Source organism: Dyadobacter sp. CY323 (assembly GCF_021390245.1).
In the GTDB taxonomy this organism is placed as follows: Bacteria; Bacteroidota; Bacteroidia; order Cytophagales; family Spirosomataceae; genus Dyadobacter.
On the sequence record NZ_JAJUXH010000005.1, the window covers coordinates 57,672 to 173,014 of the forward strand.

The 115,343-nt window shown below is 48.3% G+C and carries 89 protein-coding genes (2 of these 89 cut by a window edge); 40 read left to right on the forward strand and 49 right to left on the reverse strand.

The genetic code is table 11. From position 1 onward, the window contains the following. Nucleotides 1-645 carry the 3' portion of an Ig-like domain-containing protein gene (locus LZG72_RS11135; RefSeq protein WP_233871612.1) on the forward strand. The gene continues 447 nt to the left of window position 1, outside the view, so 645 of the gene's 1,092 nt are visible here — the last part of the coding sequence; its start codon lies beyond the left edge, outside the window; it ends in the stop codon at nucleotides 643-645. Between the two features lie 5 nt (nucleotides 646-650). Here LZG72_RS11135 and LZG72_RS11140 read toward each other — a convergent pair whose 3' ends face one another. The 7 genes from LZG72_RS11140 to LZG72_RS11170 form a co-directional block, all read right to left on the reverse strand. Beyond that, on the reverse strand, nucleotides 651-1,391 hold the full coding sequence (locus LZG72_RS11140) for a LytTR family DNA-binding domain-containing protein (protein WP_233871614.1): 741 nt from the start codon (nucleotides 1,389-1,391) through the stop codon (nucleotides 651-653). Between the two features lie 14 nt (nucleotides 1,392-1,405). Then, nucleotides 1,406-2,533, reverse strand: coding sequence for a sensor histidine kinase (locus tag LZG72_RS11145; RefSeq protein ID WP_233871616.1), 1,128 nt, complete (start codon nucleotides 2,531-2,533; stop codon nucleotides 1,406-1,408). A gap of 197 nt (nucleotides 2,534-2,730) precedes the next feature. Beyond that, on the reverse strand, nucleotides 2,731-3,162 hold the full coding sequence (locus tag LZG72_RS11150) for a hypothetical protein (RefSeq protein ID WP_233871618.1): 432 nt from the start codon (nucleotides 3,160-3,162) through the stop codon (nucleotides 2,731-2,733). Nucleotides 3,163-3,236: 74 nt separating this feature from the next. Continuing rightward, nucleotides 3,237-3,470: a hypothetical protein gene (locus LZG72_RS11155; protein ID WP_233871620.1), complete on the reverse strand. Its 234-nt coding sequence runs from the start codon at nucleotides 3,468-3,470 to the stop codon at nucleotides 3,237-3,239. A gap of 180 nt (nucleotides 3,471-3,650) precedes the next feature. Beyond that, a complete protein-coding gene (locus tag LZG72_RS11160; RefSeq protein ID WP_233871622.1) occupies nucleotides 3,651-4,286 on the reverse strand; it encodes an START domain-containing protein in 636 nt (211 codons plus the stop codon). 210 nt (nucleotides 4,287-4,496) lie between these two features. Next, a complete protein-coding gene (gene porV / locus LZG72_RS11165; RefSeq protein WP_233871624.1) occupies nucleotides 4,497-5,600 on the reverse strand; it encodes a type IX secretion system outer membrane channel protein PorV in 1,104 nt (367 codons plus the stop codon). Nucleotides 5,601-5,730: 130 nt separating this feature from the next. Next, a complete protein-coding gene (locus LZG72_RS11170; protein WP_233871626.1) occupies nucleotides 5,731-6,501 on the reverse strand; it encodes a DNA-formamidopyrimidine glycosylase family protein in 771 nt (256 codons plus the stop codon). Between the two features lie 115 nt (nucleotides 6,502-6,616). Between LZG72_RS11170 and LZG72_RS11175 the strand changes: the two genes are divergently transcribed. Together LZG72_RS11175 and LZG72_RS11180 are read left to right on the forward strand one after the other, a co-directional pair. Next, complete coding sequence (locus LZG72_RS11175; protein WP_233871627.1) at nucleotides 6,617-7,018, forward strand: VOC family protein; 402 nt, start codon at nucleotides 6,617-6,619, stop codon at nucleotides 7,016-7,018. Between the two features lie 166 nt (nucleotides 7,019-7,184). Beyond that, nucleotides 7,185-7,832: a 2'-5' RNA ligase family protein gene (locus tag LZG72_RS11180; RefSeq protein WP_233871629.1), complete on the forward strand. Its 648-nt coding sequence runs from the start codon at nucleotides 7,185-7,187 to the stop codon at nucleotides 7,830-7,832. 141 nt (nucleotides 7,833-7,973) lie between these two features. On the opposite strand, the gene LZG72_RS11185 is transcribed toward LZG72_RS11180, so the two are convergent. Both LZG72_RS11185 and LZG72_RS11190 read right to left on the reverse strand, forming a co-directional pair. Continuing rightward, nucleotides 7,974-8,822, reverse strand: coding sequence for an acyl-CoA thioester hydrolase/BAAT C-terminal domain-containing protein (locus LZG72_RS11185; RefSeq protein WP_233871631.1), 849 nt, complete (start codon nucleotides 8,820-8,822; stop codon nucleotides 7,974-7,976). Nucleotides 8,823-8,878: 56 nt separating this feature from the next. Next, nucleotides 8,879-9,289, reverse strand: coding sequence for a Crp/Fnr family transcriptional regulator (locus LZG72_RS11190; protein WP_233871633.1), 411 nt, complete (start codon nucleotides 9,287-9,289; stop codon nucleotides 8,879-8,881). A gap of 530 nt (nucleotides 9,290-9,819) precedes the next feature. On the opposite strand from LZG72_RS11190, the gene LZG72_RS11195 reads away from it, so the two are divergent. Continuing rightward, nucleotides 9,820-11,688, forward strand: coding sequence for a gamma-glutamyltransferase family protein (locus LZG72_RS11195; protein WP_233871635.1), 1,869 nt, complete (start codon nucleotides 9,820-9,822; stop codon nucleotides 11,686-11,688). Nucleotides 11,689-11,694: 6 nt separating this feature from the next. Here LZG72_RS11195 and LZG72_RS11200 read toward each other — a convergent pair whose 3' ends face one another. Next, entirely contained in the window at nucleotides 11,695-12,561 is an 867-nt protein-coding gene (locus tag LZG72_RS11200; RefSeq protein ID WP_233871638.1) for a GNAT family N-acetyltransferase, read from the reverse strand. A gap of 268 nt (nucleotides 12,562-12,829) precedes the next feature. Here LZG72_RS11200 and LZG72_RS11205 point away from each other — a divergent pair, with 268 nt between their 5' ends. The 5 genes from LZG72_RS11205 (at nucleotide 12,830) to LZG72_RS11225 (ending at nucleotide 18,772) form a co-directional block, all read left to right on the forward strand. Further along, nucleotides 12,830-13,552 carry a LytTR family DNA-binding domain-containing protein gene (locus LZG72_RS11205; RefSeq protein ID WP_233871641.1) on the forward strand — a complete coding sequence of 241 codons (723 nt, stop codon included), beginning with the start codon at nucleotides 12,830-12,832 and terminating at the stop codon, nucleotides 13,550-13,552. A gap of 182 nt (nucleotides 13,553-13,734) precedes the next feature. After that, entirely contained in the window at nucleotides 13,735-14,805 is a 1,071-nt protein-coding gene (locus LZG72_RS11210) for an AraC family transcriptional regulator (protein WP_233871644.1), read from the forward strand. Between the two features lie 145 nt (nucleotides 14,806-14,950). Beyond that, nucleotides 14,951-17,344, forward strand: coding sequence for an outer membrane beta-barrel family protein (locus LZG72_RS11215; protein ID WP_233871647.1), 2,394 nt, complete (start codon nucleotides 14,951-14,953; stop codon nucleotides 17,342-17,344). A 500-nt stretch (nucleotides 17,345-17,844) separates the two neighbouring features. Further along, on the forward strand, nucleotides 17,845-18,114 hold the full coding sequence (locus tag LZG72_RS11220; protein WP_233871650.1) for a hypothetical protein: 270 nt from the start codon (nucleotides 17,845-17,847) through the stop codon (nucleotides 18,112-18,114). After that, a complete protein-coding gene (locus tag LZG72_RS11225; protein WP_233871653.1) occupies nucleotides 18,101-18,772 on the forward strand; it encodes a zeta toxin family protein in 672 nt (223 codons plus the stop codon). The genes LZG72_RS11220 and LZG72_RS11225 overlap by 14 nt, the downstream gene beginning before the upstream one ends. A gap of 7 nt (nucleotides 18,773-18,779) precedes the next feature. Here the strand turns inward: LZG72_RS11225 and LZG72_RS11230 are convergent, their stop codons facing one another. Beyond that, nucleotides 18,780-19,760: a glycoside hydrolase family 43 protein gene (locus tag LZG72_RS11230; RefSeq protein ID WP_233871656.1), complete on the reverse strand. Its 981-nt coding sequence runs from the start codon at nucleotides 19,758-19,760 to the stop codon at nucleotides 18,780-18,782. Nucleotides 19,761-19,821: 61 nt separating this feature from the next. Between LZG72_RS11230 and LZG72_RS11235 the strand changes: the two genes are divergently transcribed. The 3 genes from LZG72_RS11235 (at nucleotide 19,822) to LZG72_RS11245 (ending at nucleotide 25,513) form a co-directional block, all read left to right on the forward strand. Further along, the gene (locus LZG72_RS11235; protein WP_233871659.1) at nucleotides 19,822-21,264 is read left to right on the forward strand and encodes a serine hydrolase; all 1,443 of its coding nucleotides are present in this window, start codon (nucleotides 19,822-19,824) and stop codon (nucleotides 21,262-21,264) included. Nucleotides 21,265-21,548: 284 nt separating this feature from the next. Then, complete coding sequence (locus LZG72_RS11240) at nucleotides 21,549-24,110, forward strand: TonB-dependent receptor (RefSeq protein WP_233871662.1); 2,562 nt, start codon at nucleotides 21,549-21,551, stop codon at nucleotides 24,108-24,110. Nucleotides 24,111-24,142: 32 nt separating this feature from the next. Then, entirely contained in the window at nucleotides 24,143-25,513 is a 1,371-nt protein-coding gene (locus LZG72_RS11245) for an alginate export family protein (protein ID WP_233871665.1), read from the forward strand. On the opposite strand, the gene LZG72_RS11250 is transcribed toward LZG72_RS11245, so the two are convergent. Beyond that, nucleotides 25,510-25,899: a hypothetical protein gene (locus LZG72_RS11250; protein WP_233871668.1), complete on the reverse strand. Its 390-nt coding sequence runs from the start codon at nucleotides 25,897-25,899 to the stop codon at nucleotides 25,510-25,512. The genes LZG72_RS11245 and LZG72_RS11250 overlap by 4 nt on opposite strands. A gap of 346 nt (nucleotides 25,900-26,245) precedes the next feature. Between LZG72_RS11250 and LZG72_RS11255 the strand changes: the two genes are divergently transcribed. Next, nucleotides 26,246-26,560 (forward strand): two-component regulator propeller domain-containing protein, encoded by a 315-nt coding sequence (locus tag LZG72_RS11255; protein ID WP_233871671.1) that lies wholly within the window; start codon nucleotides 26,246-26,248, stop codon nucleotides 26,558-26,560. Between the two features lie 51 nt (nucleotides 26,561-26,611). Continuing rightward, complete coding sequence (locus tag LZG72_RS11260) at nucleotides 26,612-27,109, forward strand: two-component regulator propeller domain-containing protein (protein ID WP_310590555.1); 498 nt, start codon at nucleotides 26,612-26,614, stop codon at nucleotides 27,107-27,109. 44 nt (nucleotides 27,110-27,153) lie between these two features. On the opposite strand, the gene LZG72_RS11265 is transcribed toward LZG72_RS11260, so the two are convergent. Further along, nucleotides 27,154-27,963 (reverse strand): AraC family transcriptional regulator, encoded by an 810-nt coding sequence (locus LZG72_RS11265; RefSeq protein ID WP_233871676.1) that lies wholly within the window; start codon nucleotides 27,961-27,963, stop codon nucleotides 27,154-27,156. A 1-nt stretch (nucleotide 27,964) separates the two neighbouring features. Further along, the gene (locus tag LZG72_RS11270) at nucleotides 27,965-28,966 is read right to left on the reverse strand and encodes an SDR family NAD(P)-dependent oxidoreductase (RefSeq protein WP_233871679.1); all 1,002 of its coding nucleotides are present in this window, start codon (nucleotides 28,964-28,966) and stop codon (nucleotides 27,965-27,967) included. Nucleotides 28,967-29,184: 218 nt separating this feature from the next. On the opposite strand from LZG72_RS11270, the gene LZG72_RS11275 reads away from it, so the two are divergent. Beyond that, the gene (locus LZG72_RS11275; protein WP_233871682.1) at nucleotides 29,185-30,147 is read left to right on the forward strand and encodes a cytochrome c; all 963 of its coding nucleotides are present in this window, start codon (nucleotides 29,185-29,187) and stop codon (nucleotides 30,145-30,147) included. Between the two features lie 118 nt (nucleotides 30,148-30,265). Here the strand turns inward: LZG72_RS11275 and LZG72_RS11280 are convergent, their stop codons facing one another. The 5 genes from LZG72_RS11280 to LZG72_RS11300 form a co-directional block, all read right to left on the reverse strand. Then, nucleotides 30,266-31,018 carry an SDR family NAD(P)-dependent oxidoreductase gene (locus LZG72_RS11280; RefSeq protein ID WP_233871685.1) on the reverse strand — a complete coding sequence of 251 codons (753 nt, stop codon included), beginning with the start codon at nucleotides 31,016-31,018 and terminating at the stop codon, nucleotides 30,266-30,268. Nucleotides 31,019-31,311: 293 nt separating this feature from the next. Then, on the reverse strand, nucleotides 31,312-31,713 hold the full coding sequence (locus tag LZG72_RS11285; RefSeq protein WP_233871688.1) for a response regulator: 402 nt from the start codon (nucleotides 31,711-31,713) through the stop codon (nucleotides 31,312-31,314). Continuing rightward, nucleotides 31,710-35,273, reverse strand: coding sequence for a PAS domain S-box protein (locus LZG72_RS11290; RefSeq protein WP_233871691.1), 3,564 nt, complete (start codon nucleotides 35,271-35,273; stop codon nucleotides 31,710-31,712). Before LZG72_RS11290 ends, LZG72_RS11285 begins: the two co-directional genes overlap by 4 nt. A gap of 298 nt (nucleotides 35,274-35,571) precedes the next feature. Continuing rightward, the gene (locus tag LZG72_RS11295) at nucleotides 35,572-38,205 is read right to left on the reverse strand and encodes an ABC transporter permease (protein WP_233871694.1); all 2,634 of its coding nucleotides are present in this window, start codon (nucleotides 38,203-38,205) and stop codon (nucleotides 35,572-35,574) included. After that, nucleotides 38,206-38,544 carry a PadR family transcriptional regulator gene (locus LZG72_RS11300; protein ID WP_233871697.1) on the reverse strand — a complete coding sequence of 113 codons (339 nt, stop codon included), beginning with the start codon at nucleotides 38,542-38,544 and terminating at the stop codon, nucleotides 38,206-38,208. A 258-nt stretch (nucleotides 38,545-38,802) separates the two neighbouring features. Between LZG72_RS11300 and LZG72_RS11305 the strand changes: the two genes are divergently transcribed. Next, nucleotides 38,803-39,672 carry an AraC family transcriptional regulator gene (locus tag LZG72_RS11305; RefSeq protein ID WP_233871700.1) on the forward strand — a complete coding sequence of 290 codons (870 nt, stop codon included), beginning with the start codon at nucleotides 38,803-38,805 and terminating at the stop codon, nucleotides 39,670-39,672. A 39-nt stretch (nucleotides 39,673-39,711) separates the two neighbouring features. On the opposite strand, the gene LZG72_RS11310 is transcribed toward LZG72_RS11305, so the two are convergent. The 11 genes from LZG72_RS11310 to LZG72_RS11360 all read right to left on the reverse strand — a co-directional run bounded on the left by LZG72_RS11310 (nucleotide 39,712) and on the right by LZG72_RS11360 (nucleotide 54,918). Beyond that, the gene (locus LZG72_RS11310) at nucleotides 39,712-41,079 is read right to left on the reverse strand and encodes a hypothetical protein (RefSeq protein ID WP_233871703.1); all 1,368 of its coding nucleotides are present in this window, start codon (nucleotides 41,077-41,079) and stop codon (nucleotides 39,712-39,714) included. 279 nt (nucleotides 41,080-41,358) lie between these two features. After that, nucleotides 41,359-42,438: a dipeptidase gene (locus LZG72_RS11315; protein ID WP_233871705.1), complete on the reverse strand. Its 1,080-nt coding sequence runs from the start codon at nucleotides 42,436-42,438 to the stop codon at nucleotides 41,359-41,361. Continuing rightward, nucleotides 42,419-43,273 (reverse strand): 3-hydroxyacyl-CoA dehydrogenase family protein, encoded by an 855-nt coding sequence (locus tag LZG72_RS11320; RefSeq protein ID WP_233871708.1) that lies wholly within the window; start codon nucleotides 43,271-43,273, stop codon nucleotides 42,419-42,421. The genes LZG72_RS11315 and LZG72_RS11320 overlap by 20 nt, the downstream gene beginning before the upstream one ends. Before the next feature lie 15 nt (nucleotides 43,274-43,288). Then, nucleotides 43,289-44,587 carry an aspartate aminotransferase family protein gene (locus LZG72_RS11325; RefSeq protein WP_233871711.1) on the reverse strand — a complete coding sequence of 433 codons (1,299 nt, stop codon included), beginning with the start codon at nucleotides 44,585-44,587 and terminating at the stop codon, nucleotides 43,289-43,291. Nucleotides 44,588-44,617: 30 nt separating this feature from the next. Beyond that, nucleotides 44,618-45,598, reverse strand: coding sequence for a 3-hydroxyacyl-CoA dehydrogenase family protein (locus LZG72_RS11330; protein ID WP_233871714.1), 981 nt, complete (start codon nucleotides 45,596-45,598; stop codon nucleotides 44,618-44,620). Between the two features lie 253 nt (nucleotides 45,599-45,851). Then, nucleotides 45,852-47,312, reverse strand: coding sequence for a BNR-4 repeat-containing protein (locus tag LZG72_RS11335; protein WP_233871717.1), 1,461 nt, complete (start codon nucleotides 47,310-47,312; stop codon nucleotides 45,852-45,854). Between the two features lie 39 nt (nucleotides 47,313-47,351). Next, nucleotides 47,352-48,788 carry a RagB/SusD family nutrient uptake outer membrane protein gene (locus LZG72_RS11340; RefSeq protein ID WP_233871720.1) on the reverse strand — a complete coding sequence of 479 codons (1,437 nt, stop codon included), beginning with the start codon at nucleotides 48,786-48,788 and terminating at the stop codon, nucleotides 47,352-47,354. A gap of 20 nt (nucleotides 48,789-48,808) precedes the next feature. Then, nucleotides 48,809-52,282, reverse strand: coding sequence for a TonB-dependent receptor (locus LZG72_RS11345; protein ID WP_233871723.1), 3,474 nt, complete (start codon nucleotides 52,280-52,282; stop codon nucleotides 48,809-48,811). Nucleotides 52,283-52,501: 219 nt separating this feature from the next. After that, the gene (locus tag LZG72_RS11350; RefSeq protein WP_233871726.1) at nucleotides 52,502-53,503 is read right to left on the reverse strand and encodes a FecR family protein; all 1,002 of its coding nucleotides are present in this window, start codon (nucleotides 53,501-53,503) and stop codon (nucleotides 52,502-52,504) included. A gap of 119 nt (nucleotides 53,504-53,622) precedes the next feature. Continuing rightward, on the reverse strand, nucleotides 53,623-54,204 hold the full coding sequence (locus tag LZG72_RS11355; protein ID WP_233872385.1) for an RNA polymerase sigma factor: 582 nt from the start codon (nucleotides 54,202-54,204) through the stop codon (nucleotides 53,623-53,625). Between the two features lie 285 nt (nucleotides 54,205-54,489). Next, nucleotides 54,490-54,918: a DUF6934 family protein gene (locus LZG72_RS11360; RefSeq protein ID WP_233871729.1), complete on the reverse strand. Its 429-nt coding sequence runs from the start codon at nucleotides 54,916-54,918 to the stop codon at nucleotides 54,490-54,492. Nucleotides 54,919-55,319: 401 nt separating this feature from the next. Here LZG72_RS11360 and LZG72_RS11365 point away from each other — a divergent pair, with 401 nt between their 5' ends. Beyond that, a complete protein-coding gene (locus tag LZG72_RS11365; protein ID WP_233871732.1) occupies nucleotides 55,320-55,748 on the forward strand; it encodes a helix-turn-helix transcriptional regulator in 429 nt (142 codons plus the stop codon). Nucleotides 55,749-56,436: 688 nt separating this feature from the next. Here the strand turns inward: LZG72_RS11365 and LZG72_RS11370 are convergent. From LZG72_RS11370 to LZG72_RS11405, 8 genes are all read right to left on the reverse strand, one after another. Then, the gene (locus tag LZG72_RS11370) at nucleotides 56,437-57,426 is read right to left on the reverse strand and encodes a 3-hydroxyacyl-CoA dehydrogenase family protein (protein WP_233871735.1); all 990 of its coding nucleotides are present in this window, start codon (nucleotides 57,424-57,426) and stop codon (nucleotides 56,437-56,439) included. A gap of 6 nt (nucleotides 57,427-57,432) precedes the next feature. Further along, on the reverse strand, nucleotides 57,433-58,518 hold the full coding sequence (locus LZG72_RS11375) for a Gfo/Idh/MocA family protein (RefSeq protein WP_233871738.1): 1,086 nt from the start codon (nucleotides 58,516-58,518) through the stop codon (nucleotides 57,433-57,435). Nucleotides 58,519-58,561: 43 nt separating this feature from the next. Next, on the reverse strand, nucleotides 58,562-59,359 hold the full coding sequence (locus LZG72_RS11380) for a DUF1080 domain-containing protein (RefSeq protein ID WP_233871741.1): 798 nt from the start codon (nucleotides 59,357-59,359) through the stop codon (nucleotides 58,562-58,564). Nucleotides 59,360-59,387: 28 nt separating this feature from the next. Continuing rightward, on the reverse strand, nucleotides 59,388-62,552 hold the full coding sequence (locus LZG72_RS11385) for a PVC-type heme-binding CxxCH protein (protein ID WP_233871744.1): 3,165 nt from the start codon (nucleotides 62,550-62,552) through the stop codon (nucleotides 59,388-59,390). 61 nt (nucleotides 62,553-62,613) lie between these two features. After that, nucleotides 62,614-64,068 carry a RagB/SusD family nutrient uptake outer membrane protein gene (locus tag LZG72_RS11390; RefSeq protein WP_233871746.1) on the reverse strand — a complete coding sequence of 485 codons (1,455 nt, stop codon included), beginning with the start codon at nucleotides 64,066-64,068 and terminating at the stop codon, nucleotides 62,614-62,616. A gap of 11 nt (nucleotides 64,069-64,079) precedes the next feature. Then, entirely contained in the window at nucleotides 64,080-67,310 is a 3,231-nt protein-coding gene (locus tag LZG72_RS11395; protein ID WP_233871749.1) for a TonB-dependent receptor, read from the reverse strand. A 238-nt stretch (nucleotides 67,311-67,548) separates the two neighbouring features. Continuing rightward, nucleotides 67,549-68,619 carry a FecR family protein gene (locus LZG72_RS11400; protein WP_233871752.1) on the reverse strand — a complete coding sequence of 357 codons (1,071 nt, stop codon included), beginning with the start codon at nucleotides 68,617-68,619 and terminating at the stop codon, nucleotides 67,549-67,551. A gap of 153 nt (nucleotides 68,620-68,772) precedes the next feature. Beyond that, on the reverse strand, nucleotides 68,773-69,348 hold the full coding sequence (locus LZG72_RS11405; RefSeq protein WP_233871755.1) for an RNA polymerase sigma factor: 576 nt from the start codon (nucleotides 69,346-69,348) through the stop codon (nucleotides 68,773-68,775). Between the two features lie 223 nt (nucleotides 69,349-69,571). On the opposite strand from LZG72_RS11405, the gene LZG72_RS11410 reads away from it, so the two are divergent. From LZG72_RS11410 to LZG72_RS11430, 5 genes are all read left to right on the forward strand, one after another. Further along, a complete protein-coding gene (locus tag LZG72_RS11410; RefSeq protein WP_233871758.1) occupies nucleotides 69,572-70,441 on the forward strand; it encodes an AraC family transcriptional regulator in 870 nt (289 codons plus the stop codon). A 200-nt stretch (nucleotides 70,442-70,641) separates the two neighbouring features. Next, on the forward strand, nucleotides 70,642-71,604 hold the full coding sequence (locus tag LZG72_RS11415; RefSeq protein ID WP_233871761.1) for a 2-hydroxyacid dehydrogenase: 963 nt from the start codon (nucleotides 70,642-70,644) through the stop codon (nucleotides 71,602-71,604). A gap of 238 nt (nucleotides 71,605-71,842) precedes the next feature. Further along, nucleotides 71,843-74,884 carry a TonB-dependent receptor gene (locus LZG72_RS11420; protein WP_233871764.1) on the forward strand — a complete coding sequence of 1,014 codons (3,042 nt, stop codon included), beginning with the start codon at nucleotides 71,843-71,845 and terminating at the stop codon, nucleotides 74,882-74,884. A 12-nt stretch (nucleotides 74,885-74,896) separates the two neighbouring features. Then, on the forward strand, nucleotides 74,897-76,345 hold the full coding sequence (locus LZG72_RS11425; protein ID WP_233871767.1) for a RagB/SusD family nutrient uptake outer membrane protein: 1,449 nt from the start codon (nucleotides 74,897-74,899) through the stop codon (nucleotides 76,343-76,345). Nucleotides 76,346-76,417: 72 nt separating this feature from the next. Beyond that, nucleotides 76,418-78,298 (forward strand): exo-alpha-sialidase, encoded by a 1,881-nt coding sequence (locus LZG72_RS11430; RefSeq protein WP_233871770.1) that lies wholly within the window; start codon nucleotides 76,418-76,420, stop codon nucleotides 78,296-78,298. 60 nt (nucleotides 78,299-78,358) lie between these two features. Here the strand turns inward: LZG72_RS11430 and LZG72_RS11435 are convergent, their stop codons facing one another. After that, nucleotides 78,359-79,687: a bile acid:sodium symporter family protein gene (locus LZG72_RS11435; protein ID WP_233871773.1), complete on the reverse strand. Its 1,329-nt coding sequence runs from the start codon at nucleotides 79,685-79,687 to the stop codon at nucleotides 78,359-78,361. Nucleotides 79,688-79,696: 9 nt separating this feature from the next. Beyond that, the gene (locus LZG72_RS11440; protein WP_233871776.1) at nucleotides 79,697-80,428 is read right to left on the reverse strand and encodes a D-lyxose/D-mannose family sugar isomerase; all 732 of its coding nucleotides are present in this window, start codon (nucleotides 80,426-80,428) and stop codon (nucleotides 79,697-79,699) included. A 301-nt stretch (nucleotides 80,429-80,729) separates the two neighbouring features. Between LZG72_RS11440 and LZG72_RS11445 the strand changes: the two genes are divergently transcribed. The 12 genes from LZG72_RS11445 (at nucleotide 80,730) to LZG72_RS11500 (ending at nucleotide 100,419) form a co-directional block, all read left to right on the forward strand. Then, the gene (locus LZG72_RS11445) at nucleotides 80,730-81,722 is read left to right on the forward strand and encodes a 2-hydroxyacid dehydrogenase (RefSeq protein WP_233871778.1); all 993 of its coding nucleotides are present in this window, start codon (nucleotides 80,730-80,732) and stop codon (nucleotides 81,720-81,722) included. A 105-nt stretch (nucleotides 81,723-81,827) separates the two neighbouring features. After that, nucleotides 81,828-82,388 carry an RNA polymerase sigma factor gene (locus LZG72_RS11450; protein WP_233871781.1) on the forward strand — a complete coding sequence of 187 codons (561 nt, stop codon included), beginning with the start codon at nucleotides 81,828-81,830 and terminating at the stop codon, nucleotides 82,386-82,388. Between the two features lie 87 nt (nucleotides 82,389-82,475). After that, nucleotides 82,476-83,594 (forward strand): FecR family protein, encoded by a 1,119-nt coding sequence (locus LZG72_RS11455; RefSeq protein WP_233871784.1) that lies wholly within the window; start codon nucleotides 82,476-82,478, stop codon nucleotides 83,592-83,594. Nucleotides 83,595-83,784: 190 nt separating this feature from the next. Beyond that, nucleotides 83,785-87,312: a TonB-dependent receptor gene (locus LZG72_RS11460; RefSeq protein ID WP_233871788.1), complete on the forward strand. Its 3,528-nt coding sequence runs from the start codon at nucleotides 83,785-83,787 to the stop codon at nucleotides 87,310-87,312. A 10-nt stretch (nucleotides 87,313-87,322) separates the two neighbouring features. After that, nucleotides 87,323-89,020: a RagB/SusD family nutrient uptake outer membrane protein gene (locus LZG72_RS11465; protein ID WP_233871791.1), complete on the forward strand. Its 1,698-nt coding sequence runs from the start codon at nucleotides 87,323-87,325 to the stop codon at nucleotides 89,018-89,020. Nucleotides 89,021-89,031: 11 nt separating this feature from the next. Continuing rightward, the gene (locus LZG72_RS11470; protein WP_233871794.1) at nucleotides 89,032-90,486 is read left to right on the forward strand and encodes a sulfatase-like hydrolase/transferase; all 1,455 of its coding nucleotides are present in this window, start codon (nucleotides 89,032-89,034) and stop codon (nucleotides 90,484-90,486) included. Between the two features lie 127 nt (nucleotides 90,487-90,613). After that, nucleotides 90,614-91,201 carry an RNA polymerase sigma factor gene (locus LZG72_RS11475; RefSeq protein WP_233871797.1) on the forward strand — a complete coding sequence of 196 codons (588 nt, stop codon included), beginning with the start codon at nucleotides 90,614-90,616 and terminating at the stop codon, nucleotides 91,199-91,201. 73 nt (nucleotides 91,202-91,274) lie between these two features. After that, nucleotides 91,275-92,462 (forward strand): FecR family protein, encoded by a 1,188-nt coding sequence (locus tag LZG72_RS11480; RefSeq protein ID WP_233871800.1) that lies wholly within the window; start codon nucleotides 91,275-91,277, stop codon nucleotides 92,460-92,462. Nucleotides 92,463-92,661: 199 nt separating this feature from the next. Beyond that, a complete protein-coding gene (locus tag LZG72_RS11485; RefSeq protein WP_233871803.1) occupies nucleotides 92,662-96,186 on the forward strand; it encodes a TonB-dependent receptor in 3,525 nt (1,174 codons plus the stop codon). A gap of 27 nt (nucleotides 96,187-96,213) precedes the next feature. Beyond that, on the forward strand, nucleotides 96,214-97,656 hold the full coding sequence (locus tag LZG72_RS11490) for a RagB/SusD family nutrient uptake outer membrane protein (RefSeq protein WP_233871806.1): 1,443 nt from the start codon (nucleotides 96,214-96,216) through the stop codon (nucleotides 97,654-97,656). Nucleotides 97,657-97,667: 11 nt separating this feature from the next. Continuing rightward, a complete protein-coding gene (locus LZG72_RS11495; protein WP_233871809.1) occupies nucleotides 97,668-98,903 on the forward strand; it encodes a M14-type cytosolic carboxypeptidase in 1,236 nt (411 codons plus the stop codon). A 4-nt stretch (nucleotides 98,904-98,907) separates the two neighbouring features. After that, entirely contained in the window at nucleotides 98,908-100,419 is a 1,512-nt protein-coding gene (locus tag LZG72_RS11500; protein ID WP_233871812.1) for a PQQ-dependent sugar dehydrogenase, read from the forward strand. 14 nt (nucleotides 100,420-100,433) lie between these two features. Here LZG72_RS11500 and LZG72_RS11505 read toward each other — a convergent pair whose 3' ends face one another. Genes LZG72_RS11505 through LZG72_RS11520 form a run of 4 tightly spaced genes read right to left on the reverse strand, consistent with a single transcriptional unit; the run spans nucleotide 100,434 to nucleotide 104,360 of the window. Continuing rightward, entirely contained in the window at nucleotides 100,434-101,597 is a 1,164-nt protein-coding gene (locus LZG72_RS11505) for a glycosyltransferase family 9 protein (protein ID WP_233871815.1), read from the reverse strand. Next, nucleotides 101,491-102,069 (reverse strand): HAD-IIIA family hydrolase, encoded by a 579-nt coding sequence (locus LZG72_RS11510; protein WP_233871818.1) that lies wholly within the window; start codon nucleotides 102,067-102,069, stop codon nucleotides 101,491-101,493. The genes LZG72_RS11505 and LZG72_RS11510 overlap by 107 nt, the downstream gene beginning before the upstream one ends. Continuing rightward, the gene (locus LZG72_RS11515; RefSeq protein ID WP_233871821.1) at nucleotides 102,056-103,381 is read right to left on the reverse strand and encodes a glycosyltransferase family 1 protein; all 1,326 of its coding nucleotides are present in this window, start codon (nucleotides 103,379-103,381) and stop codon (nucleotides 102,056-102,058) included. The genes LZG72_RS11510 and LZG72_RS11515 overlap by 14 nt, the downstream gene beginning before the upstream one ends. Further along, nucleotides 103,353-104,360 carry a glycosyltransferase gene (locus LZG72_RS11520; RefSeq protein WP_233871824.1) on the reverse strand — a complete coding sequence of 336 codons (1,008 nt, stop codon included), beginning with the start codon at nucleotides 104,358-104,360 and terminating at the stop codon, nucleotides 103,353-103,355. Before LZG72_RS11520 ends, LZG72_RS11515 begins: the two co-directional genes overlap by 29 nt. 373 nt (nucleotides 104,361-104,733) lie before the next feature. Here LZG72_RS11520 and LZG72_RS11525 point away from each other — a divergent pair, with 373 nt between their 5' ends. The 3 genes from LZG72_RS11525 to LZG72_RS11535 are packed head-to-tail and all read left to right on the forward strand — an operon-like array spanning nucleotide 104,734 to nucleotide 108,424. Next, nucleotides 104,734-106,449 (forward strand): carbamoyltransferase C-terminal domain-containing protein, encoded by a 1,716-nt coding sequence (locus tag LZG72_RS11525; RefSeq protein WP_233871826.1) that lies wholly within the window; start codon nucleotides 104,734-104,736, stop codon nucleotides 106,447-106,449. Further along, nucleotides 106,449-107,432 (forward strand): glycosyltransferase family 2 protein, encoded by a 984-nt coding sequence (locus tag LZG72_RS11530; RefSeq protein ID WP_233871827.1) that lies wholly within the window; start codon nucleotides 106,449-106,451, stop codon nucleotides 107,430-107,432. Before LZG72_RS11525 ends, LZG72_RS11530 begins: the two co-directional genes overlap by 1 nt. Beyond that, nucleotides 107,429-108,424, forward strand: coding sequence for a glycosyltransferase family 9 protein (locus tag LZG72_RS11535; protein WP_233871829.1), 996 nt, complete (start codon nucleotides 107,429-107,431; stop codon nucleotides 108,422-108,424). The genes LZG72_RS11530 and LZG72_RS11535 overlap by 4 nt, the downstream gene beginning before the upstream one ends. Nucleotides 108,425-108,446: 22 nt before the next feature. On the opposite strand, the gene LZG72_RS11540 is transcribed toward LZG72_RS11535, so the two are convergent. Continuing rightward, the gene (locus LZG72_RS11540; protein WP_233871831.1) at nucleotides 108,447-109,052 is read right to left on the reverse strand and encodes a hypothetical protein; all 606 of its coding nucleotides are present in this window, start codon (nucleotides 109,050-109,052) and stop codon (nucleotides 108,447-108,449) included. Nucleotides 109,053-109,209: 157 nt separating this feature from the next. Then, nucleotides 109,210-110,088, reverse strand: a complete 879-nt coding sequence (locus tag LZG72_RS11545) for a response regulator (protein ID WP_233871833.1) — start codon at nucleotides 110,086-110,088, stop codon at nucleotides 109,210-109,212. A 119-nt stretch (nucleotides 110,089-110,207) separates the two neighbouring features. On the opposite strand from LZG72_RS11545, the gene LZG72_RS11550 reads away from it, so the two are divergent. After that, a complete protein-coding gene (locus tag LZG72_RS11550) occupies nucleotides 110,208-111,473 on the forward strand; it encodes a HAMP domain-containing sensor histidine kinase (RefSeq protein ID WP_233871835.1) in 1,266 nt (421 codons plus the stop codon). Nucleotides 111,474-111,578: 105 nt separating this feature from the next. Here the strand turns inward: LZG72_RS11550 and LZG72_RS11555 are convergent, their stop codons facing one another. The 3 genes from LZG72_RS11555 to LZG72_RS11565 form a co-directional block, all read right to left on the reverse strand. Continuing rightward, nucleotides 111,579-112,061: a hypothetical protein gene (locus LZG72_RS11555; RefSeq protein WP_233871837.1), complete on the reverse strand. Its 483-nt coding sequence runs from the start codon at nucleotides 112,059-112,061 to the stop codon at nucleotides 111,579-111,581. Nucleotides 112,062-112,066: 5 nt separating this feature from the next. After that, nucleotides 112,067-113,224 carry a zinc-dependent alcohol dehydrogenase gene (locus tag LZG72_RS11560; protein WP_233871839.1) on the reverse strand — a complete coding sequence of 386 codons (1,158 nt, stop codon included), beginning with the start codon at nucleotides 113,222-113,224 and terminating at the stop codon, nucleotides 112,067-112,069. Nucleotides 113,225-113,315: 91 nt separating this feature from the next. Next, a complete protein-coding gene (locus LZG72_RS11565) occupies nucleotides 113,316-113,837 on the reverse strand; it encodes a DUF4142 domain-containing protein (RefSeq protein WP_233871841.1) in 522 nt (173 codons plus the stop codon). A 250-nt stretch (nucleotides 113,838-114,087) separates the two neighbouring features. Here LZG72_RS11565 and LZG72_RS11570 point away from each other — a divergent pair, with 250 nt between their 5' ends. Next, on the forward strand, nucleotides 114,088-115,047 hold the full coding sequence (locus tag LZG72_RS11570) for a manganese catalase family protein (RefSeq protein WP_233871843.1): 960 nt from the start codon (nucleotides 114,088-114,090) through the stop codon (nucleotides 115,045-115,047). 11 nt (nucleotides 115,048-115,058) lie between these two features. After that, nucleotides 115,059-115,343: the 5' portion of a DsbA family protein gene (locus LZG72_RS11575; RefSeq protein ID WP_233871845.1), read on the forward strand. It continues 456 nt past the right edge of the window; the window shows 285 of its 741 coding nt (coding positions 1-285); the start codon lies at nucleotides 115,059-115,061; its stop codon lies off the right edge, out of view.

The following is a 115,343-nucleotide window of genomic DNA, read 5'->3' on the forward strand; positions in this document are numbered from 1 at the left end:
GGAAAGTCAGCGTACCTGGTTACACTAATCAGGAATGACGGCGATACGATCAAAGGCGCATTTCTCGACCTGCAACCCGAGCTCTGGAATGAAAACCGGACGCAACTGACACTCTGGCTCGATCCGGGACGTATTAAGCGTGACTTGCAGCCGAACAAAAAGCTGGGCGCTCCGTTGCAGAAAAATCAGGGCTACAAGATCGTGGTGTCTGATAAATGGAAAGATACGCAGGGTTCTCTACTGGCCAGATCGTACTCTAAATCGTTCGTTACAACGAGCCGAGACAGCTTGTCACCGGTGCCGGGAAATTGGAAAATGAATGTCCCGAATGCAAACTCAGTTTCGCATTTACAGGTTTATTTTTCCGAACCGCTCGATCATGGACTTTTGGATGAAGCATTCACAATCGTGAATGAAAATGGCGATTTAATTGATGGACGTTGGCAGTTTAACAGTGAGGCAACAGCCGCCGCATTTATTCCAAATAAAACCTGGAAGTCAGGCACATATCAGCTTGAAGTGGATACCCGGCTGGAAGATCTGGCATCCAACAATGTGAATCGTCCGTTTGACAGGGACATTACCAAAAATAGTGATGTGAAGCTCAAACAGAACTTTGTAAAACTTGCATTTCAAGTACATTAAGACGACTATGCGCCTCTGTTTTTATCCAGTAATTTACTATTTACTACCTGCCCGATTACCTGCTCGCGGTAATTGCGGCTGATCGGCACCACTTGCGAACGAATAAAAATTTCATTTCCCTCAATTCCTTCAATCTTCCCGATGGAGACAATATAAGATTTGTGAACGCGGATGAAATTCCGGTCTCCGAGGTTTTGTTCCAGATTTTTGAGGTTCAAAAGTGTGATGTATTTTCCTTTCAGCGTGTGGATCGTTACATAATTCTGCATGCCTTCGATGAACAAAATGTCGTCGAAAAAGATCTTTTCATATTTGCTCCCGCATTTGATGAAGAAATAATCCTCACTCGCATCACCTTTTGACGCATCGGGCGAAGCCGATTTAGTGAGCAGGCGATGGTAATCTTTGGCTTTATTGGCGGACTTAAAAAAACGATCGAAAGTGACCGGCTTTACCAGGTAATCCAGCACATTCAACTGAAATCCTTCCAATGCATAACTCGGATAAGCCGTGGTAATGATCACCATGGGCGGTTTCTGGACGATTTTCAGAAAGTCGATCCCATTCATTTTCGGCATTTGAATATCCAGGAAAATCAGGTCGACAGGCGTTTTGTCCATCAAGGTGATCAGTTCCAATGGGTTTTCGCAAACTCCTTCCAGTTGCAAAAAATCGACTTCGCGGACATAATCCGCAATTCCTTCCCTCGCCAGAGGCTCATCATCGATTATGGCGCATCTCATCATTTATCCTATTGATTTTAAGCAATTTGTGCCTCCTGGTTCAGCACAACAATTTCGAGCATTACGGTGAAATGCACTTCAAAATGTCCCGGTTCATCGTTAATACGGAGCTCATATTTCCCAGGATAAATGAGGTCCAGCCGTCTCCGGACGTTTTTTAAACCGATACCTCCGTAATTCACTACTTCCCCATTTCCGTCGGCGGAAGTACTGTTTGCAATCCAAAAGTCCAGTTTTTGGCCGGTCAGACTTAATTTTATATCAATCCAGTTTGGCTCATGATGGTGTTTTGAAACGTGTTTAAATGCATTTTCAAGAAAAGTCATCAGGATAAATGGAGCAATGCCCAGCGGCTCAGTTCCGGTACTCTCCAGCTCAAATGTCACCCGGATATTTTCATTCTGACGAAGCTTTTCCAATTCGATGAAATTCTCAAGATAGGTAATCTCCTTGCTCAATGGAATTTCGTGATCGTTGCATTCATATAGCTGATGGCGAAGCAGTTCCGAGAATTTTGCCAGCGAAGCTGACGCCACATCCGGGTCTTTATGGATCAGAAAAAAGATGGAATTAATACTGTTAAAAAGAAAATGCGGGTTGAACTGATACTTCAAAAAATTCAGTTCCGTTTCCAGTTTTTCCTTTTCCAGTGCCTGCTGCCGCTGCCGCGTTTGAAGCCAGTTTTTAGTTAATTTGATACTCATTGCCAGTGTAATCACCGCAATCGTAGATGAAAGCGGACCGCCGACAACCATATGGATCAGGTTGTGATTTGCTTTTCCATACAACTCGTCGAGCGTCATACCCGCTATATATGCACCCAGGTGATAGCCCGGAACGATCAGCGAGGCTGTAACCGCAATGGTCGCTAGCAAACACAAAATGTAAGTAACAAAATGCCCTTTTTCGAGAAATTTCGGGATCAGGTAGTACAAATTAAAGTAAACCGCGAGTGTCTGAAATACGAGATAAAAGATGAATTTGGACGCCAGCGGAGTGAAAAGAATATTGTTGGCCGCAGTAAACGGATTTCCCATTGCAACCACCCACCAGAGATAATTATAACCGATCCAGAAAGGAATGTGATGCAACTTATACTTCTGAAACCAGCCCGCCATACGGGTTGGGAACGTGGACTTGTACATGCTTGATGATAAACCGGTCATCTGCGTTCTCGATGGCTATGGGAATTCCATACAAGTTACACGAACCGGCCCAAATTTCCCCCCGCGCTGCACCAATGTGCCTGAATAATTGACGACCGACTTCCTATACTATACGAATGACTATTATTAATAAAAAAGAAGTCCGGTTGCCCGGACTTCAGATTACACCGGAATGCTTAATTACCGGTACTTTTTTTAGACTGCTCGTTATTTTTACCGCCGGTTTTTCCGGTTTTATTCTTGCTGTTATCTGCACTTGTTGCGCTTCCCTGGTCACCTGCCTGGCCAGATTTTGAAGCATTGGTAGTCGATGATCTGGTTTTGGCTGGTGTGGCTGCTTTGCCCGATTCGCCACTGTCGCCACCTGGTTTGTTTCGGACCCCGGCACCGGTTGCCTTGCCAGCCTGAGTGGCAGTTTTCCTTGTTTCTGTATTCTGATGGCCACCGCCGTCTGTGGTTTTCCGTTCACCCGAGGCGGTCGGAGAAGTGGCGGTAGTATCGACCGTTCCTTTTTGCCTCGGATTGGTCGAGATAGTGGTTGCTTGTGAAAATGCGATGCCTGACGCGGTCAGTAGAAACATTGCTGTAATGAAGATTCCTTTTTTCATGATTACTGTTGATGATTTTAGTTTTAAAAACCAATCATTTCCAAATAACCATTCCAGAACCGCTACAAATCGTTTTACGCCAGGACAATTCCGGTAGGCGCGGCACTTTTCTTCGAATCAACCGGATATTGAAGTTTCAGTTTTTTACCCTGCTCTTCGGCCTCTTCCAGCAACTCGAAAGTCCGTCGCTCACCGAGCATCAATAATGCCTGAAACAATACGCCTGCGTACGCACTTTCCTTCGTGCCCGGCCCCTTTTCCTTTGCGAGATCATTGTAATGACCAAAAAGTTCTTTTCCTTTTCCCATAATTGCTTTCTTATTCTTTAACTATTCCAATACTTTTTAATAAAAAATTTATGCCCCGGGCCGCTGGTCTGCGGAGTAAAATTTCTATCTGTCCAAAGCATTTTGGTTTAAAGACCTACTTGTCAATCCATTGAGGTGATTGTGTTAAAAGGCCCATTGCCGACCGCGTAAAGTACCGCTTTATGCATTTTTGCTGCGCCTGATCAGCAGTTCCCTTTTCATATTGATAAATGTTTCGATAGGCGCCTGGGTTGCAAACATGTTAACGATGTGCGCGGGAATCAAACCGCCCGGATCAACTTGCAGGATGTATTCAACCTTCACTTTTTTATCTCCCGCCGGTATGATCTTCCACGTCCCAATGGAATGCCGCACCCGGACTTTCCCTTTTTTCTCATTCACAAAGCCGGGAACAGCAGGTGCATTCACCGTCACGATTTTTGTTTCCGGATCTTCCCAAATTTTGAGATGTGTGACGAAATCGCGGTTATCAAGCGGCCACGGGAGGCTCACCTCTGTATAATAGTACAACTCACGATCCGAGATTTTTCTGAGCAACACACAGGATTTGGCATGGCATACCCACTTCGCAGCGGCCGGAATATCCAGCAAAAGATCGATTACTTCCTGAGTGGTCGCGTCCAGCATGCATTCCGCTTTCAGCGCTTTTATTTTTGAGTTCGGAACTGCTTTGCTATAAACCTTAATATCCTCTTTTCCTGAAACATACTTCCATTGGGGCAGCCCAGCGGCCTGACCGAAAGCTACTCCAAATTGAATGGAAAGCATACTGATAACGACTATTAAATTTTTCATGGCTATATAAAAGTGTCAGTTAAAATCCTTCTTTCGAAAGAGATTTTTCCAGGACGTTATAAAACCTGTTTCGGTTGCTATAAATCCTGTGTCAATTGAAAAACCTTATTTAACGGAACAACTGAACGCATTCCTGTATACGCGGCTCAGTCAACATGCACTTCGAGGAAGGACCACTTCCATTTTAACCATGACAATTTCAAAATGCCATTACCCTTTTTTTCCACCAAAATAAGCTCCGACTGATACCCTGAAAGTTTTAGAAATCGGATTGTCGGAATTAACAGGGATCAGGTAAGAAATGTCGGCAGTGTATTTATTTAACAGTTTGACACCGGCACCGGCCGTGAAGAATTTGCGCGCGCCTTTATTGTTGTTTTCTCCATAATATCCCCCACGCAATGCAACCTTATTTTTATACCAATATTCAGCCCCCATCGACAAAGCAATCTCCTGAACTTCTTCCTTAAACCCACCGGGAGCGTCCGAAAAAGATGCCCAGACACCTTTGAAATACGGTTGCGAGTTGGGATTCTGGATGTTGTTCGGAGTAGGGACCGCCAACTTACTCAAATCCGCGACCACATTTAACCGGTGTTTTCCGGTGGCGGTATACGATACGCCCCCACCGATTTTCAGAGCGGTTGGTAAAAAATATTCGCCCCCGGAGCCGTAATCGATTTTACCACCCAGATTGGAAAGAATTGCTCCCAGCGACCAGTTGAAATCTTCTCCGGCCCGGTCACTTTTAATTTGCTTTCGATAAAATGCACTGATGTCCGCCGCCGCAGTGTAGCCCGTTTTTAAAGGCGCGCCATTCACGATGCCAGTACCGATTTTGGAAGTAATGTATTTCAAGGTAAGTCCCATCGAAAAATTTTGCCCTAACTGCCTGGAATACACTCCGCTAAATGCGAGATCGTACGCATTGTCGGAATTACCGGTCGCGTAAAAACTCTCGGTATCGTAATATTTTACTGAGGCCCCGATGGCCTGCTTCGGTCCTAATTTTTTGTAAGCAGTCGCGTAACCAAGCCACATGCCGTCCACCAGATTCCTCAGCCAGGGCGTGTAAGAAGCCGACACCCCGAAATCCTGATCTGCCATTGCCAGTTTTGAAGGATTCCAAAAGGTCGCATTGGCATCCGGACTCAATGCCACGCCTGCATCTCCCAAGCCTGCGCTCCTCGCGTCGGGGGCCACTATGATGCTATAAGGTTCCCCATACGGTATTCGGTAGCCAGCCGGGCCCTGCGCAAAAACGGGAGCGCAAGCGAGCGCATAAAAGCAGACAAACAGAGGATTTGCTTTCATTGATGTTAGGATAAGTTGAAGGTTTTATAATTGCGGTTACAAAATCAGGAACGCGGGCTAACATCAGATTATTATCAGGAATGGGGTATTTCTAATATTTAATTTTGTCAATATTTTCTCGGCACAATCCTCAATATTTCACCTGCTCCTTCGTATAATACGTCTTCCTCCCGCCAACCGTCGCAGTCAGTATCTCCCCTCCTGTCGGGCTGGTTTTACGTTTATGATTGTGGACGGACATGAAATCGCGGATTTCTCCGCTGATGATGTCAGGATGTTTTTCCTTAATTTTTTTGATTGAATCGCGGATTACTTCTGTGATTGCTTTGGCCAGTTTGTGTACTTCCTTTTTCGGAATGTTTTTGGCGCTCGATTCGGGATCAATGCGAGCCTCCCACAAGATCTCATCCGCGTACGCATTACCAATTCCCCCGATCACTTTGGGATCCGTCAAAACCGTTTTAATGGCAGCTTTTTTCTTTTGCAATTGCGTTTCCAGCCACTCAGGCGTCATTTCTTTGGAAAGTGCGTCTACTACTTCATTCAATTCAGGATTTAAAGTTGCGTTGGCTGCCTTTTGGTAATCGGTTAATACCAGCGGTTTTGCATCCTCAAAGACAAATGCAATGATGAATTTTTCAGGTAAATCGTCCGGCATGCTCAACTGTCCGTGGAGCATCAAATGCATGGAAACCACCCCATTATCCCCAAAATCGAAATAAAGTTCTTTCGCATGCCTCGACACCTCATTCAGCATTTTCCCTGCAATGCTGTCATTGAACTCCTTCTCCGAAGCCTTGATTTTTGTGCCTTTACCGACCTCGACTTTTTTCAGCTTTTTCTTCAAGTAAGCTTTTTGAAGGTTTCCTTTAAACACTTCCAAATCACATATTTCGGGCATGGTTTCGCTGTTTGATGAATAAAAATCATTTCATAATAACTATACCACCTGCTGACACAGGGCTGTCATCGGGCGGTGGTTACTTTGCTGTATCACTAACCAAGCAATGTAGCATATGAATTTCTCATCCGTCCGGGTTATTACCCAAGACATCAAACGCCTGATCCAATTTTACGAGTATGTAACCGGAATGCCGTTGCGGCAGTTTACCGATGATTTTGCCGAGTTGCGCACGGCAGCAGCCACTTTGGCGATCGGAAGCACACGTACCTTACAGCTATTTGGAGGAGACGACATAGCCGCCGCCGCCAGCAACCGATCGGTCATCCTCGAATTTCGTGTCGACGATGTTGATGCGGAATACCAAAAATTAGCCGACTTTCTCGGTGACGCCGTAGTCCAAAAACCGACAACTATGCCGTGGGGCAACCGCTCGATGCTATTCCGTGATCCTGATGGTAACCTTGTCAACTTTTTTACACCAATCACGCCTGAGGCAATGGCGCGAGTACAATAGCTAAACTTTGCAAGAATAGGCGTTTTTGGACATAACGTTCATACAATCGGCGTGTCCTCAATACTTTATGAAAAATATTTTTGATATTTTTAAAATCAAATATTTGATATTTTAAATACCAATTACTATTTTTACAAAGTAATTACACTTCATCATCAACATAACTATGAAACGGGTCCATATCAACAATAACCACTGGAATACGCTGGTTAATATCCGGCATCACATGTATGAATACCTGCTTGTATTTTCGTGTGATCAGGTTACTGAGGCATTGATACACAATGTAAAAAGGTACTTTGAGGATAATTACGGCTGTAAATATGCGGCGAACCTGGTCCCGCACCTTACCCTTTTCAAATGCACGATTCACGAAAACAAGGTGGACCGGATCATTCAGGGTTTCTCAAAAGTGGCGCGGCATATGTCCCCGTTACAGATAGGGCTGACACAATTCAACAAATACGAGCACGGCACCTTTTACGTGGACCTGGAATATAACGCCTCCGAGGAAGTACTTGAACTCGTCAAAAAATTAAAAAACGAAGTTGGAAACCATGTAAAGCAATGGGCGCCGGCAGAATATCATTTTTGCGAAGATCCGCATTTAACCATTGCGAGAAACATGACTGCACCGCAAACTGAACGCGCAGTAATGGACTGGCTTTACCGTGAATTCCAGGCTTCGTTTCCCGTGAATGAAATGAAACTCATGAGAAGGTCGCTCATTCACGGCGCTAAATATGAAACGGTGGCTAAGTTCCCGCTTCTGGGAATGCCTGAGGGACAGTATATGCAGGCTTCGCTGTTTTGATGCAGATTGATGTTATCAATTGCTGACAAAAATCAAATTGTTCATATTGAAAATAACAATACGCATGGCAGTGCAGAACTGGCAGGAAAGAGTAAGTATAACTCAGAAATACTGCCGACTCCACTGCCGAAGTAAAAGTCGTTATTCAAAATTCCTCTCAAGAAAACGAAACACCTCATCAAAATGCTTTAACGGCTCCGCGTGTCCACCTTCGACCGCTACATGCTCGTAATTGTATTTGAAATGGTTGTTTTTCAACCTCTTGACTATTTTCTCGCACATAGGTGTTGTCGGAGCTATTTCGTCTTTGTTTGCGGAAATGAGGAATATTGGACCGTTGATATTTTCAATTTTAATGGATGCATTTGATTCGGCGACGGTATCTTTCAGCATCGTTTCAAATGCGCCGCGAAGATCTCTTTTGTATAGAAACGGAATAGATTCTTCGTTAACCGGTACAAATGGCAATTCCTTGCCCCGATACGTCCAGGCAGAAGTTGAAAAATGGCTGGTATGTCCAGGAAAAGCGGCGTGACTAGGCACCAGCGCAACAATGCATTTGATATCCGGATAGTAGCTTCCCAGCAACAAAGCCAGGTCGCCGCCGCGAGAGCCGCCGATAATGGCAATTTTATCCGGATTTACAAGACTGTCTTTGGTGGCTTCGGAAATGGCAAACTGAATATCTTCCAGCGCAATCCGGTCCAGTGTATCCGGTGTACCTTTCGCGCCAAAGTAGCCTACTGCAAGAAAAGCGTACCCCTTTTGAATGAATGCATCACGGGTTTTCTTCCAATGTTCACTCGCCCAGGCATTTCCACCTTCGGAACCGCCGAGCCCGACAATGAGTGGTTGATTCTTGTTTCTGCCAAGATAGAGTTTACTTCTAGTCCGGGGCGTATTTAAGATTTTTTGCGCAGCTATTCCAAAAGATATGGAAGAAAGCAATAATGCCATTAAAGTGGTTTTGCAGATTTTGATCAGATCCATTTGATTTTTTTTCTTGCAAAACTCTAAGAATGAGCGATCAATCTATTTGACATAGATCAAATAATCACGCTTCCGACCGAATGCGGCTTAATGTTTCCTGCGTTATGCCAAGATAAGAGGCGATCATTCCCAGAGAAATCCGATGATATATGCCTTTGTAAGTCAGGCAAAAAATGATCGTATTTTTCCTTCGCCGTCGTAAAACGCATGGAGGTAATACGTTCCATTAAATGGCCAAAGATATGTCCCATCGACAGGCGAGAATACCGCTCCATTTCCGGGAAATGATCCAGCAAATAACCCAGATCATTGATCTGAAGGCAAAAAGCTTCTACCGGTTCAATGGCATCGATATAATAAATATCCTTCTGCCGCTGCATAAAACTCCGCGGCGAATTGACCCACTCTTGCTCACAACTAAAATACTCGCTGATCTCTCTACCATCTTTCACAAAATAGGTACGCACCAGGCCTTTTTGGATAAAATAACTGTTGGTACAAATCTTATCCGCGTCATGAATGAGCTGGCCTTTTTTGAAGGTTACGTGCGTAATTCGATCTAAAAGTTCCTTTTTCAGGCTTTCAGATAGTGGAATGTACTGTTCGAAGTGGGTGAAAAGGGAGGATTGGGTTTCGATGGCGCTTGGAATTTTGTTAATTATCTCTTTAATAACCTACTTTTTCCCATAATCTGGCTTTCTGTAAGTAAGCATAGCAGGCCGGATCAACAATCAGCAGATTAAAGATGGTAATTAACGTGGATGAAACTGTAACTTCCTGGTCAAATTTAGCGGAAGGTTTTTCTCTAGACCTGGTGTGTATAATTAATGATTTGACAAACTTATCAAATAAAAAATGGTACGCAAGATTATCAAGAAATCTAAATCTCTACCCAGCCGTCAACGTCAGCTTTCTCTTCTATTCGAAATTTGTTACATTTAATCTGGACACCTCTTGTGAAGATTGTCATCTTAAAAACCATTCAACCACTGCCTTCATGAAAATAAAGCTACTTGCTACTTCCTTGCTTTTCACTGCCTTAAACCTGCATTTGCAGGCTCAGTCTTTCAATAATTTTCCGGTTACTACCCAAAAACCGCCACTGCACGGGCGGCATTGGATGGGGATTACGGGGAAACCGCTGGCGGCTACGGCTGGGGCTATGATATTTAGTAAAGGTGGAAATGCGATCGATGCTTCTTGTGCGATGCTGGCGGCGACTTGTACGATGTGGGATGTGCTCAGCTGGGGCGGTGAGACGCAGGCTTTGATCTACAATCCAAAAACAAAAAAGGTGATCGCGATCAATGCAATGGGCGTGGCCCCAACCGGTGCTACCGCGGAATTTTATAAAAACAAAGGCATGAAATATCCGCCGGAATATGGCCCGCTTGCGGCGACGACGCCCGGAACGCCCGGCGGACTGATGACAATGCTGGCGGAATATGGTACCATGAGTTTAAAGGAAGTGCTTGCCCCGGCCATGCAAATGGCGGAAGGATATCCGATCGAGGGACAAACGGCTAATGCAATCGAAAATGGCAAAAGTGAAATTAAGAAATGGCCGTATTCGACGAAGGTTTTCCTGCCGCATTTAGGTAAAGAAAGAGAGGCCCCCGACGCCGGCGAAATATTCGTTCAGAAAGATTTGCTGGCTACTTTGCAAAAACTGGTAGATACTGAGCAACAGACATTAAAAAAAGGTAAAACCAGAAAAGAAGCCATTTATGCTGCCTACGACCGTTTTTACAAAGGGGATATTGCCAGGGAAATCGCCCGCGGCACACAAGAACAAGGCGGATTGATCACCGAGCAGGATCTGGCGAGCTGGAAAGTGAAGATCGAGGAACCGTTGATGACGACCTACAAAGGCATTGAGGTCTACAAAATGCAGCAATGGACGCAGGGTCCCGTGATGTTGCAAGCTCTGAACATGCTCGAAAATTTTGATCTGAAAGCAATGGGTTATAACTCCTCACGGTATGTGCATACGTTGTACCAGATTATGAACCTGGCATTTGCCGATCGTGACTTTTACTATGGCGACCCGGCTTTTGCGCCCGAGGAACCGATGAAAGGTTTGCTTTCCAAAGAGTATGCGAAAGAAAGGATCAAGCAGATCAATTTTGAGAAAAACGACGTAAAGGTAATGCCGGGAGATCCCTACCCTTTCGAAGGGAAAAAGAATCCATATATCGATCAGATCAAAACCTGGGGCAATTTTCATGCGTCGTCCAACCGAAACGAGAATGGGCCGAGCGATGCATTTATGAAGGAATTTACGGCGGGTACTACGTCTGTGGAAGCTGCGGATGAAGAAGGCTGGGTGGTGAGTATCACGCCGAGCGGCGGCTGGATTCCGGCTTGCATTGCGGGAAACACCGGCGTCGGATTAAGTCAGCGGATGCAATCGTTTGTGCTGGATGCGAAGGAAAATCCATTCAATGTGGTCGAGCCAGGGAAACGTCCGCGGGTTACCTTGACTCCAAGTCTGGCCATGAAAGACGGAAAACCATTTCTTTCTTTTGCCAAACAGGCGGGCGATGAGCAGGATCAGTTGTTGCTGCAATTCTTTTTGAATATGGTCGAATTCGGGATGACGGTGCAGGAATCTACCGAGGCGCCCAGTTTCAAGACTTTGCAAATGTATGGCAGCTTTGGAGAGCATGAAAAAATACCCGGCGGCCTGATCCTGAACCAATCCATGCCCGACTGGACACGAAAAGAGCTTTCGCAAATGGGTTACAAGCTAAGTTACCAGCCCCGGACCAGCGGCCCGATCAACGCCATTTATTTTGACTGGCAGCACCGTAGTTTCTGGGGCGGGTCGAGCAATCACGGGGAAGATTATGGTTTTGGCTGGTAATGCCGTTTACTGTTTATCATTTTTATAAATGGTCCGGACCATTCCGAAAGCCGGGGTGAAATTGAATTGCTGGTAAAATGGTTTGAGCGTTTCGCCGGTATACAGGCCAACCAGTGACTTGTCGGGCGCATGCGCATCCAGCCAGTTCGAAATCTCCTTCATAATGGCAGTCCCTACCCGTTTACCCTGCCAGTCGGGGTGAACGACGACGTCTTTGATATAATAAAAACTATAACCGTCGCCCAAAATCAGTGCGCATCCGATGATTTCCCCGTTCCCGGCATTTTCTGCGACTACGCCATATTGTACTCCGTTCAGTTGTTTCTGAATAATCTCATCCGACGCAACGGTAGTCCAGCCCACAGATTTCAGCAGATTTTTATACTCTTCCGGAGTCGGCGCTCGCCTAATTACCTGAATGGAATCCGGCAGGCTTTCCGATTTCCTATCTTTACCCGAAGCCGGAGCGGCGAAAGCAATATAGTATCCATTCGGATCGCGGACCACATACTCGTCAAAACCATAAGACTGCCGTGCAAGCGGCGAAACGATGTTTGCTTTTCGTTCAACATGCATGGTATAAAGTGTCTCGATATGCGCGACCCGGATCCAGATCGACTCGCCATGCGTTTTCGTCCCCGAATCTTTATCCAATGAAAACTGCACAAATGCCCCATGCCACGAAACACCGCCGTGCGTGGGCGGATCGCCCCAGGTCCATTGACCCGGAAAACCCAGTACCTCCTGCCAGTATTTGACCGTCTGAGCTACGTCGCTTACCTGCAAAATAGGTTCTGCGTGTGAGAAGACGGGTCCAGCTCCTGTCGACCACAAGACAGCTTCATTTGTGCTTAATGCAGTTGGTCTGTTCATGGCTGCAGGATTTTTAATTACAATGAAATAAACCGGTACTTGCTACTCCTCACTAACTCAAACAGTTGTGTAATTACTGATTTTTCCTAGCAAATGAAAAGTATTGATCAACTGAATTCAAAATGATTTAAACCAAATTAGGTCAGGTTGGGCCCATGCCAGTGCCGTGCCGCATCAAGACGGGTATTGATACCTGTTTTTGAGGCTGAACATGAACGGCGAACCCCACTTTTGTATATATTGGGAAGCAAATCCTAAACTTATATTCATGACGGGTACGCTTCCTGGTATACGTTTCATCGCAATTGACGACAACCCGCTGGACCTGCTTTTCATCACCGAATTTTCGAAAGCATTTCCGTTTCTTATACATTGTGGCACTTACCAAAGTGCCCTGGAAGGCTTCGAGGCCCAGCAGTACATCAAGCCCGATCTGGTTTTTCTGGATATCGAAATGCCGCAGATCAGCGGTATTGATCTCTTGCGAAAAATAAGAGAGGATGTGAGTATGGCGGTTTTTATCACCTCCCACCCCGAGTTTGCATTAGAGGGTTTCGAGCTTTCTGCATTGGATTATATACTGAAACCGCTCACGGAAGAACGGTTCGCTCAGGCCGCGCGCAGGATCCGGGAATATTGGGAAATGAAGCAAAAATCGCAGGCATACGAAGTGCTTTTTGAGAAGGATATTCTTACCATTAAAGAGGGTCATAATCACGTCAGACTAGCCCAGCGTGACATTATTTATCTGGAAGCAATGCAGGATTATACCAAAATCGTGACCCCGAATAAAAATTACATGACACTTTCTTCTTTGACATACTTCATGGAGCAGCTCCCGGCCGACCGGTTCCTGCGGGTTCACCGCAGCTATGCCGTTTCAGTGGGCCAGATTAAGGAACTCCGTTACTCGGAACTGTTGTGCAACAATACCATTATTCCGGTTGGTAAAACGTACCGCTCGGCGATCGCTAAACTGCGGTTTAGTTAAAAAAATCAACCTTACCATTCCAGAGAAAGCAGCGACACCGCCTTGTCTGAAAGTCCATTAATCAGAACTTCTGCAAGCTTGGCATCCTCTGAATCATGAAGAGCTTGCCTGATAGCCGCAACTTCCATTCAGATATTAGATAATAGCTGCTGTCTATTCGAAAATGACCCTATTTTTGTTTTATGAATGAAGGTAAATACATCCTGTTTTTCTTTGGGGCATTGGGGGCATTTAATGGCCTGATACTCGGTACTTACTTCGTTTTTTTCTTTCGCAAAAGAAACCTATCTAGTTTTTTCCTCGGTTGCCTGCTGCTCGCACTGAGTATCCGGATCGGTAAATCGGTATTTGTGTACTTTAATCCCGAGCTGCCGAAAATTTACCTGCAGATCGGGTTGTCCGCCTGTTTCCTGATCGGCCCCGCGCTGTATTATTTCGTGCGGGCTACTACGCAGCAAATCAACGACCTGCCTTCGAAATGGAAGTGGCAGATCGCGGCGCTTGTCGGCGTAATCTTCCTTTTCGGTATTTTGGTACCTTATAGTACCTATCCGGCGGTTTGGAATAAATACGTGACCAGAGGCATTTACACCGTCTGGTTCATTTACATTCTCGCCTCGGGTGCGCTTTTGAATGAAATTTTCGTCCGTTTCATCCGGGATAGAACGGCGACGGTGCCATCAGAAAAGTGGCTTTTGTCGATTTTCGCCGCGAATGTCATCATTTTTATCTCGTTTTCGCTGGCGCTGTTTTTCGGCAAATTTTACAACACCTATTTCGGCGGCGCGCTCGTTTTCTCGTTCGGACTTTACAGCATGATCCTCATGTACCTGATCAAAGGAAAAGCAGACGGGTTGTTTTATGTAAAACCTTTAAAGAAACCAGTCAGGCAGGTTGCAGGAACAGATGCTTCGCTCGTTCTTGAAAAGCTAAACCACGTCATGACCGCGCAAGAACTTTTCAAAAACCCAAACCTGACATTAAGCGAACTGGCAAAATCCGTCAACGTTACGTCTCACCAGCTTTCGCAGATCCTGAACGACTCGGCCGGGAAAAATTTCACTTCGTATGTAAATGGGTTCCGCATTCAGGAAGCGTGCCGGATGATGGAGGCCAACCATCCATTTTCGGTGGAAGCGATCGGATACGAGGTGGGGTTTAATTCCAAATCCACATTCTACACATCTTTCCGGAAGATCAAATCGACTACGCCACTCCTGTTCAAAGAAGGATTGGCAAACACCGCCACTTAATAACCTATTGATTTTCAGTAAATACAATAATTTCCGTGTACCGATTTATAAATCAGTACGCCCGTTACAGGAAATCCGAACGCTGCCCACCCGTCCCCATTTTACATTTGCCCCCGTTCATTTTCGGGTAAATCAAATGTAGTTTATGTTCAAGTTTCTTTTCGCGTTAACACTCTCGCCGGCCATCGGGATTTGTTCTCTTTTTGCCCAAACCAGCATAAAAGGTTTCGTCTCGGATAGTGCCAGCGACACCTCAATCAGTTTTGCGAATGTATCGCTGCATGTCGCGGAAGGAAATGCAATACGAATGACAAGTCTGGCTGACTCGGCCGGTTACTTCGAGTTTGCAGGAGTAGCCGACGGCAGCTACTTACTTCGGATATCGTCTTTAGGTTACCTTGATTATTCTAAAAAACTATATGCAACAGGCGCACAACCGAATGTGGAACTTGGGCGGATCGCATTGCAGCCTGACGTTACCATGCTCAATGCGGTAACCGTAAAAGGAGAAAAGCCCGCCGTCCAATTCCATTCCGACCGGACTGTACTCAATATTGCCGGCAACCGTTTTTTCAAATCGTCCGCCAACCTGATGGATATTCTCCGGAAAGCACCGGGCGTGTCCGTCAATCCTGACGGCGCAATACTATTAGCGGGCAGAAATGCGCCCGTACTTTTTATTAATGGTAAACCAATGCCCATGAGCGCCGACGAAATGCTGGTTTATCTGAACGGACTGAACCCAGAATCCATCGAGTCGATCGAGATCATCACGAATCCTTCTTCCAAATATGATGGTCAATTCCGGGGAGTTATTGATGTCCGGTTGAAATCCGACCTTACGAGTGGCTGGAAAGGCAGCCTGAATTCCAGTTTGCGGCGCAATGTGTATTCTTCCACGGACAACAATTTAAGCCTTTTTTACAGGACAAAAGGGCATACGTACAGTGTTCGCGCCGCGCACGTGCTGGGCAATGATTATTATCAATACAATGCATTCCAGCGACTGGCCAGCAAAAATTACATGATCACCCGCACCGTTACCAAAACTTCAAACAACAATCCGACCATTCAGGCCACCGCCGATCTTTCGCTTAAAAAGAACCGGCATCTCGAATTGTCATTAAAAGCCTATCAGGCAAACCGCAACCTGCTGACCAACAATACTTTGACATTTAAGGATTCACTTCGAAATAATGTCGTGGGGATTAACCAGACAAAAAATCAGGCAACTCCCAAGCAACGGAACTATGCCGCAAATGTGGGTTATGACATGGATTTCAAAGCCAGCAAACTTTCATTTTTTGGGTCGCTCACCCACATTTCCAACCGGCAGCAGGAGGATATCCGGATTAGGGACGAGCTCAAAGAAATGCTCAGGAGTTACTGGAAGACAAAACTCCACAACCAGGTGCAGATCCGGACCATTCAATCTGACTATGTGAAAACCTTGAAAAACGGCCGGCTGGAATCGGGCGCGAAGTATTCTTTCATTACCACAAACAATGATCTAAGATATGATACGCTCGCAAAAGACAAGCGTTTTACGGCGGATGCAGGACGTTCCAATAAGTTTTTATACTACGAATACATTACAGCCGGGTACGTTTCCTACGACTTTAAACTGAATAAATATTCGTTTAATGCAAGCCTCCGCGCCGAGCATTCACGCACGGTTGCAAATGCAGTCACGCAAGGTGGGGTGCAAAAAAGAGATTATACGAACTGGCTGCCAGGGGCCACTATTTCTTACGCATTCGACAAACTGGACCAGATAAGCCTGTCATTCACCAGGCGCATTACCCGTCCGGATTTTGATCAGCTAAATCCTTTCCGTTTTTATCTGAGCCCATTAAACTACCGGGTGGGCAATCCCTACCTGCGCCCGTCGGTTGTGAGCTCGTTGCAACTGCGTCTGCAAGTCAGGGATTTCAGCGCCACCGTTGTTGCAGGCCGCGAAAAGGATCTTATGGCACGCTATCCCGAATACAATCGTGTTACCAATGAATTGCTTTACCTGGGTATGAACGTGCCTTTCAGCGACTTTGCGAGTCTGGAATCCAGCTACACTTTCGCCATTACAAACTGGTGGAAAACCATGCATTCGGCCGGCATTTACTACCACAAACAGCAAATGCCCTACCTGGGAAAAACGTACGCGATTGGTGTGTTCGATTACTCTGTCAATGGCAGTCAGACTTTTTCGCTGCCGAAAGGAATTACCGCAGACCTGACGTACCGGTACAAATCAAAAAGCGGCAGCAGTCTTTACCGGATCAAATCGTTCGGATCGGTCGACATCGGCGCTCAGAAATCCTGGCTGGACGGAAAATTAAGTACCAAACTCAATTTTTATGATCTCTTTTATACACATCACTTAACACTGGTTTTTCGGGAGAAAGCCATCATGGATAATCAATTATCACATCGTTTCAGAACGCGGCGGGCAGTATTGGCGCTAATTTATAACTTAGGTGGTGCCACCTATCAGGCAAAAAGAGCCCGGACCAGTGAGGAAGAAAAACGGGCAGGAAGTTAGTTCGCAATGGAATTTAACAACTAATTCCACAATAAAATGTCCTAAAATTTCCACAAATCAGCATAAAACTAGTGAGGAACGAATTTTGCAGGGGACGTGACAAACTCGAACGTATACCTCACTCGCCAACTTCTTTTTCGATGCCCAGATTTGTAATTACTTTATCTGCAAGACAGGAAGACCTTTTTTTTGCCAAGTCTTTCAACATTGAATCTTCAACTCCCCCTTGTGAGGAACGGTTCATCGAAAACTTCCAGCAGTACAATCAAGGCTTTAAGGATGTAAAGGTTATCTCTTGCCTGGAATTTTCTTCGCCATACAGCCCGGGCTTTATGGATCAATAGAAACTCTTACTTAATACGCTTTTCCCACCACAATCTTATCCCCGGAATCGTCTGACAGCATTTAGCTGGCTCTGACAGCGAGCGGGAAACAGCTGTTGATTTTATAATGGCAATTTCTTATTTTTACTAGCATCTTACAATCCGATAGTTTTACACATGAGCAACGCTATTTCAGATACGAATATCCAGAAAGAACGGCATCTGATTACTGTTAGGGCTTTGCGTTCAAGAAATTTCAGAAAAAAATTACCTTTTTTAATCCTTTCCGAAAAACTGCCTGAGGGACAGGTATATCGCGAATTCCCCGATGGACGGATCGAAGTTCAGCAGGTTTCCTATGCGGGAGCCAGATTTGAAGCAAAGGTGATAGACGTTCTGACGCCTTCCGACGCTGATCAGATCCGGAAAGAGCATGAATTACTCTAATCCCACGCTTTTAGTAGTCTCCGGTCCTAACGGAGCGGGTAAGTCAACGCATATCCAGGCTATGCTACCAGCGGATTTTAATGGGATCTGGTCATTCGATAGAGATCAAACCAGATCGGAATTTGAAGTCCTGCTCGCTTCCCAAGATATTCCTGTTGAGTTGATCCCAAAAAGAGCAAGTCAGTTAATGGAAGAGCGATTGGTTGTGGAAATGAAAAAAGCAATTCATGCCCAAAATCATTTCGTTCTGGAAACTCCGTTATCACACCCTGATTATTGGAAATACTTGGATGCGTTCGAAAACAATGGTTATCAGATTCAATTGAACTTTTTATGTCTTGATAAAATCAGCGACTGCGTGGCCCGAGTAGGTCAACGTGTGCTGGAAGGTGGTCATTATGTCCCGCCTGACACCATTAGAGGTGTTTATGAAAAAAATCTTCAACACGTAAATGACTATCGGAGAACATTTAAATGCATAGAACTATACGATGGAATGAAATATCCTATTTTGTTGGCTAAGCTGGAAAATGATCAGGTAGTTTTAGCTTATCCATCAGCATTGCAAAAGGAATGGCTAGTACACCGAATGACATCCATTGCGCAAAAGATCAGTGCCTTTTTAGGCGAGCAGAGAACATCAGAAACGCAACGATAAACCTCATCTAATACGCTTTTCCCACCACAATCTTATCCCCGGAATCGTCTGCTTCGAACAGGTGCGGAATGCGGATTGTTTTTCCGCCGATGCTTTTGTGGCTGTGTAATGACATCAGTAACTTTCCTTCGAATGTTCGGAATAACATGCCGTGGCCGTAGTTCGGCGGAGTGATCGGTTGTTTTTCCTGAACCCAGGGACCATCCAGTGTACCGCTCGTCGAATAGGCAATACCCTGCGTGTACACATCATAGATCCAGCTTGTCCACAACATCCCGAGTTTTCCTGTTTTAGTCCGAAACAGCCACGGTCCGTCAGTTACTTTGTTCGGGCGGTCTGTGCCGTCCTTTTCCTTCTCCCGGCTCCATGGCGAATCACTGGCCAGAAACAGTATTTTTCCATCCCCGATCGTTCCGCTCAAATCAGGCTTCAACTCAATTTTTTCAATGGTTCCGTTGCCATTCTGCAGCCATTCGTGGCAGTAAACCATGTAAGGTTTACCGTCCGTATCCGTCCAGATCGTCGCATCCAACGTCAGTTTATCCGCGGGCAGGTAAACGGGATCCTTCATAGGAACATAGGGCCCGTCCGGCTTGTCACTCACCAAAACATGGCTTGCGCGCCGATCCAGGTCATTTCCAACCCGGATAGCCTTATTTGTGAAGGTGGCAAAATTGTAGTATTTGCCCTGATACGCATGCAGCTCCGCCGCCCAAACCATCGGCTTCGGCCCCATCCAGGATTGCGGATCGGTCCGGATCACCTGATATGGCCCGGTCCATTTTCGCAGATCTTTGCTTTTCCATAACCTTCCGCCCGTACCCGTCATGTAATACATGGATGTTTTCTTGTCAGCCAGAATAAACGGATCGCTCAGGCGTATGGAATCCAACGGAACGTCTGTTTTTAAAACTGGTTCTGCATTTTGTGAATATCCGGATATCAGATTTGCCAGCAGTATTACGCAAGTCAATGCTAATTTTCTCATTGTATGTACATGAATGTGAAGTCGGAAACCGGATATTTACAGGGATATAAAAAATAGCTCGATGTCCCGAAGATCAAAAGCAGCCTGCATACCCATTATCCTCCTTTTCTTATTGACTTATCTTGAAGCGACTGCGCAGGATAAAAGTGTTCATCTCAAAATGCTGTTTGACACTCTGAGCCGGCGGGGGAACTTTAATGGGTGTGTTTTAGTGGCGGAGCAAGACCGGATCCTATTTCAGTCGGCGTATGGTGCGGCCAATAAAGAAAACAACAGGCTTTTGACCAATGCATCCACTTTCGAGCTGGCTTCCGTCTCCAAGCTTTTTACCGCCACCGCAATCATGCAGTTAAAGGAAAAAGGCCTGGTATCCTATGACGATTCGCTAAAAAAATTCTTTCCGGAACTACCTTACAAAAGCGTCACCATCCGGCATTTGCTCACAAATACGTCCGGGATCGAGGATTTCCTGGCATGGACCGAAAATGACATCGACATAAAACGCATTAATAACAATGCGGATATCATTAAAAGGCTGGTCGCCAAAGCCAGGCCCACCGCATTTGAACCCGGTTCAGAGGTACTGTATTCGAACACCAACTATGCGTTACTTGCCAGCATTGTCGAGATGGTTTCTGGCCAGAGTTTTGCCGGCTATTTAGCCCGGAATATCTTTTTACCAGCCGGCATGACCACCACGAAAGTGTATTCCAGACATTCGGATGAATCGCCAAAAGCCTATGCTTTTGATTATTCATGGGACGGGAGCCGAAATCAGTTTATCAGAACGGATAGCCTTAAACGCTACACGTATCACCTGGCTGGCGTTTATGGCGCTTACGGGGTGATCAGTAATACCGGTGATTTGTACAAATGGGACCAGGCGCTTTCCAAAAACCTGCTGGTGCGTGAATCCACTCTCAAAGAAGCGTTACAACCCTTTATTTTAAATCAAACAACCCGTTTTGGTGAAGTGACGCCCGGAATTCCGTATACGTTCGTCTGGCAGCTTTTGCCGGGCGATCCGGGATATCGGGATATGTTTGCACCAGGTGGCTATGGAGGCTATACTTCGTTGATTGTCAGGAAAGTATCCAGAAAACAAACCGTTATTCTTTTATCAAATATCAACGACGCCTGCGATGTAATGACCATCATGGACCCTATTGACCGCATTCTCGAAGGCGAGCCAGTTAGCTATCCCGAAACGATCAGGCAGAGCCGGGGCATCCGGCTTTCACCGGAAAAACTGAGCACATTTCAGGGTAAATACGTGTCGCCGGAGAATCCGGCTCAAACCATGACCATCACCTTTTCCGGAGGCAATCTTTATGCAAAAAGTGGCGACGCCATGGAACAAAACGTATTTCCAGAGTCAGCAAACACCTTCTTTTTAAACAATACCACCCTCAAACTCGTCTTCGAACCGGATGCCGCCGGTCGTGTAAATCAACTTAAAATAGTTAATCAGGGAATGCGATTCATGTTGATAAAAGTCAGATAGATTTTGGTTGCGGACATTTATAAAATGCACCAGGTCATGTCCAACTTTAATTTTATTACTCTATAAACTCTATATAGTTTATGATTTTTATATATTTGTGCCCAAACCAATCTAAGCTACCCTGATGAAATCAGTTATTCTACTAAAACACTCCTGTTGTTGGCGGTATGATATTGCTTCATGAACGCCCGGCCGGGGAAATTCCTCAGTCGTTCCGGATCAGGAAAGTCTTGCTTTTCAGCTCCGGCAGCCAAACAAATATTAACACCACCAACTTCAATAGCATGAAACAATTTTTAAAATCGGCCATTTTGCTGGCTGCGGTTTTCTTCCCACTGTTTGCATCCGCACAGGAGCCGACAATTAATGCAACGGTTACCGGGAGAATCCTGGATGCCCGTACCAATGAAGCCTTAATCGGCGCGACAGTAACAATCAAAGGAACAACCAATGGAGATGTCACCGACGCAAATGGAGAGTTCAGCCTCGTTACCGGCCAGAAACTGCCATTTACCCTGATCGTCTCCTACGTAGGATATGTAAAAAAAGAAGTTCTGGTCAGCGAAAGCAAAGTTGAGATCAGGCTTGAAGTAAACAATACGCAGCTGGATGACGTCGTGATTTCTTCCCGCCGTCGTCAGGAATCCGCTCAGGAGGTACCCATTCCCATCTCTGTGATCGGCGGTACCCGGGCCGAAGACGCAGGCGCGTTTAACGTGAACCGTCTCAAAGAATTGGTACCTACCGTACAGTTATACGCTTCCAATGCACGAAACACGACCTTAAATATTCGCGGGTTGGGTTCAACTTTCGGATTAACAAACGATGGGATCGACCCGGGTGTAGGCTTTTATGTGGACGGTGTGTACTACGCGCGTCCGGCAGCAACTGCGCTCGATTTTATTGACATCGAACGCGTTGAAGTATTGCGTGGGCCTCAGGGAACACTTTTTGGAAAAAATACGACAGCCGGTGCATTCAACATTACAACCCGGGGCGCGAGCTTTACGCCGGGAGCTAATTTTGAGCTGAGCTATGGTAACCTGGGCTACATTCAGGCAAAAGCATCTGTGACCGGACCTTTAAGCAAAAAACTGGCTGCGCGTGTTTCTTTCACAGGTACTCAGCGGAACGGTACGTTTTTCAATGAACATACCCAATTGCCGATCAACGACATCAACAACATCGGGGTGAGAGGGCAGCTGCTTTATACACCATCGGATAAAGTAAATATCACGGTGATCGGGGACATTTCAGATCAGAAACCGACGGGATATGGCTGGCCGGTAGCTGGTGTGGTAAAAACGAAAAGAGCCGAATACAGACAATTCAACAACATCATCGCTGACCTGGGCTACAAGATTCCCTACACAAGTGCCTTCGACCGCAAACTCGATCTCGATACGCCATCAAAAGCAGACAACCAATTGGGAGGTGTTTCTGTGAATGCAGATATTAAGATCGGCAATGGAACATTGACTTCGACTTCTGCGTGGAGGTACTGGAAATGGACTCCATTGAATGACAGGGATTACATTGGATTGCCTGTATTTACGATTTCTTCCGGTAATTCAAAACACGATCAATGGTCGCAGGAACTTCGCTACTCGGGAAAAATATCTCCAAAATTGAGCGGTGTCGTGGGTGTATTCGGACTTTGGCAAGACCTCACTTCCGATCCCGTACAAACCGAAGAAGCCGGCTCGGCACAATGGAGATTTGCACAGAGTACGACAAGCAACTTGTGGAAAACTCCCGGGCTGTTTGACAATTTTGGTATCAGAACCACAAACCGGATCAAAAGCACCAGTTTGGCAGTATTCGCTCAGGCCGACTGGGCTATAACCGAAAAGTTCCACATCCTGCCAGGTGTACGTTACAATTATGACAAAAAAGTCGTTGACTACAACCGGGTAGCTTATGGGGGATTACAGACCACAGACGCAGCATTAATTGCTTTGAAAAATGGCGTTTACAGCAACCAGGCTTTCAATACGGATTATTCAGAAGGTAATTTTTCCGGTCAGTTGTCGGTACAGTACAGAGCCAGCACGAGGTTCAATGCATATGCGACTTACTCGGTTGGATTTAAGCCGATTGGCGTGAACGTGGGCGGCTTACCAACTGCCAGCGGCGCAATCCTGCTGGATCTTGCCAAGGTGAAACCAGAATACGTAGAACACAAAGAATTTGGTATAAAAACCAAACCCTCAGGCAATTCTGTATTGAACCTGACTTTCTTCCGCTCGGACATCGACGATTTCCAGACGCAGGTACAAACTCCTGAACCTGGTGTGAACCGAGGTTATCTGGCGAATGCAGAAAATGTACGTGTACAAGGCGCAGAACTGGACGGTAATATCCGTTTCGGAGGTCTAACGTTGAACGCGGCAGTAGCTTATACCGATGGTAAATATGTAAAATTCGTGAATGCGCCGGTGCCGCTGGAAGAAGTTGGAGGCCCTCAGGCTTTCAAAGATATTTCGGGTGGAAGATTACCCGGTGTATCGAAATGGTCCGGTTCAGTAGGCGGCGAAGTGGCATTCAAAGGGACTTTTGTAGGTCTGAAAGGCAATTACTTCCTGGGTATCGACGAATATTACCGCTCTGAATTCTCATCAAGCCCGTCTCCCTCGGAGTTCCTGAACATCGACGGTTACGCACTCACAAATGCACGTGTAGGTTTCAGAGCTTCAAACGGCCTTACCTTCTTCCTTTGGGCAAGAAATGCATTCAACAAAAACTATTACGAACAATTACTGGCTGCGCCGGGAAGCTACGGCCAATATGCGGGTATCGTAGGCGATCAGCGCACGTATGGTGTTACTGTAAGGTTTACATACTAATTTCAATCTGCCATAGCAATGGTCAATGGTCAATGGTCGATGGTCAATTCGACGATCGACCATTGACCATTGGATTTTCTGACCGCAGTAGCCAAACATTTACGCCGGTGCGTTACTTTCTATTTCCCGTACTTTTCCTGGCTCTGGCAAACCACACGTCTTTTTCTCAAACGGCCGATTCCCTGAAACGTGAGCTGACCGTTGACTTTGAAATGAGGCCGCGGGCCGAGTTCCGGGATAATTTTATGCTGGCGGCGTCCGACTCTGTAATGCCGGAGTTTTTTGTAAGTCAGCGAAACCGGTTCGACATTACTTACACCTCCAACCGTTTCAAATTTCACGCTTCTCCCCAGGAAATCCATGTGTGGGGCAAATCAGGCAGCTTCTCGCGCGTCGGCAATATCAATGCATTTGAACTGTATATCGAACCTCATTTAACCCGGCACCTTTCCGTCCGAATTGGCAGGCAGGCATTGTCACTGGATAATGGCCGGATATTTTCGGCGGCACCGTGGAGTCAGCAAAGTCGTGCGCACGAGGGTATTCGCCTGCTTTTTAATAAGAAAGTCAATACGGACCTGACCATCGCTTTTACGCGCCCGTATGGAAAACGGTTTGACGCTGCCTATTCTCCGGTAGCCTCGCATCAGTATAAATTCCTTTTTGTCCACCATCTCAAGCATCAGCTTAATAAACACTTTGCCCTGACGACCATTAATACGCTGGAAGTGTTTGAAAAAAGCATTGCTCCCACGCAGCATTATCAGCGGATAACCAATGGCGGGCGACTGGAATTTACCCATAGCGGGCTTTACGCCACCGTGAATGCGTATTACCAATATGGACGCAATGCGGCCGAAAAGAAGATACGGGCCTATTACATCCAGCCTGAGATCAGCGCGGGTTTCGAAAAAATGACCGTGCGGCTGGGCGCCGAGGTATTGAGCGGAAATAAGGCAACCATCCGACCCGACGTAACCAATTCGTTCGTGCCGCTTTATGGCGTTGCCTGGAAGTTTATGGGAAACATGAACCTCTTCACGCGCTTTCCAGCGGACGTGAACGACAAAGGTTTGATGAATCCTTATCTCTTCGCACTGTATCAGGTGAGCAAAAAGCTATCACTGCGGGCTGACGCGCATCTTTTTTATTCGCAGTACCCGCTCGAGGAGCCCGGCAAGTATCCAAAAGGAAGATACCTTGGCTTCGAAAGTGACATTTCCCTGAATTTTAAACCTATAAAACAAGTCGAGATCATCTACGGCTTTTCGTCCACATGGGCTGCAGAACGTATGGAATTGCTCAAAAAGGTCCCCGACTCGGATAAAATCCCCGTGTGGAGTTACCTGATGATTTCGTTCAGGCCGAGGCTGTTGCGTCTTGCCAAAACCACGTTGGATTAACCGACTGCCGCAATTCTTCTGCTCAGAGCTGTTGAGCGCATTCCTTTCAAATATTTCGTTTTTTCTTCGAATGCATTTTCATATCGAAACACAATACCCGGACCTGCCTGTGCTTTGAATGCATTTGTGGCCTCCCGAAGTTGCTTCCGGGATATTCCGCTGTATTCGAGTTGCAATAATTGCGACCTGCCGGATCTTGAATTTTTGAGTTTCCAGTATTGCGGGTGGTTTTCGCCGATCGGCTGCCGGAAATCGCGGTCGTGCTTTTCCTTGATCAAAAATTCGAAATCGATCGCCATTTCTTTGCGGTTCCTGCTGAACTGACCGTGTATGACGATTTTGGCGATCCTGTCACCACCCACGTAAAATGCTGTTTCTAAAATCATGTGACTCCTGAAAAAATGGAATGTTATGTTTATAAAATCTGCATTCCTGCCAATGGATGGTTCAAAGCGGAATATTAATCTACTAAACTGATAGACAAAGTAAAGTTAAAATGCTTTATTAAACAAAAATAAATTGCAGATTGAAATCAATATCTAAGCCCGGGCGCAGACAATAAATTTCTCATCAATCCTTCAAACAATCTAAAACTCATGTTCAATGCAGCCGCGGCTGGCTGACCAAATTTTACAAACTTTTACATTCCTTTCCCGACGCCGCTTTTTTTGCCGGGTGCTGCCGGATACTTTTGTTTTATCGGCTTGAACGAAAACGGAACAGACCTGAAAAATGAAATTACATCGGCTGCATACTTTGCGGAATTCCTTACTGTTTTTGCTGATTTGCGGCGCTTCCTGTATGGCACAGGTCAAAACGAAACTGGTACGGACACTTCGCGTTACCTCTGGTAATATCGGGTGTGACTTGCAGGATACCGATGGCAACATCTGGTTCAGCAGTGGTGGTGAAGGCGTGTACCGTTACGATGGCAAGTCATTTACCAATATTACCACGCAAGACGGGCTGACTGATAATCATGTCAGTAAGATCATCCAGGATAAAAAGGGTAATATTTTGTTCGGCACAAAAAAAGGGACTTGCTAATATGACGGAAAAACTTTCAGCAAATACTCAGATCATGCGGATTTAAACAAAATATCGATATCGAGCCTTTTGGAAGACAAAGACGGGAATATCTGGCTGGGCACCATGAATAGTGGCATTTATCGTTTCGATGGGAAAAATCTTACCAATTTTCTCAATCACGCTGACCATCCGTTTAATCTCGGAACATACCATCAGTCCATTCTGGATATTTTCCAGGATCGAAATGGCAATCTCTGGTTCAGTTCCTGGAATGGCGGTGGCGTGTGGCGGTACAATGGCAGATCCTTTACCAATTTCGTCCCGTCTGCCGATTATTATCAAACAAAAAACGGGGTGTCCGAAGACGGCCGATCTTTCCCGGTCGATAACAAGAGATCTCCCAGTTATTTGCCAAAATCCCTGCCCTCTTCTGAACTAAAAAACCATATTAGTGACGACATGATTTTTTCCATTTCGGAAGATAATGCCGGCAACATCTGGTTTGCGACGCGGAGACACGGGGCGTGCCGTTACGACGGAAAAACCTTTACCACTTTCTCAGAATAACGTTTCGCTGGCTGTCTTACAAATGGACATTGACATTCGGTTCTCTAAACATGAAGCAACTGCGTAGGCGCAATGCCATACTTCTTTTTAAATGCAAAGGAAAAGTGCGACAGATCTTCAAAACCGACTTCGAGATAAACCTCCGTCGGTCTTTTCTTTTTTTCGGCGAGTTGATAGTATGCCAGTTCAAGCCTCTTTTCGGTCAGCCATTTTTGGGGCGTGACGTTGAAGAATTTCCTGAAATCCCGGTTGAATGTGGACAAACTCCGGCCGGTTAAATAGCCCAGTTTTTCCATGGGCATATTAAACATAAAATTCCGCTGCATGAAATCGATCAGATCAATTTTTCCGGGATCATCGAAGTTTGCCAGTACATCGTCCACCGTCTTGTCAATCTCCCGCAGGATGGTGATGGCTTCCGTAATTTTCAGCGACGCGATGCTTTCGGGAAATTCGCCTTTTAAGTCAAAATAAGGGATCAGCGAAGTCAGGCAACTTTCCAGTAATGGATGATTGGTAAAACTGAATATTTTTTGGTCTGAGATAATTCTCTTCTTCACCTCTACTTTTTCATAAAACCGTTTCAATCGCTCGGTCGCCAAATGCATGACCACGGTTTTGTGAGGCTGCCCGTTTTTCGGATAATTCACGATGGTGGCAAGCTGATTCCGCGGGATCAAAAATATGTCGCCTGCCTTAAAATAGTAAGTCGCGTCCGCCTGAATAATCTTCGTTTCCCCTGAAATAAACCAGATCAGCATGTGGTCATCAAACATCAGGTCCGACTTGAACAACTTGTCGTCGTAACTGGAAAGCTTGATTTCCTTGGTCAGGTACTTTGAAATGTGATCCATGTTACCAAATATAGGAAATGCCGGTTACCTGCTCACTCCATTTCCAGAGCTTTTTGGCGTTGGTTTCGTCCTGCGAATACGGTTTTACTCCGCGCTGATTTTCAAAAGGGTTATTTTCCAGGCTCAGTTCAGCTATGTCTGCATCTTCACAGTATACGCCGCCGAAAGTGTCAAGCATTGGGCTGGTCGCACACCAGACGGTTGTGGCCGCCCCCTGGGGAATTGTTTTTAACGAGGCCAATACTTCCGGCAAAAGATTGCCCTGGGAATCCAGAAAGCCCATTTGCTGAAACAATTCCAGTGAAGCTTCTCTTCCCAGCTCTGTGCCATGAATGGAGCCGGGATGCAGCGAGTACGCTCTCACATGGTGTTTTTTTCCAAAATTATCCAGTTCCAGGGCGAACAAGTTGCTGGCCGTTTTCGATTGCCCGTAAGCTTGCAAGGTTTGGTACTCACGGTGAAGGAAATTGGGGTCTTCGAAATTGAACTCTCCCATTTGATGCCCGAGCGAAGACACACTCACAACTCTTGCACCATTTGCCGATTTTAAAGCCGGCCACAATCTGGCAGTCAGCTGAAATTGACCTAAGTAATTGGTCGCCAGCTGCGATTCGATGCCGCGACTGTCCCTGCGGAGAGGTACCCACATAATACCCGCATTGTTGATCAGTAAATGGAGCGGCCGGCCGGTGGCCAGAAAAGTTTCGGCAAATGCATCAATGGAATCCGGTTCCATAAAATCAATCACGCCCAGTTCCACATTCGGGATACCTTCCAGGTTTTTTCTCGCCTTGTCCAAATCCCGCGCCGGAACAATCACCGTAGCGCCGGCCGCAGCCAGTACTTTGGTCGTTTCCAGGCCGATGCCTGCATTACCGCCCGTTACGATTGCGATTTTACCTGTAAGATCAATCCCTTTGATCACATCACTAGCCGTAGATGCTGCATTGAAGCCCGAGCCGATCGGCTGTTGTAAAGCTCCCTGATAATTGTTTTGTTCCATGTTATTACATATTTAAAAGTGATGGAACAAAATTACCGGGTCGTCGGGCAGCGCATTGTGTTCAGAATGTCAACTTTCTTTGTTTAAAATGTCACTCTTAATGCCGGGAGTGATAGGTGGCGCAAATTCCCATGAATTTGGCGCATTCTACTATGCTCTTTGTGCATTGGTGCTGCTTGCTTTGCATCGTGAATCTGCAAATAAAAAACATCTGCGCCATGAAGAAACCATTGAAACGAAGCCTACAAATTCTGCTGGCATTAACAGCCGCCATTGCCTGTTTTCTGCTTTACGTCCAGTTTAATTACAATCCGGAATACGACGCCCCGGCCACCGGGATCAGGCATAGTAAAGACTCGGCGGTGATTGCCCGCGGACAGTACCTGGTTATGGGGCCGGGCCATTGCTGGAACTGCCACGCAGCCGACGGGGAAACGAATTTACAGACTGGTACAGTGACGGGATTGTCGGGAGGCCTCGCTTTTAAATTGCCGTTTGGAACACTTTACAGCCCGAACATCACCCCCGACTCGGCAACCGGGATCGGCGCCCGTTCCGATGAAATGCTGGCGCGGGCGATCCGGTTTTCAGTAAAGCACGACAACACGGCGATGATCCCTTTCATGACGTACAATGGTATGAGTGATGAGGATATTACTGCCGTAATCTCTTATCTGAGAAGCTTGGAGCCGATCAAAAATGTGGTCGAAGAAACCGAGCTGAATTTACTCGGCAAGATCGTAAAGCGATTTGTGATAAAACCTGTTGGACTAGACTCCATTGCTCCGCACGTCATGGAACGCGATACCACGCCCGAATATGGCCGTTACCTGGCCGCGTCCGTCGGGAACTGCGTGGGATGCCATACCAATCGCGATAAAAACACCGGAGAATTTGTAGGCGAAAAGTTTGCGGGAGGATATCAGATGCGCGCGAAGTCGGGCACATTCACCACTCCGAATCTGACCCCCGATCCGGAAACCGGCGCGATCACCCATTACTCGGTCGGACAATTCATCGCCAAATTCCGGGCCGGTGCCGTTTATCCGGAAACGCCAATGCCGTGGAAGTCGTTTCAAACGCTGAATGACAACGACCTTAAAGCACTTTTTTACTATTTCAAATCGATGAAGCCCGTCAAAAATCCAACAGTCCGGTTTGTTGCGAAAACTGAGAAATAGCGTTATCTGATCCGCGACCAGTTCAGCAAACGGTTTCAAACCAGTTCGTTTTCAGATATTTGGCCCGAAAGCTGGAAGGCGTTTCGCCAGGCATCTTATATATTTTCCCCTTCATCAATTATAAACTCATTCCGCCGGTTACTTCAATGCGTTGGCCATTCACCCATTTCGCGTCTTCGCTGCACAGGAACGCCACTACGCCGCTGATATCATCGGGCAACCCGACCCGACCGAGGGCGGTAGCACCGGCCACGTACGTGCGCAACTCCGGTGAATCGTCCAGAGCGCCGCCTCCGAAAACGGCACCGGGCGCGACTACATTGGCCGAAATGCCCCTTCCGCCCAGTTCGAGGGCCAGGTATCTCGTAAAAACGTCCACCGCACCTTTCATGATCCCATACGCAGAAGCCCCGGGAAACGAGTAGCGCGAGACGCCGGAAGAAATATTGACGATCCGGCCGCCTTCGCGAAGAAAATCCAGCGCCTTTTGTGTGAGAAAATAAACCCCTTTCACGTGAATGTTCATCATCTCATCGAATTGCGCTTCCGTCGTCTCTGCGACTGCCGCCACCAGGCTCGTTCCCGCGTTGTTGATCAGGAAATCGAAACGGTCGGTGTTGAATGTAGCTGATAATGCGGCACTTGCTTCCTGGAAAAAGGCGTCGAAGCCATTAATATCCGCCGTATTGAGCGGTAATGCAACCGCTTTGCGGCCAAGAGATTCTATGGCGGCCACGGTTGCACGCGCCTCGTCAACATTGCTGCGATAGGTTAGCAAAATGTCTGTTCCTTTTTCGGCCAGGTTTAATGCAATGCTTTTACCAATTCCACGGCTTCCGCCGGTAACCAATGCGATTTTTTGAGTTGTCATCTGGGAGTTTTGTACAGTTAAAGAATGTACAAAACTCCGCCAAATGGGGAAGCACCAGTTTGTCCCGGACAATCAATTTTATGTATAATTCAAACTTTTATCCTGGGAACGAAATGCACCCGGCGCGAAAGAAGTTTCACTTTTGAAGAATTTGGTGAAATGGGCGAAATCCGAAACTGTAGGCGATTTCGGCGATAGCCCAGTCGGTCTGTCGCAGCAATGCTTTTACTCCGCCGCAAACACGCAAAACTCCATTTGTATTAATTTGTAAAAATCAAAGCTATCAAAAAGCCCTACCCTTCCATATATATCTGATTGATTGTTTCCTTGCTCAAAGGTTTTGAATAATAGCCGCGCACAAGTGGATGGTTTTCTGCATTCTGTTTGTCCTCAGGATCAATGGAAGACGAAAGGATAAATATGCTGATCTGCGTATGGACCGAATCCGGCAAAGAACTGAATTCGTCAAGAAACTCCCAGCCATTCATCACCGGCATGTTGATATCCAGAAAAAGTACCGTCTCCGGGCTGTCTGGCTTCTGGCTGTATTCCTCTCTGATCCATGCCAGCGCATTCTCGGGATCTGTAAAGAGCTGAATGTGGGCAGCGGGCGCTAAACTTGCAATGTTGTACTTGCAAACCAGGTTGTTGATGGGATCATCATCCACCACGATGAATTGAGGAGGTATTTTCATAAAATGGGAATTGAATGATCATCGGACCGAAATTCGATTCTAAATTCTGTGCCTTTGTTAACGGCACTGTTTACATCTATTTTCCCTCCGAGCATCTCTACCTGCGTTCTGACCATAAATAGTCCCATTCCTTTTCCTTCCACATGATGGTGGAAACGTTTGTAAAGTCCAAATAGCTCCGAGCCTTTCTTCATCAGATCAATTCCCATGCCATTGTCACGGACCGAGATAACGATCTTCCCGAGTTCCCGGCTGCTCGTCATGCATATCACAGGGTCAACGTCCGGTTGCCGGTATTTGATACTGTTCATGATGAGGTTGTAAAAAACGCTGTGCAGGTAACTTTTTAATGTAAAAAGCTCATTAATAGCGCTAAAATCGGTCTTTATCTCTACATGTTCTTTTTCGATGATATTCTGAATGCTCGAACGGATATTGTCTACCAGCTGCTGCATAGATACCCGTTCTCTTTTTTCACTTACATCCCTTTTAATCTGTAAAATCGTATTAAGGTCCAAAACTACGTCATCCAGCCTTTTTACATTCAGCAAAATCCCCTTCAAAAATTCCTCTTTTATCTGCGCCGGATAGTCGTCCTGGTTTACAAGTTCCGCCAGACCGATGATGTTTGCCACCGGCGCCCGCAGGTTATGGGATACGATGTAGGAGAACTGCTCTAGTCCTTTGTTAGACGCAATAAGTTCATTGGTATAATTCTGCAGATTCTCATTGAGCTCATTGAGCTGGGCCTCAGAATTTTTCCGCCGCGTGATGTCCCGCAGGTAGATGGAAAGGCCGCTGGCCGAAGGGTAGGCTGTTACCTCGAACCAGGTACGGTCCCGCTCGTAGTAGGATTCAAAATGTTGTATCGTGTTTTGATCAAATGCCTTTTTATACGATTCATGGAATAAGGTGCCTACAACATCCGGAAACACCTCCCACACAGACTTACCCAGTATTTTTTCCTTCGGACAACCCAGCACGGCCTCAGCCTCCTTGTTCCAGTAGGTAACGATCCAGTTGTGATCCACCGCGTAAAACGCATCCCCGATGCTTTCCAGGATCACATTTTTTTCTTCGAGTGCCTTTACTACCTTTTCTTCTGCTCTTTTTTCTTTGGTGATGTCATTAACGAAACAGGAAAGACCTGTGACCGTGTTGCTTTCTCTTATCGGGTGGATCGAGAATTTCAAGTGACTCTGAGAACCGTTGTAGGGAAGTTCTTTTTCAAATTTCAAAATCTCCCCGCCAAACGCCCGGGCATTGATCTGCTCCCAGTCCTCACCGGAATCGGGGTCGAACTTGCTGATCGACTCGCGTATGTCATAGCCTGGTTGTACATCTACTCCATACCTCGTTTTCATCATGTTTCGAAGCGCCTCATTGTAAGTAATGTATTTAAAATCACTGTCCAGAGAATAGATCAGCGCATCGGTATTGTTCATGATCGCATTCAAGTTCGACTCTGACTTCTGAAGCAGCTCCTGTGCAAGTTTCCGGTCTGTGATATCCATCATGGTCAGGCTGAGCCCCGTGATCTGCCGGTTTTCATACACGGGAGTGAACGTAACACTTAACCATTTCTTTTCGCCCTCAACTCTCTCGTATACATGCTCATACTGCTTCGTTTCACCAGCCAGCACACGGGTGATTGCCATCTTGTAATCCTCAGTCTTGTATTCACTAACGGCATGGTATAAACTGCCGCCTAGCTCAATTTCCTTACCCGTACTGCGCTTATAAAAATAGCTCGCTTTACTGTTAAAGTACTGCACGACCGCATTTGTATCGGCCAGGACAAAACCTTCCGACGTGTTTTCAAAGATTGCCCGCAGGTTGGATTCTGAACTTCGCAGGGCCTGCTGCGATTTTTCCATTTCGGTCACATCGTGCAGTACGCCGTACAACCGCACAGCCTTCCCCTCGCTGTTCTGTTCGATGTGTGCATGCACGTGCAGGTACCTTGTTTGCCCATCCTTTCTTACAATGCGATGGTAGTAATCCGTCGGCTGCATCGATTCCAGTACAGCCGCATTCGTCTTCATCACATATTCCATGTCATCGGGATGAATGATCGACAACCACGATTCCAGGTTCTGGATGTTATCATTTTCAGACAAACCAACGATCCGGCACGCTTCATCGGACCATATACTCGTATCTGTAGTCAGGTCCGACTCCCAGCTTCCCAAATGCGCAATCGCCTGCGCCTGGCTCAGCCGCTGCTCTTTGTGTTTGAGCTGCTCATCAGCCACCAGCTTCAATCGCTCTTTCTCAAAGAAGTCCAGCGCAAATGAAATCCCATTCGCAGCTTCCACGAGTAATGCGGTTTCAGCTTCTGTAAAAAAATCTATTTCAGCGGCATACAGGTTAAAACTGCCAACGATATTACCTGACCTTCTGATCGGCAGCACCATGCACGAGCAGTATCCCGCGCCAGCCGCCAGCGTTTTCCAGTTTTCCGACACAAACGACTGATCTGTGTTGTTGGACACATAGTAGGGTTGCGATTTCAAAAACCCGCATAACGCTCTCTGCTCCTCGTCAGCATCTACAAATCCAGCCAGGTCCTGTTGGGTGAGACCCCGCGCTTCTACCACATTGATCTTATGACTTCCGGGGTTATTCAGCCCGATCCAAACCGCCTGAAACTTCCCGGTTTCGCAGGCAATCCTGCATACTTCGCTGAAAACGGTTTGTGCATTTGTGGCGTGTACAAGTGTGTGGTTGACCTGGCTGAGAAAAGCATAGAGCCTGTTGAGGTGGAGGATCTTTTCATCACTGGCTTTTTTATGTGTTACGTCCCGGAAATTGTCCACAATTCCATTGATTGCGGGCTCGTGCAGAAAGTTGGTTACCGTGGCTTCGATCCACCGCCACGTTCCATCCTTGTGCAGCATCCGGCCGGTATGCCCCTGTATCGGTACCCCCGGACTGGCAAGTACTTTCATCATGATCTTCGACAACTCCGGTATGTCCTCGGGATGTGTTATGGAACCAATGTCCATACCAATTACCTCCTCCTGGGTATATCCAAGTACGTTTTTAACGGCCGGTGATACGTAAGTTGGCTGGGCTTCGGCACTGAGTACAACCACGGCTTCGGTACTGCTTTCCACCAGCGTGCGAAACCGCTTTTCACTGTTCGTCAGCTGTTCCAGCAAGTCTTTCTGCTCCCTTTTGACCTGGTACTTTTCGATGCTTCGGAGTACGGCGAACGTCAGGCGGCCCGACTGCTCCTTTGTAATATAGTCGTCGACGCCGATTCGCAGCAATTCGTCGGCTATTTCATCCGAAATGGCGTCAGAGACGACAATGAAAGGAATTTGCATTCCGCTTTGCCTCAACATCTCTAATGCCTCGGAGTAACGGATGTCAGGTAAAGTATACTCGGAAAGGATGATATCGGGAAAATAATCTGCTAATGCATGTATATATTGATCTCTCGTGCCAATTACCTTTATCTCAGTATTAAAACTCCCTTTTCTTAATGCTTGTTCTACTGTGATTGCCCCACCCACTGAATTTTCCAGGTGCACGATTTTCAAACTTCTGTTCATTTTGTTTGCATTAGTACGTATGCCAAACTTTATGCCTGCCGGAAAACGAAAAATATAAGATTGGCAGGCCTGTACATCAAGTTAGAAAATTAGAATTAGTAAAAAAATCACCTCATTAAGACATTTTACATACAGAACCACAGCAGAAATAGTGGAAACGAAAATCGAATCCACACAACCTGCTACTTTTCAATCTATTAACCGGTAAATATTTTATTAGAAAAAATAGAAGAGCACCCGAAATTACTACGCTTTGAATAGAAACATTTCGCAGGATTGATGAAAAAAGTTCGTATAATTATTCTGTCTTCAAAGACTTGACCGGATCGAGGAGTGCGGCCCGGACAGCCTGGTAACTCACCGTCAGCAAGGTAATGCACAATGCACCCAGCGTTGACACTGCAAAGATCCACCAGGAAATTTCCGTCCGGTATTGGTAGCTGAGCAACCAGTTGCTGAGAAGATACCAGGCAAGCGGAATGGAGATCAGGCAGGCAATGATCACCAGGAGCACAAAATCTTTGGACAACAGCGCCCACAGGTTCGGTACCGTCGCCCCAAGTACTTTTCGGATGCCGATCTCTTTGGTACGCTGCTCAGCGGTGAAGGAAGCAAGTCCGAATAATCCGAGGCAGCTGATCATCACCGCCAGCCCCGCAAAAACAGATGCCAGTTTCGCAATCCGTTCCTCGGTCGCGAATTTGACGGCATACTGCTGGTCGGCGAATTTGAAATCAAACGGGCTTCCCGGATTCAGTTTGCGGAAAACGGTCTCGATTTTGTTCAGGGATCCACGTGCAGACAAGGTTGGGTTCAGTTTGATGTTGATCACATTGGCCCAGCCATAATTGACCATAAAAAGTGCCGGCCGTATGGGTTCAAACGGGGAATCCATGAGCATGTCCTTAATTACGCCCACCACCGTAAACTTCACTCCATTCCACTTCATGTATTTCCCGATCATCTCCGACGGTTTTTTGAAACCCATGTATTTCAGCGCTGCTTCATTCATAACCATTCCCGTCGAATCTGTAGAGAAAGCCCTGGAAAAGTCCCGGCCTTCTACAAACTGCCAGCCAATGGTTTTGCCATAATCGTGTGTCACCGCAATGGTGCAGAAATTATCCTTGAAATTCGGGTCTTTCCCCTCCCACTCAAAACCTCCGTTGTTGGAACTCGTTTTAGTAGGTTCGCTGGACGATGTAGACATATCAACCACCGCTCCGGTCTCCAGCAAGCTCGTTCTGAGTACATTATATTGGTTAGAGAGCTCCGGCGTGTTGATATTAATGGTGATCAGGCCGTTTCTGTCGTAACCGATGGGACGGTTTTTGGCATGCTGGATCTGGCGGTACACGATGATCGTCCCGATTATCAGCGTCACGGAAACGGTAAATTGCAACACCACCAGAACCTTACGCGGAACTGCCGCGAAGCGTCCAAGTGCAAATGTCCCTTTCAATACCTTTACCGGCTGAAAAGAAGACAGGTATAGCGCCGGGTAACTTCCCGAGATCAACCCGGTAATGAGGCAGAATGTGATCCCCGCAAGCCAGAACATCGGGTTTGTCCAGAAAAAAGCGATCTGTTTATCAGCGAGCGCATTGAAGGCCGGAAGCAGCAGCACCACCAAAGCAATGGAAAGCACAAATGAGCAAGCCACCACCAGCAGCGATTCGCTCAGGAATTGACCTACAAGCTGCCCGCGCAGCGAGCCTATGGCTTTTCGGATCCCTACTTCCTTCGCCCGTCTTTCCGACCGCGCGGTGCTCAGGTTCATGAAGTTGATCGACGCGAGCAGCAACACAAACATGCCGATTATGCCAAACAGCCACACATACTGGATCCGTGCATTGACATTCCCGGTCTCATCCCAGCCGGAATACAGGTGCCATCTCGACATCGGGTGCAGGTAGATCACAGGTTTTAGAAAAGCTGTTTCAGGCGCGTGTTTCAGTTTCACATCTTTGATCTTTTTGGAAACGGCCTCATAATTGGAATTAGGGCTGATCTGCGCGAGTACCTGCCATGAATTATTGTCCCACTCTGCATTATCCAAAGCCTTTTTTACCCAATTTTGGGTAGACACATACAAGTCCCAAGGTGCTATAAAGTTCAGATCCCGGAACTCGGTATTGTACGGAAGATCTTCATAAACTCCCGTCACCTTCAGGTTCATCGCATTGTCGAGCTTTACAATTTTTCCGACCGGATCTTCCACACCAAACAGCACGCCCGCGACACTTTCCGACAACATGATCGAAGACTGGTCCTGCAACCCGGCGCGCGTCCCATGGGCCATTTTCAGCGAAAGCATCTCGGCCACCTCGGGACTCATGTAGTTGCCTTTTTTTGTAAGCTTTTTGTCACCGTAAGCCACAATATGGTCACCCGTAAAAGAAGACATCACCACATACCTGAAATCGTCGGCATAATGGGTACGAAGCTCTGTGCCGAGCGGTCCGGGCATATATTCGCCATGATATACTTTCCCTTCGAACGTAACGCTTTGCATGACTTTCGCGATCCGCCCGTAATTCTGGTGGTATTTATTGAATGAAAATTCATCGTGGATCCACAATCCGATCAACAATGCGATCGTCATTCCGGCCGCGAGGCCTCCGATATTGATAGCTGAGTAACCCCGGTTTTTAGTGAGGTTCCTGAATGCGACTTTAAAGTAGTTACGGATCATAACTGGACTGGCTGAATAAGTTTTCGAATATTGCTGCGATTTTTTATCTCTGGCGAAAGGCCGCATTAATTTTAGGACATTCCAAACGTACCGTCGCCGCGCAGTTGCCACGCCGGCCCGACGAACCCAATAGCTATACATTTCCATTAAATCTCCCTGTACCTCCTCCGAAGTATTAGGATCTGCGAAGCGGGCCAGAAGTTTTACGGCCCATTGTGGCGGGGAAGTGTCTTTCATCTACCCTTTCGTTAACTGAAATGCGGAAGACGGCACCGCGTCCCATAGATCATTTCGGACCTGCCTTACCTCCCTTAATACTTTCTCACCCAATGCAGTAACCACAAAAAAGCGTTTCCGCCGGCCGCCACGTTCGGCTGTTGCCCCACCCATCACAGAAAACAGGTAAGCCTTTTCTTCCAGTCGCTGCAAGGTGGTATGCACAGAGCTGAACCCGACCGTCCGGCCGATTTTATGTTCGAGCTCCTGAGCCACAGTAACCGCATAGGCATTTTCTCCGAGTATTGCGACGGTCAGCAGTACCACCTCTTCAAACTCCCCCAGGAATGTTCTCTTCATTACGCGTTGATTTATTCCGATAATGTCGGTCAAATACTATACCAGGTATTGACTACGGCTACAATCACCTGATCTATAACTAGTTGTAGTTATTTTAAATAAATTCAAACGTTCGATTTTGGACAATCATGCCGAAACGTCCGGTAATTCGCGGAATTTGAGAATTTCTACTTTTATCCTTATTTATGATACTATCTTTCACAAAATGGACAGAATTGAAAATTTGTATTAGTTTACAGGAACAATAACCCTGGACATATGAAAGCTGTTGAATTTCACTTACCTCAGGATGTCGACAAATCCTTTATTGTTTTTCGGGAAAAAGGCGATTTCTTCCCGGCTCCATGGCATTACCATGCTCACTTTGAGTTTGTTCTTGTAAATAAAAGTACCGGGAAACGTATGGTCGGTGACCATATCGGCTACTTTGAGGAGGACGATTTGGTTTTTATGGGTTCAATGCTCCCGCATGTCTGGGTCAACGACCAGATGTACCTGGACAGAAAAGCTGCTGAACAGGCAGATGCTCTCGTCCTGCATTTCACGGAGGATTTTCTGGGAGACGAATTTATGACTATTCCGGAAATGGATAATCTGAGAAAAGTTTTGAAACTCGCCGACCGCGGCATGGCATTACACGGAAGGACCCGCGATGAAATCAATAAGCTGATCCGCAAAATGCCGACGATGAACGGACTTCAGAGACTTTCATCTCTGCTGTTGATCTTTGATATCATGGCCACGACGACAGAATACGACCTTTTGGCCAGCCCGCGCTTTGTCCAGAACTTTCACTTCGAATGCTCCGACCGGTTTAAGAAAATCACGGGTTACATTATGCAAAACTTCGACAAGGATATCAGTCTTGCCGAAATCGCTTCCGTGGGAAGTATGGGTGTGACCGCGTTTTGTAACTTTTTCAAGGAGCAGTTCCGCGTAACATTTGTGGAATACCTCACAACGGTCCGCATCGGGCACGCCTGCAAGCTCCTTTCTGAGAATGACCGGAATGTAGTGGAAGTTGCTTATGAATGCGGTTTCAACAATCTGGCTAACTTCAACCGGCAATTCAAAAAACTGAAAAGCATGACGCCGAGCGATTACCGGAAAACACTGCTTATCCGTTAATAGCCGATGTTTTGGGCCAAAAAAAGATGAAATATTGTATTACTTCAAAGGCATACTGAACCGGCGGGTCATGGTGAGCAGCTTTTCCCGGATCGTTTTTTCTGCCCCAGGCACGAGGCAGCTGTATCTGCACCGCCAGGTTTCGTAGCCGCCTTTCTCAATTTCTTCCAGCGGGGGCACATATCCCACGTTACCATTCGCCATGGTCACTGTAAAATAAGATTTTGCGCCCGCGCTGGCTTTGAGATATAAACCCGTCTCGGAGAAAAATTCGCCGGCGAGTGCACCAATCACTCCATCCCCAATGCGGATCGCCTGCACCGGACATTCGGCCATTGCCGGCATTTCATTCAGCAGGATCTGCTCTCTGGCGTAAATCTGCCGTAAACCATCCCTATCCGGCTCGATGGTCTCGAACTTCGCGGTTGCTACCTGTTTTGCCGCTTCCCGAAGCTCATCCCCGTTGGGCTTCACGACCGGCACTTCCACCACTTCCAGGATCGCGTCGAGCGTTACGTCTTCCTGCCATTCCAAACCTGAAATACTTTGAAATACTTTCTCAGCCAGATCGCTGCCGATCCATTGGCTTTTTTCGAAATGCGTTTTCGGGTACCGTTCGCTATCCAGGAAGTCCCAGATGTTGACGTCGCCGCTTGTTCCATTGCTCATGATCGCCACAAAATCACTTCCGGCTTGTAATTTTCCAGTTAATGCCTTTGAAAAAACACCAAAATAATCCGCAGAAATCGTCCCGTTTTCCCAATCGCCCACATAATGCAGCGAGTAGTTGGCGAGCAGTCCGATCCAGCTGTCGTCCAGACCTTTTACTGCCAGATAACCCAACTCCGGGTCTGTCGGGGCAATGCTGTTTTTGATAAATTGTTCGGCGCCGAAAGGATTGGTCTTGATTTTGTCACTTTCCCCCGTCACCGGATTGAATGGGACATATTCTTCACTCATCTCATAACGCCGGCAAAGCAAATGCTCCGGAGCGAATACCGAGCCAAATGCAATCTGCGCAGGTTTCAGATTTTGCAAAGCCAGCAGAACCGACTCGACGATCAGGCCCGGCAGCTTGCTGGCATAAGCGGGATCCACACTCCCCAAATGCACATCCGCCACCGAGCCTGCCGCGTGCGTGTGGGTGCTGGAAATCATCATATGCGACGCAGGAATGCCGGTAAGCCCGGTTATCTCCGATTTAACCCCATCCAAAAACGCTTTGGGCATAATACAAATATCCACCACCACCAACGCCACAACGATATCTTCCCGCTGCAAAACCAACGCTTTGGAATACAGGTCATCATGAATATAGGTCGCGTAATGCGTGACAAAATCCCCATTAATCCGCGTTCCAAGCGGAGGGGTGGTGGTGGTTTGGGCGGAGCCTGCTAGGAGGTGCATAGGTTTGGTTTTTCTTCGGCAGTCGGCTGTTTTGGCTTTTAGCTGTTAGCCCATTAGCTGTTAGCCTTTTTTAATGCTTTTAAAGCTATAAATGACAATGAATGACTACAAATGACTTTTGTCTGCTTTTGCCCACTTTTACCCTAAATCCCTAAAAGGACTTTTGCGTTGAACTTCGAAGCATAGGTAAGCCCCTTTAGGGGTTTGGGGCAAAACAGAGGTAAGCCCCTTCAGGGGTTTGGGGCAAAACAGAGGTAAGCCCTTTCAGGGGTTTGGGGCCTACCCCCACGCTTTCCTCAAAAACCGGATCCAGTTGTGAGAAAAAATATTATCAATATCCTCTTCCGAATATCCTCTCCTTTCCAGTATCTCCTCGTATTTCTGTAAATCGGCGATGGAGTTCAGGTCCCAGGGGGATTGTTCGGTACCAAATATTCCGTCCAGATCGCTGCCGATGGCGATGTGGTGGCTGTTGCCGGCGATCTGGCAGATGTGGTCCCAATGGTCTACCAGATGTTCCAGTCGGATGTCGAGCTGCCAGGGATCGGAAATCCTGTCGATAAACCGGATGTCCATCGCCCAGCAATCCAGCATCCCGCCGATCACCGCGCCCCGGTCAACCAGCTTTTTGATCTGCGTATCATTCAACTGACGCTGGTTTGGTACAATCTTGCGCACATTATGGTGACTCGACCAGATTGGCCCCTCGTAGAAATCCATTACCTGATCAAAACCTTCATCAGTCAAATGCGTGGTGTCGAGGATCATGTTCAACCGGGACATTTCACGCATTAACTCAAACCCAAGGGGCGTAACTTCTCCCTGCATTTTGGTCCCCGGAGCATACCTTCCCGGCCCGAAATGAGAAAGCCCCACAGCCCGTAAACCATAGTCATATGCTTTCTGCAAATACGAGACATTAACCAGAGAATCAGCACCTTCCAAACTCAATATGTAGCCGATCGGCTTTTTCTCACTGCTAATCGCCGCATTTTTCCAAAGTTCCAGATGCGCGTCCAACCCTGCCAGATCAGTAATCTGCACCATTTCGCCGAGCGCCTCCATTTCGCGGTACCAGGCAAGCTGCGCCTGCGTCATCGCCCAGGCCTGCTGCGGTGAGTTCCAGCCGGGTAAGGCGCTACCCGATGGCGTGTAACGTGCGAGCTGGGTTGCTACCACAATTCCGACATTGCCTTTTCGGAGTTCCGGCAGGCATACCGTTCCTTTTCCACGGTCATTTTTGTCGGACATATGCATTTCACGCTGTCGGATTTCGTCCAGTGGCCGGGTCAGGTCACGGTTCCATTCGATGGCGTTCATGGACAGGTCCAGGTGGGCGTCAAAAATGAGTCGGCTCATATTTAAATGGGTATTTTTCAATTAATTCTCTTACTTCCCCGCTGAATTTCCCGAGAAGCTCCTGCCATTTTTCTGCTTCTCCAAGTTGATACGGATAAAACCCTTTCCCACTTTCCATCCCACATTCGTTCTCCGAAACCATTTTTTCAAAAAACTCAGGAACATGTTGATCCGTTGCAAGTTCGGGGTTCAGATCTTTCATCACCATTCCGTAAGCATAAGTCCCCATCAGGTCCATATAACGCAGATTTCCGGCAAATGGCGAATAGTAGCCCGCATCGTTCCGGCAGGCGCGATCAATATCCTCCACGGTCGCATATTCGTTATGGACCAGGTAAAAGGCTTCACGTATCAATGCGCCCAGCAATTTCATCCGTACACCCGTATTACCATGAATCACGTAGGGATCTTTGTTCCAGAAATCGGTCGCAACCTGCATGAATCGGTCTGTATATGCGGGATTTGTAACCTCATTGGCGATAATTTCAAGAAAAAAAGTCTTGTCGGCAGGCGCCGTCCAGTTTACGCCCATAATGCGGTCGGGAAAAGCTGCACTTTTTTGCAAGAGTTCCAGATCGATCGTTTCCGTGTTTACCGCAATGATCGCAGTCGGGCCCAGTACTTTTTCGAGCTGGTCAATTGCCTTTTTTTTGGTTATACAATCTTCTTCAGTGACCAGTATTGCCAGTTCGCAGCTCTGTCCAAAACTCACCGGCGCCATTTCTTCCAGCTCAAAATCGCATTCCGAATCCCGCAAGCAATTTGCAATGCCTTCCTTTAAAGGATGGTTTCCCGCCAGCAGCACCGGCCCCGTTCGTTGTCGCGTTTCTTTCATGGACAGATCTTTTTGTCAGATGGTTTTGAGCACTTTGGCAGCGGTACTGATCGCCAGTTCAATCTCTTCGTCGGTATGTACCGCGCTGATGTACCATAATCCGCGCCCGATCACCCGGATACCTTCCTCGTGCATTCCTGAAATGAATTTCCCAAGCTTTGCTTTGTCTGCAACCAGGGTATCACGGTAATCGCTCGTTTTTTCCAGCGTGGTGAAGCTGATCGCAAACATCGGCCCGGGACCTTCCACCAGCAATGCATGCCCACTTTCTGCCGCCGCATTTCTCAAACCTTTCATCAGTTTTTTACCCAACCTAAACATCCTTTCGTGCGGCTGTTCTTTTTCCAAAACTGTGATCGTCGCCAACGCTGCTGCCACAGTTGGGTTACCCGCATTCATCGTCCCGGCGTGGATCACCTTCGCCTGTTCGATCAGCTGCATCCATTCATACTTGCCGACGATCGCACTAATGGCGTATCCGCTGGCGATAGCTTTGGCAAAAATGGAAAGATCCGGCGTGATCCCGAAGTACTTTTGGGCGCCGCCAAGTGAAATTCGGAATCCGGTGATGACCTCGTCGAAGATCAATGCAATGTTATGCTCGGTACAGATTTCCCTTAATCCCGCCAAAAATCCGGGATTAGGTTCAATGCAGCCATTATTGCACATGATCGGTTCCGTGATGATCGCAGCGATTTCAGGGGCTCTTTCGGCAACTGTTTTTCGCACCAGTTCCAGATCGTTCCAGGGCAGGATAATAAAATCATTTTCCACTCCCTCGGGCAAGCCTTGCGTCCACGGAAATACATTTGGATTCTCTCTGCTACCCAATGCATCCGGGGAAGGCGCCGAAATACCCCAGCAAACATTGTCCATCCAGCCATGGTAATGCCCCTCGAAACGCAGGAATTTGTTCTTCCCCGTTTTAGCCCTCGCCACCCGGAAAGCAGTCTGCACCGCCTCGGAGCCATCCAGACAAAAACGCATCAGTTCCGCGGACGGGATCAGCTCATTCAATTTTTCGGCCAGTTCTATTTCCCGGATATGCTGACCTGCAAAAAGCTGCCCCATTTCGGAATACTCGGCAATCGCTTTCAGCACCTCGGGATGCGAATGTCCCAGGATCAGCGGCCCCTGGCTGAGGGTAAAATCGAGGTATTCGTTGCCATCCACATCGTAAATCCTGCTGCCTTTTCCATGGGTATAGAACAAAGCATGCGGATGGTTGTATTTTCTAAATTCAGACGAAACGCCGCTAGCAAGTACTTTTTTCGCACGTTCAAGCAAGGCGGCAGATTTGGAGTAGGTTTTCATGATTAGCGGTTAGCTGTTAGCATTTAGCTGTTAGCTTTTTAATTGTTCTTTGACGTTTTCTTCTGAATAGTTTGCTGCGAGGTGGTGTATATCCTTGTTGAATCGGGTAAATGCTTCGTCCCATTGCCGGCCTTCTCCGGGATCGTACGGGTAAAGTCCATTGTCGTTGTGAATGCCGCGTGCGCCTTCCTGCACCAATGTTTGCATGATATCGGGGACACTCGCTGCATTGCTGAGCTTTGGAAAAATGCTTTTCAGGATCGCATCGAAATCTTTGAGCCCCATATAATCCATTCTCCTGAAAATTCCCATTAAGGTCATCCATGAACCCGCATCGTACCGAAATGCCTTGTCGAGGTCTTCTCGGGTGGCGGTGCCATTTTCGATCAGGTAAAATATCTCACGGTACATCGCGTACATCAGCCTGTTTGTGATAAAACCGCGAATGTCTTTTTTGAGAAGCGTGGGTTCCTTGCCCCATTCGTGCGCCAGCTTAAAAATACGGTTGGCGAACGTTTCCTCCGTCAATTTCCCGCAGGTAATTTCCAGAAACCGGGTCATAAATGCAGGCTCGGCAAAGTGGATACCCAGGAAGCGTTCCGGAAAATCGATGTGGTTTTGCAGCTCACTGATCGGGATGGCCGAGGTGTTGGTGCCGATGATGCAATCGCGATCGACAACGGATGTAATTTTTTTATAAACCTGAGATTTAATGTCCCGTTTTTCGATCACGCATTCAATCACCACCTGACAAGGTTTCAAAACCTCATAGTCTCTCGAAATTGTAAGATTACCTTCAAATTCGTCGGATGAATGGATGAGTCCGGCGGTCACGCATTTATGGAGCTGGTTCGAAATGCGTTCCCGTGCGTTTTCGGCGTCGGCGGCAACCGGGGCGACGGCTTTTACCGGGTGGCCCGAGATCAGGAGCGCGGCCACAATGCTGCTGCCCATTAATCCCAAACCCACCACTCCGACCGGCATTGCCGTTACGTTAAACTTTTCGCTCATAGATGGTGCTCAGGCATTTTCACAAAAACACAAAATATTATTTTAAAAAACACAATGTTTACAAAAGTACATCCCAGTCACTCGCGCATTCTCCTACTTTTGTGTGCATTACTGATACTATCTTTTACAGTTACCGGCACGCGACAGAATCGCCGTTCATAATACCCGTTTTCCATTCTAGTTTGCAGCACAAAGAAAAGCCAGCAAATCGTCGATTTGCTGGCTTTTAAATGCATTACTTAATTTTTTAAACCTAATTCTTCTGAAGCTCCGGCGTAATCATCGCGTCGGTGCTTTGACGGGGCAACTTATACACATCGCCATTTGAATTGGTAAAATATAAAAATGATTCGGAGGGTTTCCTGCCATGTCCGTCCGCCCATATCCCGTAAAAATCAGGCTTCGCCCCAACCGGCTTGCGGACGTACGAATGGTTCATGGTACTGTTCTGGGTCATTTGTTTTTCTTTGTTCCAGGTTTTGCCGCCGTCTTTGCTCAGCCACATCGCAACCTCACCACCAGGGTTATACGCTTGCGGACCGTCCACCGTCGGACCGATCACTTTCAGCACCTTGTCGGATTCCACATAAATGGAGCCCATATCATAGTTACTATCCGATGTAGTGACCACATGGTGATCCCATTTGTTTTGTTTCCAGCGATAAAGCGTCCACTCTCTCGGATTATTCCCCGGTCCCGCTTCATAGCCTTTGCTCGAAATGACCAGTATGGCAGGCTTTTGCTTCGGATCAAAAGTAATGTCGAGGAGATAGCAGTTTAGTTTCTCACTCGCATAATCCCGCACCACAGCCAGGTTTTTGGAATCTGTCAGCGGTAATTGTGCTTTCTCACCCTGGATATTCTGCCAGGTTTGCCCAAAATCAGAAGTTTCCAGGTATTGCAGATTGGTCCTGTAATTCAACCCTTTTCCCTCCGGGTGATAATCGAAAGCTACGCCCACTTTCCCATTGGATTCCGTGCTGATCTGGTAATGTCCTTCCTGAATATGCGCCAGCACTTTCCACTCATTCCAATGGATACCGTCTTTGGTAGTGTTAAAACCGATCACCCTCTGACCCTTTGCGTTGTACTTGGTAAAAAGTGCAATGAACCCCTTGCCTTTGATCGGGTAGATCTGGAAATAGGAAAAATTGTTGAATGGCACTTCTTTGCCATCCACGATTTCCGTCGCTTTTATGGTTTCAAAACTCTCGATATCATACGGTTTTTTACTCTTATGAATGTAAGAAGGCCGGGCTACTCCGTGCGAAGTCGAGAAGATCCAGATATATCCCTGGTCATCAATGGAGATCACGGGGTTATCGTGGGCGTCGATCGTCTTTTTATCCAGTAATATCACCGGGTTGGCCAGTTTGCCTGTTTTATGGTCAAAATAGGAAACCGTGTGGAGCAGCGTGGAGTTAGCGTCGTCCGTTCCGCCGAAGCAGAAAAACGTTTTGTCTACCTTTTTTGCATAAACTGCAAATGGCCGGTGATTGGCAGGATATACAGCCAGTCCACCGCTGTATTTGTACACATACTCGTCGTTTGAAGGTTGGTTCATGTACCAGATGCCTTTAAATCCGTCCGCTTTTTTCAGGATGAGTTCGGCTTCCGCGTATTTCAGGTCGGGATGTACCGTTTGTGCGAACAAAGCGCTGGTGAGCAAAGTCAGTAAAAAGGCACAGGTAATTTGAATTGTTTTATTCCTCATTTCTCAATTATTAATGATTAAAAATGTACCGATCTGAAATCAGTAACCTGGGTTTTGCTGGATCCTGTCCGGATTGATCTGGATCTGGGTGAGCGGAATTGGTAACAGCAGGCGAAAAGCCGGAAGATTGAATCCTTTGGCAGTCATCACCTCCATTGCCCGGCCGGTACGCACCAGGTCGAACCATCTGTGGTTTTCGAAGGCTAGCTCCACCCGTCTTTCGCTCTCGATCGCCAGCCTGAAAGCCGCCTGAGTAGGAATTTCCTGAGCGGTTTTGTCAGCGAGCCCTGCTCTTTTACGAATGCTGTTTAATATTGTAAAAGCCTCTCCCCCAGCCACATACCCCACTTCATTCAATGCCTCGGCGCGCATCAGCAGTACATCGGCATAACGCAGCACAGGCCAGTTGTTATCGGCATCTCCCCCTGCGAATGGCGCGGGATCCAGGTATTTTTTTATAAAAGGGCCCGGCACAAATTTCCCGGCGCTGGTGTATCCCTGCGCCAGGGATGCGTCTTTTCTGAGATCACCGGTTTCATAAGCCTTATTCATGTCTGCCGTGGGCAGGTTATGCCCGCTTCCCGCTCCGATGGTCGTTACGGCCACACCCGCGAGGCGTGGCGCAAATGCATTGTTAAACGGGCTTCCCAAACCATATCCGCCTTTTTTGTACTGCACCTCAAACAACAACTCCTTGTTACCCTTGTTGCTGATCTTGAAAACGTCGGCATAGGAAGGAAGCAGGTCGTAGGTTTTGGAATCGATGATTTCCTTGGTTTCTGCCGCAGCTTCAGCCCATTTTTTTTGGGTTAAATAAACCTTCGCCAGCATTCCTTTTGCCGCGCCGGATGTAGCCCGGCCCACGTTTGTCCCGGTGTAGCTGGCGGGCAGCTTTTGTTTTGCATCCTGCAGATCCTGGATGATCTGGGTGTAAATTTCACTCACCGGGTTCCGCGTATACGCATATCCGGAAGATACATCGGCCGTTTCCGTCAAAACCAGCGGAACATCGCCAAACACCCTGACCAGGTTGAAATACATCAGCGCACGCAAAAATTTGACCTCGGCCACAAACCGGTCTTTAAGTGCCTGGTCCATAGTCACGCCGCCAATCCGGTCGATTACCGTATTGCAGGACAGAATGCCCCGGTAATGGTCATTCCAGGTTGTGCTTACAATTCCATTGTTGCTTAATGTACTGAATGCATCGAGCTGAGAAATATCGATACCGCTCTGGGCATCGAGAATTTCGGTATTGTCGGACATTCCCTCGCCGATCGCATACATGCTGAGGTTGTACATTCCGCTGAACTGCAGCGAGCCATAAGCTGCATTGACGGCATTCAGCATGTCGTCGGCATTGCGGTAAAAGTTGACACTGTTGGTGTCTGATATCGGCGCGAGATCCAGGAACCCTTTTTTACAGGAGGGTAACATGATCGCGCCCATCAAAATGAGTATTCGATATAATTTCATATGCTTTTCGTCTCAGGAAGTTAAAAACCTATGTTCAGCCCAACGGTGTAAACTTTCGCAATGGGATAGCCGCCGTAATCCACGCCGGGTTCCAGCGGACTTGCCCCCTGCACACTCACTTCGGGATTGTAGCCGGTATACTTGGTCCAGGTCACCGGGTTTTGCAGGTTGACGTAGATCCGCATGGTACGCATCTTTATTTTTTCCAGCAGCGGTCCCGGCAAGTTGTAACCCAGCGCAATGTTCCGGATGCGGAGGAATGAGCCGTCCTCCACTAAAAGCGACGAAATATTCGCGCTCGAATTGCTGCTGGCGTATTTGTTCAGGTCGCGGTTTATCCGGGGAGTTTTGCCGTCGCCGGGGTCCTGCGCCGATTTCCAGCTGTTGCTCATTTCACGGAGGCCGTTGGCAGTACCTGCATAGTTGGCATAAAAACGACGTCCCAGGTTCATGATCTCATTCCCTTGTACACCTTGCAGCAACACGGTCAGGTCAATTCCTTTGAACGAAAATGTGTTTGTCATACCGTAAATGAAATCCGGCTGCGGGTTCCCCAGAATGGTACGGTCATCGCTGCTCAGCTTTCCATCGCCATTTACATCCACAAACCGCAACTGGCCGGGTTTCGACTCGGCAAATGCCGGACTGTTTTTCACTTCATCCAACGTCTGGAAAATCCCTGCTACCTCATAGCCATAGAAGTTACCCATCGGCTTCCCGATCTGCGTCACGTGGCTGCTGGTAACCTGGTAATTGCCGTACAATGGATCGCCGCTCGGCCCGAGTGCCAGCACTTTATTTCTGTTGAACGAAATATTAAAATCCGTGCTCCATTTCAGCTTTTTGTTGAGGTTCTGCGTGGTAAGTCCAAATTCCCAGCCTTTGTTTTCGATCTTACCGATATTCTGGCGGGCGGTTGTGTATCCGGTAATGGAAGGTGTCGGCACGTTCAGCAACAGATCGGACGTGATCTTTTTGTAATAATCAGCAACCAGGAAGATCCTGTTCTGGAAAATCCCGAGTTCAAGGCCGATGTCCGCCTGCTTGTTTTTTTCCCAGCTCAGGCTTGCATTACTGATCCGGTTTGGCCCGAGGCCATTTACGACCGTGCCTGCGAATGTGTAATTCCGTTTTGACAATAACCCGATATGGTCGTAATTTCCAATGAAGTTATTCCCGGTATGGCCATAGCTGGCCCTCAGTTTCAATTCATTGATCACGGGCACACTCTTCATGAAGGCTTCTTCCGAAATGCGCCATCCTGCCGACACGGATGGGAAAACACCCCATTTGTTGTTTTGTCCAAATCGTGAAGATCCGTCGCGGCGGATTGTGGCTGTTAAGAGATACCGGCTGTCGTAGCTGTAATTGGCGCGGGCCAGATACGATAGCAGCGACCATTCCTCAGCCGTAGTGGAAGCCGATGATACAATTCCTGCATTGAGCGTTTCGACCAGGTCATTTGGAAAGTTAGTAGAATTGATCACCGCATTATCAGAACGTACTTTTTGGGCGGTAAACCCACCCAGCGCGTCAAAATGGTGTTTATCCCACGATTTGTTAAAATTCAGGGTATGCTCGATCAGCCAGTTATACGAGCTGCTGTTAGTAGCGCTCCCCGACGGGATCAATGGCGGCACAGCTCCGTCGCGGCCAACAATGGATGGACTGAACGTGTTCTGACGACTGGATTGAAGGTCCGTACCAAGCAGTAATTTATAAGTCAGATTATCCAGGATTTTATATTCACCGAAAACAGTACCGAGTAAACGCAGGTCATTCTGGCGGTTAACGCGTTCCTTTGCCAGTTTCACCGGATTTTCAATGCTGCTGAAGCCATTTCCCAGATCCAGTCCGGTGGTATAGCTGCCATCTTCTTTATAAACCGGCAAATGCGGCGCCATCGTCAGTGCTGAGAGCACGATCCCCCCGGCGGACCAATGCCCTTCGGAGCCGGTCGGATTGCTGATGGTATAGGCAGGAGTCAGGTTCAGGCCGATTTTGAAACGTTTTGATGCCTGAGCTTCAAGGTTCACCCGGAACGTATATCTCTCAAAATCAGAATTTAGCACAATCCCATTTTGTTTAAAATACCCACCGGAAGTCATGTATTTGATTTTGTCGTTCCCGCCGGACAGCGTCAGCTGCATGTTGTGCGTCGGCGCCTGGCGAAAGATCTCCTTTTGCCAGTTGGTACCTTCTCCGAGTGCATCCGGATTTTGTAATGCAGGTAATATCTGGTAAATGGCACTCCGGGCAGAGTTCGGGTCCTCGGGCTTACCGCCGGCATCCACCCACGCATTATTCCGGCTGTCCACGATGTACTGCGCAAACTCCCGTGCATTCATCATATCCAGGGTTTTTGTTACATTTTGAACACCGGTATAAGCATCGATATCCACGCGCATTTTGCCTGATTTCCCGCTTTTGGTAGTCACAATAACAACCCCATTCGAGCCACGCGATCCATAAATGGCGGTAGAAGAAGCATCTTTCAGTATTTCTACGGATTCGATGTCGTTGGGATTTAGGGAGTTCAGCGGGTTACTGGTTTGGTTGTAGGAAGCCGTCACCGGAAAGCCGTCGATGACATACAAAGGCTCATTTCCCGCACCGATCGAACCTGTTCCTCTCACCCGCACGGTAAGTCCGCCGCCCGGCGTTCCCGTGGTTTGAGCCACATATACACCCGGCATTTTGGCGGTCAATGCCCCATCGAGGCTGGGTGTAGGCAGGCCGGCAATATCTTTGGCACTCACCGAGGCAACGGAACCGGTAATATCCCCGCGTTTTTGGGTACCATACCCTACTACTACCACTTCATTGAGTGCTTTAATATCAGCCACCAGCTTTACATCCAGCTGGTTCCGGTTACCCAATGCAATTTCCTGCGGCGTATATCCCACAAAACTAAAAACGAGGATCGCAGATTCGCCCGCGACGGAAAGTTCATAGTTGCCATCAATATCCGTGGTTGTTCCGGCGGACGTACCTTTAATGACCACGCTTACTCCCGGCAAGGGTTCATTGTTATCGGAACCGGTTACTTTTCCGCGCAACCGCACGTCGAGGTTCTGCTCAACGGCCAGCTGAACTTTCTCGTTGGGCGTCACAACCGAGGTTTCCTTTTTTGCTTTGGACAATAAAATCTGTCCATTCACGACCTGATAATTGATACCAAGCGGCGCAAAAAGACGATCGAGGACGGAAGACAATGCCTCGTTTTTGGCTGTTACACTCACAGTTTCGGAAACGCGCACTACCTCCCGGCTGTACGCAAACCGGACTTTTGCATGGTTTTCGATCCGGTTCAGTACCTTTTCAAGCGTCGCATCTGACAGTTTTAGTGTCAGGTTACGGTTCAAAAGTTCCTGGGCCGGTGTATGATGCGCATACGCCATGGCAGAAAGGAAAACCGCGCATACGAATTGGTAGAGGGTAAGGCGCATAATGGTTACAAGAATGCCATACTTGCAATACAAGTGTTTCTTCATAATTTTACTAATGACTGGTTAATAGGTTCGAAATCGTCCGCGTCACGGCGACCGCAGTCGCGAAGACCGCGTCGCGGCGACCGCGTCGCGGGTTTAGTCAGTTACGGTCAGGAGTGTTGCAACCACTCCTGACTTTCCTGTCATTGTCTGATCAGTTTTAATTCATAGGCAATCCGGGTTTTAGATATAGATCGGGGTTTAGGAATAGTCGTTTTGTTGTCATTGTCCTCCGCAGCCTTCGCCGGACAGTACGATGTGGTCTCCATCAATCTCATAGGTACTGCCCAAAAGTGTGTTGATCATTTCAAGGATTTCAGGCAGGTTCTGATGGTCGAATCCGACTTTGATCACGCATTGTTTCAAAACCGGATTGGTAATGGAGATTTTCACCCGGAATATTTTCTGAAGCCGCTCGGTGATTTCCTGAAGAGGCACGTCATCAAATGTGAGCGATACGGGTTGCCAGGTTTCATTATTGTTCTTTTTAATATCCAGGTTCGCCATTCGCAGGTCATTGGTAGCAGGCTCAAACACCGCCTGCTGGCTCGGTTTCAGCAATACCTTCTCATCCTGGTCTTCGGAACTGACGGACACACTGCCAGTCACCACCGAAACCTGATACGTTTTTTCATCTCGGTTGGCGCGCACATTGAAACTTGTGCCTACTACTTCCGTTTTCAACCGGCCGCTGTGAATAATAAAGGGATGGTCGCGGTCTTTTGCCACATTAAAGAATCCCTCACCTTCAAACTTGACCTCTCTGGTACCTTTTCCATTAAACGATCGAGGATGTTCGATGCTGGCGCCCGGCTGGATCCACACAATGCTGTTGTCGGGAAGCTCATAGCGGACGATTTTCTTCTGCAGATTGACCATTTTAACAGGTACCTCCGCGCCGATCCCGGAAGAAACCGGCTGGGTCTGTGACCCCAGATTGTAATACAAAAATCCGAGGGATAAGATCAAAGCTGCCGCAATACCGCTCAGGTATACCTTCCAGTTTATAACACGACCGGGAGTTTTTTCCACGACTGTTTCCTGATCCGATATCTGGTCCCTGATCCGCAGCAGCAGTTTTTCTTCATCGTTCTCAGTGAATTCCTCTCCCGATTGCAAGTGAAGGGTTCGGTACCATTCATCCACAAACCGGAGTTCGGAATCGGTGCACTCATTGGCCAGATACTTACGGAGTAATTCAGGCGACGGCGTCTTGTTGATCATTTTTGTATAAGTATTCCATGCTATAATGCAATCCTACATATACAGTCTAAGGAAACGGAGCGAATCCCTTAGTCGAATGTGAATTTATTTTTAAAAAATAGGATAAGTGACTGGGGCTGTCAGAGAAAGCACATTCCGATCACGGCGAAGGCAATGTAATCTTTCATTTCTACCCGTAGAATTTTCAATGCTTTGCTGATGTGTGCCTCCACGGTTTTTTCTGAAATATCCATGGCCGCAGCAATTTCTTTAAGACTATGACCTTCACGGCTCAGCTCAAAAGCCTGGCGGCATTTGGCGGGTAATTTCAGCAACGATTGTTTGTAGAGTTCGCTGAGCACATTAACATCAAGATGCTGCTGGGTATCGTCGGCCAGTGGATTTTCGGCTTCTTCCAGCGGGACGATCTGCTGTCTTTGTTCGCGGTGATAATGGGTGATGATGCTGTTTTTGAGGACGCCGTTAAGATAAGCACCAACGTTTTTCTGAATGTCAAATTTGTGTCTGCCTAGCCAGAATTTGACGAAAGTTTCCTGTACGAGATCCTCTGCGGTGGTTTTGCTGCCGGTTTTCCGGATGGCAATGTGGACGAGTAATTTCACATAACGGCGGTACAACTCGGCAAAGGCGACCTCGTCGTGCTGGCTGCAAATCAATTGCACCAACGCCTCATCAGAATATGCACGATACGTTTGCGACACCAAGGCCTACTTCTCTAAATTGTTCTAACTATTGCCTTGGAACAAAAAGCCGTTGAAGGGTACAATTTACCCGGGGTTTGAATGCGTATGTTGGTACAGAAGCAATATCTATTTGCCTGGGAGAGGGTATTTTTTCAAAGTTTCCGCCATGCGATATGTTTTTTGCACAATAACATTTTCCCGTTGCTCTGCTGGGGCAACATTGCCTGACTTGGTAACGGTTCTTGCTTTTTTGGAAGTCTCGACTGTGGTTGCTGACATAGTATTTGTGTGTTGTGTTCAAATTTAAACATTACTGCGGGATAACAAAAAACCATCAAAATTTGTCCCGCCATGAAATTTGACAAACCCGACATCGTCCTTTTTGATCAACCCATGCAATTCTAACTCACGAGGCAACTCGTCAAACACCTTGGAAATTTCTCTTTGATAAAGTCTCGTTCTGACCAAAGTACTGCCTTCGGCATATAAGTACGCAAATGGATGCCTGCGTAAAAAATCTAATGCAATGGCCGCAATGGTACCTAGTATTATAGGCATATCCTCGTTCCGTGTTTGAATTTTATCATCCACCATTTGCTGTGTCTGATCCCAAACTCCAAAACCGATGTTAAACAGTTCCTGCCTGAAATCTTGTCGGACTCTTGTAATGAAGGTGCGAAGCTCAAACCTTCCGCCCTTCACTAAAAAACCGTCGGGAATCCAAAATTTCAATGTCTGACAGGTTTTCGTCATAAGTCCAGACACTGATCTTCTCTGTATCATAAGTGGATACACTCATTAATTTGTTAGATATAGTGTGTTAAGCTCTCGAAAGTCACTAAGTTTTTTAAAAAATACAACCTGTCTAAGATTTTTCTGCTCCCGGGAAATACAGGGAATGGTCAGGAGGCCCCGCTGGGGCCTTTAATTTTTACCCAACCAATTTTTCTAGAAACAGGGAGCCGCTCTGCGGCTGGATGTATGGTTCCAATAGGGAAGATTTGTTCGATATCGTAACTCGACCTGCTCTTAATTACCATCTCGCCCCGTGATTTACATACAATGCCTGTAAATTACCCGAAAACTTCCCGGCGGATTTATATAAATTGCCTTTTCAACAAAACAGTGCTCGTATGACACATACTACCTCCAATCCCAAAATCCACGAAGGCCGTAATCTTAAACGTTTTCGTGAAATGATGGGCATCAAGCAGGATTTCCTCGCTTTCGAGCTCGGCGAAGACTGGAACCAGCAAAAAGTCTCTCTTCTCGAACAAAGAGAAAAGATTGATTCCAATATTCTGGAACAAGTTGCCGCCATTCTTAAAATCCCGGCTGAGGCGATCCGGAATTTTGATGAAGAACAAGCCGTGAATATCATTGCAAATACATTCAATATTGACAAAGACGCTTACATCGGAAATTCTAACGGGACTTTCCATATCAATCCAATCGATCAACTCATTAAACTGCACGAAGATAAGATTGCATTGTATGAGCGGATGTTGAAAGAAAAGGATGAAATGATGGCGCGGTTGGAGAGGTTGATAACAAGTAAATAGGGTAGAAATGGAACGCCTCCCGAAAAACTTAGCGAACGATTAGGAGGCCCCGCTGAGGCCCTTCATTTCTACACGCCCATCTTTCTAGAAACAGGAAGCCGCTCTGCGGCTGGATGCGGGGTATGAATTAAAATATTATGACTCTTTTGCAACTGAGCATTGCCGTGGCCATTACAGTAGCAAATTGACTTAGCAATAAATTTAGCTCGAACAAGGCAAAAAGCGGCCCCAGCGGGGCCTCCTGTTTCTAGCAAACGCAATAATCATCAAATTACAAGGCTCCGTAGGTGCCTCCTGAAACTGACGAACAATCACCAGGCAATTTTGATTTCGGTGCTCCGCACCTTGCACTTCCAGGTGTAATCGTTTTTTGCTGCCACGGCGGCTACAAATATTTCGGCGCTCTTCGCCTTGCTTTTAAACAAGGGTATAGCATTCATATATATTATAAAAAGCTGGATCAAAAGCCTCAAACGGTGCAGCGCACTGTAATATTTGTAGCCGCGGTAGCAATGCGAATCCCCCCATAATCCAAAAGGTACAGAGCACCGAAATTGTTGTGAAGGAAGGAACCTTCCAAAGACAACAAAAAAGGCCCGCAAATCCTCGATTTGCAGACCTTTTTATGCATTACTTTCACCTTTCTTGATGACATTTATTGTGAATGTGAAAACAATACCGACTTTTCTCAACCCGGCACATCAACCCTCTCCCTCAATCTCTGTTTCACGACATCGTGGGGATATTTCAATGCAAGTTCCCGGATCTCGTAGCTGAACTCGGTGAAGGTTTCTTTCCAAAGCTGCGCTTCTCCCTCTGTGTAGTCATAAAATCCATTTGCATTGGAAATGCCGTTTCCGCCAGATTTTACGATATCGTCGATGAGCTTGGGTACGTGCGTACTTGTATCCAACGTTGGCAGCAGATCCTTCATGACCGTGTGATACGCTGCAACCCCGGTAAGGTCCATCCAGCGGAATACGCCCATTAAAGTCATGAAATAGCCTGCATTGTTGCGGCATGAGCGGTCCACATCCTCCACGGTCGCGTAGCCGTTTTCCACCAGACTGATCGCCTCGCGGTACATGGCGTACATCAGCCGGTTCGTGATAAATCCGGGAATATCCTTCCGCACCAGTATCGGTTCCTTGCTCCACAAATGCGAAAGCTCATACAGATATTCGGCTTTTGATTTGTCACTATCATCCCCGCAAATGATTTCCAGAAAACGCGTGGTATGCGCGGGTTCGGCCCAATGCAGTCCGAAGAACCGGTCGGGATGGATCGTTAGCTTTTGCAGCGTACTGATCGGAATGGCCGACGTGTTACTCGCGAGCAGCGCGTTGGAAGCAATCTCCGCCTCTACTTTTTTGAAAACCGATTCTTTGATCGCAATATTTTCCAAGGTGCATTCGATCACCAGTTTGCAGAGGCTCAGCTCCGCGTAATCTTCGGTAATGGTTAATTGATCGAGGTAAAACTCAGGATCGTTCCCAATCACGCCATTTTCAAAAGAATGCGTTAAATGTTTCCGGATCCTGCCTTCTGCGTGAACGAGATCGACAGAAACCGGGGCAATGGCCACCACCGGGTGACCGGCGATCAATAAACAGGTGGTGATGCTGCAGCCCATTAACCCGAGACCTACAACACCAACAGAAATTTCTTGTGGGTTCATCCTCCGTTATTTTAAGGTGATCACCTGGCCAGTACGCACCGATTCATCGCATGCAAATGCAATGCGGAGACTGTTTACCGCATCTTCCATGTGGTCGGTCAGATCGATATTTTCCTCGATTGATTTAAGAAAATAGCGTTGCTCACGGTTGCACAGTTCCTGATGGTCGGGCTCGTCCTGCAGATTGATCCACAAGTCTTCTTTGGCAAAATTTTCATCCGCATCCAGGTCCGCGTAATGGACCCGGATAGATTCCGTTTTGGTATGGGCTTCAATGGAAGACGATTTGCCCTCGCCGCCCGCTTCCTTCGCTACAATGGATACCGACCCTTTCGGCCCGAAAACATCTTTGACAAAAAAGGCTGTTTCGCTTACCATAGGTCCCCAGCCCGCTTCGTACCAGCCTACCGAGCCATCCTCAAACCGGATCTGCAATTGTCCGTAATTGTAATTTCCAGCCGGGATTTCTTCGGTTAGCCTCGCGCCGATTGCATACACCTGCGTAGGTTTGGAACGGGTCATCTGGCACATCACGTCAATGTAATGTACGCCGCAGTCCACAATCGGGCTGAGGCTTGCCATCAGGTTCCGGTGCAAAGTCCACATGCTGCCCTGGCTCTGCTGGTTCAGGTTCATGCGCATCACCAGCGGTTTTCCAAGCTCGTGCGATACGCTCACAAATTTCTCCCACGAAGGGTGATGACGCAAAATGTAGCCCACCACGAGTTTCTTCCCAGCTTTATTCGCAGCAGCTACCACCCGCTCGGCGCCGGCAACTGAATCAGCTACCGGTTTTTCGATAAATACGTGGCATCCTTTTTCAAAAGCGGCCACCGCGAACCTTTCATGCGTGTCCGGGTAGGTGGAAATGCAAACTGCGTCTGGGTTGGTGGCGTCCAGCGCTTGTTCATAATCACTGAAAAGCGCGAATCCGCCGCCCAGCTTTTCATTTAGAACTTCCTTGCTTTTTCCGGTGGAGACAATCCCACAGATTTCAAAACCGCTGAGCGTGTGGTATGCGGTGGCGTGGGAGGCACCCATGTTACCGCAGCCCACCACGAGGACCCGAAGTGACTTTTTTTGTTCTGACATTTTATTAAGGATTTAGGAATAATTGAAATTCGGTTCTAAGGTACTATTTCAGGGGTTTCAGCACCACTTTTCTGACAAACATTTCTGCTCCTTCCGACTGGATCTGAATGCGTCCTTTCGATGGTTTGACCTGCGTTGCCTGGTTTACAAGTGTGCCATTGAGGTAAATCGTAACCTGATCTCCATCCGCAATGCATTCCATGGTGTTCCATTCACCCACCGGTTTTTCGATGTCGTTTGCACCTCTGAACCCTTTTACATCTTTCCACGACGGGTCGCGGTTGAACCAATCGATGCGGCCGCTGTGAATGGTAAGCGGCGCCCCGCCCGGCTGAAAAACATTGCCGCCACCTTCCTTTTTCGGGGCTACGGTCGCAGTCAGCGCGAATTTGTCGCTGCCGTCACCGACTACAAGGAAGTCACCCGTTCCGCCTTCAATGATCTGGCATTCAATAGAATGCATCCAAATTCCGTTATAGCCGCCATCCTCTCCGGTAGAATGCAGCAGCACGCCATTATCTCGGGCGCGGTCTGCCCGGGGAGCGTAGGTTTTATCTCCCCATTTAAACTCCACGGTCAGCTTGTAATTTTCAAACTCTTCATTGGTGACGATACTCCCATATTCTTCGCCTGAAATGTGGATGAGTCCTTTTTCCACTGAAAACACATTCTTTACGTCCTTTTCTTTTCCCCGGTTCTGGACGAATTTGTACCAGCCGTCCAGGTTTTTTCCGTTAAAAAGTTTAATGGTTTTTCCCTTCGATTGGGCGGTACTGTTTTCTGAAACAAATAACAGACAGATCAAAAAGGGAACGAACAGCACTTTTATCTTCATTTTCATAGAATCAGTTAATGGAAAATTAAAATGGTTACTTCCTTTCCCTTGCTTCGATCATCCTTTCCAGACGATATGGAAGTGCTTCCAAAAACGCGGTAAGACTGGCCATTTCCGACGAGGTAAGTTGCTGATCCAACCCGGGAGGCATCATGGATAAGGTCTGAGGTTCAATGGAAACAATCTCTGAACGTGGGATCCGCATTCCGGGAACAGGTCCAACTTCGATGATGATCGCCTCGGGAAGCTGCTCCTTGATCACACCTGTGTACGAGCCGGTTTTGGTAACGACACGGAACGTTTCATACTCTCGTGCAAAGCTGGCGCTCGGGTATACGATCGCTTCCAGGATGTCATGCTTCGACCGGATCTCGCCGATGTTGGTAAGGTCGGGGCCAAAACGTCCGCCCTCAGAACCTACCGAGTGGCAAAGAAAACAGGATGCTTTTCCGTAAAACAGCTTCCGGCCTTCACCTACATCTCCACCTTTCAGGCGGGCTTCCATATCCTGCAAATGAGCCAAACGCTCGGCGTGCTGTGCTTTAAGTTTGACGAGCAAAGGCGCCGCCATTTCATGTACCGAAGGCGGAAAGCTTTTCAGCAGTCGTTGAAAATCCTGCTCGGCGACATTATCAAGACGGCCGGAGCCGGACTGGATACCTGCGATCAATGCCTTTCCAACTTCTTCGTTACTGCTTCCTTCGAATGCTTCCATTAAAGAAGGCAGGAGAAAAAGGTCTGTTTTGCCAATGTGTTCGCGGGCGATCACCAGCAATTGTTCATTATTCAGCTCGGCATGATTGAGCAGGCGCACGGAAAGCTGGCGCAGAGGTGAATCGTATTGTTTACCAATGTATTTCAGCAACATCTGAAACTCACTATCGGAAAGTTTAGACGACGACATGATGCGGGCACTCAATGCTTTCAGACGAAAATCGACGGACGTTTTTTCATCTTTAATAATGTCATTCAGGCTCGGGTTCATTGCTTCAATCCGGCGGGACTCGATGAGGCCCAAAATCTGCGAGCGTACGGCGGCATCGTCGCTGCGAAGCTGCTTCCCGATTTCACTTACCCATGAAGCCGGCAACTCCTTCAATGAAGATCTTGATATAACATTGAGCATCAATAACTTCCGATCCGACGTTGCCGCTGGGTTACCGAGTTGCTTCGCAACGAAATTCTGCACAGCCGGTTCCTTCATGAACGTGAGCATCAGGTCACCGATTGCGCTGGCATCTGAGTCGGAAAGCTTGGTGTCACCCAGGCTTTTTTCAAGAAAACTGATGACAATGTCTGTCCATTCGGGATGGTGGGATGCGATCCACACTGCCGTACTTCTGAGTTCCGGGTCTTTGCTGGCAAGTACCGGAGCGAGGTCACTTTTCTTCAATGGCGCCCCGTCCATTTGATCCAATGCCGTAAGTGCGGCAATCCGAATCTGAGGAGAAGGATTACTTAATGCCTTTACCAGCGGCTCAGTGGTTTTGAGCGTAATTAATGAGTGAACGATCGCATGCTTTACAAAACGGTCGCTGTTATCAGCAGCTCCGGCCAGCAATGCAGGCACAGCCCGTACATCTCCGATCTGCCCCAAAGCCGTAGCAGCCTGGCGCCGTACCGGCGAAACGTCTTTCTGAACCAGCTGCATCAGCTTATCTACGGATTTCGCGTCTTTTGCCAAACCAATCATTCTCGCAGAAGCTACGCGTACCACACTGCTTTTATCGTTCAGTCCATTCCGAACACCAACCAATGCCGCAGTAGTATGGAGTCTTGCCAAAACAAAAATGGCAGCCGCGCGGGCCTTCTCGTCTTTAATACCCGGTAACGCGCTCAAAACCGGCGCTACTGCTGCATTTCCACGTAGTACCAGTTGCTCAACTGCATTATCAGCCACAAATGGACGTGGATCCGACAGGTACTTCAACAAGGCTGCCGGCGTCTGTTTTTCGAGGTTCAACTTTTTGCCCCAGGGATCAGATACCTTGGCGGTACCTGTTTTCCGGATTCTGTAAATGCCTCCTTTTACGTCTGGTTTAGCTACACGCGATAATGGACACCCTTCAATGAACCAGCCTCCGGTGATCACCACCAGCATGCTACCGTCTGCATCCTGCAAAACATCCGTCGGATGCGAATCCGAACTGGTGGATTTCATGAAAACCTCATCTTCGGTTTTATAGGTTGCCCCGTCCACCGAAACGATATGGCGCATGACCCGGCCGGTATTAAATTCGGCGTGGAACAGGTCACCGTAGTATTCATTACCAAAATTTGGCCCACGGTAACGCATTAAACCCGACGGTGCAACCCGTGCCATTTTGGTCATGACCGGCATAAAATCGCCTGTCATTTTCAGTTTATCTTCTTCAACGGCCGGATTCGGTTTTGGATAAGTACCTCCTTCCACCCAGTGCATCAGTGCATCGCGCTGGCCATCCTGCGGATCGACGAAGTAAGTCATGGTCCCGATGGTTTCTCCCGACGGCATGAATGCGATCTCAATGGAGTTATCAAACCCTCCGCCAGACATCGGTTCCAGTCCCGTTCCATCCGGACGACAGCGCCAGATCCGGGCCGTTTTGCCTTTCAATGCTTTGCCTTCTTTTGTGGTAATGTTAAATCCGCGGCGCGCATCGGTAATGTACAACCAGCCATCCGGCCCGAAAAACGGACCTCCCAGCGTTGCCCCGTTCGAACTTAACACCCAGCCCGTGAGAATTACTTCCCTTTTATCGGACGTTCCGTCACCATTTGTATCGGTATACCGGACCAGGTTCGGGGACTCGGTTACATATAGGCTACCCTGGTAAAATACCCCCCCTTTTGGAAATGGGATGTTTTTAGCAAAAATCTGATTTTTCTCGAAATTACCGTCCCCATCCACGTCTTCCAGCAGGCGGATGTGGTAAGACGGTTCGGCGAGCATTTTTTGAGTACCCATAATATTGGGTTCCGTAGACTCAAAAACAAAGAGGCGGCCTTTCCCGTCGAAACTGGCGAACATGGGATACGAAAGCGATTCGGAAGACACGACACTTTCGATCGTGAATCCCTCCGGAACAAGGAGCCCGGTGGCTTCCTGCGGGCGTTTGTCTGTTAAGCCAAAAGAAAAAATACCCACCAAAGACAACACGGCGGGCCGCATCAGCTTTCTGGCTATGTAACGATTGCTTTTTGATACGAATTGATTCATCACTTTTAATTACATTAACTTAATACTGAGCGAATTATAATGTCAGAACGGAGCCTGAATATCAGGGATTCTGAATCAGGTTGCGATTGATGTTTACTTCACGTTCAGGGATGTAATACACGACGCGTGGCGCAGTCGGCTCCACTCTGAAATGGAAGTTATCGGTACCGTGCAAGCCCGGATATGCCCTCACCAGCGGAAGGTTATTCCTGAACAAATCACCCGAACGGTGGCCCTCATAAGCAAGCTCCAAACGACGTTCTTCCAAAACCACATTCAACACACTGCCACGGCCTTTGAGCGCGCCAACCGTATAAAGTGCGGCACCGGAAAGTCCTGCCCGGGTCCGGATGAGATTTACATCATCAATAGCCAGCTGATTCTGACCTGTTTTCGCATATGCTTCCGCCCGGTTGAGGTACATTTCGGCCAGACGCAGGTAAACGGGAGAAGCCAGGTTAGCGATCCCTTCCTGCCAGTTGAATTTATTGATAAAATACACCGGCGAAGTACCCCGGTACTGAAGCTTTCCGTCGAGATAAAGCGGCGTAATAAAGCTGATCCGCGCATCCTGAGGATTTTCATGTAAAAGATCCCACAGAGCTACGGAAGTATAGTATTCTCCCCACCCTGTCGAAAGCGTTTCGGGATCGTTGTAGTACAAAGAGCCGACTGCATTTTTGTCTTTATTATCCGCCAGGGTATGTCTGAAATTGAAAATGGTTTCAGGATTGCTTTCCGGTACCAGTGTCGGCGACTTTTTATACATCTCCGTGGAAGCCAGCTGGTAACGTTTCGAGTCGATCACTTTGTTGGCATACAAAATAGCATTTTCATTGTCTTCCATGTACAAATAGATGCGGGACAACAGCGCGTCAACCACCTCTTTTGAAGCAAAATTTGCGTTTTTCTGTTCGGTCATCAGGCTCGCTGCTTTCAGCAGATCGGCAATGACTGCGGCGTAAACCTCTTTTACGGAATTTCGTGCGGGATACAATTCTTCCTCAGTCCCCAAAACAATCGGAACACCCGGATTTTCACCTTTATTCTGTGGATACGGGCGACCAAAGAGCCGTACCAGATTGAAATGGGCCATTGCCCTCAGATAAAGGTTTTCTCCTTTCAGCTGATCCAGCTCTACCGATTCTCCATCGGCTATCTTATTGATGATCAGGTTTGTGGAATAAATGAGTTTGTACGACTGCGACCAGAAATTGGTGGTGGGATACATCGCCGGAATATGCAGGTAGGATGCTCCCAGCGAAGCCTGGTCCCCATCCGCCCCACTTTGCACGACATTATCTCCCGACCATTCGTTCAGGGTGAGGAAGTTCCTGGTATAATTTTCGGTCACCAGCATGGCGTAGTTGCCATAGGTAGCGATCTGAATATCAGCCGGAGTGGCAAGTACCACTTCATTGGATTTACCGTCGTAGGGCTGCAGTTCGTTATCGCAGGAAGCCGTTAAGATCAGCAATGCAAAAAGTATATTTTTATAAATGATAGTTGATTTCATGATTTCCCTTTTTAGAAGCCGATATTAATTCCGAACAATACTTTCTTACTGATGGGATATTTGATGCTGGAAGTCCCACCGGAAGGCCCAAGCACTACTTCGGGATCCATACCTGAAAATTTGGTAAACGTCACCAGGTTATCCGCGCTCACGAATACCCTCACATTCTCCGACTTGATCTTTCTTGCCAGATGATCCGGTAACTGGTAAGAAAAATTGATGTTTCTCAACCGGATGTAACTTCCGTCTTCCAGGTATCTCGATGAAGCCTGATTGGAATTTTTATTACCCCCGAAAACCGGTTTCGGATGCGTAGCAATGTCGCCGGGCTTCTCCCAGCGGTTCCATCCGTCGGCCAGGACCATGCTGTTATAGGTGTAATAAGCACCGTCCGAGTCGAATAATGCCCGTGAATTGTGATAAACTTTATTCCCGCTCACGTAGTTGAAAAACGCGGATAATGTAAATCCTTTATAACTCCAGGTATTGCTCATACCGCCGGTAAAATCCGGGGATGCGGAACCTACATTCTGCTGGGTTGCACTGGCGTAAGAATTCGTAGTAGTCCTGATCTCTTCGCCATTCGCACCTTTGGAAACTTGTTCCCATAATGGATCGCCCGTGGCCGGATCTACGCCCATCCATTTCCGCATGTTCCAGGTATACAGCTCCTCGCCTTCGCTGATGAGCAGGTTACCCGATCTGATATCTTTGCCCTGGTCGAGCGTGAGGACTTTGCTCCGGTTGAATGCGATATTAAAATTAGTTTCCCAACGGAACTCGCCATCCAGGTTCACGCTGTTCAGGTTCAGCTCCAAACCTCTGTTCCTGATCGCACCCACATTCCGGATCACCGATCCAAAGCCGCTGGTGTAAGGCAATTCCACATTCAGCAGCAATCCGTCAGTCGTTTTATTATATGCATCAATATTCAGCATCAGTCTTTTGTAGAGGCTGATATCCAATCCGAAGTTCAGGCTTTTTGCTTTTTCCCAGGTAAGGTCCGGGTTATCCATTTGGTAGGGAAATGCGCCCGAGTTGCCTGCGTATTGAGTCGCAAAACTGTAAAGGCCAAACGATTGGTAATTTCCGATCTCTGCATTTCCGGTTACCCCGTAACTCGCGCGGAGTTTAAGCAGATCGAATGGTACAAAGTCCTTCATGAAACCTTCATTACTCAACACCCACGAAGCGCCCAGTGTATAAAAATTTCCGGAACGGTTGTTAGACCCGAACCGTGACGAAGATTCATTGATATAAGATCCAACCAGAAAATACCGGTTGTCGTAGTTGTAATCCAGCTGAACAAGACCTTTGATAAACGAGCTTTCATTGATACTTCCTGTCGCAGAAAGGATCCGTGAGGCAGTGTTCATCACGTGCAGGCCAGGCGCAAAACCTTCCCCGGTGACGCCATCGCTCTCAATTTTGTTCTTCTCTCCTTCTAAAACAGCTAAGGCACTGATTTCGTGTTTGCCAAAATTCTTATCATAATGCAGGCGGTTGGAAGTGATCATGGAAAGGCTGCTCACGAATCCGTTGGTCAGACGCCCCAGCCCTTTTCCTGCTTTTGCGCGGATATCGTAGTACAATTCACTTTTGGAACTGGAAGTACTCACCCGGTTGTAAGACGAAAATGTAAGATTGGGAAGGATCGTATAATCCAGGTTAAGGTCCCCATCGAGGCCGTATGCATTGGCCTGATTCAAATTGTACTGCGAGCCGTGCAAAAAGTTTTCCTGCTCTCTTCCGTACCAGCCGCCATCGGTTCCTTTGTTGACAAAACCGTCCGCATTGTAAGGATTATCCCACGGCATGTTGTTATAAGCGCCGTATAATGCACCATCCAGCCCAGCGCGGTCGGAACCCTGGTTGCTGAACCTTGCATTGACCTTGAAGTTCAGCTTCAACCGATCGTTGATTTTCTGGGTGATATTCGCTCTGACATTGTACCGTTTTGCATCGTTATAATGCAGCGTTCCCTGCTCATTATAGTAATTTCCGGAGATGTAGAACTTGGTTTTTTCAGAACCTCCCGAAAGCGACAGCACGTAGTTTTGGGTAGTGCCTGTCCGGAATGCAAGGTCCTGCCAGTTGGTATTTTGGGATACTACACTGGCCGGGATCTCATTGTTAAAACGGTCTGTCGGGTAAAAGCTTTTTTCGTAATCATACAGCTGCTGCGAATTCATCACCTTGAAATTACCCGTGGTAACGTTGTTGAAACCGGCAGATGCATTAAAATCAATGCGCGTTTTTCCTGTTTTACCAGCTTTTGTCGTGATGATAATAACCCCGTTCGCGGCGCGGGAGCCATACAAACCAGTGGCGGCAGCGTCTTTCAAAATGGTTACCGATTCGATGTCATTCGGATTTGCATTTCCACCGATAATCCCGTCCACGACCATCAGCGGCGCCGAACCGGCTGTAATGGAGCTCGAACCACGCACTACAATGCTGCTCGCGGCATTTGGGTCGCCGGAGGAATTGGAAACGATCACACCCGGTGCCTTTCCCTGCAGCAGACTGATCGGATTGTTGGAAGTGACGTCATTAAGCTGCTTGCCCGTCACGACGGAAACCGAGCTTGAAAGCTGGGATAATTGCTTGGAAGAATACCCAATCACCACTATCTCGTTCAACGCTTTGGTATCCGCTTTTAATGAAACATTGATCACCGTGGAATTCCCCACCGAAATTTCCTGGCTTTCATAACCTACAAAACTGAAAATCAGCACACTTTGGGCATCGGGAACTTCCATGGCATACGATCCGTCCACGCCCGTATTGGAACCCTGGCTTGTCCCTTTCAAAACAATGTTCACGCCGGGTAGCGGTTCGCCTTTTTCATCGATAACCTTACCCGATATACGCAGCACATTTTTAATGGGCACAACCGGTTTCACCGGGATCGGATTGGCTTTGAAATCAGTTGTCGTGATCACGATGCTGTTCTTCATGGTAACGTACGACAGACCATAAGGGTAGAGCAATTTTGAGAGTACTTCGCCCAGTTTCTGACGATTGGCTTTCAGCTCTACTTTCTTCGAATCCTGCGCACTGCCCACAAATACGAATTTCACATCCGCAGTAGAGGAAAGTTTGTCCAGGGCTTCGCTGAGTGTAACGTTCCTGAGATGGATCGTCACCATTTTGTTGAGGTTCTGCGCATAAGATTTCTCTGCAAATGACACCGAGCAGATCGAGCAAATGAGTATGTAAAAAAAAGCGCTGTATTTCATTGTCATTAGAATATAATGAACTACTTCACCCCTTGGGAGAGATTTTTTCATAATTTTGATAACATTAAAGTGATAGGAAATGTGTTTTTGTAGCGACCGTTAGAGTTCGAAGGCTGCGGTTCGCATACAAGCTTAAACTTTCATTTTACTGGCTCCCCGGGATCATTTCCGGGGATTTTTGCTGTCTCTGGGTTCTCTTCATAGGCTTGGGGTTTAGATATTTACTTACAACTTCGTTTTACTCTTCTACATCGTTCGTATTGGTACGGATATTTTTACAGCTCCCGTCCAGCTTATACTGTGCGTTTCCGAGCTTTATAACCTCTCCTCCCAGCGAAACCGCCAGCATCTCCATTACATTTTCTATGGGTGTTTCCGCATCAAAATCCGCATGTACGTGACAATCGCTCGAACTGGTATTGTAGGTAATTTCGACCGGGTAATTTCGTTCGAGTGTTTTGATCACATCCGAAAGGAGCAGATTCCTGAACTGTAATTTTCCGTTTTGCCAGGCAATCTGAGCCTCCGCATCGATATCCGCTTCTTTGTAAATATTTCCGTTCAGATACTTCACCTGCTGGTTCCGTACGATCTGAATGGCTGATTCTGACGTATTAACCTGAACTTTCCCTGTCAATACCGTCACCGCAACGGCCGGATCGGCATCATATGCCTGGATATTAAAGCTGGTCCCGAGTACTTTCGTCTTTACCTGTCCGGATTCAACGGTAAACGGCCTCTGAACATCCCGGAAAACTTCGAAATAAGCTTCACCTTCCAGCCTTACTTCCCGGCTGGTTTTCTCAAACGAAGCAGGATAGGTCAGTTTGCTTTTGGCATTCAGCCACACGACCGAGCCGTCTTCCAGTGTAACCTTTTTCCTCTCACCTATGCCGGTAACCTCCGTTTGCATTTTCACCGACGAGCCGAATGCTGTGGTTTTGGAAATGGAGTTGTCCATTGAGCGGATAAAAAAGTAAACCGTTATCCCGCAACTTACCGCCAGCAAGATCCAGACCGCGGCAATACGCGACCAAAGTGGCAACAAATAGCCAAGTTTCGGAGCGGAATCTACCTCTTCCCCGAAATTGACTTTGTCTAAAATCCTACTGTACACTTCCTGAACAGCACCGGGCGTCGATTCATGGTTCAATTCAGGTGATTCAAAATGCATGGCGATCAGGTTTCGCAACGTATCGTTATTCTCCGACACATTGAAATGCGCGATCAATTCGCGTATCTGATCGGGTGTGCATTCGTCAGCCAGGTAACGTTCGAATAGTACTTTAATATGTTCGTTGTTTTCCAAAGCGGTTCACATCAGTTAAGATTCTGGGTGTAATACGTCCGGGGAAATATTATCCTCTGCTCTAATGTGAAAAAAAAATTAAATTTCTTTTAAATGGAAAGAAGCCGCACTTAATTTTGTTTGGATTAACGCGGTTTCAGAGTGGGCGGGATTTTAAAGGTCCGTCAAAAGCCAGATAAGGAGCGACACTGCCACGTCGCCATGCGCTTGCAGGTATTTTTTGATCGCACGGTTTGCCTTCACAATGTGGTCACTGATCGTAGAATGCGATATTTCCAGGAGCGACGCGATCTCTTCGTAGCTTTTTCCTTCTATTTTGGACAGTTTAAATACCTGCTTGCGGGCAGGTGGCAATTGTTCGATGGCCTTTTTAATGCATTCCAGTCTCTCTTCGAACACCTCGCTTTCTTCGGCACGGTAATACATCGCGGCAGAGGATACCAGGCTGTCTACCAGAACTTTATCCCTGGCTACTTTCCGGAAATGATCGTACATCAGATTTTGGGCAATTGTAAACAGGTATGCCTTGAATGGCTTTTCCGGATCGATCTGCGTACGTTTTTCCCAAACCTTCAAAAATAGCTCTTGCAGAATTTCCCGGGACGTTTCTTCACATTTGGTCAGGCGCAAAATTTTCGAGTATACCTGCCCACTATACGAAAAATACAGATTCGTAAAGGCATTCTTGTCTCCAGTAATTAATTCCGCTAAAAGCTCTTTTTCTAGCATAGAAACGCTATTTAACTCAATAAACCCCACTTATGATCGGTTAATAGTAAAGATAGCATATAATATGTTATGTGAGACTCAAAGTGTTTATCCAATTTTGCACGGATGAATGAAGATAAAACACGATCCTTTTTACGGCTGCGGGACATGTCCTATGAACAATTGAATATTTTATTGAATAATTCAGGCAAAACCCTTTATTTGCAATTTGAATGAGAATAGTATGAAGCCGGTTTTAATGAGACATGTCGCTACGCCGCCAGATGATTCTTTTAAATCATGGGAGAACGCTGGCCCGTACCTTCACAATCCGTGGCACTATCATCCGGAGTGCGAGATCACCTACGTCAACAAGGGAAGTGGCGTGTTATTCATTGGCGATCAGGTTCTTAACTATAAGCAAGATACGCTGATCATGATCGGACCGAACCTTCCTCATGAATGGCGGAGCGATAGCAAGGAAAACCCGGATTTTCATTCGCAGACATTTGCGGTGCATTTTAACAAAAATTTCCCCGGAGCAGAATTCTACAAGATCCCGGAAGCTGCGGCGGTAAATCACCTGCTCGAACAGTCCGTCAGAGGTATTCAGATCAACGATGCAAAAACAAAAAGCATTGTTAAAGACAAGTTAATGCAGCTGTTGAACACAAAGGGGCTGGAACGGATCAGCTTATTGTTTTCGATATTTAACAACATCGTCTCCTGCGAGGAGATTGAACTATTGTCAAGCCTGATATTTGTCAACTCCATTGATGAAGGACAAAATCACAGGATGAACAAGATTTACAAGTATGTCATGGACCATTTCAGGGACCAGATCTCCGTAGAAGAGATTGCCTGTGAAGTACATATGACCACAACTTCTTTCTGCCGGTTTTTTAAACAGAGAACAAACAAGTCTTTCATTCAATATGTAAACGACATCCGGATCGGTTACGCCTGCAAGCTCCTGCTGCAGGAAGACTACAACATTTCGCAGATCGCCTATGAAAGTGGTTTTGAAAATCTCTCCAATTTCAACAAGCAGTTTAAAAAGATAAAGAATCTGACTCCCCGTCAATTTATTTTAAACTTCGAAGGAAAAAAGTAGCGGCCCGCCCGATGTCATTTCCTATCCAGTTACGGAACGCACAGCATTTCGGACCGGTGACTTTCTGTTTCCCAGCGAGCGGCAAATTAGCACAAGTAATAGGCAATTTGTTACTAGCATGAACCCGTCCAAACAAAGAGCTTTATGAACTGTTTCAGTTTCTGTAGTTAAAAATCAATTTCACGGGCTAAAAATTTTTTATGATACAACATAAACCGGAGGTACTGATCACCGGAAAGTTTCCCCACGCGGTGATCAAATCCCTGGGGGAAGTGGCGGAGGTACACCAGTGGGACGGGCATCCCCACGACCTCATGCCGAGAGCGGAAGTAATGAAATTGGTAGGCCGAATGTCGGCCATCATCAATCAGGCCGAACTCAAAGTGGATGAGGAATTGCTTTCAGCAGGCGCAGCATTAAAAATTGTCGCCAACGTTTCCATTGGCGTAGATAACCTGGACCTGGATCAGATGACCAGGCGGGGCGTTTGGGCAAGCAATACACCGGGGCATTTCGACTATCCCGTGGCTGAGTATGCGATCGGCGGCATTATCATCATTATCAGGAGGTTACTGGAAGCCGACCGGTTTGTGAGAAGTGGCGAATGGAACTCTTTCCAGCCGGGCAGGTGGGACGGCGACGGACTGAGAAACAAGACACTGGGCCTCATCGGCATGGGGAATATTGGTAAATCGCTCGCGCGGCTCGGCTCTTGCCTGGGCATGAACGTCATTTATTACAACCAGTCGAAAAGCACACCTGAATATGAATGGACACCGCTTTCGGAGCTGTTATCCCGTGCTGATGTGGTGTCGGTGCATGTACCCCATTCTACCGAAACCCACGAGATGATCGGCGCAGCCGAATTCGCGGCAATGAAACCGGGGGCCATTTTCGTGAACACATCCAGAGGCAAAGTAGTGAGCGAACCGGACCTCGTGCGTTTCCTCACCACGGGGCACCTGGGTGGCGCGGTGCTGGATGTATTTTTTAACGAGCCGCAGGTTCCGGAACCATTGATTTCCATGCCTAATGTACTGCTGTCGCCGCACGTGGCGGGAGGCACGCGCGCGGGAAGGATCGCCTGCTATCAAATGGCGGTAGCCAATGTAATGGCAGTGCTCGCAGGGAACAAACCCGTCAATGCGCTCAACCAGATCTGATAGTTCAGAGTCCGGTCGCTCCGATCACAATGACGGGCGCCCTGTGTCGATATTATCATAAAGCCCATTGCAATTCTCCTAAAAAGACAAAAAAACATCAGCAATAGACAAATTTTTATTCAGAACGGATGACTTTAATAGTCATTTTTGAACTACAATAATTTCTCTATTTCCACCCCCGATCACGAAAATTCCAACTCAAAATTTACTTGCAAGAATTAACTAACCCAAGACTGTAATGAAAATCAATTTACAACATCTGAAAGCACTGTCCAGGATTTTATTCCTGTTTGGGGCCGCTTGTTTTTGGAGCGGCACTGTGTACGGACAATCAACCGTTTCCGGAAAGGTAACGGACGAGAAAGGCGAGGCACTTCCGGGTGTCAGTATCGTTTTGCAGAACACTTTTTCAGGCACAACAACCGATGTGAGCGGAAAATATACCCTCGGAAATGTCCCGGCGAATGCCACTCTCGTTTTTTCATTTACCGGAATGACCTCCCAGCAGGTAGCCGTAAACAACCAGTCGGTCCTCGACGTGACATTAAAGGCTGACTCAAAGGCGCTGGACGAGGTGGTCGTAATTGGTTATGGTACTCTTGAAAAAAAGGACCTGAGCAGCGCCATTTCCAAAGTGGACGGCGAAATGCTTCGCAGCCAGCCGCTTGCCTCGCCCGCCGCGTTGCTTGTCGGGAAAAGCACGGGTGTTCAGGTTACCTCAAATAGCGGCGCGCCGGGCTCGGCAGTGACTGTGCGTATACGGGGAGCGTCATCGCTTTCGAGCGGTGGAAACGACCCGTTATATGTGGTGGACGGTGTACCGACAGGCAACATTCTTGGCGTCAATCCGAATGACATTGAAAGCATTGAAGTCCTGAAAGATGCATCGTCGTCGGCCATTTATGGTTCACGCGCAGCCAATGGCGTAATCTTGATCACAACCAGACGTGGAAAAAAAGGCCGCACCGAAATGTCATTTGACGCTTATTACGGATTGCAGCGTGTCTATAAAAAAATGCCGATGATGAACGCCCAGGAGCAATGGGAGTATGTTCAGAAAGGTGTGAAAAATTACAATCGCCTGAACCCCGCCACACCTGTCACCGTCCGCGCGACCGCCGTGGCTGACCATGAGGCCGGTTATGACATTGATTGGCAGGACGAAATATTCAGGACCGCACCGGTACAAAGCTATGATTTCAGTGCGAGCGGTGGCACCGAGCGAACGCGCTTTTCTACCAACATCGGTTACTATAATCAGGAAGGTGTCGTCATTTCCAACGGTTATCAGCGGATCGCAGGAAAGTTCTCAATGGATTTCGATCTGACAAAATACCTCACATTCGGAGGGTCTTTCAGAGGTAATTATTCTATTACCGACAAGATCCCCGAGGGGGACAGCGAAGCATCCATCATGGCCAACATGCAGCGAAAAATGGCTTACGAGCCGGTATATGAACCCGATGGATCTTATGCGAACCGTGAAAGACCGAATGTGGTGGCAGCTGCACTGGAATACAGGGGCAAAGACTATCAGACCGCGGGTATAGGGTCCGCGTATGTCAAATTAAAGATCCTGAAAAACCTGGAATTCAATAGCACCTGGGCGGCGGATTTTTTCAACACCACCGGTGACAGTTTCTTCCCATCCACCATCCTTGGCGGAGCTACCCGCCCATCCAGCGCATTCGCGAACAAAGGGGTTACCTGGCTCAGTGAAAATGTACTTTCCTACGCATTACGCACCAGCAAGATCAATTTCAACGGTATCCTGGGGTACAGTATGCAGGAATCGCAGGCCTTCAATTTTAACGCAAAAGCGAGTGGCGGACCGAGTGATATCATCGAAACCATGAATGCGTCGGTATTGCGGGAGACGGCTTACAGCTACAAAAGCGGATGGGGACTTACTTCCATATTCAGCCGTTTGAACATGACTTACGGGGGCAAATACATTGCCAGTGTAAGCATGCGCCGGGATGGCTCCTCGCGGTTCGGAAGTAACAACCGGTACGCCTACTTTCCGGCTGCATCCGTGGCCTGGCGTGTGAATGAGGAAGGCTTTTTGCAGAATGTAAAGCAGATCTCCGAACTTAAGCTCAGGGCCAGCATCGGACGAACCGGCAATCAGAATATCGGGAATTACGTAGCGCAGGGCACTTATACGACCGGCGCCAACTACAATGGTCAGTCCGGAGTGAGGATCGGCGGGATTCCGTCTGCGGACCTGAGCTGGGAATCCACCGACCAAACCGACGCAGGATTAGATCTGGGGTTATTTGACAACCGGGTGAATTTCAGTGCCGATTTATACAAAAAGGTAACCAACGGACTTCTGTTCAGTATGCCATTGCCGCAATACACGGGATTCAGTTCTTACTGGACCAATTTGGGAGAAATTCAAAATACGGGTCTTGAACTGGCATTGAATGGCGACATTATCAGAAAAGGAGATCTGAACTGGTCGGCCGGCGCGAACATTTCATTCAATAAAAATAAGGTAAATCAATTGCCAAACGGGGCGCCTATCCTGGTAACTACGGCAACGGATGTTTACTATACGGTGAATGCGACATTTATGACCCAGGAGCAGCTACCTATCGGGCAATTCTATGGTTTACGCTGGACGGGGGAAGTTTACCCGACCGACGAAAGTGCAAAGGCGCATGTGGCCAGCATCATGGGACAAGCGCCGGTGGGCGGTTCTTTGAAGTATGAGGATTTTAATGGGGATGGAAAAATAGATGCGAACGACAGGCAGCTCATCGGCTCGCCGCACCCTAAATTCTTCGGCGGGTTCAATACGCAGGCATCCTGGAAAAATTTCGACCTCAGTCTTCAGTTCAGTTTTGTGTATGGAAACACGATGTTCAACCAAATGCGCTTTTTGGCGAGCCGGGGTTTTGCCTACGATGGAGCGCGGAAAGAACGTGTGGATGCGTGGAGTGAGCCCGGCCAGATCACCACGGAGCATAAAGTTTCCACTTCTACCGATGCACGCGATAACCAGTTTTCGTCCAAGTATCTCGAAGACGCCAGCTATCTCAGATTGAACAACCTGAATATCGGCTACAGCTTTCCTGAAAAGCTCACTAAACCGCTCAACATCCAGCGTCTGCGTGTCTATTTCAGTGCTCAGAACCTGTTTACCATTACGAAATACCTGGGATACGATCCCGAAGTAAACGCGAAAGCCGGGGACATCCGGACACAAGGAGTTGATATCGGGATGATTCCGCAGGTATCTACTTACATGCTGGGCGTAAACTTGAAATTTTAAATCCACCTGATCATGAAAGCATTTAAATTAACTCCGATATTAGTTTTATTCCTGCTCGCGACATCCTGTGAAAGGATTTTAGACCAGAAGCCGCTGAGCGACATTACACAGGCCAACTTCTGGAACACTCCCAAGGATGCGGAAGCGGGATTGATTGCGGTGTATAACCTTCACATGAATACGGCGTATACCGCATTTCAACTCGGCGAAATCCGTTCCGATAACCTGGAGATGCCTACTAAGTGGGGCTACGAAATGGTGAACCCACAAAGTGCCGACCTTAACAACAACATCCTTTCGCCGGTCGACGGCATTGCGAGCTGGGTTTCGTTCTTCAATGTGGTTTCCCGGGCCAACGAAGTGCTTTTCTTTACTGAAAAAATCAATTTCGCCGACCAGGTGGACAAAAACAGGGTACTGGGTGAAGCATATTTCTTGAGGGCCCACTCCTACTTCACCATGGCGAAGAACTGGGGCGCTGTGCCGCTGATCACCTTGCCGTTTGCCTCGCAGGGAGAAGATATGTATGTGGAGCGGACGCCGGTAAATCTCATTTATGATCAGATCATAAAGGATCTGGAGCAGGCGGAAACCCTTTTGCCAGTAACCAGGACAGATCAGCGCGTGCGGGCAACCAAAGGCGCGGCCCAGGCGCTTTTTTGTGATGTGTTACTGACGCGAGGCTATTCCACCTTTGCGAAGACGGATGATTTTGCCAAAGCCATTGAAAAAGCAAATCTCGTTATTGCCAACACCAACTATAAGCTCGTGAGCGGAGCTGCCTACGCAAGCATTTTCCGGGACGGTAACAGCAGCGAGTCTATCTTTGAGCTTGCATTTAATTTTAACAATTTGGCAACCCACGCATTGAGTAACTTCTTTCTTCCCCGCGCCTACAACAAATTCAGGCCGTATGGAGGGGAAACTCTGATGCTTCCTTCACATAGCCTTGTAAATGCGTTTGAAGCGGGTGACCTGCGTGCACCGACCACTTTCACCGTGTTACGGGCAGAGGATGAACAGTATTACGATGCCAATGTGAAAGGAATGACCTACGGAAACAAATACCTCGGCACCGTGACGAACGTCGGCGTTCAGCGTTACAGCGATGATAACTACATTATTTACAGACTTCCCGACGTAATGCTGATGAAGGCTGAGGCGCTGGTACAGACTGGCAATCTCCCCGATGCAGTGGCCATCGTAACGCAGATCCGCGCACGAGCCGGGCTGGCTGCCAAAGCCGCAGCCACAAAAGACGCAGCCCTGGCTCTCGTTCTGGACGAAAGGAAAAAAGAACTGGCCTTTGAAGGAAAAAGATGGTATGACTTGATGAGGACAAACAAAGTAAGCACTTTCAGGACAGAGACGAGCTTCATCCAGAACCGGTTTTTACTCCCCGTGCCGCAAGCCGAAGTAGACAGGAATGCGAAGTTACTACCCCAGAATCCGACATATTGAGAATGCCGGTGACTGCTGGTTTTGACGGTTGACAATCCCAGTCAAAAATCTCTTCCCCCACTCACAAGATCTATGAAAACAAAACATATCACCGCGGCACTAATGCTGCTTTTAATGCAAGATCTCGCAGTCACGCAGACCTGGGCTCAAAGTGACCCGCGCAACATTGCCACCGGGCCGGTTATTCCCGATGAAAGTTATAGTGACCAGCCCTACATTGTGAAAACCAATGACGGTGCCTGGTTATGCGTCATGACAACAGGTGCAGGCCACGAGGGAGCTACCGGCCAGCACATTATAACCTGGCGGAGTTTTGATCAGGGTAAAACGTGGATCGATAAGCAGGATGTGGAGCCCATCGACGGCCCCGAGGCATCTTATGCTGTTCTACTGAAAGCGCCTTCCGGACGTGTTTTCGTATTTTATGACCACAACACCGACAATCTGCGGTATGTGAAAGGCGATAACCCACCCTACAAAGACGGGCAGGTAAAGCGGGTGGATAGCCAGGGATATTTCGTCTTTAAGTACTCGGACGATCATGGTAAAACCTGGTCAGCGGGGAGATATACCATTCCGGTTCGTGAATTTGAGATTGACCGCAATAATCCTTATCAGGGGAAAATCCGGTTTTTCTGGAATGTAGGAAAAGCATTTGCCCACAAGAATGCCGCCTATGTACCCATTCACAAGGTCGGCGGGTTTGGGGAAGGTTTTTTCACCTCGTCGGAAGGCGCATTGCTGAGAAGTGACAACCTATTTACCGTGAAGGATCCTGCAAAAGCGACATGGGCCACGTTGCCGGATGGAGATATCGGTCTGCGCACCCCAGCAGGTGGCGGGCCGATAGCCGAAGAACAGAGCTTTACTGTTTTGAGCGATGGCTCTTTATACTGTGTTTACCGAACCATCGATGGCTACCCGGTTTATACCTACAGCCGGAATGGCGGGCGTACCTGGGATGCACCGCAGTACCTGCGCTATGCGGACGGACGTCTCGTGAAGCATCCGCGCGCTGCCAATTTCGTCTGGCGCTGCGAAAACGGCAAATACCTGTATTGGTTTCATAATCATGGCGGGAAGTTCATTTCGGAGCACCCGCAGCGCAGATCTATGGCCTACAATGACCGTAACCCGGTGTGGGTGCTGGGAGGTATTGAAAAAGATTCCGACAAAGGAAAGATCATCCAGTGGACCCAGCCTGAAATCCTGCTTTATGACGACGATCCGATGATCCGCATGAGCTACCCCGACCTCGTGGAAGACAAAGGAAATTACTACATCACCGAAACGCAAAAGGACATTGCCAGGGTGCATCCCATCGACAAGCAGTTTCTGGACGTGTTATGGGGACAGTTTGGGAATAAAAAACTGACAGAAGACGGATTAGTAACAACATGGTCTGATAAAACCGGAAAGTTCCCACAAAAAGTCCCTGCGCCTTCATTAGCTGATTTTTCCGTACGCAATAATACAGCCGGTGATTTCAGGTCAAAAAACACAGAAAAGGGATTCACGATCGATCTGGAGTTTTCGCTCAATGACCTCTCGGCCGGGCAAATCCTGCTGGATGCCAGGCACGCGGGCGAAAAAGGCTGGCTCGTAAGAACCGCAGATAAAAAGACCATTGAAATCGTTCTGAATGATGGACGGACGCAATCGGTATGGTCGTGCGACGAGGCGATGTTGAAAGAAAAGCAGTCGCATCGTGTGACTATTATCGTAGATGGCGGCCCGAGAGTGATCGCATTTGTGGTGGACGGAAAGCTGAATGACGGCGGAGACACACGTCAGTTCGGCTGGAGCCGGTTCAATCCCTATCTGCAGTCGGTTTCCGGAGCAAAAGATGTTGAAATAGGTTCCAGGATCCGGGGTGTGATAAAAACGGTGAGAGTTTATAACCGCGCATTGAAAACCTCGGAGGCGATTGGCAATTACCATGCAGGTAAATAAAACAATCCATTGCACCGGTGGCTGGCTGCAAATGCCCCGGCTACCGGTGAATGGGTTGCATTAAGGAAGGTTTCCGATTAAGGTCTCTTTATTATCCGTTTCCGTTAACTCCGCCAGTCGCTGATCCTTCTTCCTGAACCAGTTCGCCAGCGCCGATCCCGTCACATTCTGCAATGGGCCGAAGATGGTAGAAGCCAGTCCCACCGTCGACACCTTTCCCATTTGCAGCGCCAGCCCGGTAGCTACACCGCCGTTTTGCATACCCACCTCAAAAGCGATGGTGCGACGGTCCTTTTCCGGCAGGCCAAAAAGCATTGCAAGAAAATAGCCAAGGCTCAGGCCAGCGAGATTGTGGATCAGACAGGTAACAATCAGCAATCCCCCAACCGCCAGCAAGTTGTCGCGCCCGGAAGCGGTGATGACTACCGTATTAATCACAATTCCCAGCATGGCCGCGAACGACAAGCTGCTCTCAATCATCTGACGGGTGATATTCTGCGAACGTTTTAACAAAATAGCCGCGATCATAGGCAGGAAGTAAAACCAGAGAAAGGAATAAAACGTGGAGATCAGGAATGTAATAAGATCTGCATTCGTGATATAAGCCAGCACAACATTGGTAACGATCATGACCAGCGCAAAGCACAAGAGCTGAATGCCTATCATCTTTCTGGTCGTGTTTCCGTAATAGAACATATTGAAAATAAACCCCGCTACAACCGGTATGATGATCATCTTGGTGATATCGATCATCATATGGGCGACGTCAATTTCAACATACTGGCCACCCAGCCATTGCATTAAAAATGGCGTTACAAAAGGCGATAGAATGGTAGACACCGAGCCAATGGTAATGGCAAGTGCGAGATTGGCCCCCGCCAGGTACGACATCACGTTGGATGCCATCGCACTGGAAACACACCCGATGAGAATAACCCCACCGGCGATTTCAGGAGGGAATGGGAAAAGATGCGATAAGCCGAAAGCCACCAGGGGCATCACGATAAAATGACAAAATACGCCTATCACCACACCTTTGGGCATCATGATTACACCCTTGAAATCGTTGAAACTCATGTGGGCACCCATCCCGAACATCGTCAATTGTACAAATGGAACGATCACCTGCTTCAACTGAAAATCCCCGATGGTTTGAAATGCGTGGGGATAAAACATCGCCGCCGACACAGCTACCAGAATCCATACCGTGTAGGCAAAACCTCTGGTACCGGAAAAGCCGGCAAATGAAAACGCCAGCATAACCAGCGCACCAACCAGCAGCAAGCCCGTGAGGGATGTGTTATCGAGATAGTACGAAATGCCGGACGCCGCAAAAGCCGTAATCGAAAGAAAGAGCGTCACTCGTGCATATTGGCTTAAAAAATTCATAGCAAGGGTTTAGGAATTTGTAGGTTGTGTAGCAACTGCCTCCGGATACTCGTGACAGAGGTAATACTTGCGCGCTTCGTCCTCGTCGATCTCCGGGAACCGCACACCATAATCCACCAGAAAAAAGTTATCGTTCCGGTCGTCGCAAACGCTGGATATTTCGCTGCTTAGCGTATACTTGTCATCATGCATGGCATATCCCGTACCTTCTTCTCCCCAAAACTGGTGGATCGTGTGCGGGACGATATTGAGGCTCATCCCGGGTTTCAGACGCACGATATCTCCTGGCGAAAGTCTTTTGGTACACCCATCTACCTGAACGGTAAACGTTTCGGCCGAAGGATTTCCATCGATATCAGCTTTGGTCAGCTGGACGAGGATATTACCCCCGGCACGGCAGATGATATCTTCCCGCTTCTTTTTATGAAAATGCGCGGGAGCTCGCTGATTCTGCGGGTCAATGAGCAACTTCTCCGCATATTCTTTGGGATATTGTTTTGTACCAAACCTTCCGTTACGCAATGTGAACAATACCCGGCCAACTTTTCTGAAGTCGTTACTGCCGAAATCAGTGACATCCCATCCCAGCATACAGTTCCGTACCTCGTGGTATTCTTCACCTGCTTTGTCCCAGTCTTCTATTGTCCAGTAAGCGAAGTCTGGAAGGTGAAATTTGAAATGGTCGGCCACGTCCAGGGCGATGGAAACACTTTGATTGATAACGGCTCGCGAAAGTTTCATTAATGTAGATTTACAAAGAAAAGTCAGGCATTTCACCTGCTGAAATGCGCTAAACAAAATTTCATCTATTCGGTTTCTTAATCTAGTATTATCTTGACTGGAGCTAATGCTAAATTTCCCGCATACCAGAGTCCATGCGAATTCCGCTACCGATGAAGTTACCGCTACGATTTCTGGAAAGATGAAAAATGCTTTGAAGGCTCGCCCATACCGCTTTTTATCTGGTCGAGCGGTTTTTTGCCTTACAGTTGACTACTTTGCAGGCATGATTGCCAATGCCTCGCCACAAATCACTGAACCCATGAAAATCCTGTTCTTTTCTGCAAAACCCTATGACAAGCTATTTTTCGACCAGTATAATAAGGATTATGGTTTTGAGATCGAATATCTGGAAACGCATTTGGGGCCGCACATTGTCAATGCAGTTGAGGATGAGGAAGCAGTTTGTGTGTTTGTCAATGATAAGGTCAATGCAGAAGTAATTTCCGTTCTGGCAAGTAAAGGCGTCAAAATCATTGCGCTCCGGTGCGCCGGCTTTAACAATGTGGATCTCGAAGCGGCGAAATCGCATGGTCTGAAAGTTTGCCGGGTGCCGGAGTATTCTCCGCAGGCAGTAGCCGAACATACCGTCGCCATGCTGCTGACCCTGAACCGTAAGACGCATAAAGCCTACAACCGCGTACGGGAGCAGAATTTTTCTTTAAATGGGTTGCTGGGTTTTAACCTGTTTCGTAAAACAGTGGGCGTGATCGGCACCGGCAAAATCGGAAGTGCATTCTGTCGCATTATGAAAGGATTCGGCTGCGAAGTTGTGGCCTATGACTTGTATCCAAATCTAGAACTTGAACGGTCCGGCGTCAGGTATGCTGCATTGGACGAGGTGTTGGCAACCAGTGACATAATCTCGCTGCACTGTCCGCTCAATGAGGATACCCACTATCTGATCAACGAAAAAACGCTGGCCGGCATGAAAAAGGGCGTGACCCTGATCAATACCAGCCGCGGTGGTCTGGTCAACACAGCCGACGTCATCCGTGCATTGAAAACCGGACATGTAGCCTATTTAGGAATCGACGTTTACGAGCAGGAAGAAAAATTATTTTTCAAAGACCTTTCCGGCAGCATCATCGAAGACGATATGATCCAGCGTCTCATGAGCTTCCCCAATGTGCTTGTTACCGCACACCAGGCTTTTTTCACGGAAGAAGCACTTTCTGAGATTGCACAGGTTACCCTCAACAGCATTGACCGGCTCCACAAAGGCCAGGAGCCGGAAAACCTCGGAAAAGCGTGAAAAGAGCCCATCTGCCGGTTTTTTGGCAAGTAGCAATCCGGGTTATGGATCTTATGAAAGCGCCACCGAAGCTTTTCATAATTTAGTACCCGTATTTACCAATGAATGTCGAAGCCGGATAACCTTTCCTTAGATGACCAGGTTTTGTGGAATGCCTTCCGGGGCGGTGACGAGAATGCCTTTGGAGAAATTGCAAGAAAGTATTACAAAGGCCTTTTTTCGTACGGCACCCGCTTTTCGGGCGACCGGGAGTTTGTTAAAGATTGCATTCAGGATCTGTTTTTTGAAATGTGGACGCGCCGGGAAACGCTTGGCGACACTGATTTTGTAAAATTTTATTTGCTAAAATCACTTCGCAGAAAAATATACCGGGAAAGCAACCGGAAAAACTGGATCTCGGAAGAAACAGACCTGGAATATATCACTGAAAACATAGGAGATGCGTCCATTGAGCAGCATATCATCGAGATCGAGTCGAGCGAAGAAAAAACGCAGCTTATCAATCAGCTTCTCCAGTCGCTTCCGAAACGCCAGCAGGAAGTGATTTATCTCAAATTTTATGAAGACCTGGATAATGACTCGATTGCCCAGGTCATGTCTATTTCAAAACAAGCAGTTGCCAATCTTATCTACCGCTCCATCCGCGAACTGAAAGACCGTATTTAGTCGCCGGAAAAATTATTTACAAAAAAGATCGCAGATTTTGGTTATAATCTTTTGCGGCCTGCCTATGTATGTTTGAAAGCCACGCATATGAACAGGTACAAGGAATATCATGTCGAAGATTTTGTGTTGGACGCAGCGTTCCAGAAATGGGTCCGTTACCAGGAACCGGAACAGTCGCAAATCTGGCATGATTACATCCTGAAAAATCCAGGGCAGTCGGCCGATATTGAAACCGCCGGAATGCTGCTGACAGGCGTTTACTCGCAATACCATGCCGATATCAGCGAATCGGAAATTGAAACCGAAATCACTGGCCTCATCAGCAGGATCAGAGCAGACAAAGCGGCGAAATCCGCAGAAATCGTCAAGGAACGTCAACCAGCGCACAAAAGCAGACCGTTGATTTGGTGGCTCAGTGCAGCCGCTGCGGTACTGCTGCTCTCCGGGCTGATGTATATTTATTTTCCAGGCAGCAAAGAAGAATCAGCCATACCATCTCAGACCGGGAAATCTGATCTGATCGAAAAACGGAATGACAGTGAAGCAGACCAGACTTTTCACCTTGAAGACGGGAGCATGGTGGTACTGAAACCGAAATCCAGTCTCAGGATCCCGGCGCATTTTGACAACAAAAAGCGGGAGGTCCACCTGTCCGGCGAGGGATATTTTAAAATTTCAAAAGATGTAGACCGACCGTTTCTGGTGTATGCAAATAATTTGGTAACCCGCGTACTGGGTACCAGTTTTATTATAAAAGCATTCAAAGATGCCAAAGAAACCTCCGTGGAGGTGAAAGAAGGGAAAGTATCCGTTTTCAAAAAAGAAGATTTCGTACTGATAGGCTCAGGACCAACCAATACTTCCAAAGGAATTGTCCTCACCCCAAACCAGAAAATATTGTTCGAACCCGAGGCCGGCATCCTGACCAAATCGCTGGTAGATGTGCCGCAAATGGTGCCATCCGTGAAAACGTCGAGTTTTGTTTATCGGAATACACCTGTAAAAGACGTGCTCACGGACATCGAAAATGCCTATCAGGTCGATATCATCTTTGATGCTGAAATGCTGGCGGAATGTACATTCACCGCGACATTGTCGAACCAGGATCTACTGGAAAAGCTGTCGATCATTTGCGAGGCGATTGAAGCGAAATACGAAGTACTGGACGGCCAGGTGATCATATACGGCAAAAATTGTGTGAATTAAGAAAAAATAAGACTATCCTAAACCCTTGATAAAAATGAACAACCCGCTCACTTACTCATCTTCCTGACGGGAAGATGCTAGCCTTCTGAACCACCCTTTCGGCTGAAACTTTTTAACGTTTACGCATAACCGTCCTAAAAGGCCGGAAGAGTTCGTATTGCAATTTTTACACCAATAAAACACTTGAGTAATGCAAAGATTTTACCGCATGCGGCGATGGTCACGGTTAATGAGGCTGTCCCTGTTCCAGATCATCCTCATCGCCAGCGTCATAGGCAATGTGTATGCCATTGAGGGAAAGGCTCAGACCTTTTTGAACCAAAAAATCAGTCTGAATATCCGCAATAAGCAAATTGAGGATATCCTGGGCGAGATCGAAGGGAAAGTCAAGGCGAAATTTGTATTCAGTCCCAAGCTGATCCGGTCGCACCGGAAGGTGAGTATCTCCGCGAACAATCAGCCATTGAGCAAGGTACTGGACGAAATACTGGTCCCGCTGGAATTGAAGTACAAGGTATCCGACGACCTCATCATCATCAGCCGGGAGGAAAAAACACCGAAGAATGGCCGGAGCGGCCAGCCTAATGCCGACCCTAATACGACACAGACCAACGCGGGTGACCAAACCCCGGCTGACATCACCGTCCGGGGGAAAGTGAGTGACGAACGCGGGGAAGGTTTGCCGGGCGTAAACATTATTCTCAAAGGAACGACCAAAGGAACCACCACCGATGTTTCAGGAAAATTTGAGATCACGGTGCCGGCGCAAGGCGACATACTGATCTTTTCTTTTGTGGGTTTCAAAACCTTTGAAACGGCGGTTACAGGCCAGACGGAAATGAATATCAGGCTGGACTCCGATCAAAGCCAGTTAGAGGAAGTGATTGTGGTGGGTTATGGTACAAAAACCAAGGAAACCGTTACCGGGGCCATTTCCCAGGTAAGCGGTGCCGCATTGACCAGCCGGCCGGTTACCAAAGCAGGCCAGGCATTGCAAGGTTTGATCCCCAACCTGAATGTGGTTAACCCGGACGGAAACCCGAATGCGAACCCGACTTTTAACATCAGAGGAAATACATCCCTGAGCGGCGCGAGTGCATTGGTTTTGGTAGATGGTATTCAAATGGACATGAACCTGCTGAACCCGGCAGATATTGAAAGCATTACCGTTCTGAAAGACGCCGCTTCGGCTGCCATTTACGGGGCCAGGGGTGCTTTCGGTGTGATATTGGTTACTACCAAAAAAGGTACCAAAGACAGAAAGCCGCAGATCAGCTACTCGGGAAGCATACAATTTAATAAGCCCACATACCTGCCTGATATGCTGAATACGGCCGATTATATGGAATCGCAGAATGTGGCGCAAATGAACCTCAATGGCACCCAGAAATATACCAATGACCAAGTAAAATGGGTAAACGATTACATAGCCGATCCGGTAAACAACCCTAGCTACCATGTCCTTCCAAATGGAAAGATCTTCTGGAATGCAAACCCGAATGTGCTCAAAAACATGCTGCAGCCATGGGCGCCCGGGCAGAACCACACCGTGAATGTGAATGGAGGCAACAGCAAGACTTCCTATTACATTTCCGGAGGCTATCTCAAACAGGAAGGTTTGTTTAAATCAAATACCGACGTTTTCAAAAGATATAACTTCACTACCAATGTGAGTACGGATCTGACGGATTGGTTTAAAGTCGGCGCGAAAGTCAACTACATTTCCACCAATTACGACGAGCCTCATAAATACCCTAACAAAGGAAGTGACTGGTGGGAGCAAATGACGCGAGGAGAACCCCAGATCCTTTTTCCGGACAAAACCCCGGCAGGATCGCCGGTGGGAGAAGGCATCGCGACAGAGAGTTTTGTTAACTTTTTGGAAAGTGGCTCACGCAAGATCAGCGGCCTGGCCACCGGGATTTACAGCATAGACGCACAAGCGAAGATCATCGACGGGCTGAAAGTGAGTGGCAACTTGTCGTACACGTCCACACGCCAGACTTTGAAAGAAAACCAGGTAGCATTCCCGTACATTCGCGATACCTGGATCCCGCAGATATCAGGTACTTCGCCGTCTTTTGTGCAGCGGAATTTTGGTACCTCCGATTATTTTGCTGCCAACCTTTATGCGGATTACAGCAAAGTGTTTGCCCAAAAGCATGCCGTTTCCGCATTGGTAGGCTACAATCAGGAATGGTACGATCTGACCAGCACGACTGTAAAAAGACAGGATCTGATCAGCGGCGAAGTCCCGGTTCTGAACCTCACCACCGGGACCGTCAGCACTTCGGACGAGCAGACGGCGTGGGCCATCCGGGGCGTTTTCGCGCGGATCAATTACGATTATATGGGAAAATACCTGATCGAATTTAACAGCCGCTACGACGGTACTTCGCGGTTTCCATCGGGGCGGCGTTTCGGATATTTCCCATCGGTGTCTGCCGGATGGCGGATCTCTCAGGAAAAATTCATGCAGCCGATCTCGCGCATCCTGCCGGAACTGAAACTCCGGGCTTCTTACGGGACCCTGGGAAACCAGCTTACGGCTACCAATTTCCCGTACATCTCCCTTTTCGGGATCGTGCCACAGGTATCTTATCTGTTGGGGGGTGCATTGCCTCTGGGAATTTCTGCGCCGGGACTGGTAAGTCCTGACCTGACGTGGGAGAAAGTATCCACCCTCGATTTCGGTGCAGATGCCAATGTTTTCGGGAAACTGAACCTCGGTTTCGACTGGTACAAAAGAACGACTTCGGGAATGCTGGTACAAGGCGACAGGTTGCCCGCCGTGCTCGGGACAGATGTTCCGCAACGCAATGCAGCCGAACTGAGTACGACCGGTTTTGAGTTCAGCATCAAATGGGCCGATCAGGCGGGTGAGAAGCTGCGATACGATGTAGGTGTGGTACTTTCCAACTACAAGGCAGTTATTACCAAATTTGACAATAACCCCAATAAGCTGATCACCAATTATTACAACGGTCAGAACATCGGCGAGATCTGGGGTTTTGAAACGGCTGGTATTTTTAACAGCAGCGCCGAGGCCTCGGGCGCGGCCAATCAGGATCAGCTGGGCAACTCCGGTAAATGGGGTGCCGGAGATGTGCAGTACCGCGATCTCGACGGGGATAACAAGATCACCCGGGGCGCCAACACGGTCGATAATCCCGGCGACCAGAAAGTGATCGGCAATATGACGCCCAAATACCAGTTCGGTGTAACAGGTAATGTAAGCTGGAATAATTTCGACTTCAATGTGCTGTTACAGGGAATCGCGAAACGCGATTTTGTACCGAGAGGCAGTTACTTCTGGGGAGCGATCAACAACGGCGCGGCAGTAGGTACGAATGAAGTGTATAACGATGCCTGGACAGCCGAAAACCCAAGTGCCTACTACCCGATCTACAAGGCTGGCTCTACTTTCAATATCCTGCCTCAAACCCGCTATCTGCAGAGTTCGGCCTACATCAGGCTCAAAAATATCTCTCTGGGTTATACAATCCCGGCCAAGGTGTTGGAAAAAGTTAAGCTCACACAGGTTCGGTTCTATGTGACAGGCCAGAATGTATGGGAACACACAGGGCTGAAAGGAAATTTCGATCCGGAAGTAACCGGCGTGACCGACACGAAGGACTCATCGAAAGACTCCGGCGAGACCGGGATGTTCTATCCGCTGCAGAGAGTTGTGTCATTTGGTGTTCAGCTTACCCTTTAATTTAACCGCCATGCATAAGATTAAAACAACCATAACCATCCTCGTACTGTCCCTCCTGACCTGGGCCTGTTCAGACGATTTTTTAGACAAAGTCCCGACCGACTCTTTGAATGAAAGTAATTTCTGGCATAATGAAAATGAATTGAAACAATATGCCAACAACCTGTACGGCAGTTTCATCGGGCATTCAACAGGTACCGATCAGAGTGCGCTTGTTTCGGGGGATAATCAGAGTGACAACATGGTTCCTCTGGATTTCAACCTCGTTGCTGCCGGAAGGAACATTGTCCCTACTTCGGGCGGAGGCTGGGACTGGAAATTGATCCGTACCTGCAATTATTTTCTGGCCAGATATAACCAGACGCCGATCAGCCAGGAAGTGAAAGACAAGTATGCCGGTGAGATACGCTTTTTCAAAGTCCGCGACTATTATGAAAAAGTAAAAAGCTTCGGCGATGTGCCCTGGCTTTCTAAAGATCTTTCTACCAATTCTCCCGAACTGTATGCGCCGCGTGACAGCAGGACCCTCGTCATGGATTCGCTGCTGGCAACCATCAATACAGCGATAGCCAATCTGCCTGCAAAAGCCGCAGCCGAGCCCGGCCGCATTAACAAGGATGTGGCATTACTCTTCAAAGCCAGAATGTGTTTGTTTGAAGGTACCTTCCGAAAATACCATGGATTGAGCGGAGGCGAGAAATTTTTGCAGGAAGCTGCGGCGGCGTCAAGCCAGCTGATCACCGGGGGAATTTATCAGATACACAATACCGGCAAACCCACCTCAGATTACGCGGCATTGTTCAATTCGCTGGACCTGAGCAGCAATAAGGAAATGATTTTGTACAAAGCCTATGAAACCGGTTTGCTTGGCACCGCCACTTCCTGGAACGTTCAGCTCAACAACTTCAACACCAGCGCTTCCAAAGCATTGGTGGAATCCTATCTCTGTCTCGACGGCAAGCCGATTTCACAAAGTCCGATGTATCTCGGCGACGACAGCATCCAGGCCGAAATGAAAAACCGCGACCCGCGCCTGACGCAGACCATCGTGCAGCCAGGAACAGGTATCCAGGCGGGTTTTGGTCTTCCGGCCATTCCGGGATCGGGGTTTAGCGGCATCGGCCTGGTGCCTACCGGCTATCAGATCACGAAATACTGGGTAGCCGACCAAACCGAATTCGTCCGTATCCAGAACGGTATCCTTGACGCGCCCATTTACCGTTACGGCGAGGCGCTACTGATCAATGCCGAGGCAAATGCAGAGCTGGGTACCGCCACACAAGATGTCATCAACAAGACTATCAATGTGCTGCGCAAACGAGCTGGAATGCCGGATATGGTTATTTCCGCGCTGGTGAAGGACTCAAAATCAGAATTCCCTGAATTGCCTGTACTGCTGGACGAGGTCCGAAGAGAAAGGCGGGTGGAGCTCGCCATCGAAGCACTCCGCTTCGAAGACTTGCTCCGCTGGAAAGCCGGTAAACTGCTTAATAAACCTGTTTTGGGTATGAAATTCGTCCAAAAGCAATACCCCAAAGCAGTAATTGGCAGCAGTATTTTTGTGAATGATAAAGGTTTTATACTTCCTTATCAGAAATCGCTGCCCAGTGGCCGCACATTCGACGAAGCCAAAAACTATTACCTGCCATTGCCGCTGGACGAAATTGGTCTGAACAATAATCTCACCCAAAACCCCGGCTGGCAATAAACTTTTTATTTATGAAGCTCAAACCCGTTTTTCAGCTCATTTGTTTCGCAGGTATCTCGCTGGTCATCAGCGGGACTGCCGCCTACAAATCGCCCCCGCCTGCGAAAAGCAAACCCAATATCATCCTCATTTTCACGGACGATCAAAGATTCAATACGGTCCGTGCATTGGGCAACGACCAGGTCATCACACCCAATCTGGATGGCCTGGTGCGCGCCGGTACCACCTTCACCCACGCCTATAACATGGGTGCGTGGCACGGGGCTGTGTGCGTGGCAAGCCGGGCAATGCTGCTGACCGGCATGTCGGTCTGGAATGTGAAAGAGCAGGAAAAAGAGTATGCATCGCTGGTAAACAGCAAGGGTTTCTGGCCGCAGCAGCTCAAACTGGCCGGGTATGAAACGTACATGACCGGAAAATGGCACGTCGCCACCGATGCAGCCAAGCTTTTTGACCACGCCAGTCACATTCGTCCGGGGATGCCCAACCAGACGCCACAAGGCTATAATCGTCCGCTATCCCGCACAGATACCACCTGGCAACCCTGGAAAGAGGAATATGAAGGTTTTTGGAAAGGTGGCAAGCACTGGAGCGAAGTGGTGGCCGACGACGCGCTCGGTTACCTCGACGAGGCTTCCAAAAAAGAAATGCCATTCTTTATGTACCTGGCGTTCAATGCGCCGCACGATCCGCGACAGGCGCCGAAACGCTGGGTTGATAAATACCCGGTGGATGACATCAAGCTTCCCGTCAGTTACCTGGACGACTATCCTTACAAAGTGGAAATGGGCTGCGGCCCCGACCTCCGCGATGAACAGCTGGCGCCATTTCCGAGAACACCTTATGCTGTAAAAAAGAACATCCAGGAATACTACGCCAGCATTTCTTATATGGACGAGCAGGTGGGCCGCATTCTGGAAGCATTGAAAAAAAGTGGAAAGCTTGAAAATACATATATTTTTTTCACCGCCGACCACGGCCTCTCCCTAGGGCATCACGGCCTGATCGGTAAGCAAAGTATGTTCGATCACAGCATTCGCCCGCCATTGGTGGTGAGCGGGCCGGGTATCCCCAAAGGCGAGAAACGCGACCAGGATGTTTACTTGCAGGATGTAATGGCGACGAGCTACGAACTCGCGGGTGTCAAAAAGCCTGCGCATGTGTTTTTTAACAGCTTCATGCCATTGATCAGAGACAAAAAAAAGCCAGGGGCTTATCCGGAGATATACGGTTGCTATATGGATCTGCAAAGGATGGTCCGGGCCGACGGACACAAAATGATCGTCTATCCCAAAGCCTCTAAAATCCTGCTTTTTGATCTAAAAAAAGACCCGGATGAAATGCACGATATCGCCGGCGAGGCTTCCAGTAAACCGGTTTTGAAATCCTTGAAATTGAAGTTGGTAAACCAGCAAAAAATGCTGCATGATGGGCTGGACCTGTCGGGTTTGTTGGGAGGGATTTGAATAGACCTCCTGACAAACGCATTGAAGCTACAGCCCTGATTTAGAAATTAGTGTTAATCCGTTTGATTTCTTTGTAAACATTCTAGAACTTTCCCCGTAAATAATGACACCAATTTAATAATCAAAAATGCCTTACCCATCTTCTTTGCACCAGGAAACCGCGCTGTTACAGGCCGTTTCTCAAGGAGATGAAAGGGCATTTACAGTACTTTACAACCATTATCACCAACGGTTGGGTGTACACATTTACGGGATCACCAAATCGGCCGAACTGGCCGAAGAAGTGGTTCACGATGTGTTTTTAAAGATCTGGCTCAACCGGGAGATGCTGGCGGACATTGAGAATTTTCCGGTGTATCTGTATGTGGTTTCAAAAAATGCTGCACTCAATTGTCTCAAAAAAACGGCACGGGAGCAAACGAAGACCACCGATCTCGACACCGCGCTGGATTACTTGCAGATTACTGAAACCGCCGAAGACGATTACCGTTATCTGCTGATCGATGAAGCGATAGACAGGTTGCCGCCCCAACAGCGGCAGGTGTATCTGCTCAGTCGGCATGAGCGGCTGACGTATGCGGAAGTTGCGCTGCAGATGGGACTTTCAAAAGAGACCGTCAAAAAGTACCTGCAGATCGCGACGGAATTTATCTCTACTTACATTCGCAAAAGACTCATTATCAGCATTCTGACTGCGATTCAAATTTATTTTTAAATTTTTCCAAACAAATAGCCCCTTTTCGGAAGGCACAATTGTCCTTTAGGCAGAAATCGCAAAAGCGCTGTTTATGATGGATAATCCGGAAAATCGATTAGAGGAACTGTTCAACCGCTACTATCAGGGGCTGGCAACGGCTTCGGAAACAGAGGAGCTGATGGCGTTCATCCGGTCTTCCAAAGACGATGCCGTCCTGGAAAAATTCCTGAAAAACGGCTGGTTAAGTCCGGATTCGGAACACAGCATATTCGCCGCCGGCACAAGCCGCACCATGCTGGATTCCATTTTGGATTCTTCGCGTCGCCCGGAAAAAGTGACCACCAAAGTGTTTCAGCTCGGTTGGCTACGTTATGCGTCGGCTGCCGCCATTATCCTTTTGGTCGGGATCGGAATCTGGTGGAAGTCCCGGTCTGATCCCTCAGAAATAGCGCATTCGGAACAATCCAAAACAGAGGATATCAAACCAGGCGGTACACGGGCCCTGCTGACACTTTCAGACGGATCCGCGATTGAACTGGATCGGGTAGGAAGTGGCTTTTTGGCCCGCCAGGGTGCCGCCGAGATCAGCAAATCAAAGGACGGCGTACTGGTGTACGATGCCAAATCCGGTACGGAGACCTCAAAAATCAATATCAACACCCTCGCAACTCCCAAAGGCGGACAGTACGAAATGGTGCTGCCCGACGGAAGCAAGGTTTGGCTGAATGCATCCTCGTCCATCCGCTTTCCTTCTGTTTTTCCGGCGTCTGAACGAAAAGTTGAAATTACGGGTGAAGCCTACTTCGAGGTAGCAAAAGATAAAAGCAAGCCATTTAAAGTCAAATTCAACCGGTCCGAAGTGCAGGTGTTGGGTACCAGCTTCAACATCATGGCGTATCCCGAGGAAGGACCTTCACGGACAACGCTCGTAGAAGGTTCCGTCTTTATCAAGAACGTGGATCAGAATAAACGCCTCGTCCCCGGCCAGCAGGCTGCGGTATTGTCAACCGGACAGATCAAGACGCAGTACATTGCCCTGGATGGAGCGCTGGCCTGGAAAAATGGCATGTTTTACTTCAAAGATGCAAGTATAGAAGAAGTAATGCGGCAGATTTCCCGGTGGTATGACGTGGAGATCGAGTACTCGGGCAAAATTCCTTTACGGCAGTTCACCGGGAAGATCTCACGCAATGTGAACTTGTCGGAAGTGTCCGGAATGCTGCGATATGCCGGCGTACACTGCCGCATTCAAGGTACTAAAATGATCATCGACCCCTAGTTCCGTATATACGATTACGTTCATATTTTCAAAACCCTAAACTGATCTATCACATGACACCAATCCGAAATTTACCCCCCTGATCTTCGTCTTCGCAAACAAAAAGGGAAAATGCGCTAACATTTTCCCCGGATGTCCAGGCGCACAACCAAACTTCTCTCAAAAAGTCCATTTGCTATTCCTAAACCTTTACAAATTTATGAAAATAAACTTGTTGTCCGTTCTATGCGGGTACCGGCAGACACGCTTTCCTGCCAAATTATTGATCACTATGACAAGGATCCTCTTTTTGCTCATCGTAAGCTTAACGCAGGTCACTGCGGATGGGTACAGTCAGAAGATAACGCTCCACGCCAAAAACCTGCCCGTGGAAAATGTGCTGAGAACCATTGAAAGCCAGACCGGCTATCTTTTCTTATATGACAGACTGGATTTGCCCGAGTCGCAAAAAGTATCAGTGCGGGTGCGGAATGCCACGATCGATCAGGCACTGACGACGCTTTTCCAGGACCTGCCATTGACGTACAAGATTTTTAATCAAAACATTGTACTCAAAAAAGTAGTCAAAGCAGCTGCCCGGGAAACCATGCAGCCTTTGAAAATGCCGGAGATAAAGCAGGAGATTAATCTCAACTACAAAACGATTGAGCCTTTTAATCAGCCATTTGAAAGAAGAATAAAAGGAAAAATCACCGATGAGAACGGAAATCCGTTTCCCGGGGTAAGTATCCTGGTCAAGAATTCGCAGACGGGTACGACTTCCGACGGCAATGGCGAGTACCTGCTGAATGTCCCGGAATCCGGTGACCTGGTGCTGATCGTGAGTTTTGTGGGATATAAAAGTCAGGAGATCAATGTCGGTAACCGTCAGGAGATCAACGTTGGAATGTCCGTAGATACCAAGTCCCTCAACGACGTGGTGGTAGTGGGATATGGTACCCAGAATAAAAGCAGCATTACCGGCTCGGTGGCTTCCGTACCAATGAAAAGTATTGAAAACCAGCCATTAACAAGTCTCGACCAGGCAATGGCCGGACAAATTGCGGGGGTAAGCGTCGCACAATCCAAAGGTGCTCCCGGCGGTGGCGTTTCAGTCCGCGTGCGAGGAACAGGATCCATTGGCGCAGGTAACGAACCATTATATGTGATCGACGGATTTCCCGTATCCTCCGACTATAACAGCACCTTAAACCCGCTTTCGACCATCAATCCCAATGACATTGAATCCATTGAAATCCTGAAAGACGCCTCTGCGGCAGCGATTTATGGTTCGCGGGGAAGTAATGGCGTCGTGCTCGTAACTACCAAACACGGCAAAACAGGAAAATCGACCGTACAAGTGGATAGTTATTATGGTGTGCAGCAGGTTGCGAATAAAATCGACATGCTGAATGCAAGGGAATATGCCGAGTTCAACACCGAAGCCAGAAATAACGCCTGGATCGATAAAGGTGGTAAAGCCAGCGACCCGAACAGCGTGCGCCCTCCTACCCTGCAAATCCCTGAGATGTTTAGGAATCCCGAAACGCTCGGCAAAGGTACCGACTGGCAGGATGAGGTTTTCCGGACTGCTCCCATTCAAAACCATCAGATATCCGTTTCAGCTGGCAGCGACAAAACGCAGCTCTTTTTATCCGGGGCTTATTTCAAGCAGGACGGGGTGGTGATGAATACAGGTTTCGACCGGTATTCGGCCCGGATCAATCTGGACCACGCGGTTTCGAAAGCCATCAAAGTAGGCGTAAATCTGGCTCCTTCGTTTGCTTCAACAAAAATTCTACCGGTTGAAGACCAGGTTTTTACAAGCGGAATCCTGGCGTCGGCACTTTCCATGCCACCAACTATTCCGGTATATAATCCCGACGGATCGTTTACAACGTTACTGGGAACTTCTCCTTACAACCTCGGCGTCATCGACAATCCCGTGGCGATTGCGAGTAAGGTGAAAGATAAAAGAACGGTTTTCAGGACTTTGGGAAACATTTATGCGGAGGTTAACATCCTGGAAGGCCTGAAATTCAGGGCTTCGTTCGGATTGGATTATTCCGACTCCCGCCAAAGCACTTACTATCCGTCGGATCTCGGGAGCAACGGAGTTCCCGCACCAGTGCAGGCGAGAGGTTCGGCCAGCACCGGACGTGATATCAACTGGCTGAATGAGAACGTGCTCAGCTACAAGAAGACATTCAATTCCAAACACGAACTGGACGTACTGGCAGGATTTACTTCTCAAAAAGCAAAATATGAAGCGACTTCACTCGCTGCAACCAATTTCCCAACCGACCTGGTGACTACATTAAATGCAGGACAGGTTACCAGTGGCGGCACCGGGTTATCCGAATGGTCACTACTCTCCTATTTCGGCCGGGTTAACTACACGTTTGCGAGCAAATATCTTTTGTCGGCAACCGTACGCAGAGACGGATCCTCCCGGTTTGGTGCACAAAACAAATGGGGTACATTCCCTTCTGCCTCGGTGGGATGGTTCCTCTCCGAAGAGAACTTTTTAAAGTCGCAGCACGTCGTGACCGACCTCAAAGTTCGCGCCAGCTACGGTCTCGCCGGGAACAATACCATTGGTAATTACAGCCAGATCGGACTTTTATCCAACCGCAGGTACAGTCTGGGTGCGGGAACCGGGAGTGTGGTTTACGGTTTGTACCCTTCCTCGATCAGTAACGAGCAGCTGGGCTGGGAGATCATGCACCAGATGGACATCGGGATTGATTTCGGTATTCTGAGAAACCGGCTGATGTTCACGATCGATTACTATAACAAGAACACTACCGACCTGCTGCTGAATGTACCGGTGCCTGCTTCGACAGGTTATGAAACCGCTTTGCAAAATATTGGCAAGCTCAACAACCGCGGATGGGAGTTCAGCGTAAACAGCAAAAATTTTGTAAAAGCATTCAAATGGTCGACCAACTTTAACATTTCGTTTAACCGAAATAAAGTGGTCGCACTGGGGCCTGAGGGTAATCCGATTATTTCAAAAAGTCCTTCATTCAGCCCGAATACCCACATTACCAAAATCGGGGAACCGATCGGAAGCTACTGGGGCTACGAGGTGACGGGCATTTACCAGTCGCAGGAAGAAGTGAACAATACTCCGTCCGTGAAAGGCAGCTCGAAACCGGGTGATTTGAAATACAAAGATGTGGACGGCGACGGCACCATTACGCCCAACGACGTAACCATCATCGGGGATAACCTCCCGGACTTCTTTTACGGGATCACCAACAATTTCAGCCTGGGAAGGTTCAGTCTGAGCATCCTGGCCGACGGTGTGCAGGGACTCGAACTTTTAAATGGGTCGAGAAGGAATCTCGGACTGGTGAATGGAAGTTACAGCCGCAGAGACGTTTTGGGAAGATGGCAGTCCGCCGAAAAACCGGGTGACGGACGAACTCCCCGCGCGAACACGGTCGCAACAGGAGGTAACGTGAGTTATGTAACGAGCCTGCTGGTAGAAGACGCATCGTTTTTCAGGATCAGGAATATCAATTTCAGATATGCGCTTCCTGAGAAAATCGGTAAAGTAGCCTACGCACGGGCCGCGAGTGTAAACTTGTCTGTTCAGAACGCATTTACATTTACCAAGTACCTGGGCTACAATCCTGAACAAAGCCTGAACGGGGCCAGCTCGCTGACGCCCGGGGTGGATTTCAATGGCTATCCGCTGGCCCGGACTTTCACACTCGGATTGAATCTGACCTTTTAATGAACCGGATTTTAAATTGATATGATGATGAAATTCAAAACATATATCCTCATTGCCATTTGCATTTTCACAGCCGGCTGCTCGGACTTCCTGGAACTGGCGCCGAAAGATGCGACCAATGTGAAAAACTTTTACAGAAACGCTGCCGACATGCAGGCGGCGGTAAATGCTGCTTACGGAATGCTGACATCGTCCGGTGAATACGGGTATGCCTACTACAATGTATCCGAAACGAGGTCCGACAATACATATAATTTCGAAGTGGGCGGAAACCTGCCTGATGCTGAGCTCGATCAGTTTAAAATGGCCTCCACCAATGAGATTACCCGCCTGATGTGGATCGATACCTACCGCGGAATCCTGGCGTGCAATGCCGTCCTCGACCATATCGATGGCGCTACCATGGATCAGGCACTTCGCGACCGGTTTATAGGTGAAGCAAAATTCCTGCGCGCCCTGAAATACTTCAACATGGTGAGGACATTCGGCGATATTCCGCTGGTTTTGTCTGAAACCAAATCCGTTTCGGAGGGATATGGCCAGGCAAGGGTTGCGACGGCGGAAGTCTACAACCAGATCGTCATCGATCTGACCGAGGCGGAACAAAAGCTTCCGCTGGCTTATACCGGCAGCGACATCGGCCGGGCTACAAAAGGTGCCGCAAAAGCGCTTTTAGGCAAGGTATACCTCACCAGCGGTAATTTCGCCAAAGCCAAAGACAAGCTCAAAGAGGTAATCGACCAGGGTAACTACCGATTGCTGGATGACTACGCCGCACTGTGGCCGGTTGCAAATGCCAACCATCAGGAATCCATTTTTGAGGTACAGTTTAAAAAAGGCGGAACAGGTACCGGCAGCAGTTTTTACAACAATTTCGCGCCGCGTAACTCAGGAACCAATGTGATAAAAGTCGGTTTTGCGGGTGGAAGAAATAACCCGACAGCAGACATGGTGGCGGCCTACGAGCGGGGAGACGCAAGAAAAGCCGCCTCTCTCGCAACCGGGTATACCGATGCCGCTACCGGCAAATTCGTGCCCGATCCTTATACTTTGAAATACCAGGACACCCCATTTGCCGAAGGTGATGCGGATAACAACTGGACAGTTTTGCGCTACGCCGATGTGCTGCTGATGTATGCCGAGGCGATTAATGAAGTAAACAATGGACCCACAGCCGAAGCCTATGATGCGATCAATGCGGTGAGAAAGCGGGCGAAGCTGGCTGCACTTCCTGCGGGGATGTCGAAGGCGGCATTTGCACTGGCCATGGAGCACGAGCGGCAGGTGGAACTTGCATTTGAAGGTCACCGCTGGTTTGATCTGGTACGGACAGGCCGGGAAGTGGTAGTGATGAACCAGCATTTCAAATCGCCGGTCGTGGCGGAGTTCAATGCAGTTTTTCCAATTCCGCAAACGCAGATTGATGTAAATCCACAGGGTATCAAGCAAAATCCTGGTTATACCTTTTAAAAAGTCTATAAATGTTTGATAAAAATACTTTTATGTCACTGGCTGTGTTGCTGTTTTGTGTACTCAAAATGGCTGGCACAGTCAGTGCGCAGACTCCGAAGGATGCTGTTAAAACGCCCGAGGTTTTCATCAATACCGGTTTCGAAAATGCTTCGCCAATGAACTGGGAGGCCGATTCCGCGGGCCGGATCATCCTTAGCCTGGTTTACGACCATGAACGGTTTTCGCAGAACCGGGCCAATAACCACTGGCATTTCAAAGTGGAGGCGCCGGTTGGAAAAGAGGTAACTCTCATTCTGCAAAACTTCGATAACATCTGGAACAACACGCATGCAAGCCCGATCTCCAAGCAATCGCCGGCAGTCATTTCTTTCGATGGCAAAACCTGGGAAAGCCGGCCGACGGAATATCTTGCAGACAACCGGATGCTGATCAGGTTGAAAATGACCGCGCCGAGTGCATTCATCGCCAGTGTTGAACCTTACCGGATCAGCGACCTGGATAAGTTTTTGGCCAAAATCAAAACCAACAAATTGGTAACCATCACGCCCATTGGTAAAACGTCGGAAGGCCGCTCGCTGGAAATCATCAAGATCGGCAATGAAAAAGCGCCGAAAAAGATTTTCCTGCGGGGCCGCGCGCATGCATTTGAAGCCGGTGGTAACTGGACCATCGAGGGGTTTGTGAACCGGTTGTTACAGGATGACGCCCAGTCCAAGCTTTATTTGAAAAGGTTTTGCGTGTACATTTTGCCAATGGCGAATAAAGATGGCGTTGCGAGGGGGAAAACCAGATTTAATGCAAATGGCTATGACCTCAACCGAAAATGGGACAAGCCTGCGGACTCTTTGATCGCGCCGGAAAATTATTATCTGGAAAAATGGCTGCACAAGATGGTTGCTGCAAACAAAAAGCCGGATCTCGCGCTGGATATCCACAACGACCCGGGAGGTAACCTGCATGTGAGCCGCCCTGACGGCGACATTACGGCTTACCTTGCCAATATGGCGAAGCTGGATAGCCTTTTGAGAAAATACACCTGGTTTACCGAAGGTTCCACCAAACCCGGATTCCGGAATCCTGGCACATTGGGCGAGGGATTTATGGAACGCTTCGGCGTCGAAGCCGCAGTGTACGAGCTGAATTACGAATGGGTGGCAGGTCTGAAAAAAGCGCCCCTGGCCGAGGACTGGCTTTCATTGGGCGGCAAATTACCCGACGTATTTTACCATTATTTTGATAAGTAACCGGATGAAAAAGCCGATTTATCTTCTGGCCACGCTCACGGGCGTGGCCGCATTTCTGACAGCCGTTTCTAGTTACCGGACACCGGAACCGGTGCACTTTGGTTCAGAAAAGCACGAGCTGGATTCGACCGTTCTGGACATTACCACCGTGGCGCAAAATCTGAATGCACCCTGGGATATGGCGTGGGGGCCGGATAATATGCTTTGGTTTACAGAGCAGGATGGAAAAGTGAGCAAGCTTAATCCAAAAACCGGACAGATCACGGAGCTGCTTCAGATCAAAGATTATTACCGGAAACGGCTGGGATTAATGAGTATGGTCCTGCATCCCGACTGGAAAACGCATCCGGAGGTTTTTATCAATTACTCGCACATTCAACCCGATTCGGTCATTGTTTCGAAACTGGTACGGTACACTTACAATGGCAAGATTCTGACTGATCCGGTTCTGATTTATCAGATCCCGGGCTACCTGGGTCACAATGGTTCGAGGCTGGTGATCAGTAAAGACCGGAAGATCCTCTGGTCGGCGGGGGACTTAAAACAAAAGAAAACCATTCATGATCCTGCTTTCGCAAATGGCAAAGTACTCCGGCTGAACCTGGACGGCACCATTCCCGCCGACAATCCGCATCCGGGAAGTCCTGCCTGGTCCATGGGTTTCCGCGTTCCGCAGGGATTGACCTATACCAAAAACGGAAACCTCTTCATCGCTGAACACGGCGACGCCACGGACGATGAAGTGAATTTGGTGACCAAAGGTGCCAGTTACGGCTGGCCGTACATTGCCGGTTTCAGTGATTTGCCGGAGGAAAAAACCTATTCCGAAACCCACGAATCGGTATACCCGGTGAAAGCCTGGACACCCACCATTGCGCCCGCCGGCATGGATTATTACGACGGCAACATACCCGAATGGCAAAATGCATTGCTGCTCAGCACATTGAAAGACCAAAGTTTGCGGGTCCTCAAACTGGACCGAAAGCAGGAAAAGGTACTCAGCGAAGAGATCGTTTTCAGTCAAAAGTACGGCCGGTTGCGCGATGTCTGCGTTTCACCATCTGGCGATATTTACATTTCCACCAGTAACCGTGACTGGAACCCGCCCGCCAATTTTCCCATTAAAACCGACGACCGCATTATCCGCATCAGCAAAAGCGGTACTATTCCAAAAAATAAACGCATCGCCAAAACAAAGGAAAAAGCAAACGCAGAAACAGCTGCTTCATTATATGCAAGCTTTTGCGAATCCTGCCACAAAGCCGATGGCGGCGGCGTTCCGGGCTCCTTTCCCTCATTGGTAACTTCTTCGAGATTGGCCGGAAACAAGGAAATACTTATCCCGTTTCTTCTGAAAGGTTCACAATCCGCATCGGGCGAGGGAATGCCGGCATTTGGATTTTTGACCGATTCTCAGCTTTCGGAGATCGTTTCTTACGCAAGATCCAATTTTTCCAAAAACACGGAGAATGTCTCTGCTGGTGAGATCGGCGAAATACGGGCGAAAAGTAAATAAGGAATTTAATACGCTCACTTTTCGATCAGTTTTGCAACTGCTGACAGGATCTGTTGCGGCTGAGGAAACGGGATGTCGGTGGTGTAAAGTTTTTGATTCACATACCCGATAATGGTATTCCGGCTCTTCAATTTTTCAGGGATCGAAAAGGAAAGTATTTCATGCGGAGATTGCCAGGGAGTATGCTGCGGGTTGGTTTGGGCATACAAAACGACCGTCGGCGTTTGTATGGCGGCGGCGATATGAATGGTACCCGTATTGACGGAAACGACGCAGCGGGCACCATTTACCAGCCAAATAAACTCCCCGATCGTGAGCATGCCTGCGATTGATAACGCATTCATTCCAATCCCTTCCGCAATACGCCCGGCGAGCTCGCTTTCTGTCGCCGAGCCTGTGACAAGCAATGGTAGTTTATATTCCTGAGCGAGCAGTTTCCCGGCGGCGATCCAGCGTTCAGCAGGATATTCGCGTTTCACCTCCGAAACGCCGGGATGCAATATGATATAAGGTGAATGCAGGTCAATGTCGCGCTGGTTTAGCTTTTTCAGAAGACTTTCCTCATCCTGCTCTTTCATTTTCAACTCCAGTCTCTCGTTGTCCGCATGTGCGCCAAGGCTGGCGACAAGGTCCAGATCGCGACGGACCTGATGCCGGATAGTGTCGTAGGGTTCGTGGTCCGGTGCCCAGCGGTTGATGAGATCATAGGGATTTTCCCGCGCATATGCAGCCCGCACCGGTACGCCTGCCATGAACAACAACATCGCGGCCGGCAACGAGCTTTGGCTGTAAACGGTGAAAACGATCCCGGCATCAAAGTTTCTTTTCCTGATTTCCTCCGCCAGGGATAACAATGCTGCCGCGTTTCCGCCATTGGTCTTGACCCAGGGTAAATCGGCCACGATTACATCGTCAATGCACTCAAGATACGGCGCTATCACCGAACCGGCGCCGGAAGTGAGCAAGGTTATACGGCAGCGATAGGTCTCCTTCAAAGCCCGGAACGCAGGCGACGACATGATCACATCCCCCATGTTGTCCGCGCGGACGCACAATATGTTCCGGTAATGGTCAGCCACGGAAGATTGTTTTGGAAATAATGTATTTAGCGGCGTCCGGGAAGAAGCCGGTCGTATAGTGAGGTGTGCGATGCTCACCTTCCAGCCATTCCGTTTCATTGCCGTTATCGATCAAAACCGTCCGGCAACCGGCACGGTTTCCCGCCTCGACATCATTCAGAATATCACCGATCATCCAGGATATGCTGAGGTCTATACTCAGGTCCCGGGCGGCGTTTAAAAGCAGTCCGGGTTCCGGCTTACGGCATTCGCAGACATTCGTCTCCGAGGCCGGTAAGTGCGGGCAATAGTAGAAACCGGAAAGTAGCACCCCGTTTTCGGCAAACTGGTCTTCAAAATACCGGATCAGTGCATCCAACTCCATTTCTGAAAAAAGCCCCATGGATATACCCGGCTGATTTGAAACAATAACCAGTTTGTAACCCGCATCCTGCAAGGCCCTCAAACCTTCAAAAACACCCTTTTCAAAAGTCACCCGCGCGGGATCGACATTGTATGGAACATCCGTCACGAGCGTGCCATCCTTATCCAGAAATACACCTTTTTGGAAGGACAGATCAGGATGCTGCATAGGCGGTGGCATTGTGCTGGTTATATCGCGCACGTTTCGAATTCGCCCGTTTCAGTTTGAGCAGATACGTAGGCTGCAGGTATTTCGCGGGAGCGATCCGCGCATAGAGACGGTCGGCCTCTCTCGCGACAAAATCCCAGGTAAAGAACTTATTGACACGTTTGATCGCATTGCGGCAGAGCAGCCCGTATTGGTGCGGGCAGGCAATTCCACGGCGGATCGCGCCTGCCAGTGCCTGAGGGTCGTGAGGTGGGACCAGAAAACCCGTTTCCCCGTCTTTCACCGTGTATTTGATCCCGCCCACATCCGATCCGATCACCGGCGTGCCGCACGCCATGGCTTCTAGGGGGGTTATGCCAAATGGTTCGTACCAGGGAGTTGAGATAAAAAAGTCGGCTGCCTGATAGTAAAATTTGAGCTGCTCGCGGTCGCGCCGGCCGGTGAATTCCACCGACATGGACACCCCTTCTTCTTCTGCAACCGAACGGAGCCTTTTGAACTCCGCATCTTTTTCGAAATCGGGCTTATCGGCCGAGCCGCCCACCACCAGCAGCCTGATCCGCGGAATGTCTTTGAGGTAACGCATGGCGCGTATCACATTATCGATCCCTTTCCGGGGTACGACCCTGCCCAGCTGTAATAAAACCAGGTCTTCTTCCGGAAGTCCGAGCCTGGCCCGCGCCTCACTTTTAGGTATCGGATAAAATTCCCGGGAGCTGAAACCGCAGGGTATGATGGTAATTTTTGAGGGATTCGCATTGTAATGCTCAATCAGGTCCTGCTCGTCCTGAGGACATTCCGCGATAATATAATCCGCATCGCTGACGATCATCTGCTCGATGTCCAGCCGTACCGACGGGAATGCATCCTGCTCTTTCTGATGGATCATCCGGATTTTTCCCAATGCATGAAAAGTGATCACATAGGGTATTTTCATTTGTTTTTTAATGTTGGAAGCGACGAGGCCCGACATGAAAAAATTGGCATGGACCAGATCGTACCGGACTCCCGAATCACTGATGAAATCCAGCATACTTTCTGTGAATTCCTCCATATAATCCAGCAGATGTTCTTTGGGAAGATCAGTTGCCGGGCCGGCTGCAACATTAATAACCCTGATATCAGGCAGCCAGCTCACGATCCGGGGCAATTCTTCGGAATCTCTTCGTGTAAAAATATCAATAGCATAACCCAGTTTCACGAGTGATTTGCAGATTTCGGCAACATATACATTTTGTCCACCACTATCCACGCCACCCAGTAATGCTAACGGGGAAGCGTGCTCACTGATGAATGCTATTTTCCTTTTCATGATTTTGGAGATTTAGTTGGATAGTATGGTGGAAAAGGTTTTTCCAGTCTTCGGTAAATCGGGCGATATTGAATTTTTCCGAAGCAATCTGCCTGCCATTTTCACCTATTTGCCGGGCCAGTGCGGGATCGGCGATGAGCTGGTTCATGCTGTCGATCAGCTTGCCGATGTTTGTATCAATGAAACCCGAATGCGCGTCTTTAATCACGGTGACGTACTCCGTTGTGGCGAGGGCAACTACCGGCATGCCCGCCATCATGGCTTCGCATACCGCGAGACCAAAACTCGTATACCGGATCGGATTGAAGAAAAAGCGGTAATGGCTGGTGAATTCAGGAAGCTGCGGGTTGAGCACCTCACCGAGTCCTCCCGATCCGGAAGTACCCATCCCGATCAGATCCAGCGGTACATGCTTGCGTACCTCGTCGAATACATCCCAGCCGGTAATCCTCCCCCGCTGCTGAATGTGGTTGATCACGACGATCCCTCTCGGAATGTCGCCTTTATAGGTAACCTCGGGAATGCATACGCCATGATCGATCACCCGCACGTGCGGCAGGCCGTTGTTATCCCACATGAGTTTATTGAAATGGGTCACATGCACCAGCACAACCGACGGATCGGTTACCACGTGGCGTGTGTTGGTAGGATGCTGAACCGGTGTGTTGTGCTCTACGTAAACTCTCGGCAACTGCATTTGCCAGTCAGCCAGCACCTCATGCTGGTCCGTCAGATAATTGCGCTCGGACTGGAACAGGATACAGTCGAATTCCATGTTCCGTACCTCGGCTGCGGGGACTTCAATGACATTCGCACCAAAAGGAAATGTGGCTCCCCGACCGTAATACCCCTCGGTTTTTTTCTCGTTCACAGGAATGTAAATGTCGTAATCACCTTGCGAAAGATAGTACAGATAACTGCCGTGAATATGCCAGGTAAAGATCTTCAGCCGGTCCTTCCCGATGGAGTTGGTCTTCATAATTTTTGATGCATTTGCTTTGAACAGACGCGCCTCGGTAAAAAATGATGCCAACGGATGAGAAACGCCTCCCTGTTTATGAGGAGTTTACGAGAAACGGTTCCAATGCAGGAGTGAACGCTTCTAAACGAGACGTTTAGTTACATATATCCTTTTTTTCAGGCATGGAAGAATATCCACATGTTGTCAGGCTGCATCCGGCTTCCCGCTGCACACATTTCGGCAGAAAAAGTTGATACTGACGCTCGCCCATATATGGATCGTGCGCGAGACGCTTCCCGGCTGTCCGTAACCAATCCCAGGTGTAGATTCTGAACGGTTTGGCATGGAAGTTGTGCCGGGAACGCCTGCGTTTCAAAACCGATCAATCACTATGTACATTCTGGGAATTAATGCAGCTTTTCACGACACCGCTGCTGCGCTGGTGAAAGACGGCAAAATCATTGCCGCCGCCGAAGAAGAAAGATTCACGCACATCAAGCACGGCAAACGGCCCGTACCTTTCTCCACCTGGGAACTGCCGTTTCACGCGATCGACTATTGCCTCAAAACTGCGCGCATCACCCTGAAAGACGTCGACCGGGTCGCCTACTCTTTTGATCCCGAAGGTGTGAATGAGGCATCCGTTTATGAAGACGCATTGTATGACGACGCGGACACTCTGGTAGCATCGGGCACTTTTCAAGATTGGGACACCGTTTTTTTGAACTACATCCGCAAAGCGCCCGAGCAGCTTCGTGACGGTTATCCGCACCATTTGCAGAAAAGACTTGCCGATGGGTATGAGGTGCCCGAAAAATGGGTGTATGTCAATCACCACGTTGCCCACGCCGCCAGTGCGTTTTTACCTTCTCCATTCACACATGCGGCAGTACTCACGCTCGATGGACGCGGGGAGAATGCGACGACCGGTTATTTTATCGGGGAAAACAATGCATTAACCCAAATCGCGACGGTGGACATGCCACATTCTCTGGGAATGCTTTATGAAAAAATCACGACCTATCTGGGCTTTCTACATTCTTCAGACGAATACAAAGTAATGGCGCTGGCTTCCTATGGCAAGCCAGTGTACCTGGAAAACTTCCGTTCGGTGATCCGGGTCGGCGACGACGGCCAGTACACCATTGAAGATTTCGACCCTGCCGAATGGTGGGGACCAAGCCGAAAAAAGGACGACATTTTCGGTGAACTGCATTTCGATATCGCCCATTCACTGCAAAAGGCACTCGAAGAAACCGTACTTAAACTGGTCAACTGGCTTTACGGGCAAACGCATTCCGAAAACCTGTGTATGGCTGGCGGCGTTGCATTGAACTGTGTGATGAATGCGGTGATCCGCGACAAAGGGCCGTTTAAAAATATATGGGTACAACCGGCTGCCGGTGACGCCGGAACTGCATTGGGTGCCGCACAATGGATTGATGTACAGGAGAATGCCGAAGAATACACGGGCAAGTACACTGCCGAAATGGACCATGTATACTGGGGGCCGGAATACACCGATGACGAAATCGAGCAGTTTATGAAATGGGCGAAGACACCGTATCGAAAACTGACCAATATCGCCAAAGAAACAGCCGAAATCCTCGCTCAGGACAAAGTGATAGCCTGGTACCAGGGCCGGATGGAGTTTGGCCCGCGCTCATTGGGTTCCAGGTCCATCCTCGCCTCGCCCATCAGTCCTGAAATGCAGGCAAGATTAAATGACATCAAGGACCGCGAAGATTTTCGTCCTGTCGCCCCGGTAGTGCTGGAAGAAGATGCAGCCGCGTGGTTTGAGGATGCGCAGGTCTCGCCATTTATGCTTTTTGTATATCCTGTAAAAGAAGAAAAAGCGGACAAGATCCCGGCGGTAAGGCATACGGACGGCACCGCCCGCGTGCAGACTATCAACCGCGACCAGCATCCTGCCTATTACGACCTGATCAAAGAATTTAAGCAGTTGACCAATGTGCCTGTTCTGGTCAATACTTCTTTCAACACACGGGGTGAACCGATCGTATGCTCACCGAGAGATGCGATCGAATGTTTCTGGACTTCGCCTTTTGATGCATTGATTATCAACTCATTTATTCTGGAAAAATAATGGCTTCGGTAAAAATCAGCGTAATTATCCCAACCTACCGCCGCCCCGCATTGCTGCAGAAATGCCTCGAAGCGATCGTGGCGCAGACTTACCCGACAGGTTTGTTTGAAGTAATTGTGGTTTCCGATGGCCCCGATGCTGAAACACAAGCATTAATGGCGCAAATCACAAAACGCGACCCGGCAATGCACCTTACATTTCAAAGCGCGCCTGAACGCCGCGGGCCGGCTGCTGTGCGTAACATAGGCTGGCGCAAAAGTTCGGGAGAGCTGGTGGTTTTTACCGATGACGACTGCATTCCTTCGATCCACTGGCTGGAAGAATACTGGCAGGCCTATAAACAGGCAGGTCGGGTAGATGTCGCCTTCACCGGCAAGGTAGAAGTACCAGTTCCGGATCGTCCGACGGATTATGAAAAAAATGTGGCGCATCTGGCCACAGCCGAATTCATTACCGCAAACTGTGCCTGTACCCGGTTGGCGCTGGAACTGACGGGCGGTTTTGATGAAGACTTCCCCACGGCCTGGCGGGAGGATTCGGACCTGCATTTTAAGCTGCTTAAAAAACGGGTCCCCATTATTCATGCAGACCGGGCTGTGGTCTGCCACCCGGTGCGGAAAGCATTTTGGGGTGTCAGCATCAGCGATCAGCGGAAGAGTATGTTTAATGCATTGTTGTTCAAAAAGCATCCCGGGTTTTACAGACAAAAGATCCACGCCGCACCCGTCTGGAGCTACTACGTGATCATACTTTCCAGTATCGTGGCCCTCATTGCATGGATCGCCGGGGCCGACTCCGTCTTCGCTGCTGCGGGCATTGTATGGCTGGCCTCGATCGCATGGTTTATCGCCCGGCGGCTGCGGGGTACGAATGAGTCACTTTCGCACCGATTGGAAATGGTTATCACTTCCCTGCTGATTCCGTATTTGTCCGTCTACTGGACACTTCGCGGGGCCTGGCGGTACAAAGTGCTTTTCCTATGAAATTCCCACCTGAGTCAACCCGCAAGATCGCCGTTTTCAGGGCATTGCAATTGGGAGACATGCTGTGCGCGATCCCGGCCATGCGTGCATTGCGGGCTGCTTATCCCGATGCAGAAATCACCTTGCTTGGGCTGCCGTGGGCGGAATCACTTTGTACCAGGTTTGCCGACTATTTTGACCGTTTCATCCATTTTCCCGGATTTCCCGGCCTGCCCGAGCAGGAGTTTGATCCGGCTGCATTGGTACGTTTTGCAAAGCAGATCCGGGAAGAGAAATTTGACCTTATTCTGCAAATGCAGGGAAATGGCAACATTGTAAACGATATGCTTGAAAGTTTTTCAGAGAGCCGTGTGGCTGGTTTTCACAGCGAAGGAAATCATCGAAATCCTGATGTTTTTTTAGAGTATCCGACCGGTATCTCCGAGATCCTGCGGCATTTGAAACTCATGGAGCATCTGGGGATCCCGGGAGAAGGAACTGCACTCGAATTCCCTGTTTTTAGTTCGGAAATGCAGAATCTTGAAGATCAGTTTTATCTGGTAATCGAGAAACCGTATGTATGCGTTCACCCCGGCTCGCGCGGCGCCTGGCGCCAGTGGCCTCCCTCGCACTTCGCTTGTCTGGCCGACCAATGCGCGGGAATGGGTTACCAGGTCATCGTGACAGGGACTCAGGCGGAGGCCGGAATTACATCGCAGGTCATCGAACTGATGGATTATCCTGCCGTGAACCTGACAGGTAAAACCGGATTAGGTGAAATCGCGCAGCTGATCAAGGAATCTGACCTGCTGATCAGCAACTGTACCGGCGTGTCCCACATTGCGGCAGCAACCGAAACGCCGAGCATCGTGATTAGTATGGACGGCGAACCGGAGCGCTGGGGGCCGCTTAATACCGATCTGCACAAAACCATCGACTGGACACAGAATGCCGATTTTGAACCTGTAATGGCATTTCTAGAACCACTGCTAGCCGTGAAAGCTTTTAAGTAACAGGATATTTAATAAATCTCCGTCAGCTCCATTTCTGCATCGCTGAAAGAATCCTGCTCATGTCTTCGATACTCTGCTTTCTCTTTTCAACTATTTTATGAAGGAAACCAGGAAGCTCGCTATTGAATGCATCGAATTCGTTTTTGAGTTCCAAATAACTTGCTATCAGTGTTGAAAGATAGCTCCGATGCATCGTGAGGACTTGTCTGGGACTTTTGTTGAATCCGGTATATTCGATGGCAATGACCTGTCTGACCGGGTCTACAAAGCATTCGCCCGGTGACTCCGGAACAAGCTGCGCCGGGTGGCAGCCGAGCAAATAAATTTCTCCTTGAAAGGGATACTCGTACGTAAGCACGTTCACCCGGACATTAGCGCCCGGTTTTGCGCCAGGTTGAAAGGAAGAAAGAAGGCAAATTTTTTCATTGATCGACTCTTTTCCCCCATCCCAGTCAATCTCGGGAAGCCTCGGACGATGGTGGTCGAAAATATCATTTAAACGACCACTGATCTGATCGGCCGCGAAATAAGCTTCGGGCCACTGATTTATTTCTCCGGCCGACTTCCTGCGGATTTTATCAAATAAAGTCGCTGAATCATAGCCGGACAATAGACTGATTTTCTGCATGTCAGGATATTTTACGAATTAAATGTTCCATTTTCCAGGATCTCCCGCTTAAAAAAACGATGCCAGTTCAAGCTCACCACCTGAGGCTTGTAATCCGAAACGTAGGAAAAAAAATAGATGGGCCTGGTTACGGAGAAAAATGGGTAGCCAAGAGAAATCAGGCAACGTTGGGGACAGCGACCGTATCCATCCAAAAATAGCACAGGTGCGAAAAATGCTGGGCCCAGGAATTCATGTCCGTAGACTTCACAACATAGGCATTGGCCCGCTGCCGATAGCATTCGCTGATGTCGTCCGCTGCATTGGAGTGGCTGATGATGATGATCGGCACCGCCGGACGTTTAATATTCAGTAACAATGTTTTAATGGCGTCGAGCAAATTCAGGCCATTCTCCCGGGCCGGCAAATACAGGTCCAGTAAGATCAGCTGCGGTGCCGACTCAGGCTGCATGAATTTTTCAGACAGATATTGCAAAGTATTCTCCTCATCGTGAATGCCCGTAACATGAATATTTGGAGATGTAGCCGTCAAAGCCATTGACATCAGCCATTTTTCGTCCTCATTGTCTTCAATCAGCAGAACGTTGGTCTTCCGTTTGCGTTTGATCTCGGCGAGTTCTTTGGGAAAAGTATAATTGTTTAAAAAGCAGGTATTGAGTGCCTCGGCGATCTGAATATAACCCTGGGTATAGACCGGCTTCGTAATGTATGCATTTATGCCACGAATGTAGGCGGTCTTAATCTGCTCGGAGTGTGAACCGGTAGAAAGCATAACCACCGGAATATGCGAAATCTCCTTATCGGCGCGGATCATTGAAACCGTTTCCAGCCCGTGGATTTTAGGCATATTCATGTCGAGCAAAATCAGCTTGGGGCCGTCAGCATATTCCGGATCGGTCACGTTATCCAATAGTTCGACTGCATCGGCACATTCGACGATCCGGACATTGACCATAACGGCCTGGAGTGCCTCTCGGATGAACATCCTGTCGTCTTCGTCATCATCAGCAATAAAAATCGTAGTGATATCTATCATATAGTCTCCTCGTTGGATCAAGATCGCGGCGCCGGGTGCAAATGTTGTTAAAAAAATCCGGTTCTGGAACGAAAATAGTAGATATCCGGGTCAGGAATGCAGATACTATTACGAAGCTGATGGCAAAAAATAAAATGTCTCCTGAACCGACTGTGAACAGTTTGGTTAACTACCTCCGGGCGCGTCTGGAAACCATACTGATCGATTGGCGGATACAGTGTGAGGCCGATCCGAAAATGACCAGCAAAAGTAGTTTTTCACGCGAAGAGTTCAATGACCAGATGCCGCTGCTCATCGACCTGCTATTTCGACGGCTGGCAGGCGAACCGGTACCCACCGACGCGATGGTCGTAGCCAGCGAGCACGGACTTCACCGCTGGCAATCCGGTTATGCACTTCCGGAGCTCATTATGGAAACCGAGCACCTTTTCAATATTATTATAAAGGAAATTGAGACGTTCATCGAAAAAAACGACCAGTTGGACGCAAAGGTCCTGCAATTCATTTATCAGCAGGTATATGAAATTTACGGGCAAGCCAACCGGGGCAGCGTTTTATCCTACCACCAACTGATGCAGAATGACGCAGCGGAACGTGCGAACAGCCTTGAATTTGCATTGAACCAACTTCAGCAACTCGGCCAGCAGAGAGGTGACCATCTCCGGCAAAGCTCGCACGACATCCGTGCCAGCTTCAGTATATTAATGGTCGCCTCCAAATTGCTTGAAATGCCCGCGAACGAAAAAGAGCGTGTAGAACTGATCGCCATGCTCAACCGGAACCTGTCCACAATTCGCGAAATGCTGCTGCAGCTTACCGATTACGCCCGGATCGAATCGGGACAGGACACACTTGATATTAAAAAATTCGATGTCGCGGCACTCGTCCGGGACACGATACAGACCGCAAAGCCGCTCGCGGAGCAATACGGTCTGGAGTTACAGGGCAGCGGCCCCGAAATCATGGAAGTGGAAAGCGACCGTGTCAAAGTGCAGCGCATATTGACAAACCTTCTTCACAATGCGCTCAAATACACCCGCAAAGGTGGCATTTATATCACATGGGGGCCGGATAATGCATTAAGATGGACACTTAGTATCCAGGATACCGGCCCTGGTTTTTCCAAGAACAGCCCGGCGGCCTTACTCGCCGAACAATTGAAGCCCGCCGTATCGACGACCGCAAGCCACCAGGATACGCCCCTTTTTCAGGAGCTGCCAAATACAAGATCTGAGGCTCTTAAAGAGAGCGAAGGTTTGGGTTTATTTATAGTTAAAAGGCTTTGCGAACTAATGAAAGCGTCGATGGATATCGAAAGCGGGCCGGAAAAGGGAACGTTGGTCCGGATCCGTTTTCTAACCCGGCAGGTTCCGGAGAAGAACTGATACCAAGTTTTTATACCAATCAAAAAAAGTGCGGCAATGCAGCGGAAAGATCGATCTCTCTGCTGCATTGCCGCAACTACATGCAGATCGTCGCTGATCCGCATTTTATCTGTTTCGTCTCAACCATGCGACGACCAGCGTCACTACGGCGATACTTACAACTGCTTTTTTAGCAAAGCCGAGTGCATTATGCTTCAATTCTGAGCGACCGCCAAGCTCCGAGAACAGGTCCGGAACGTGGCCCGATTTGAGGTCATCCGCGATACCCTCGAACATCTGGATACGATCGGCCAGAAGCAGCGCGAGCCAGTGTGGTATCTGAGACTCACTGTACCTGAATGCAAACCGGCGGATCTGTCCGCTTAGTCCGGACGGCGGGTTAGGTGTCCCAAAAACGGCCGACAGGTTCGGGCGCTCGTTGGAATGCAGGATCTCCACGGTTTCGGGCTGTTGAGCAGGCCTTTCCCAGATCATTCCTTTGTTATCATTCTCAGTCCGGTGCTTCATCGGATAAGCTGGTACATCCAGTGGATTCTGGTCTATCCCCCAGCCATTGATATGGCTGTAATCTTGTTGTGTCTTTTTCATGATCGTTATTTTCTGGCTGATGGCGGGATCAGGATAGTTTTGATACAGTTGTCTAGCTTGGCTGAAAAAATGTGGTATGCGTCTGAAACTTCTTCCAGCGGCACGCGGTGGGTCACGATTCCTTTCGGGTTGATGCGGCCAGCCTGCACATGTTCGATCAGCCTGGGCAGAAGTCTTTTCACCGATGCCTGGTTGGCCCTGATCGTAATCCCTTTGTTGACTACATTACCAATCGGGATAATATTTCCGGTAGGCCCGTACACGCCCACGATGGATACTACACCACCCTTTTTCACTGCATTGATCGCCCAGTGCAATGCCGTCGCGGCCCCGGCCTGCAACATCAGTTTCCGTCCGGTAATGGTATGAAACGCACTTCCCGCAGCCTCGCAGCCCACGGCATCAATACACACGTCGGCCCCAATCCAGTCGGTCGTCTTTTTGATAAATTGAACCGGGTCTTCCAGTGACCTGAAATTATAAGCCTCGCATTGCGCATATTGTTTCACAAACTCGAGACGGTATTCAATGTGATCGATCACGATGACGCGCCCCGCACCGAAAAGCCAGGCGCATTTGGCCGCCATAATGCCGATTGGCCCGGCCCCGAAAACCACCACCGTATCGCCTGGTTTTATACCAGCCATTTCAGCTGCCTGATAACCGGTGGGTACAACGTCTGTCAGCAGCACGGCATCATCATGATCCATATCTGCCGGGATCACCATGGGGCCAATGTCGGCGTACGGAACACGCACGTACTCGGCCTGTCCGCCGTCGAACCCGCCGGCAGTATGCGAGTACCCGAAGATCCCGCCCACGGCTGTTGCCTGCGGGTTCGACTCGTGGCAGTTTCCATAAAGCTCCTGCTCGCAAAACACACATTTGCCGCATGAAATATTGAATGGCACAAGTACATTGTCGCCGACTTTCAGGTTTCTCACATCCGATCCCACTTCTTCTACCACGCCGATAAACTCATGCCCGAACGTAGTCCCGATCCGGGTATCCGGTACCAGGCCGTGATAAAGGTGAAGATCCGACCCGCAGATACACGAACGGGTAACCCGAACAATCGCATCGCCCGAATGTTCGATTTGCGGCATCGGTTTGTCGCGGTCAGCGCGGATCCGGTATGGCCCGCGGTAATTCATTGCTAGCATATTTTTACTTTTTAGATTGTTGATGAAATGAAATTTGACGGCGGAGTTCTATAAAATCATGCCCGCGCGGAAGCATGGTTATCCGGCCTGCTCAGTTTCCAGTCGCTTTCAGTTCCGCTGGAAAAAGCTCCTTGGCCATCTCGAGATGATGTTTTAATGCGGGGATTTTAGCATCGGCCCATTTCTTAAAGTCCTGGTCCTGCCCTTTATTGGATTCTGTCTGAAATAGCCCGATCGTCTCTTCGTGAGAGGCTATCATCATATTCATGTAAAGCATGTCGAACTTCTCGCCGCTCTGGGCGGCCAGGCTATCGTACATCTGCTGCTTGGCAGTGCTCAGCTTGGTTGGGATGGTGATCTGCTTTTTACCGGCCAGTGCTTTCAGCTCGCCATTTACTTTGGTGTGATCGGTGATCATCATTTTTCCAAATTCCTTGCATTTCGGCATGGTCGCTTTTTTTGTTGCAAGCTCCCCAAGCTTTACTTCAAGCATTCCGCCGTCCGCCGCGGAAAGTACAAATGCTTTGTCCGGAGAATCACTCTCGAAACGATCTGAAAATGCCAGGACCACGGCAAGCAACAAACAGGTTATTACTAGTAAACTCGCTCTCATGAGATGGATTGGTTGAATTGAAAAATTGCAGTGATTAATAAAAACCATGCCACTAAACAGGTGCGGTTTGCGCCGTCTGAATTCCGCCCGGGAACTCAAGTAGCAGTTCCTGAAAATGCACTACGGATCGCTACTCCGGGCAATTCCCCAGTTCTGTGGAAAGAAAGCGGCGAACTCCAGGTGTTTGATCGTGGCACAGGTTTTTACAAGGGCACGACTTTCAAAAACCAGCAACCAAACCAAAAATCCTATGTTTTATCACGTTAAAGAATTACAGTTCAACGCCAGGGTTTCTAAACCCGATCCGAAATTTGCACGTCTTCTGCTGGAACAGTTCGGTGGAAGCAATGGAGAGCTGAAAGCGGCCATGCAGTATTTTGTACAGGCATTCAGTGCCAAAAACCCCTATCCGGACAAGTATGATCTGCTCATGGATATTGCCACTGAGGAATTCAGCCATCTTGAAATTGTAGGTGCCACGATCCAAATGTTATTGGGTGGTGTTAATGGGGAATTGAAGAATGCCTCGGAAGAATCGGAGATCATGAAATTGCTGGATGGTACTGCGGCAAAAGAAGATTTTATTCATGAGGCCATCATCAATCCGCACTTTGGGGTACTTACCGGAGGAAGCCCTCATTTAACGGATAGTAACGGGATTCCCTGGACAGCCGCTTACGTGAATGCAAACGGCGACCTGACGGTCGATCTCCGCTCGAACATTGCAGCGGAATCTCGGGCAAAAATCGTTTACGAGTACCTGATGAAATTCACCGATGACCCATCCGTGAAGGAAACGCTCCGCTTCCTGATGACCCGCGAAATTGCGCATTATCAGATGTTTGAAGCTGCATTGGCAACCATTCAGCCTAATTTCCCTCCTGGCATCCTGCAAGGCGACCCACGTTTCAGCAACCTGTATTACAACATGTCCAGCGGAATGGAGGCGCGCGGCCCATGGAACCAGGGTGTCAGCACACAGCTGGGCGAAACATGGCAGTATATTGAAGATCCTTTGCAGCAGGTGCTGGATACGGAGGGACTCACTACCCTGACACCAACAGGAACAGACCGTACCGAAAAAACAGTAAAAGTATTAAACGAAGAACTGAGTAAGCTGCGCAGTGAGGAAATCACGAGTGCTACTGCCGAGATCGATGCGCAATGGAGCACATACGACAAATCGGGAGGGCTCATTAATGAACTTTAACCAAAACTAAGTTGGACTTAACAAACCATCAGGCGGATCGGGTGAAAATCGTTTTCTATACCGATCCGCTCTGTTGCTGGAGTTGGGCGCTTCTGCCCCACTGGCAACGTTTTATCGAACAGTACAAAGACCAGATCACCTACTCCTATTGCCTGGGCGGGATGATCCCCGACTGGACAAAATACAACGATCCGTTTAACTCCGTGAGCAGGCCTGCCCAAATGGGCCCGATCTGGATGGAAGCGCAGCACCGGACCGGTGCAGAGATCAATGACATTATCTGGAGCCGGGAAGAG

Excerpts from the sequence above, each read along its gene's own strand:
- LZG72_RS11140 (WP_233871614.1), bottom strand. The coding sequence starts at position 1,391 with ATGATGAGATGCGCCATAATCGATGATGAGCCTCTGGCGAGGGAAGGA.
- LZG72_RS11145 (WP_233871616.1), bottom strand. The coding sequence starts at position 2,533 with ATGTACAAGTCCACGTTCCCAACCCGTATGGCGGGCTGGTTTCAGAAG.
- LZG72_RS11150 (WP_233871618.1), bottom strand. The coding sequence starts at position 3,162 with ATGAAAAAAGGAATCTTCATTACAGCAATGTTTCTACTGACCGCGTCA.
- LZG72_RS11155 (WP_233871620.1), bottom strand. The coding sequence starts at position 3,470 with ATGGGAAAAGGAAAAGAACTTTTTGGTCATTACAATGATCTCGCAAAG.
- LZG72_RS11160 (WP_233871622.1), bottom strand. The coding sequence starts at position 4,286 with ATGAAAAATTTAATAGTCGTTATCAGTATGCTTTCCATTCAATTTGGA.
- porV (WP_233871624.1), bottom strand. The coding sequence starts at position 5,600 with ATGAAAGCAAATCCTCTGTTTGTCTGCTTTTATGCGCTCGCTTGCGCT.
- LZG72_RS11170 (WP_233871626.1), bottom strand. The coding sequence starts at position 6,501 with ATGCCCGAAATATGTGATTTGGAAGTGTTTAAAGGAAACCTTCAAAAA.
- LZG72_RS11175 (WP_233871627.1), top strand. The coding sequence starts at position 6,617 with ATGAATTTCTCATCCGTCCGGGTTATTACCCAAGACATCAAACGCCTG.
- LZG72_RS11180 (WP_233871629.1), top strand. The coding sequence starts at position 7,185 with ATGAAACGGGTCCATATCAACAATAACCACTGGAATACGCTGGTTAAT.
- LZG72_RS11185 (WP_233871631.1), bottom strand. The coding sequence starts at position 8,822 with ATGGATCTGATCAAAATCTGCAAAACCACTTTAATGGCATTATTGCTT.
- LZG72_RS11195 (WP_233871635.1), top strand. The coding sequence starts at position 9,820 with ATGAAAATAAAGCTACTTGCTACTTCCTTGCTTTTCACTGCCTTAAAC.
- LZG72_RS11200 (WP_233871638.1), bottom strand. The coding sequence starts at position 12,561 with ATGAACAGACCAACTGCATTAAGCACAAATGAAGCTGTCTTGTGGTCG.
- LZG72_RS11205 (WP_233871641.1), top strand. The coding sequence starts at position 12,830 with ATGACGGGTACGCTTCCTGGTATACGTTTCATCGCAATTGACGACAAC.
- LZG72_RS11210 (WP_233871644.1), top strand. The coding sequence starts at position 13,735 with ATGAATGAAGGTAAATACATCCTGTTTTTCTTTGGGGCATTGGGGGCA.
- LZG72_RS11215 (WP_233871647.1), top strand. The coding sequence starts at position 14,951 with ATGTTCAAGTTTCTTTTCGCGTTAACACTCTCGCCGGCCATCGGGATT.
- LZG72_RS11220 (WP_233871650.1), top strand. The coding sequence starts at position 17,845 with ATGAGCAACGCTATTTCAGATACGAATATCCAGAAAGAACGGCATCTG.
- LZG72_RS11225 (WP_233871653.1), top strand. The coding sequence starts at position 18,101 with ATGAATTACTCTAATCCCACGCTTTTAGTAGTCTCCGGTCCTAACGGA.
- LZG72_RS11230 (WP_233871656.1), bottom strand. The coding sequence starts at position 19,760 with ATGAGAAAATTAGCATTGACTTGCGTAATACTGCTGGCAAATCTGATA.
- LZG72_RS11235 (WP_233871659.1), top strand. The coding sequence starts at position 19,822 with ATGTCCCGAAGATCAAAAGCAGCCTGCATACCCATTATCCTCCTTTTC.
- LZG72_RS11240 (WP_233871662.1), top strand. The coding sequence starts at position 21,549 with ATGAAACAATTTTTAAAATCGGCCATTTTGCTGGCTGCGGTTTTCTTC.
- LZG72_RS11245 (WP_233871665.1), top strand. The coding sequence starts at position 24,143 with ATGGTCGATGGTCAATTCGACGATCGACCATTGACCATTGGATTTTCT.
- LZG72_RS11250 (WP_233871668.1), bottom strand. The coding sequence starts at position 25,899 with ATGATTTTAGAAACAGCATTTTACGTGGGTGGTGACAGGATCGCCAAA.
- LZG72_RS11255 (WP_233871671.1), top strand. The coding sequence starts at position 26,246 with ATGAAATTACATCGGCTGCATACTTTGCGGAATTCCTTACTGTTTTTG.
- LZG72_RS11265 (WP_233871676.1), bottom strand. The coding sequence starts at position 27,963 with ATGGATCACATTTCAAAGTACCTGACCAAGGAAATCAAGCTTTCCAGT.
- LZG72_RS11270 (WP_233871679.1), bottom strand. The coding sequence starts at position 28,966 with ATGGAACAAAACAATTATCAGGGAGCTTTACAACAGCCGATCGGCTCG.
- LZG72_RS11275 (WP_233871682.1), top strand. The coding sequence starts at position 29,185 with ATGAAGAAACCATTGAAACGAAGCCTACAAATTCTGCTGGCATTAACA.
- LZG72_RS11280 (WP_233871685.1), bottom strand. The coding sequence starts at position 31,018 with ATGACAACTCAAAAAATCGCATTGGTTACCGGCGGAAGCCGTGGAATT.
- LZG72_RS11285 (WP_233871688.1), bottom strand. The coding sequence starts at position 31,713 with ATGAAAATACCTCCTCAATTCATCGTGGTGGATGATGATCCCATCAAC.
- LZG72_RS11290 (WP_233871691.1), bottom strand. The coding sequence starts at position 35,273 with ATGAACAGAAGTTTGAAAATCGTGCACCTGGAAAATTCAGTGGGTGGG.
- LZG72_RS11295 (WP_233871694.1), bottom strand. The coding sequence starts at position 38,205 with ATGAAAGACACTTCCCCGCCACAATGGGCCGTAAAACTTCTGGCCCGC.
- LZG72_RS11300 (WP_233871697.1), bottom strand. The coding sequence starts at position 38,544 with ATGAAGAGAACATTCCTGGGGGAGTTTGAAGAGGTGGTACTGCTGACC.
- LZG72_RS11305 (WP_233871700.1), top strand. The coding sequence starts at position 38,803 with ATGAAAGCTGTTGAATTTCACTTACCTCAGGATGTCGACAAATCCTTT.
- LZG72_RS11310 (WP_233871703.1), bottom strand. The coding sequence starts at position 41,079 with ATGCACCTCCTAGCAGGCTCCGCCCAAACCACCACCACCCCTCCGCTT.
- LZG72_RS11315 (WP_233871705.1), bottom strand. The coding sequence starts at position 42,438 with ATGAGCCGACTCATTTTTGACGCCCACCTGGACCTGTCCATGAACGCC.
- LZG72_RS11320 (WP_233871708.1), bottom strand. The coding sequence starts at position 43,273 with ATGAAAGAAACGCGACAACGAACGGGGCCGGTGCTGCTGGCGGGAAAC.
- LZG72_RS11325 (WP_233871711.1), bottom strand. The coding sequence starts at position 44,587 with ATGAAAACCTACTCCAAATCTGCCGCCTTGCTTGAACGTGCGAAAAAA.
- LZG72_RS11330 (WP_233871714.1), bottom strand. The coding sequence starts at position 45,598 with ATGAGCGAAAAGTTTAACGTAACGGCAATGCCGGTCGGAGTGGTGGGT.
- LZG72_RS11335 (WP_233871717.1), bottom strand. The coding sequence starts at position 47,312 with ATGAGGAATAAAACAATTCAAATTACCTGTGCCTTTTTACTGACTTTG.
- LZG72_RS11340 (WP_233871720.1), bottom strand. The coding sequence starts at position 48,788 with ATGAAATTATATCGAATACTCATTTTGATGGGCGCGATCATGTTACCC.
- LZG72_RS11345 (WP_233871723.1), bottom strand. The coding sequence starts at position 52,282 with ATGAAGAAACACTTGTATTGCAAGTATGGCATTCTTGTAACCATTATG.
- LZG72_RS11350 (WP_233871726.1), bottom strand. The coding sequence starts at position 53,503 with ATGATCAACAAGACGCCGTCGCCTGAATTACTCCGTAAGTATCTGGCC.
- LZG72_RS11365 (WP_233871732.1), top strand. The coding sequence starts at position 55,320 with ATGACACATACTACCTCCAATCCCAAAATCCACGAAGGCCGTAATCTT.
- LZG72_RS11370 (WP_233871735.1), bottom strand. The coding sequence starts at position 57,426 with ATGAACCCACAAGAAATTTCTGTTGGTGTTGTAGGTCTCGGGTTAATG.
- LZG72_RS11375 (WP_233871738.1), bottom strand. The coding sequence starts at position 58,518 with ATGTCAGAACAAAAAAAGTCACTTCGGGTCCTCGTGGTGGGCTGCGGT.
- LZG72_RS11380 (WP_233871741.1), bottom strand. The coding sequence starts at position 59,359 with ATGAAAATGAAGATAAAAGTGCTGTTCGTTCCCTTTTTGATCTGTCTG.
- LZG72_RS11385 (WP_233871744.1), bottom strand. The coding sequence starts at position 62,552 with ATGAATCAATTCGTATCAAAAAGCAATCGTTACATAGCCAGAAAGCTG.
- LZG72_RS11390 (WP_233871746.1), bottom strand. The coding sequence starts at position 64,068 with ATGAAATCAACTATCATTTATAAAAATATACTTTTTGCATTGCTGATC.
- LZG72_RS11395 (WP_233871749.1), bottom strand. The coding sequence starts at position 67,310 with ATGAAATACAGCGCTTTTTTTTACATACTCATTTGCTCGATCTGCTCG.
- LZG72_RS11405 (WP_233871755.1), bottom strand. The coding sequence starts at position 69,348 with ATGCTAGAAAAAGAGCTTTTAGCGGAATTAATTACTGGAGACAAGAAT.
- LZG72_RS11410 (WP_233871758.1), top strand. The coding sequence starts at position 69,572 with ATGAAGCCGGTTTTAATGAGACATGTCGCTACGCCGCCAGATGATTCT.
- LZG72_RS11415 (WP_233871761.1), top strand. The coding sequence starts at position 70,642 with ATGATACAACATAAACCGGAGGTACTGATCACCGGAAAGTTTCCCCAC.
- LZG72_RS11420 (WP_233871764.1), top strand. The coding sequence starts at position 71,843 with ATGAAAATCAATTTACAACATCTGAAAGCACTGTCCAGGATTTTATTC.
- LZG72_RS11425 (WP_233871767.1), top strand. The coding sequence starts at position 74,897 with ATGAAAGCATTTAAATTAACTCCGATATTAGTTTTATTCCTGCTCGCG.
- LZG72_RS11430 (WP_233871770.1), top strand. The coding sequence starts at position 76,418 with ATGAAAACAAAACATATCACCGCGGCACTAATGCTGCTTTTAATGCAA.
- LZG72_RS11435 (WP_233871773.1), bottom strand. The coding sequence starts at position 79,687 with ATGAATTTTTTAAGCCAATATGCACGAGTGACGCTCTTTCTTTCGATT.
- LZG72_RS11440 (WP_233871776.1), bottom strand. The coding sequence starts at position 80,428 with ATGAAACTTTCGCGAGCCGTTATCAATCAAAGTGTTTCCATCGCCCTG.
- LZG72_RS11445 (WP_233871778.1), top strand. The coding sequence starts at position 80,730 with ATGAAAATCCTGTTCTTTTCTGCAAAACCCTATGACAAGCTATTTTTC.
- LZG72_RS11450 (WP_233871781.1), top strand. The coding sequence starts at position 81,828 with ATGTCGAAGCCGGATAACCTTTCCTTAGATGACCAGGTTTTGTGGAAT.
- LZG72_RS11455 (WP_233871784.1), top strand. The coding sequence starts at position 82,476 with ATGAACAGGTACAAGGAATATCATGTCGAAGATTTTGTGTTGGACGCA.
- LZG72_RS11460 (WP_233871788.1), top strand. The coding sequence starts at position 83,785 with ATGCAAAGATTTTACCGCATGCGGCGATGGTCACGGTTAATGAGGCTG.
- LZG72_RS11465 (WP_233871791.1), top strand. The coding sequence starts at position 87,323 with ATGCATAAGATTAAAACAACCATAACCATCCTCGTACTGTCCCTCCTG.
- LZG72_RS11470 (WP_233871794.1), top strand. The coding sequence starts at position 89,032 with ATGAAGCTCAAACCCGTTTTTCAGCTCATTTGTTTCGCAGGTATCTCG.
- LZG72_RS11475 (WP_233871797.1), top strand. The coding sequence starts at position 90,614 with ATGCCTTACCCATCTTCTTTGCACCAGGAAACCGCGCTGTTACAGGCC.
- LZG72_RS11480 (WP_233871800.1), top strand. The coding sequence starts at position 91,275 with ATGATGGATAATCCGGAAAATCGATTAGAGGAACTGTTCAACCGCTAC.
- LZG72_RS11485 (WP_233871803.1), top strand. The coding sequence starts at position 92,662 with ATGAAAATAAACTTGTTGTCCGTTCTATGCGGGTACCGGCAGACACGC.
- LZG72_RS11490 (WP_233871806.1), top strand. The coding sequence starts at position 96,214 with ATGAAATTCAAAACATATATCCTCATTGCCATTTGCATTTTCACAGCC.
- LZG72_RS11495 (WP_233871809.1), top strand. The coding sequence starts at position 97,668 with ATGTTTGATAAAAATACTTTTATGTCACTGGCTGTGTTGCTGTTTTGT.
- LZG72_RS11500 (WP_233871812.1), top strand. The coding sequence starts at position 98,908 with ATGAAAAAGCCGATTTATCTTCTGGCCACGCTCACGGGCGTGGCCGCA.
- LZG72_RS11505 (WP_233871815.1), bottom strand. The coding sequence starts at position 101,597 with ATGAAACGGAATGGCTGGAAGGTGAGCATCGCACACCTCACTATACGA.
- LZG72_RS11510 (WP_233871818.1), bottom strand. The coding sequence starts at position 102,069 with ATGCAGCATCCTGATCTGTCCTTCCAAAAAGGTGTATTTCTGGATAAG.
- LZG72_RS11515 (WP_233871821.1), bottom strand. The coding sequence starts at position 103,381 with ATGAAAAGGAAAATAGCATTCATCAGTGAGCACGCTTCCCCGTTAGCA.
- LZG72_RS11520 (WP_233871824.1), bottom strand. The coding sequence starts at position 104,360 with ATGAAGACCAACTCCATCGGGAAGGACCGGCTGAAGATCTTTACCTGG.
- LZG72_RS11525 (WP_233871826.1), top strand. The coding sequence starts at position 104,734 with ATGTACATTCTGGGAATTAATGCAGCTTTTCACGACACCGCTGCTGCG.
- LZG72_RS11530 (WP_233871827.1), top strand. The coding sequence starts at position 106,449 with ATGGCTTCGGTAAAAATCAGCGTAATTATCCCAACCTACCGCCGCCCC.
- LZG72_RS11535 (WP_233871829.1), top strand. The coding sequence starts at position 107,429 with ATGAAATTCCCACCTGAGTCAACCCGCAAGATCGCCGTTTTCAGGGCA.
- LZG72_RS11540 (WP_233871831.1), bottom strand. The coding sequence starts at position 109,052 with ATGCAGAAAATCAGTCTATTGTCCGGCTATGATTCAGCGACTTTATTT.
- LZG72_RS11545 (WP_233871833.1), bottom strand. The coding sequence starts at position 110,088 with ATGATAGATATCACTACGATTTTTATTGCTGATGATGACGAAGACGAC.
- LZG72_RS11550 (WP_233871835.1), top strand. The coding sequence starts at position 110,208 with ATGGCAAAAAATAAAATGTCTCCTGAACCGACTGTGAACAGTTTGGTT.
- LZG72_RS11555 (WP_233871837.1), bottom strand. The coding sequence starts at position 112,061 with ATGAAAAAGACACAACAAGATTACAGCCATATCAATGGCTGGGGGATA.
- LZG72_RS11560 (WP_233871839.1), bottom strand. The coding sequence starts at position 113,224 with ATGCTAGCAATGAATTACCGCGGGCCATACCGGATCCGCGCTGACCGC.
- LZG72_RS11565 (WP_233871841.1), bottom strand. The coding sequence starts at position 113,837 with ATGAGAGCGAGTTTACTAGTAATAACCTGTTTGTTGCTTGCCGTGGTC.
- LZG72_RS11570 (WP_233871843.1), top strand. The coding sequence starts at position 114,088 with ATGTTTTATCACGTTAAAGAATTACAGTTCAACGCCAGGGTTTCTAAA.